Annotated in this window: 79 protein-coding genes and 1 pseudogene (2 of these 80 cut by a window edge); 51 read left to right on the top strand and 29 right to left on the bottom strand. The window is 71.1% G+C overall.

Features of this window, described 5'->3' with window-relative positions:
* The 13 genes from HNQ61_RS14960 to HNQ61_RS29590 form a co-directional block, all read left to right on the top strand.
* On the top strand, positions 1-277 hold the 3' portion of the coding sequence (locus HNQ61_RS14960) for an arsenate reductase family protein (protein WP_170036683.1). Its footprint begins 89 nt before the window's first position; 277 of the gene's 366 nt are visible here — the last part of the coding sequence; the start codon falls outside the window, past its left edge; the stop codon is at positions 275-277.
* A 634-nt stretch (positions 278-911) separates the two neighbouring features.
* On the top strand, positions 912-1,781 hold the full coding sequence (locus HNQ61_RS14955) for a phytanoyl-CoA dioxygenase family protein (protein ID WP_170036685.1): 870 nt from the start codon (positions 912-914) through the stop codon (positions 1,779-1,781).
* 38 nt (positions 1,782-1,819) lie between these two features.
* Entirely contained in the window at positions 1,820-2,590 is a 771-nt protein-coding gene (locus HNQ61_RS14950) for a hypothetical protein (protein ID WP_170036686.1), read from the top strand.
* 38 nt (positions 2,591-2,628) lie between these two features.
* Positions 2,629-3,609 carry a 2-dehydropantoate 2-reductase gene (locus tag HNQ61_RS14945; protein ID WP_338088409.1) on the top strand — a complete coding sequence of 327 codons (981 nt, stop codon included), beginning with the start codon at positions 2,629-2,631 and terminating at the stop codon, positions 3,607-3,609.
* A 242-nt stretch (positions 3,610-3,851) separates the two neighbouring features.
* Positions 3,852-5,006 carry a hypothetical protein gene (locus HNQ61_RS14940; RefSeq protein ID WP_170036690.1) on the top strand — a complete coding sequence of 385 codons (1,155 nt, stop codon included), beginning with the start codon at positions 3,852-3,854 and terminating at the stop codon, positions 5,004-5,006.
* Positions 5,003-6,163: a hypothetical protein gene (locus HNQ61_RS14935; protein WP_170036691.1), complete on the top strand. Its 1,161-nt coding sequence runs from the start codon at positions 5,003-5,005 to the stop codon at positions 6,161-6,163. The genes HNQ61_RS14940 and HNQ61_RS14935 overlap by 4 nt, the downstream gene beginning before the upstream one ends.
* Before the next feature lie 142 nt (positions 6,164-6,305).
* A complete protein-coding gene (gene aepX, locus HNQ61_RS14930) occupies positions 6,306-7,313 on the top strand; it encodes a phosphoenolpyruvate mutase (RefSeq protein ID WP_170036692.1) in 1,008 nt (335 codons plus the stop codon).
* Positions 7,310-8,392 (top strand): aminotransferase class V-fold PLP-dependent enzyme, encoded by a 1,083-nt coding sequence (locus tag HNQ61_RS14925; RefSeq protein WP_170036693.1) that lies wholly within the window; start codon positions 7,310-7,312, stop codon positions 8,390-8,392. Before aepX ends, HNQ61_RS14925 begins: the two co-directional genes overlap by 4 nt.
* Entirely contained in the window at positions 8,385-9,164 is a 780-nt protein-coding gene (locus tag HNQ61_RS14920; RefSeq protein ID WP_170036694.1) for a phosphocholine cytidylyltransferase family protein, read from the top strand. The genes HNQ61_RS14925 and HNQ61_RS14920 overlap by 8 nt, the downstream gene beginning before the upstream one ends.
* A 7-nt stretch (positions 9,165-9,171) precedes the next feature.
* Positions 9,172-11,043 carry an asparagine synthase (glutamine-hydrolyzing) gene (asnB, locus tag HNQ61_RS14915; RefSeq protein WP_170036695.1) on the top strand — a complete coding sequence of 624 codons (1,872 nt, stop codon included), beginning with the start codon at positions 9,172-9,174 and terminating at the stop codon, positions 11,041-11,043.
* A gap of 103 nt (positions 11,044-11,146) precedes the next feature.
* Entirely contained in the window at positions 11,147-11,650 is a 504-nt protein-coding gene (locus HNQ61_RS28735; RefSeq protein WP_170036696.1) for a cupin domain-containing protein, read from the top strand.
* Complete coding sequence (locus HNQ61_RS14905; protein ID WP_205761850.1) at positions 11,640-12,485, top strand: 1-deoxy-D-xylulose-5-phosphate synthase N-terminal domain-containing protein; 846 nt, start codon at positions 11,640-11,642, stop codon at positions 12,483-12,485. Before HNQ61_RS28735 ends, HNQ61_RS14905 begins: the two co-directional genes overlap by 11 nt.
* Complete coding sequence (locus HNQ61_RS29590; RefSeq protein WP_170036697.1) at positions 12,482-13,432, top strand: transketolase C-terminal domain-containing protein; 951 nt, start codon at positions 12,482-12,484, stop codon at positions 13,430-13,432. The genes HNQ61_RS14905 and HNQ61_RS29590 overlap by 4 nt, the downstream gene beginning before the upstream one ends.
* A gap of 13 nt (positions 13,433-13,445) precedes the next feature.
* Here HNQ61_RS29590 and HNQ61_RS14895 read toward each other — a convergent pair whose 3' ends face one another.
* From HNQ61_RS14895 to HNQ61_RS14870, 6 genes are all read right to left on the bottom strand, one after another.
* Positions 13,446-14,645, bottom strand: coding sequence for an aminotransferase class I/II-fold pyridoxal phosphate-dependent enzyme (locus HNQ61_RS14895; RefSeq protein ID WP_170036698.1), 1,200 nt, complete (start codon positions 14,643-14,645; stop codon positions 13,446-13,448).
* A gap of 213 nt (positions 14,646-14,858) precedes the next feature.
* The gene (locus HNQ61_RS14890) at positions 14,859-15,647 is read right to left on the bottom strand and encodes a class I SAM-dependent methyltransferase (RefSeq protein ID WP_170036700.1); all 789 of its coding nucleotides are present in this window, start codon (positions 15,645-15,647) and stop codon (positions 14,859-14,861) included.
* Between the two features lie 141 nt (positions 15,648-15,788).
* Positions 15,789-16,925, bottom strand: coding sequence for a hypothetical protein (locus tag HNQ61_RS14885; protein ID WP_170036702.1), 1,137 nt, complete (start codon positions 16,923-16,925; stop codon positions 15,789-15,791).
* A gap of 163 nt (positions 16,926-17,088) precedes the next feature.
* Entirely contained in the window at positions 17,089-17,346 is a 258-nt protein-coding gene (locus tag HNQ61_RS14880) for a hypothetical protein (protein ID WP_170036704.1), read from the bottom strand.
* Between the two features lie 470 nt (positions 17,347-17,816).
* Positions 17,817-18,710: a hypothetical protein gene (locus HNQ61_RS14875; protein WP_183685688.1), complete on the bottom strand. Its 894-nt coding sequence runs from the start codon at positions 18,708-18,710 to the stop codon at positions 17,817-17,819.
* A gap of 49 nt (positions 18,711-18,759) precedes the next feature.
* Entirely contained in the window at positions 18,760-18,969 is a 210-nt protein-coding gene (locus HNQ61_RS14870; RefSeq protein WP_170036708.1) for a hypothetical protein, read from the bottom strand.
* Positions 18,970-20,022: 1,053 nt separating this feature from the next.
* Between HNQ61_RS14870 and HNQ61_RS14865 the strand changes: the two genes are divergently transcribed.
* Positions 20,023-29,799 (top strand): non-ribosomal peptide synthetase, encoded by a 9,777-nt coding sequence (locus HNQ61_RS14865; RefSeq protein WP_184430745.1) that lies wholly within the window; start codon positions 20,023-20,025, stop codon positions 29,797-29,799.
* Between the two features lie 474 nt (positions 29,800-30,273).
* Here the strand turns inward: HNQ61_RS14865 and HNQ61_RS14860 are convergent, their stop codons facing one another.
* Together HNQ61_RS14860 and HNQ61_RS14855 are read right to left on the bottom strand one after the other, a co-directional pair.
* Positions 30,274-32,844 (bottom strand): FkbM family methyltransferase, encoded by a 2,571-nt coding sequence (locus tag HNQ61_RS14860; protein ID WP_170036723.1) that lies wholly within the window; start codon positions 32,842-32,844, stop codon positions 30,274-30,276.
* 8 nt (positions 32,845-32,852) lie between these two features.
* Positions 32,853-36,131: a non-ribosomal peptide synthetase gene (locus HNQ61_RS14855; RefSeq protein WP_183685692.1), complete on the bottom strand. Its 3,279-nt coding sequence runs from the start codon at positions 36,129-36,131 to the stop codon at positions 32,853-32,855.
* A 696-nt stretch (positions 36,132-36,827) separates the two neighbouring features.
* Between HNQ61_RS14855 and HNQ61_RS14850 the strand changes: the two genes are divergently transcribed.
* The 15 genes from HNQ61_RS14850 (at position 36,828) to HNQ61_RS14780 (ending at position 73,266) form a co-directional block, all read left to right on the top strand.
* Positions 36,828-54,374 (top strand): non-ribosomal peptide synthetase/type I polyketide synthase, encoded by a 17,547-nt coding sequence (locus tag HNQ61_RS14850; protein ID WP_170036727.1) that lies wholly within the window; start codon positions 36,828-36,830, stop codon positions 54,372-54,374.
* A complete protein-coding gene (locus HNQ61_RS14845) occupies positions 54,325-55,998 on the top strand; it encodes a thioesterase domain-containing protein (protein WP_170036729.1) in 1,674 nt (557 codons plus the stop codon). Before HNQ61_RS14850 ends, HNQ61_RS14845 begins: the two co-directional genes overlap by 50 nt.
* A gap of 55 nt (positions 55,999-56,053) precedes the next feature.
* Complete coding sequence (locus HNQ61_RS29585) at positions 56,054-57,886, top strand: ATP-binding cassette domain-containing protein (RefSeq protein ID WP_205761864.1); 1,833 nt, start codon at positions 56,054-56,056, stop codon at positions 57,884-57,886.
* Positions 57,879-59,660 (top strand): ABC transporter ATP-binding protein, encoded by a 1,782-nt coding sequence (locus HNQ61_RS14835; RefSeq protein WP_170036731.1) that lies wholly within the window; start codon positions 57,879-57,881, stop codon positions 59,658-59,660. The genes HNQ61_RS29585 and HNQ61_RS14835 overlap by 8 nt, the downstream gene beginning before the upstream one ends.
* A 207-nt stretch (positions 59,661-59,867) precedes the next feature.
* Positions 59,868-60,701 (top strand): YwqG family protein, encoded by an 834-nt coding sequence (locus HNQ61_RS14830; RefSeq protein ID WP_170036733.1) that lies wholly within the window; start codon positions 59,868-59,870, stop codon positions 60,699-60,701.
* A 478-nt stretch (positions 60,702-61,179) separates the two neighbouring features.
* Complete coding sequence (locus tag HNQ61_RS14825; RefSeq protein WP_170036735.1) at positions 61,180-62,838, top strand: Ig-like domain-containing protein; 1,659 nt, start codon at positions 61,180-61,182, stop codon at positions 62,836-62,838.
* Between the two features lie 384 nt (positions 62,839-63,222).
* Positions 63,223-63,774: a hypothetical protein gene (locus HNQ61_RS14820; protein ID WP_170036737.1), complete on the top strand. Its 552-nt coding sequence runs from the start codon at positions 63,223-63,225 to the stop codon at positions 63,772-63,774.
* Positions 63,775-63,822: 48 nt separating this feature from the next.
* Entirely contained in the window at positions 63,823-64,077 is a 255-nt protein-coding gene (locus HNQ61_RS14815) for a hypothetical protein (RefSeq protein WP_170036739.1), read from the top strand.
* A 237-nt stretch (positions 64,078-64,314) separates the two neighbouring features.
* Positions 64,315-65,874 carry a hypothetical protein gene (locus HNQ61_RS14810; protein ID WP_170036012.1) on the top strand — a complete coding sequence of 520 codons (1,560 nt, stop codon included), beginning with the start codon at positions 64,315-64,317 and terminating at the stop codon, positions 65,872-65,874.
* Positions 65,875-66,352: 478 nt separating this feature from the next.
* Positions 66,353-67,174, top strand: a complete 822-nt coding sequence (locus HNQ61_RS14805) for a 2Fe-2S iron-sulfur cluster-binding protein (RefSeq protein WP_170036741.1) — start codon at positions 66,353-66,355, stop codon at positions 67,172-67,174.
* Positions 67,161-68,150: an FAD binding domain-containing protein gene (locus tag HNQ61_RS14800; protein ID WP_170036743.1), complete on the top strand. Its 990-nt coding sequence runs from the start codon at positions 67,161-67,163 to the stop codon at positions 68,148-68,150. Before HNQ61_RS14805 ends, HNQ61_RS14800 begins: the two co-directional genes overlap by 14 nt.
* A gap of 30 nt (positions 68,151-68,180) precedes the next feature.
* The gene (locus tag HNQ61_RS14795; RefSeq protein WP_170036745.1) at positions 68,181-70,397 is read left to right on the top strand and encodes a xanthine dehydrogenase family protein molybdopterin-binding subunit; all 2,217 of its coding nucleotides are present in this window, start codon (positions 68,181-68,183) and stop codon (positions 70,395-70,397) included.
* Positions 70,398-70,422: 25 nt separating this feature from the next.
* Positions 70,423-71,625 (top strand): XdhC family protein, encoded by a 1,203-nt coding sequence (locus tag HNQ61_RS14790; protein ID WP_170036747.1) that lies wholly within the window; start codon positions 70,423-70,425, stop codon positions 71,623-71,625.
* Between the two features lie 55 nt (positions 71,626-71,680).
* Positions 71,681-72,289: an NTP transferase domain-containing protein gene (locus HNQ61_RS14785; protein ID WP_170036749.1), complete on the top strand. Its 609-nt coding sequence runs from the start codon at positions 71,681-71,683 to the stop codon at positions 72,287-72,289.
* A 566-nt stretch (positions 72,290-72,855) separates the two neighbouring features.
* Entirely contained in the window at positions 72,856-73,266 is a 411-nt protein-coding gene (locus tag HNQ61_RS14780; RefSeq protein ID WP_221239692.1) for a hypothetical protein, read from the top strand.
* 263 nt (positions 73,267-73,529) lie between these two features.
* Here HNQ61_RS14780 and HNQ61_RS14775 read toward each other — a convergent pair whose 3' ends face one another.
* Positions 73,530-73,688 (bottom strand): DUF1328 domain-containing protein, encoded by a 159-nt coding sequence (locus HNQ61_RS14775; protein WP_170036753.1) that lies wholly within the window; start codon positions 73,686-73,688, stop codon positions 73,530-73,532.
* Positions 73,689-73,844: 156 nt separating this feature from the next.
* Between HNQ61_RS14775 and hisZ the strand changes: the two genes are divergently transcribed.
* The 7 genes from hisZ (at position 73,845) to HNQ61_RS14740 (ending at position 80,429) form a co-directional block, all read left to right on the top strand.
* Positions 73,845-74,822 carry an ATP phosphoribosyltransferase regulatory subunit gene (hisZ, locus tag HNQ61_RS14770; protein ID WP_170036755.1) on the top strand — a complete coding sequence of 326 codons (978 nt, stop codon included), beginning with the start codon at positions 73,845-73,847 and terminating at the stop codon, positions 74,820-74,822.
* A complete protein-coding gene (hisG, locus tag HNQ61_RS14765; protein WP_205761869.1) occupies positions 74,819-75,469 on the top strand; it encodes an ATP phosphoribosyltransferase in 651 nt (216 codons plus the stop codon). Before hisZ ends, hisG begins: the two co-directional genes overlap by 4 nt.
* 78 nt (positions 75,470-75,547) lie before the next feature.
* Positions 75,548-76,840 carry a histidinol dehydrogenase gene (gene hisD, locus HNQ61_RS14760; RefSeq protein WP_205761870.1) on the top strand — a complete coding sequence of 431 codons (1,293 nt, stop codon included), beginning with the start codon at positions 75,548-75,550 and terminating at the stop codon, positions 76,838-76,840.
* Between the two features lie 139 nt (positions 76,841-76,979).
* Positions 76,980-77,414: a hypothetical protein gene (locus HNQ61_RS14755; protein ID WP_170036759.1), complete on the top strand. Its 435-nt coding sequence runs from the start codon at positions 76,980-76,982 to the stop codon at positions 77,412-77,414.
* Positions 77,415-77,469: 55 nt separating this feature from the next.
* Positions 77,470-77,874, top strand: coding sequence for a DUF6941 family protein (locus HNQ61_RS14750; protein ID WP_170036761.1), 405 nt, complete (start codon positions 77,470-77,472; stop codon positions 77,872-77,874).
* Between the two features lie 159 nt (positions 77,875-78,033).
* The gene (locus HNQ61_RS14745) at positions 78,034-79,455 is read left to right on the top strand and encodes a tyrosinase family protein (protein WP_170036763.1); all 1,422 of its coding nucleotides are present in this window, start codon (positions 78,034-78,036) and stop codon (positions 79,453-79,455) included.
* Positions 79,456-79,784: 329 nt separating this feature from the next.
* Entirely contained in the window at positions 79,785-80,429 is a 645-nt protein-coding gene (locus tag HNQ61_RS14740) for a copper chaperone (RefSeq protein ID WP_170036765.1), read from the top strand.
* Between the two features lie 31 nt (positions 80,430-80,460).
* On the opposite strand, the gene HNQ61_RS14735 is transcribed toward HNQ61_RS14740, so the two are convergent.
* The 3 genes from HNQ61_RS14735 to HNQ61_RS14725 form a co-directional block, all read right to left on the bottom strand.
* Entirely contained in the window at positions 80,461-80,877 is a 417-nt protein-coding gene (locus HNQ61_RS14735; protein WP_205761871.1) for an SRPBCC family protein, read from the bottom strand.
* 17 nt (positions 80,878-80,894) lie between these two features.
* Positions 80,895-81,281 carry an ArsR/SmtB family transcription factor gene (locus tag HNQ61_RS14730; protein WP_170036769.1) on the bottom strand — a complete coding sequence of 129 codons (387 nt, stop codon included), beginning with the start codon at positions 81,279-81,281 and terminating at the stop codon, positions 80,895-80,897.
* A gap of 500 nt (positions 81,282-81,781) precedes the next feature.
* Positions 81,782-82,705 carry an aldo/keto reductase gene (locus HNQ61_RS14725; protein WP_170036771.1) on the bottom strand — a complete coding sequence of 308 codons (924 nt, stop codon included), beginning with the start codon at positions 82,703-82,705 and terminating at the stop codon, positions 81,782-81,784.
* A 113-nt stretch (positions 82,706-82,818) separates the two neighbouring features.
* Here HNQ61_RS14725 and HNQ61_RS14720 point away from each other — a divergent pair, with 113 nt between their 5' ends.
* Complete coding sequence (locus HNQ61_RS14720) at positions 82,819-83,505, top strand: hypothetical protein (RefSeq protein ID WP_170036773.1); 687 nt, start codon at positions 82,819-82,821, stop codon at positions 83,503-83,505.
* A 436-nt stretch (positions 83,506-83,941) separates the two neighbouring features.
* Here HNQ61_RS14720 and HNQ61_RS14715 read toward each other — a convergent pair whose 3' ends face one another.
* A complete protein-coding gene (locus HNQ61_RS14715; protein ID WP_170036775.1) occupies positions 83,942-84,502 on the bottom strand; it encodes a putative glycolipid-binding domain-containing protein in 561 nt (186 codons plus the stop codon).
* 120 nt (positions 84,503-84,622) lie between these two features.
* Between HNQ61_RS14715 and HNQ61_RS14710 the strand changes: the two genes are divergently transcribed.
* On the top strand, positions 84,623-85,330 hold the full coding sequence (locus tag HNQ61_RS14710; protein WP_170036777.1) for a hypothetical protein: 708 nt from the start codon (positions 84,623-84,625) through the stop codon (positions 85,328-85,330).
* Positions 85,331-85,518: 188 nt separating this feature from the next.
* Positions 85,519-86,232 carry a hypothetical protein gene (locus HNQ61_RS14705; protein ID WP_170036779.1) on the top strand — a complete coding sequence of 238 codons (714 nt, stop codon included), beginning with the start codon at positions 85,519-85,521 and terminating at the stop codon, positions 86,230-86,232.
* 9 nt (positions 86,233-86,241) lie between these two features.
* Here the strand turns inward: HNQ61_RS14705 and HNQ61_RS14700 are convergent, their stop codons facing one another.
* Positions 86,242-87,342 (bottom strand): dienelactone hydrolase family protein, encoded by a 1,101-nt coding sequence (locus tag HNQ61_RS14700; protein WP_170036781.1) that lies wholly within the window; start codon positions 87,340-87,342, stop codon positions 86,242-86,244.
* On the bottom strand, positions 87,339-88,436 hold the full coding sequence (locus HNQ61_RS14695; protein WP_240978951.1) for a quinone-dependent dihydroorotate dehydrogenase: 1,098 nt from the start codon (positions 88,434-88,436) through the stop codon (positions 87,339-87,341). The genes HNQ61_RS14700 and HNQ61_RS14695 overlap by 4 nt, the downstream gene beginning before the upstream one ends.
* A gap of 405 nt (positions 88,437-88,841) precedes the next feature.
* Between HNQ61_RS14695 and HNQ61_RS14690 the strand changes: the two genes are divergently transcribed.
* Entirely contained in the window at positions 88,842-89,336 is a 495-nt protein-coding gene (locus HNQ61_RS14690; RefSeq protein ID WP_170036785.1) for an LURP-one-related/scramblase family protein, read from the top strand.
* A gap of 559 nt (positions 89,337-89,895) precedes the next feature.
* Here the strand turns inward: HNQ61_RS14690 and HNQ61_RS14685 are convergent.
* The 4 genes from HNQ61_RS14685 to HNQ61_RS14670 all read right to left on the bottom strand — a co-directional run bounded on the left by HNQ61_RS14685 (position 89,896) and on the right by HNQ61_RS14670 (position 93,813).
* A complete protein-coding gene (locus HNQ61_RS14685) occupies positions 89,896-90,363 on the bottom strand; it encodes a response regulator (RefSeq protein ID WP_170036787.1) in 468 nt (155 codons plus the stop codon).
* Positions 90,360-90,779: a response regulator gene (locus HNQ61_RS14680; RefSeq protein ID WP_170036789.1), complete on the bottom strand. Its 420-nt coding sequence runs from the start codon at positions 90,777-90,779 to the stop codon at positions 90,360-90,362. Before HNQ61_RS14680 ends, HNQ61_RS14685 begins: the two co-directional genes overlap by 4 nt.
* Entirely contained in the window at positions 90,776-93,244 is a 2,469-nt protein-coding gene (locus HNQ61_RS14675) for an ATP-binding protein (RefSeq protein WP_170036791.1), read from the bottom strand. Before HNQ61_RS14675 ends, HNQ61_RS14680 begins: the two co-directional genes overlap by 4 nt.
* Before the next feature lie 380 nt (positions 93,245-93,624).
* The gene (locus tag HNQ61_RS14670) at positions 93,625-93,813 is read right to left on the bottom strand and encodes a hypothetical protein (RefSeq protein WP_170036793.1); all 189 of its coding nucleotides are present in this window, start codon (positions 93,811-93,813) and stop codon (positions 93,625-93,627) included.
* A 378-nt stretch (positions 93,814-94,191) separates the two neighbouring features.
* Here HNQ61_RS14670 and HNQ61_RS14665 point away from each other — a divergent pair, with 378 nt between their 5' ends.
* Positions 94,192-94,611 (top strand): hypothetical protein, encoded by a 420-nt coding sequence (locus HNQ61_RS14665; protein ID WP_170036795.1) that lies wholly within the window; start codon positions 94,192-94,194, stop codon positions 94,609-94,611.
* A 77-nt stretch (positions 94,612-94,688) separates the two neighbouring features.
* On the opposite strand, the gene HNQ61_RS14660 is transcribed toward HNQ61_RS14665, so the two are convergent.
* Complete coding sequence (locus HNQ61_RS14660) at positions 94,689-96,017, bottom strand: flotillin family protein (RefSeq protein ID WP_170036797.1); 1,329 nt, start codon at positions 96,015-96,017, stop codon at positions 94,689-94,691.
* A gap of 41 nt (positions 96,018-96,058) precedes the next feature.
* Positions 96,059-96,814: a hypothetical protein gene (locus HNQ61_RS14655; protein ID WP_183685694.1), complete on the bottom strand. Its 756-nt coding sequence runs from the start codon at positions 96,812-96,814 to the stop codon at positions 96,059-96,061.
* 291 nt (positions 96,815-97,105) lie between these two features.
* Here HNQ61_RS14655 and HNQ61_RS14650 point away from each other — a divergent pair, with 291 nt between their 5' ends.
* The 4 genes from HNQ61_RS14650 (at position 97,106) to HNQ61_RS14635 (ending at position 100,485) form a co-directional block, all read left to right on the top strand.
* Positions 97,106-97,528 (top strand): DUF4186 domain-containing protein, encoded by a 423-nt coding sequence (locus HNQ61_RS14650; RefSeq protein WP_170036799.1) that lies wholly within the window; start codon positions 97,106-97,108, stop codon positions 97,526-97,528.
* A gap of 336 nt (positions 97,529-97,864) precedes the next feature.
* Positions 97,865-99,490, top strand: coding sequence for a M28 family peptidase (locus tag HNQ61_RS14645; RefSeq protein WP_170036801.1), 1,626 nt, complete (start codon positions 97,865-97,867; stop codon positions 99,488-99,490).
* Positions 99,491-99,659: 169 nt separating this feature from the next.
* Positions 99,660-100,220 (top strand): hypothetical protein, encoded by a 561-nt coding sequence (locus HNQ61_RS14640; protein WP_170036802.1) that lies wholly within the window; start codon positions 99,660-99,662, stop codon positions 100,218-100,220.
* A gap of 1 nt (position 100,221) precedes the next feature.
* Positions 100,222-100,485 (top strand): hypothetical protein, encoded by a 264-nt coding sequence (locus tag HNQ61_RS14635; protein WP_170036804.1) that lies wholly within the window; start codon positions 100,222-100,224, stop codon positions 100,483-100,485.
* A gap of 322 nt (positions 100,486-100,807) precedes the next feature.
* Here HNQ61_RS14635 and HNQ61_RS14630 read toward each other — a convergent pair whose 3' ends face one another.
* The 8 genes from HNQ61_RS14630 to dcd all read right to left on the bottom strand — a co-directional run bounded on the left by HNQ61_RS14630 (position 100,808) and on the right by dcd (position 110,438).
* Positions 100,808-101,212 (bottom strand): hypothetical protein, encoded by a 405-nt coding sequence (locus HNQ61_RS14630; protein ID WP_170036806.1) that lies wholly within the window; start codon positions 101,210-101,212, stop codon positions 100,808-100,810.
* A 222-nt stretch (positions 101,213-101,434) separates the two neighbouring features.
* The gene (locus tag HNQ61_RS14625; RefSeq protein ID WP_170036808.1) at positions 101,435-101,731 is read right to left on the bottom strand and encodes a UBP-type zinc finger domain-containing protein; all 297 of its coding nucleotides are present in this window, start codon (positions 101,729-101,731) and stop codon (positions 101,435-101,437) included.
* Between the two features lie 37 nt (positions 101,732-101,768).
* Positions 101,769-103,169 (bottom strand): ATP-binding protein, encoded by a 1,401-nt coding sequence (locus tag HNQ61_RS14620; protein WP_170036810.1) that lies wholly within the window; start codon positions 103,167-103,169, stop codon positions 101,769-101,771.
* Positions 103,166-104,830: an FAD-dependent oxidoreductase gene (locus tag HNQ61_RS14615; RefSeq protein WP_205761872.1), complete on the bottom strand. Its 1,665-nt coding sequence runs from the start codon at positions 104,828-104,830 to the stop codon at positions 103,166-103,168. Before HNQ61_RS14615 ends, HNQ61_RS14620 begins: the two co-directional genes overlap by 4 nt.
* Before the next feature lie 1,002 nt (positions 104,831-105,832).
* On the bottom strand, positions 105,833-106,852 hold the full coding sequence (locus HNQ61_RS14610) for an NAD-binding protein (protein WP_170036814.1): 1,020 nt from the start codon (positions 106,850-106,852) through the stop codon (positions 105,833-105,835).
* A 572-nt stretch (positions 106,853-107,424) separates the two neighbouring features.
* Entirely contained in the window at positions 107,425-109,113 is a 1,689-nt protein-coding gene (locus HNQ61_RS14605; RefSeq protein WP_170036816.1) for a glycerol-3-phosphate dehydrogenase/oxidase, read from the bottom strand.
* Positions 109,114-109,133: 20 nt separating this feature from the next.
* Entirely contained in the window at positions 109,134-109,742 is a 609-nt protein-coding gene (locus HNQ61_RS14600; protein WP_170036818.1) for a chemotaxis protein CheC, read from the bottom strand.
* A 141-nt stretch (positions 109,743-109,883) separates the two neighbouring features.
* Positions 109,884-110,438: a dCTP deaminase gene (dcd, locus tag HNQ61_RS14595; protein ID WP_170036820.1), complete on the bottom strand. Its 555-nt coding sequence runs from the start codon at positions 110,436-110,438 to the stop codon at positions 109,884-109,886.
* Positions 110,439-110,700: 262 nt separating this feature from the next.
* Here dcd and HNQ61_RS14590 point away from each other — a divergent pair, with 262 nt between their 5' ends.
* From HNQ61_RS14590 to nuoF, 6 genes and pseudogenes are all read left to right on the top strand, one after another.
* Complete coding sequence (locus tag HNQ61_RS14590) at positions 110,701-111,057, top strand: NADH-quinone oxidoreductase subunit A (protein ID WP_170036822.1); 357 nt, start codon at positions 110,701-110,703, stop codon at positions 111,055-111,057.
* Between the two features lie 143 nt (positions 111,058-111,200).
* Positions 111,201-111,806, top strand: a complete 606-nt coding sequence (locus HNQ61_RS29580; RefSeq protein WP_420816135.1) for an NADH-quinone oxidoreductase subunit B — start codon at positions 111,201-111,203, stop codon at positions 111,804-111,806.
* Between the two features lie 183 nt (positions 111,807-111,989).
* A pseudogene (locus HNQ61_RS29860) lies at positions 111,990-112,439 on the top strand (NADH-quinone oxidoreductase subunit C); the annotation flags it as partial.
* 170 nt (positions 112,440-112,609) lie between these two features.
* Positions 112,610-113,899, top strand: a complete 1,290-nt coding sequence (gene nuoD / locus HNQ61_RS14575; RefSeq protein WP_170036828.1) for an NADH dehydrogenase (quinone) subunit D — start codon at positions 112,610-112,612, stop codon at positions 113,897-113,899.
* On the top strand, positions 113,896-114,585 hold the full coding sequence (locus HNQ61_RS14570) for an NADH-quinone oxidoreductase subunit NuoE family protein (protein WP_170036830.1): 690 nt from the start codon (positions 113,896-113,898) through the stop codon (positions 114,583-114,585). The genes nuoD and HNQ61_RS14570 overlap by 4 nt, the downstream gene beginning before the upstream one ends.
* A gap of 102 nt (positions 114,586-114,687) precedes the next feature.
* On the top strand, positions 114,688-115,343 hold the 5' portion of the coding sequence (gene nuoF, locus HNQ61_RS14565) for an NADH-quinone oxidoreductase subunit NuoF (RefSeq protein ID WP_170036832.1). 643 nt of this gene lie beyond the right edge of the window; the window shows 656 of its 1,299 coding nt (coding positions 1-656); its start codon is at positions 114,688-114,690; the stop codon falls past the right edge of the window.

Genomic DNA, 115,343 nt, shown 5'->3' with positions numbered 1-115,343 from the left:
CACCATCCGCTCGCTGCGCGACCTCAAGGCGCAGCCGCTGGAGCACGCCGAGGTGGAGGACCTGGCGCGCAAGGTGGGCGGCGCCGAGACGCTGTTCAGCAAGCGGGCGATGAAGTATCGCAAGATGGGGCTGCACGAACAGACGCTGTCGGAAGAGGATCTGCTGCGGCTGATGACGGAGGAGTACACCTTCATCACGCGCCCCGTCGTGGTCCATGGGGACAAGGCGACAGCGGGGTTCAGCGCCAAGCGCCTGGACGCGCTGGTGGAGGGATAGCTTCACCACCCACAACCCGCCACCCGGTGGGCGGAGGAGGGACGGCTGGCCAGCTCGATCCGCGGCTGCGGAATGGCGGCGTGATGGCCCGAACGTGACAGCGCCCGCGGCCCTCGCGATTCATCCGCCAGCTGCTCGCTCCGCAAAAGCCCGGCACCGCGCCTGCTCCCTGCCTGGCGCGAGGTGAGAAAGCGCCCAGTTCCGAGTGCAGGTCGAGTTCCACTCGCCTGCATGACGTTAGCCCTCCGATGGATGTCCATCGGAGGGCTAACGTCATTTCCCGATCGGTCGAATCCCGACGATCAACTCCGGGATGACCCATGTTTCGCCTGTGCTTCTCCCATGCCGGGCTACGGCCATGGAGCGCAAGCCTCACAATAAGACACAAAACGCTTGACAGGTCCACCTGCCGACAATCACTATAACAGCAGTTCCGTGGAGTCGTTTCTTCCCGGCACAGCACAAGCGCTCGTGTAGGAACAATCCACGAACGCATCAACCCAGGGTTCGCGGAGGTTCCGGCTTTCGCAGCGGCACGAGCGGGACGCCTTCCTCCAGCGACTCCACAAGCAGAGATCCGCCGAGCAAAAAATCTGATTGGCTGTGCCGTATCCGACCCTGCCACGGAGGCCGCGTGTCACAACTCGAATTGATTTCACCAGAAGAAGAAGCGCACTTTCGCAGCGAGGGCTACCTGCTCCTGCGCTCCGTCCTCTCGACGGACGAAATTTCTGCACTTCTGGCTGAGGTAGACCGCCTGTGCGCCCAGGCAGACCAGACCGGGGCGGTGGTTCGGGAGGCATACTACCACCAGAATTCATACAAGCTCGGAAACGCTCTGCGGCTGTCGCCCGCGTTCGATTTCCTGATCGATCACCCGAAGTACTTCGGCAAGCTGGTCTCGCTCATGGGGCCGTACATCCAGCTGATGGGTTCCGAGATCTTCGTGCGGGGCGCAGCGGGCGAGGCCATCACCGGGTTCCATACCGACATGGGTCCGGGGCTGCAGAAGGTCAGGGTGACGGAAGACAGTGCATTCCTCGAGATCAAGGCCCAGCTGTTCCTGACCGACCTTTCCACGCCGGATGCGGGCAACTTCGTACTGATCCCCACCTCGCACCGCTGGCCGGTCACCGACTCGGACCCGCTGTGCCACATCCACGAGATGAACCGGCAGATCGGCCCCGACGGCGAGCTCCCTCCCGGGACACTGCAGGTGCTTGTGAACCCGGGGGACGTTCTTCTCTTCCCCTACTCCCTGTGGCATGCCGTGGGGCCCAACAAGGTGGGGCGCACGCGGTACAGCATTGCGCTGCGGTACGGACAGACGGCGCTGCGGCCCGTGGAAAGGCTTGATGCCGTGCTGGCAGACCGCACGCGCGAGCTTACCCCCCGCCAACGGCGCGTGCTGGGCGACTTCGGCACCAAAAGCCCCAGCCCGCAGCGCGCGCCGGAGCAGGCCGAGCTCATCTACGGCCACAGCCTCGCCGAAGCGGGGGTTTAATGTTCACAGAGGCCCATGACGCCCTCACGTCTGGCGGGTTGACCCACCGGGTGGTCCTCCTGGCGGAGATCGGGCTCGCCCATTTTCACCCCACCCCCGAGTGCCCGCGTTACCTCACGGCCCTGCGAAACGCGACGGCGGAGGAGCTTGCTCCGTTCAGCACGGACGTGTACGCGGATGCCTACCGGGTGGCGCTGGAAAACAGGCCCTGGACCGCACGATCGCTGATGCTGAACGCGCAGCGGGAGGGAGAGGACGCGCGGCGGCTCTGGTCGATGGCGGTGCGCGCCGGGGACAGCGCGGAACGCGAGCTTCTGAAGCGGCACGCCGTCGACCAGTCCGACCACGCGCGCGCGTTTCTGACGATCCTGGACCTGGCCTTTCCGGGAGTGGTTCCGGCTGCTTTCCGGGAGCAACTCGCCTCGCTCTCCCCCGGGTACGGCCTGGACCAGGAACCGGCCGCCCCCGACGATGCGCCGGACCAGAAAGCACCCACGCTGGACGACTTCATCCACATCAACCTTGCGCAGTTGCGCAACGCGAGCCTGCAGATCCTGCTGCGCCCCTCCCTCACTTCACACTGCCCCCCGGAGAACGTGCCCGGGGCGACCGAGGTGATGGACTCGATCCTCGCGGACGAACTCACCCACGTCGCCCGCACCGCGGTGGTCATCGAGCGCCAGTCGCGCGAGGAAGCGCTGCACGAGTTCGCCCAGCGCTTCCAGGGCTGCCTTCGTGGCTTCATCGACCTGACCAGCGAGGAGCCGATCGACCGTGGGTACCACCTGCGGTTTGGCAACTACCCGTAGCGGCCTGGCCGGCCGCGGCACGTGCACGGCGCGTCGAGGTGCCAGATCCAGGCTTTCCCAAGCCGCACGCGCCGCCCTCTTTCCCCATCGCGGGTACCGTGGCGAGCCCAGCCTCCATTGAGAACACCGGAACCTCCCCACGGACCGAGATCGCCGTTGTCGGCGTGGGCGCCGTGGGCGGGTGTATCGCGGCCCACCTGAGCGCCGCGGGGAAAGCGGTGCTGCTGTGTGTGCGCCATTCGATCGACGCGCTGGTGGTGGACACCCCTTCGGGCGTGCTGCGGGAGAATCCTCCCTCGGCCACGGATCCGCGCGAGGTGCAGCCGATGCCCTGGGTGCTGCTGGCCACCAAGGCACACCAGACCCCGGACGCCGCCGCCTGGCTGCGCGCTCTGGCCGGCGGGGAGAGCACCATCGCGGTGCTGCAGAACGGGGTGGAGCACGAGGCGCGCGTGGCGCCATACGCCGGCCGTGCGGTGGTGCTCCCCGTCGTGGTGGAGTGTCCATCCACACGCACGGCGCCCGGACGGGTCACGCAGAACGGTCCGGCGCGGCTGAAGGTTCCCGCGGGCGAACGGGGCGAAGCGTTCGCCCGGCTCTTCGCCGGGAGCGATGTCGAAGTCGAGGTGGTGGAGCGTTTTGAGGACGCACGCTGGCGGAAGCTGTGCCAGAACGTGGCAGGCGGTGCGGTATCGGCCCTCACCGGCCGCACCCTGGGCGTAACCAGGGAACCCGGGGTGGCCTGGCTCGCCAGAGAGTTGGTGCTGGAGTGCGTACGGGTGGCGAGGGCGGAGGGCGTTCCCCTGGACGACGGGATCGCGGACGAGATTGTCACCTCGCTGCAGGAAGGCGACCCTGGGGCGGGAACGTCCATGCTCTCCGACCGCCTGGCGGGGGCGTCGCTCGAAGTCGATGCACGCAACGGAGCCGTTGTACGGCTTGGAATGCGCCACGACATTCCAACCCCGCTCAATCGCGCGGTAACCGCCGTCCTCCTGGCCGTGAACGGCGACCGCTGAGGGGGAGACATTCCGCCCGCGAATCGTCGTTCCGCCGCGGCGGGAACCGCCGCGCGGAGGCTCATCGCCCCGCATTGCGAACTTCGCCTCCCACCTTGCGCATTCTGACATTTATTGGCACGTTCTGAATGCAGCCCGGCTGCGCAGCCCGCCCGGCTGGCTCGTACCCCGTACCGCTGGCGGAACGGTCGCGCTGCCCGGATCGACCCCTTCGCCTTTCACCTTGCCAGTGCATGCGACCGGTGTTCAACGCTGACCTGACGTTCGCCGGGCTGACGCTGGGCCTTTCTGCGACCGAAGACGTTCTGGGCGCCATCCGCTCCGAGGTGGAGCCGTTTTTCCGGGTCGGCCCTAACCAGGCGCCTTCGCGGGTGAACCTCTGGCTGGGGAGCGAAGGAAGCGCCGCGCTGGCGGCCCGCTGCGAGGGCCCCGGCGAGCCGCTGGCGGTCGACACCAGCCTTTACGCGCACCTGGCTTCGACGGGCACCCGCTGGGGCTCGCCGGGCGCAGACCGGTGGGTGGTGCGTGTGGACGCCACGAACACGTACGCGGCGTTTGACCGGCCCGCCGCGCGCATCGATCTGGTGCAGCCCGACCCGGAATTGCTGGTGCGGGACGGGGTGCGCCTGATCAAGGGGCTGCTGACCCCGGGGCTGGAAGCGGAAGGGGCCATCCAGGTGCATGCCAGCGGCGTCACCACTCCGGAGGGAGGCGTGCTGCTGCTCGGCGAGATGTGGCACGGCAAGACCACGCTGCTCCTGGACCTGCTCAGCGAGTTTGACACGCGCCAGCTCAGCTGCGACACCGTCGTCCTGCGGGTAGAAGAGGACGGCTGCGTGTCGGCGCACGGCTGGCCGTCCCCGTTCAGCGTCTCGCACGGCACCCTGGCGGACCACCCCCGGCTGCACTTTGCGATTCCCCCCGAGCGGAGGCGGCTGCCGTACGACACTCTCTGGCGCGAGGGGCGCAAGTCGGTGCTGCGCTCCAGCGATGTGGTGGCCCGCCTCGGCACCACGCTGGAGCCCAGCGCCACGCGCCTGGCGGCGTGCGTCATCGCCCGCTTTGCCCCGGGGGAGGAAACGCGGCTGCGCCGCGTTCAGAGCGTGGACGAACTGGTGGGGTTTCTTCCCCGGGTGTACCTGGGCAGCCGTGATCCAATCTACCACAACTGGCACGGCTACTTCACATGCGACGATGACGCCATCGACCGGAACATGGAGCGCGTAGGTGCCGCGCTGTTCGGGCAGACCCCCGTGTATGAACTGGTGTGGGCTCCCAGCGCGGTGAGCCTGCTCAAGCGTGTTCCCGAGCTGGAGCGGGCACACCGGACGCTGGGCCCCCTGCTGCACGCGCGCCCGCCGGAGGAGGCGCCGGCCGGGGAGAGGAACGTCCGGTGAGGGAGCACGTCCGGCTGACCTACGGCCCGCACGCCATCGAGCTGGAGTTCGCGGGGCCCGCCGCGGAGGTGGCCGAGTTCCTTGAGGCGTACCTCACCCCCTTCTTCGGGGTGGAGCCCGCCGGTGGATTGCCGGTTGCCGCCCGCGTGCGGGTGGAGGTCGGCCCTTGCCCGTCCGACGCGCCGGGGTTTGCCGCCGCCCCGGTGTTTCCCGTGGACCGCAGCAAGGGGTTTCTGCGCTGCGACGGTGCTACAGTGGAGCGGGACGGCATCCGCTGGGTGGAGATCCGTCCCCATGGGGCCACGGTGCGTATCGACCGGAGTGCCCGGGAGGTGCGGGTGTGGAGCCCCACGGCGGAGCGGGCCCGGGTTCCCGCCCTGCGCGTCGTGGAGGACGTGGTGCTGAACGAAGTGCAGCGCCGGGGAGGGGTGGTGGTGCACGCCAGTGCCGTGGTGGCCAACGGCGTTGCGGTGCTGGCCGTGGGAAACAAGGGGGCCGGCAAGACGTCGCTGCTTTGTGAGGCGCTGCACGGGTTCAGCGTGGCCAAGCTGGCCAACGACAACGTTTGCCTGATGCCCGGTCCTGACGGGAAAGTGGTGGCGCGGGGGTGGCCGGCGTTCTTCAAGGTGAGCGCTGCGACGGCGGCCTCGTTCCCCGAACTGGCTGGCGACTTTCCCGTGGGCGAGCGCGCCACGTTGTGGGACGATGACGCGCTCTGGCAGGTCTATGAGAAGGTGGCGCTGTACCCGGGCCAGGGTGCGCAGCGGTTTGGTGCCCCGCTGGCTGCCGAAGCGGAACTCGCCGCCCTCGTCTTCACCCGCTTCCGCGCCGATGCGCCGCCCGGGCTGCGCCGTGAAGAAGCCGAGGACCTGCCGCGGCGCTTACGCCCTTTCCTGCAAGGGATCGGCAATCCCAACCACGCGGAGTGGCTGGGGCTCAACCCGGTTGACCCGGCGGAGGTGGACGCCTCGCTGGAGGCGCTGCTGGGGGTGTCTGCGCCGCCTGTGGCTGTATACGAATTGTCGTGGGCTCCCTCTCTGGAGGCGCTGCTGGGGCGCGTTCCCGAGTTGCGCCCCCTGAAGAAGACGTTGCGGGCGTGCGCCGTCGGGGTGGCCCCCCCGGACGGCTGGCCCCCGCTTCCCGCGGCCGCCCCATGAGTTTCCCGGGCTCGCACGAGCGCAAGGAGCGCACGCCGTGCGCGGGAGGGAGAATGGCCCGCCGCTCCTTACGGAACGCCCGATCGTGCCCTCGCGCCCGCGCGAGTCGCACGCCCCTTCCGCCCGGTCCCCGCGAACGACCATGCTAGCGATCGGCACGACTACGGCGGCGGAGCGGCAAGCCCGGTTCAGGGCGCTGCTCGCGTCTTCCGAGCCCGAGTATCTGATGGAGGCGCACAACGCGCTGGCCGGCCGCATCGTGGAGGAAACCGGCTTCCCCGCGATCTGGGCCTCGGGGTTCGGGATCGCCTCGTCGCTGGGGCTGCGCGACAGCAACGAGGCCTCGTGGACGCAGGTGCTGGACATCGTCGAGTTCATCACCGACGCGACGTCCATTCCGGTGCTCTTCGACGGTGACACGGGGTTCGGCAACTTCAACAACTTCCGCCGCCTGGTACGCAAGCTCGGCCAGCGTCAGGTCGCGGCGGTCAGCGTGGAAGACAAGCTCTTTCCCAAGACCAACTCCTTCGTCGGCGAGTGCCAGCCGCTGGCCGACGTGGCGGAGTTCTGTGGAAAGCTCCGCGCCGGAAAGGACGCCCAGTCCTCGGACGGGTTCTGCATCGTGGCCCGTACGGAAGCGCTGATCTCCGGCCGTGGAATGAACGAGGCGCTGGACCGCGCGGCCGCGTACCATGAGGCCGGCGCCGATGCCGTGTTCGTCCACTCCAAAGCCACCACCGCGCACGAAGTGCTGGAGTTCGCCGCGCGGTGGGACCGCCGGGCCCCCCTGGTGGTGGCGCCCACGACCTATCACGGAACCACGTGCGCACAGTTCCGCGAGGCGGGGATTTCCATGGTGATCTGCGCCAATCACAACCTTCGCGCCTCCGTGCGCGCTATGCAGGACGTAAGCGCGCGCATCTTCCGCGAGCGCGGGGTGGCCGGCGCCGAACCCGACATTGCCAGCATGCGCGACATCTTTCGCCTGGTGAACCAGGACGAGCTCACGCATGCCGAGGCCGAGTACCTGCTCCCCGTGCTCGCGCCGGAGCCTCCGCTCGCGCCGGCTCCCGCCGCCGCGGCCCCCCGCCCGGTGCCCGAGCTTTCCCGGGAGGGCGCCACCCCGCGCGCCGGCGTGGCGGCGCGGTGAGCACGCTGCTGATGACGCCGGGCCCCACCAATGTCTCGCCCGAGGTCCGCGAGGCGCTGCTCACCGGCGACCTGTACCACCGGGACAGCGAGGTCACCGCGCTGCTGGAGCGGTTCGGCGACCGGCTGACGGGACTGCTGAACGGCGCGGGCACGCACCAGTGCGTGTCCTTCGTCGCGTCGGGCACGGGAGCCAACGAGGCCGTGATCAGCGCCATCCATGGCAAGGTGCTGGTGATCGACAACGGGCGGTACTCCGCGCGCATGGCCGAGGTGGTGGCCCACTACGGCATCCCCCTCACCCGGCTCAGCCTTCCCCCGCTGGAGCCTGTGGACCTGGACCGGGTGGAGGCGGCGCTGCGCGGCGATCGCGCCGTCACCCACGTGCTGATGGTGCATCACGAAACCGCCACGGGCGTCGTGCTGCCCCTGCACGAGATCGGCGCGCTGGCGGCGCGGTACGGAGCGCGGCTGGTGGTCGACGGGATCAGCAGCATCGGCGCCTGCGCGTTCGACCTGGCCGCCGACCACGTGGCGTTCGCGTCCCTGACCCCCAACAAGTGCCTGGAAAGCTACCCGGGTGTGTCGTTCGTGCTGGCCCGCACCTCGGAGTTGCAGGCGCTGCGGGGCCGGTCGCGCAGCTTCTACTTCGACCTGCACGAGCAGTGGGCGTCGCTTCGGCGCGGTTCCACCCCGTACACCACCGCCGTCCAGCTCCTGTTTGCCGCCGACTGCGCCCTGGCGCGGTGGGTCCGGGAAGGATACGAGGCGCGCCGCGCCCGCTACGCCGCCCTGAGCGCGAGGCTGCGCGCCGGGATGGAGGAACTGGAATTCGTTGCCGTGCCCATCTCCGACGAGATCCGCTCCAGCATCGTGAGCGTGTACCACCTGCCCGCGGACGTGAGCTACAACCGGCTGCACGACGGGCTCCTGACACGGGGCATCCGCATCTACACCGATCCCGCGACGGTGGCCGAGGGACGGCTGATCCTGGCGGCACTGGGAAGCATCGGCCCGGGGGATGTGGACCGGTTCCTGGGTGGCGTGCGCGAGGTGCTGGCGGAGGCACGCCATGGATGACGCAACGGGCGGCGCCGGCACGTGGGCCGTGATCCTGGCCGCGGGGCTGGGGAGCCGCCTGGGCGCGGAGGGGCGCGGTGTTCCCAAGTGCCTGACCCCGGTGGCCGGGACGCCGATCCTGCTGCGGGCCCTGGCCGCGCTGGAACGGGAGGGCGCCGGAGAAGTGGTGATCGTGGTGGGGTGCATGGCGGGTGTCGTCCGCGCCGCCGTGGGCCCGCGCTTCGGCACGCTGCCCGTGCGGTACGTGGAGAACGCGCGCTTCGCCGACACCGGAACCAGCGAGTCGCTGCGCCTGGGGCTGCAGGGGGTGGACCCGGGCGCGGCCGTGGTGGTGCTGGAGGGAGACGTGGTGTTCGAGGATGCCGTCCTGCACCGCCTGCTGGCGGCCCCGCACCCCAATGCCACCGTCGTGGAGCCGTGGGAGCCGCGGCTCACCGGCACCTTCGTGGACGTGGACGCGCAGGGGATGGTACGCGACTGGGTGCACGAGCGCGACCGCCCGGCGGGAACGCCCCTGCAGGGCAAGTTCAAGACGGTGAACCTCACACGTTTCGGGGTGGCCGACGCCCGCGCGGCTCTGGCCTCCGCACTTCAGCGCGCGGCGGACCAGGACGGGGGGCACACCCCGCTGGAGTCGGTCATGCGCCGGCTGGTACGCGACGAGGGGGTGGAGATCTCCGCCGTGCCCACCGGCGGCCTGCGCTGGTTCGAGGTGGACACGCCCGACGACCTGGCGGTGGCGGAGGCGATCTTCTCGCCGGACGCGGCGTAGCGGCGCCGTGTGCGGCATCGTGGGGGCGGTGCGGCTGCACCCCGGCGCGGTCCTCGATCGCGGGGCGGTGGAAGCGGCCACGCGGTGCCTCGACCACCGCGGCCCCGATGCCGAGGGGATTGCGCACCACCCGGAGTTCTCGTTCGGCCACCGGCGCCTCAGCGTGATCGATCTCGACCCCGCGGCCAACCAGCCGATGACTGACCCGGAGGGCGCGGTCTTTCTCACGTACAACGGCGAGATCTACAACTTTCCCGAGTTGCGCGACGACCTTCGGCGCCGGGGGCGGCGGTTCCGGACCGCTTCCGACACCGAGGTGATCCTGCACGCGTACCTGGAGTGGGGCCCCGCCTGTGTGGAGCGGTTCCTGGGGATGTTCGCGTTCGGGCTGTACGACCGCCGCGACCACCGGCTGCTGCTGGCGCGCGACCGGCTGGGCGTGAAGCCCCTGTTTCTGCGCGTGCAGGACGGCGTGCTCCTGTTCGCATCGGAGATCAAGGCGCTGCTGGCCTACCCCGGCGTCCCCCGCGCTCCCAATCTGGCCGCCGTCTCCAGCTTCCTGTCGTACCGGCACGCGCTGGGGACAGAGTCGCTCTTCGCGGGGATCCAGCAGCTGCCGCCGGCGCACCTGCTGGAAGTGCGCGACGGGCGGATTCACCGCACGCGGTACTGGGATGTCGACCTCACCCACCGGCCGCGGCGCGCCACCGGCGAAGACCGCGCGCAGCTCAAGTCGCTGATCGGCGACGCCGTGCGCCGGCGCATGCTGAGCGACGTTCCCGTGGGCGCGTTTCTGTCGGGCGGGCTGGACTCCAGCGTGGTCGTCTGCGAGATGGCGCGCACGGGCGCGCCCGTGACCACCTTCACCGCCAGCTTCGAGGGCGATGACTACGACGAGTCGCCCTACGCGGACCAGGTGGCGCGGCACTTCGGCACCAAGCACCACCATCTCCGCCTGGATGCCGCACCCTACCTGGAGCACACCCGCGCGCTGATCCGCGTGAAGGACCAGCCCCTGGGGATGCACAACGAAGTAGCGATGTACATGCTCGCGCGCGAACTGCGGCAGCACGTGACGGTGGTGCTGTGCGGCGAAGGCGCGGACGAGCTGTTCGACGGCTACGGGCGCATCTTCCGTACGCCGTTTGAGCGCGCGCGCGCCCGCCTGCGCGCGCGCTTCCCCGGAGGCGCGGGGATGGTCGCTTCTCCGCTCGACTTCTTCCTGGACCGGTACTCGTATTTTCCCTGGGAGGAAAAGTCACCGCTCTACACCCCGGAGATGCGGACCGCAGCCGCCGGCGATGAGGCATGCCGGGCGGTGTTCCAGGACCGGTTCGACCAGGCGGCCCACCGCTCGTACCACGATCAGATCGCGCTGGTGTTCGAAACGGTGCACCTGCCCGGGCTGCTGCAGATGCTGGACGCCACGACCATGGCGGTGGGGGTCGAGGCGAGGGTCCCGTTCGTGGATCACCGGCTGGTACAGGCGGCGTTCGACCTGCCCGAGCGGGAAAAGCTCCGCTGGCGCAGCCCCGCCCACTTCCTGGCCGCGCTTTCGAAGGAGGTGGCGGAGTACAGCGAGGTGTGCGACGTGACCAAGCACGTGCTGCGCCGCCTGTACCGCCACGAGCTTCCCCCCGCCGTGCTGCACCGCCGCAAGATGGGCTTTCCCGTCCCGCTCACCGAATGGTTTTCCGGTCCACAGCGCGACTATGTCCGCGGCCTGCTGCTGCGTCCCGGCGCGCGCGTGAGCCAGGTGTTCGATCCACGGCGCCTCAGGGCGTGGCTGGACGCGCCGCGCCCGGCCCGGGACCCCGCGTTCGGCCGCAAGGTGTGGCTGGTGCTGAACCTGGAGCTCTGGCTGGAGGCATATTTCTGATGCGTCCCTGCTCGTCCGCGAGCGTGCGCCGCGCCCTTTCGCGCTCCGCCGTGTCTCTGCGGCGGCTCATCGCCGACTGATTCCCACAACTGGAGCGCCGCAGGTGATCCTCTCCCCCTCCTCCCCGGCGGACGCCGACGCGCGCGACGCATTCATCCGCGGCGTGCTCCCCGGCGTCCCGGACGACGTGCTTGTCCGCTTCGCGCGCGCACTTCGAGCCCCCCTCGACGAACTGGCGGCCGTCGCGGAGCTGGTGCTGGACAAGCCGTACGGGCGCAACCACGTCCTCGTGGCCGGCGGAGAGTACGGGCTGTCCCTGGCGGTTCTCCTCCCCGGCCGTTCCACGAGCCTCCACGCGCACGAACTGCGGCGCGAGGTGTTCTGCGTGCGCACGGGCGTGCTGTCACTGACCCGGGGCGATCTCCAGGTGCGGATCGGGGCGGGGGAGCTGGACCACTCCACCCCTGGCGAGCCCCACGCGCTGGCCAACGAGGGGGACGAGGTGCTGGAGGTCCTGGAGATCTTCTCCCCCGCCTTGCTGGACGACAAGGTGCGCATTTCCGACCGCTACGACCGCGCGCTGGGGAAGGTGACCCGTGAGCAGTGACGCCCCCCTCGCGCCGCTGGACGCCGCGGTGCTGCGCAGGCACGCCCGCGAGATCCGCCGGCTGACGCTCACCTCGATCCACCAGGCGCAGACGGGGCACGCGGGCCCGTCGCTTTCCATGGTGGAGATCCTGACCCTGCTTTACTTCCGCCACCTGCGCTACGATCCGCGCGACCCCCGCGCCGAGTGGCGCGACCGCTTCGTGTTGAGCAAGGGGCACGGGGCGCCCGGGCTGTACGCCACGCTCGCGCACGCGGGTGTGCTTCCCAGGGAGGAGTTGGGCTCGCTGCGGCGGCTGGGGACGCGGCTGCAGGGGCACCCCAATGCCCGCGACCTGCCGGGGGTGGACGCCTCCACGGGTTCGCTGGGCCAGGGAATCTCCATTGCTCTGGGGATGGCGCTGGGCTTCCGCATGGACGGGCGCTCCAACCGCGTGTTCTGCATTCTGGGTGACGGCGAACTGCAGGAGGGGCAGAACTGGGAAGCGGCCATGGCCGCGCCGGCCCTGGCGGTTCCCAACCTTGTCGCCATCGTGGACCGCAACGGCTTTCAGAGCGACGGGCCCACCGAGTCCATCATTCCCCTGGGCGATCTGGGCGCCAAATGGCGGGCGTTCGGCTGGGATGTTCATGAGGTGGACGGGCACGACTTTCACGCGCTCGACGCCGCGCTGACTGCCGCGCGCACCTCGCCCGCGCCCAGCGTGGTGGTGGCGCGGACCATCAAGGGAAAGGGAGTCTCGTACATGGAGGGCGTTACCCACTGGCACCATCATCCCATCAGCGACCCGGAACTCGCCGCGGCGCTGGACGAGATTGAAGGGAGCCCGGCGTGACGGCGCGGCCCACGCGCGACGCCTACGGGCACGCGCTCATCGAACTGGCGGAGCGTGACTCGCGGGTGGTGGTGCTGGACGCCGACCTTTCCCGCTCCACCCGCACGGACTGGTTCCAGGCGCGCTTTCCCGAGCGCTTCTTCAATATGGGGATTGCCGAAGCCAACATGATCGGGGTGGCGGCAGGGCTGGCCGCCGCGGGCAAGCTCCCCTTCGCCACCACCTACGCCATCTTCATCGGCCGCGCCTTTGACCAGATCCGGCAGGCCGTCTGCTACGCCGGGGCCAACGTGAAGATCGTAGCCACACACGGCGGCCTGGCGGCGTCGTACGACGGCGGTTCGCACCAGGGCATCGAAGACCTGGCGCTCATGCGCACACTTCCGGGGATGACGGTACTCGTTCCCGCGGACTACGAGCAGGCGAAGCAGGCCGTCTTCGCGGCCGCGGCGCATGACGGGCCGGTGTACATCCGTCTGCAGAAGGAGGACGTGCCGTGCATCTCGGCGCCGGGCACGCCCTTCCGCATTGGTCTTGCCGAGCGGCTGGTGGAGGGGAGAGATGTGGCCCTGCTGGCGGCGGGTGCGCTGACGGCCGAGGCGCTGGCGGCCGCCGACGCGCTGCGGGGCGAGGGGATCACCGCCGAAGTGATCAACCTCCCTACGCTCAAGCCGCTGGACGCGGCGGCCGTGCGCGACGCGGCGCACCGCTGCGGCTGCCTGGTCACCGCCGAGGAACACAGCATCACAGGCGGGCTGTACGAAGCCGTTCTGGGCGCACTGGGGGGAGAGGTGCTCGCGCCCGTGGTCCCCGTGGCCATGCAGGACCGCTTTGGCGAGACGGGTCCCTGGCGTGCGCTCCTGGCCCGCTTCGGCCTGGACGCGGAGGGGATCCGGGCCGCCGCGCGGGAGGCGGTCCGCCGGAAGAGGGCCTTGGGCGGGAGCTGACCGGCGGCTCCGCTCAGCCGGCGGTCCGGGCGGCGTGCAGCGTGTCTGCAATCGTCCTCACCCCCTGCCGGACATCCGCCTCCGCGCCACCGTACGAGATCCGGATCCACTCCGGCGTGCGGAAGGCCGCGCCGGGCACCACGGCCACTCCCTCCCGCTCCAGCAGGTCGTACGCAAAGGCGCCCGGGTCAACGCCGCCCGTGCTGCCCACCCGGACGTACAGGTAGAACGCCCCGTCGGGCCGCACGTGTTCCACCGGGCCGTGCCGCAGCAGTTCCTGCAGCGCGGCGTCACGCCGCTGGCGGAGCGCCTCCACCATCTCCGCAACCGCGCCGTCCGCCGCGGCACCCCCCTGCAGGGCGGCCAGGGCCGCGTGCTGCGAGACGGCCGCCGCGTTGGAGGTGGTGTGCGACTGCATGGCCGCCATGGCCTTCACAACCTCCCGTGGCCCAACCGCCCAGCCCAGTCGCCATCCCGTCATGGCAAAGGACTTACTTACGGCGTCAATCACCACCACCCGCTCCCGGTCGCTGGTACAGTCCAGCACGGAGCTCGCCGGGGCCTCGTACGCGATGCGGCGGTACACCTCGTCGCTCAGCAGCCACCACCCGCGCTCCCGGGCCAGGGCGGCGATGGCGGCGATCTCGCCGGGGGAGTAGACCGCCCCCGTGGGATTGCAGGGCGAGTTCAGAAGGATTCCCCGGGTGCGGGGGGTAGAGGCCGCCCGAAGCGCGTCGGGATCCACCTTCCACTGCTGCGCGGGGTCTCCCAGGACGGGGACGGGGACAGCCCGGGCCAGTTCCACGATCTCGTAGTAGCTCGTCCAGTTCGGCGTGGGTACCAGCACCTCGTCCCCCGGCCCGAAGAGTACGAAGCAGGCGTTGAACAGCGCCTGCTTCGCGCCCGAGGTAACCACCACCTCGTCTGCGCCCACCTCGTCGAGACCCTGATGTCGCCGGTTCGCCTGCTGCGCCATGGCCTCGCGCAGGGGGAGTATGCCGTCGGTGGCGGTGTACCGGGTCGCTCCCTCGTCAATCGCGCGTTGCGCGGCCTCGCGGATGAATGCCGGGGTGTCGAATTCCGGCTGTCCCTGGCTCAGGTCCACCACGGTGCGCCCCGTGGCACGCAGCGCACGCGCGCGCGCCGCCATGCCGCTCGTCATCGAGGGGGTGACATGGGTCACGTTGGGCGATGGCTGGAATGATCTGTTCACGCGTGGCTTTCTCCCGCCGGGGTCCGGGGGCTCGATGGCGTGGGTGGAGCGTTGAGTCGCGCCGTGAACGCGGAGAACCGATGATCTTGCATTCAACAGGTTTCAACGATGGCGGGGGCTGCGCCGGTCACGCGCGGGTGCCGGCGATCCGCTCGCCGGATCGCGGCGGGCTGATTCGCCGGCGGGGGGCGTCTGAGGCGGAGGTGGGGGCCGTCAGTCGCCGGCTGCGACGAGCAGGTAGTCGCCGCCCCGTGACGGGTAAGCCGCGATGACCTCGTCGATGCGCCCCGACGAGAGGTCGGCGGCGAGACGCGCGCACCCTGCCGCCACCTCGGCGGGATCGGCCAGCGCGCCGAAGGTGGACATGTTGGCGCGCACATTCGCGTCCAGGTACATGTGCGGGCGATGCTTGCCGCTGTACAGAAACAGATCCTGCAGGTCGGGCGCAACCTCGTAGGGCTCCAGCCGTACGTCGCCGAACCCGGCCGCGCGCAGGGGCTTGACGATCTCGTCCTCCGCCGGCATCGCCGATGCCGAGCGCTCCAGCGCCACGGGAAAGTACTCACGCAGCCAATACGCGGCCATCTGCTCGCGGGTGGCGGTAAAAAGCACGAAGCGACCGCCGGCCAGCGTCCGCCGAACCTCGGCGAAGGGTGGCGCCAGCGCGGGAAAGTGATGCAGCGCCAGCGTGCACACCGCCCCGCCGAACGCGCCCGTGGCGAAGGGGAGCGCCGTGGCGTCCGCCACCGACCACGTCACCGGCGCGCCGCGCCCCGCCTTCTTCGCGGCCGAGGCGATCATCGTCCGCGACTGGTCCGTGCCGTGGATCCTGATTCCGTGCCCCGCCAGCGCGAGGGTGTAGTTGCCCGATCCGCATGCCAGGTCCAGGCACGGCCCCCCCTTCGTCTCCCCCAGCGCGTTCACGATGCGCGATACGAGAAAGGGGTCCGCGCGGCGGGTGGTGTCGTAGCCATGGCCGATCTGGTCGTAGAGGGCCGGCATTGCTCAGGCCTCCGCCGGGAGGCCGGCCGGGACGGGCGCCTGGAACGGTTCGTTGTTCATCGGCAACGGCAAGGCGAGAGGGTGTCCGCGGCCACCTGCGCCACTGGTGAGTACGGGGAGCGGGGGCGATGGGGCCGCCGATCAGGGCGCGAGCAGGCGGGCGCCAGCCAGTTTGGCGACCAGCGTCTGCGCGGGGCGGTGCTCCTCTCCCTCGGGCACTCGGCCCTGGAAGACGGCGCCGGCCTCGCGGACGGTGGTGATCCCGTCAAACAGCAGGGCCATGCCGAACTCGGCGCGCGACAGGCGGGCGGGGGGGGCAAACTCGTTCAAGCGGCCCAGCAGTACCTGCTCTCCCGCCAGCTGAAAGTCGACGTCGAAGTCCAGAAAGGGGAGCCGTTCCGCGCCGGGCTGGGGCCTTTCCGCGGGCCACGACCGATCCGCGCCCTCCGCGGCGGCGGAGTTCAGCACCAGCCGGCGTTCGGCCCAGCTGAACACCATGCGGGAAAAGGCGCTGATCCGGAACGCGTGCTCCAGCGCCGCCTCGCGGTCCGGCCGCTCCGGCGTGTGATGCAGCCGCCACACCGCTTCTGCCGCGGATCGCCCGTCGGGGCGCGAGCCGAGGTCGTGCTCCCAGCTGTCGGGGACCCGTTCCAGCATGCGGCTTCGCCACTTGGAATACGGATTCGTGAGCCCGTATCCAGCGGTGAGCGCGTCCACCGAGGCACCCAGCAGGTCCTGCGCTGCATAGACCAGCGAGCACCAGTCGCTCATGTCGCGGTGCCCCGCCATGTCTACCTGGACCGTACGCGCGTGCTGCCGCGCCACCTGCAGCTTGAGGCGGGCCAGCACCTCTTGGCGCGGCCAGGGGATGTCGCCGGTGCCGCCCCCGCTTCCCTCCGTCAGCCGCCGCCCGCGCAGCAGGCGGTGGAGGAGGAGCCGGTCCTTGATCGTAAAGCGCACCGCGTGCGTCACATCCCACGGTGACCGGTACCAGTCCTCCACCTTGCCGACCAGGTCGGTGATTTCCCAGACGGGCAGCACCCGGACGTCCACCAGGCAGCGCCCCGCCACCACCGCCACCTCGCTCCCGGACTGCTCCCCGGGCCGCGCGGTGACGAGCAGCAGGTCCAGGTCCGACTTGGTGGTGCCCAGTCCCTCCACGAGAGAGCCCACTGCGATCAGGACATCGGCGGGAAGGAGCCCCAGCTTTGCGTTCACCCTGTCCACGAGAGTGGGCAGGTCCACATCCCGGGAGACGAGGAACTGATCCAGATCCATTTGCTGCGGGCGGATGGGTGTGAATGGCCGCGGCCCGGAAGGGTCGGACGTTTCGGGGCAGCGTGCAGGCCGGACAAACAGGATCGCGCCACCCGCCCTGGGAAACGCGATCCTGCGCACAGAGTGTGGGCCCGGCCCGCGGGCCCGCGGATCAGACCGCGATTTACGCGGTCAGAGGATCGAACGGCGCGTTCACCGCGACGAACGAGATCTCGGCATCGGCGAACCGGCTGGCGATCCGGTCCAGCGAGGAACGGTCCAACTCCACCTTTCCGTTCACGATGCGCCCACTCAGAACAATTCCGGTGCGCTGCTCATCAATCGCCTGCGCCAGCGACGCGCGTTCCGCCTCGGTGCTGATGGCCGCCCCCGTTCCCACCGCCTGGCGCTTGTTGCCGGTAACCTTTTCCCTGTCATTCATGGTGCTCGCTCCATCAAGAGTGAACTCACCACCAGCGGCGTAAGTGCCGCATGTACAAAATGGCCGTGCAGGTGGGGTAAGTCAATAAAAATATCACCAATTGGGTAGGTCGCATGCCACGATTGTCCCTCGGCTTGTTTTTGGGACCAGGCTTGCTGAATTGTGCCGGACAACGTTGTGCTCGTTGCGTGCCGACCCACTGCTCTGTGTAGCCGATGGAAAGGCCTGATGCGGCACCTGCGCTCCTGCCAGCATCGGGGGATCCGGCACTTCCTGCGGACGTGAAAAACGCGGTCCGTGTGCGAGTACATGCTCCCGGTTCTCCGCCCCAGGTGCCGGATCCCCGTACCTGCTCAACACAATCCACGAAAAAGCTGGACGATGGGGCAGATGCAAAACCGAGCGGCTCCGGAACCGCATCAGGTTCCGGAGCCGCTTTCGCACGCTGTAAGGCTGATGATGCGGGCGGGTCAGTTCAACACGGGCAGTCCCGGCGCGGCGAAGTTCGAGGTCGCGGGGACGACGTGCTCTTGGCTCGTGGCCCGGCACGATGGATTCCGCGCGCAGCAGGCGACCGAGCAGTCAAACAGGCCCGTGCCTCCCAGTTCGCTGTAGGTGATCCGGTTGAAGTCACCCACGCGCTTGCGGAACAGGGCGTTCACCCGCTCGCGCGGAAGTTCCCGCGCGATCTGCTCGATGAGCACGGCGGTGTACGCCACGTGCTTCAACTCGTCGCGGAGCAGGGAATTCTGGATCGAGGCGACCTTCGTGTGTGCGTCGGGCGAGCAGTGCATCGAGATGGCCGGACGCTGCATGATGTGGTGGATCGTGGTCCGGATCTCGGCGATGTTCATCTGCAGAAAGTCGTCGATCGTCGCCTTCTTGGCGTACGGCGAGCCTGGCACCGGGTACAGGTCGTGCTTGAGCGCGAACTTGGGTGACAGCCGGTTCAGATCCGTCCGGAACGCCGGGTCAGCGGCCCCGGGGAAGGTAAGGTCCAGCAGCGCCAGGTACAGGAGCGCGTGCCGCGACTCGTCCACGGCGTGGCACTTGAGCTGGTGCTGTACCGTGGGCTCGGGAGAGCACGCCGCCAGCGACCACAGCCGCTTGGCGCCGTCGCCTTCACGCTCGGCGTTGGTAATCAGCGACACGGCCATCCAGCGGCCGCTCAGCGCCGCCTTCTCGTAGATATCGGCGTAAACCGATGTATCGTAGGGGGGAGGCTCGTCCTCAAGCGCCTGATCCAGCGCCTCAAGGTAGATCGGGCACTCGGTGTCAGGGCTGCACTGTGACAGAGCAACCCGCGCCGCAAGAGCAACACGGCCACTCGAAATCTGCGTATTCAGTAGAGCCTCGACACTCATGGAGAACCTCCCCCCTGACGATGTGAATCGAACCTCGACAACTGCGAGGCTACGCCTCGACCAACTCCGCCCCGGCCAACTCCGCGTCGACCGATTCCGGATCGAACGGCGCGTTTACCGCGACGAAGGTGCCACCCGCGTCCGGGCCCCGATCGGGGTCCGTAGGCTCCGCCGCGGTGACGTTGAACGGATCCAGCACGACCTTGCCATCCATGACCCGCCCCGTGAGGCTGAAGCCCGGTTCCAAGTTCTCTGCCATGTTCGTCACTCCTTTTGAGTTATTCCAGTTCCGTCTGAGGCGCACAGTCTATATAATCACCGCACCTCGCGAAGTCAATCATATCGGCGGGAACCGTGCGCATGGTTCGGGCGATTAGGCCCGGGGGCAGGGCGGTCGTACCCAACGCGTGCGTGCGGCGGGCAGAGGGAAAGGCGGATCTGTACGCTTGCCGCTCCCTCCCGGCCGCGGGGGTGTGCGAGGTGGCCCGGCCACTGGGTGTGTGGCGCAGAACCCGGAGGATGACTGCGCGGGGCCGATCCCGCGTTCTCATGTTTATGCCGGCCCGCGCCCGTGGCGGGCTCGCTGTCCCCGGTGCCGGGACCTGCCCGGGGCCGTCCAGGACGAAGCGGTCAACGGCGTCGGTGCCGAGCGCGAGCCGGTCGAGCGCCGCGTGCATTACCGCGGCCGGCAGGCGTCTGATCCCGGCCTGCCAGTTGCGGAGCCACTCGGCGGATGTCCCCTACCGGCTCCGGGTCGACGCCCTCGTCGACGATGCGCCATGCGCTGGACGGTGTCCGCATGAGAACGCCGCAGAGCAGCCCCCGCGTCTCTCCGTTCCGGTTGAGGGAAAGTTATCCGCCAGTTATATTCGATTTTCCATCCCGCCCGCCTGCTCGTTCTTTTCCTCGCGTTGCGCTCCCGCTCCGATGCGGAGACGCCGATTCGCAGACGCGAGAGCGGGCAGGGTGCGAGCCTGATGAGCGGAGGGTGCGTTCGCGCGAGCGCCTGCCGCACATCAGCCAGATTGTCTGGACGCGTCCACAGCCACGGAGCGCGCAGCCGGCTACTGATGTGACCCCTCACGGATCAGGACGTCTTTTCCGGATCCCCCGTGACGGGCAGGCCGCTTCGCCCCCTCTGGTGGCGAGGTTGACGGCCCTGCTCCGCGAACTCGCCGTCTGACGCTTCGCCGTCCCGCGAGGCGCATCCCGCTTTCGCCCGCGACGTACACGACCACGCCCCCCGGCCGCATGCCCGGTCGCGGGGCCGTTCCTGTTTGCGATCCACCCGCCCGAACGCGACACCCAACTGATGAAGTCCGACATGACCGAACTGACCCTGGCCGAGCGCCGCAAGCTTCTTCAGATGGCGCGCGCCCGCGACCTCGTACGGGGTGAGTCGGAACTGCCGCCCATCGAGCCCGTGTCCCGTGACGCGCAGCTGCCGCTGTCGTTTGCGCAGCAGGGGCTGTGGTTCGTGGAGCAGCTGGGCGACCTGGGAAGCACGTACCACATCCCCTTGCGCCTGCGGCTGCGGGGCGATCTGGACCGGGCGGCGCTGGTCCGTGCGCTGGACGGCATCGTCGCCCGCCACGAGGCGCTGCGGACGACGTTCGCGGAGGTGGACGGCGTTCCCGAGCAGCGCATCGGCGCGGCGGACGCGGCGTTCCATCTCGCGGAGCACGACCTGGAAGGTCAGGCGGACGCGGACGAGGAACTGGGCCGGCTGATGGCGGAGGAGGTACGCGCGCCGTTCGACCTGCAGAGCGGCCCGCTCATCCGCGGCCGCCTGATCCGCCTGGCGGGGGACGACCACGTGCTGCTGGTGACGGTGCACCACATCGTCAGCGATGCGTGGTCGATGGGGGTGCTCACCCGCGAACTGGCGGCGGGATATGCCGCCGCGCGCGAGGGGCGCGAGGCGGAGCTGCCCGCGCTCTCCATCCACTACGCCGATTACGCGGCGTGGCAGCGGCGGCGGGTGGAGGGCGAGGGGTTCGCGAAGCAATCTGAGTTCTGGAAGCGCACCCTCGACGGCGCGCCGCAGCTGCTGGAGCTTCCCACGGACCACGCGCGCCCGGCGCAGATGGACCATGCGGGCGAGTGGCTGTGGATGGACTTCGACGAGGAGCTTACGGCGGGGCTCAAGGCGCTGTCGCTGCGGCACGGCACCACGCTCTTCATGACGCTCCTGGCGGGCTGGGCGACGGTGCTGGGCCGCCTGTCGGGGCAGGACGACATGGTGATCGGCACCCCCACGGCCGGGCGCGAGCGGCGGGAAACGGAGGGGCTCATCGGCTTCTTCGTCAACACGCTGGCCGTGCGCATGGACCTGTCGGGGGGACCGACGGTGGCGGAGCTGCTGGCGCGGGTCAAGGCGCAGGCGCTGGAGGCGCAGCACCACCAGGACATCCCCTTTGAGCAGGTGGTGGAACTGGTTCAGCCCACCAGAAACCTTTCGCACTCCCCGCTGTTTCAGGCGACGTTCGCCTGGCAGAGCACCCCGGGGGCCAGCGGCGCGTTGTCCCTGCCCGGGCTGGAGGTGGAGAGCGTGGCGACGGGGACCTCCGACACGCAGGCCAAGTTCGACCTGCTCCTTGCCCTGCGCGAGTCGGGCGAGCGGATTTCGGGCGACCTCACGTACGCCACGTCGCTCTTCGATCGGGCGACGGTGGAGCGCTGGGGCGGCTACCTGCGGCGCGTGCTGGAGCAGATGGTGGCGGATGACGGGCAACGCGTGGAGCGGCTGGCCATGCTGTCCGCGGAGGAGCGCGCGCAGGTGCTGGAGGAGTGGAACCGGACGGATGCGGATTACCCCCAGTCCTCGTGCATCCACGAACTCTTTCAGGCCCGCGCGGCGGAGGCGCCGGACGCCCCGGCCGTCGTCTGCGAGGGCGAATCGCTGACGTACGCGGAGCTGAACGCGCGCGCGAACCGGCTGGCGCACCACCTCCGCTCGCTGGGCGTGGGTCCGGACGTGCGCGTGGCGATCTGCGTCGAACGCAGCCCGGAGATGCTCGTCGGCCTGCTGGGCATTCTGAAGGCGGGCGGCGCGTACGTGCCGCTGGATCCGGCGTATCCCGCCGAGCGGCTGGCGTACCTGCTGGCGGACAGCGCGCCGGCCGCCGTGCTCACGCAGGCGGCGCTGCGGGACCGGGTCGCCGGGCTGGACGTGCCGGTGATCGAACTGGACGCGACTGCGACTGCGTGGGACCATCAGCCCGCCACCGATCCGGAGCCTGGCGCGCTTACGCCGGCCCACGTGGCGTACGTCATCTACACCTCCGGCTCCACCGGCCGTCCCAAGGGCGTGATGGTGGCGCACCAGAGCCTGGTGAACCTGGTGCACTGGCACGGCGAGGCGTTCGGGGTGGGGCGGGGGACGCGCTCGTCCAGCGTGGCCAGCCTGGGGTTCGACGCGGCGGCGTGGGAGATCTGGCCCCCGCTCGCCGCCGGGGGCGAGCTGGCCCTGCCCGGTCGCGGCCGGGTGGACCCGGACGACATCCTGGACTGGTGGGACGGGCAGACGCTGGACGTCAGCTTTCTCCCCACGCCCATGGCCGAATACGCGTTCAGCCGCGGGGTGCGGGAGGGCACGGTTCGCACGCTGCTGGTGGGCGGCGACCGCCTGCGCCGGATGCCGCCGGAGCCCATCCCCTTTCGCCTGGTGAACAACTACGGCCCCACGGAAACCACCGTGGTGGCCACCTCCGGCGACGTGCGGGGATCGGCCGCGCCGGACATCGGCCGGCCGATCGCGAACGCGCGGACGTACCTGCTGGACGGCGCGGGCGAGCTGGTCCCCGCGGGCGTGGCGGGCGAGCTGTACGTGGGCGGGCCGCAGGTGGCGCGCGGCTACCTGGGGCGTCCCGGACTGACGGCGGAGCGCTTCGTTCCCGACGCGTTCGGCGCGGAGCTGGGTGCGCGGCTGTACCGCACGGGCGACCTGTGCCGGTGGACGCCGGAGGGGACGCTGGACTTCGTCGGCCGGACGGACCACCAGGTCAAGGTGCGCGGCTTCCGCATCGAGCTGGGCGAGATCGAGGCGCGGCTGGCGGAGCACCCGGATGTGCGCGAGGCCGTGGTCCTGGTGCGCGAGGACGCGCCCGGCCAGGCGCGGCTCGTGGCCTACGTCCTGGGTGACGAAACCGTCCGTGCGGACGTGCTCCGCGCGCACATCGCGGCGGCGCTGCCGGCGTACATGGTTCCCGCGGCCTTCGTGCGGCTGGATCAGATGCCGCTTACGCCCAACGGCAAGCTGGATCGCAAGGCGCTTCCGGCTCCTGAGGACGACGCCTTTTCGCGGCGTGGCTACGAGGCGCCGGCGGGGGAGACGGAGGAGGCGCTGGCGGAGATCTGGGCCGACGTGCTGGGCGTGGACCGGGTGAGCCGGTGGGACGACTTCTTTGAGTTGGGCGGGCACTCGCTGCTGGCGGTGCGGGTGATTTCGCGGGTGCGGCAGGTGCTGGCGGTGGAAATCGCGTTGCGCGAGCTGTTCGCCCTCCCCGTGCTGGCGGATTTTGCGCGGGAGCTGGAGGCGGCGGCGCACTCGGAGCTGCCGCCCATCGAGCCGGCCTCGCGGGAGGGCCGGCTGGCGCTGTCGTTCGCGCAGCAGCGGCTGTGGTTCCTGGAACAGCTGGGCAACCTGGGCGGCACGTACCACGTCCGGGCACCGCTGCGCCTGCGGGGTGCACTGGACCGTGACGCGCTCGTGGCGGCGCTGGACGGCATCGTGGCGCGGCACGAGACGCTGCGTACGGTCTTTACGGAGGTGGACGGCGTTCCCGAGCAGCGGATCGCGCCGGCGTCGTCGTCCCGATTCGCCCTGGTGGAGCACGATCTGACCGGCCACCCCGGCGCGGAAGCCGAGCTCGAGCGCCGCATGGCTGAAGAGGCGGATGCGCCCTTCGATCTGGAGCAGGGGCCGCTCATCCGTGGTGCCCTCATCCGCCTGGCCGACGACGACCACGTGCTGCTGATGACGATGCACCACATCGTCAGCGACGGCTGGTCCATGGGCGTGCTCTTCGACGAGCTCGCGGCGATTTACGGCGCGTTCCGCGACGGACGGGAGGCGCACCTTCCCGCGCTGCCGGTGCAGTACGCGGACTACGCGGCGTGGCAGCGGCGCTGGGTGGAGGGCGACGTCCTTCGCGAGCAGGCGGACTACTGGGCCGAGACGCTGGGCGGCGCGCCGGAGCTGCTGGAGCTGCCCACCGACCGTCCCCGCCCGGCGGAGATGAACCACGGCGGCGCCCGGCTCGGTCTGGAGCTGGACGAGGAGCTGACGGCGGCGCTCAAGGCACTGTCGCGGCGGCATGGCACCACGCTCTTCATCACCCTCCTGGCGGGCTGGGCCGTGGTGCTGAGCCGGCTTTCCGGCCGGGATGATGTGGTGATCGGCACGCCGGTGGCCAACCGCGGGCGGCGGGAGATCGAGGGGCTGATCGGCTTCTTCGTCAACACGCTCGCGCTCCGCATGGACCTCTCGCACGCTCCCACCGTCTCCGAGCTTCTGGCGCGGGTGAAGGAGCGCGCGCTTTCCGCGCAGCACCACCAGGACATCCCTTTCGAGCAGGTGGTGGAGCGGGTCGATCCGGCGCGCAGTCTGTCGCACACGCCGCTGTTCCAGGCGATGTTCACCTGGCAGGACATGCAGCGCGGCGGAGGTCTGTCGCTGCCGGGGGTGGAGGTGGGGCGTGTAGGCGCGGAGTCGTCGCAGGTGCAGGCCAAGGTGGACCTGTCGCTGGCGCTGCGCGCGACGGAAGACCGGATCGTGGGGAGCGTGACGTTCGCGACGGCGCTCTTTGACCAGGAGACGGTGGAGCGGTGGGCGGGCTACCTGCGGCGCGTGCTGCGGGAGATGGCCGCCGACGAGCACCAGCCCGTGGAGCGTCTGGCGCTGCTGTCCGCGGACGAGCGCTCGCGGCTGGTGGACGAGTGGAATCGGACGGAGGCGGACTACCCGCGCGAGGCCTGCGTCCACCAGCTGTTCGAGGCGCAGGCGGAGCGCACGCCGGACGCGGAGGCGGTGGTCTGGGAGGGCGAGAGCCTGACGTACGCGGAGCTGAACGCGCGGTCCAACCGCCTGGCGCACCACCTCCGCGCTTTGGGCGTGGGACCGGACGGGCGGGTCGGGATCTGCGTGGAGCGCAGCCTGGAGCTGCTGGTCGGCCTGCTGGGCATCCTCAAGGCCGGCGGCGCGTACGTGGCGCTGGACCCTGACCTGCCCGACGAGCGTCTGCGCACCATGCTGGAGGACAGCCGGCCCGCGGTGCTGCTGGCCAACGCGTCGCTGGCGGTGCGGCTGGGCGGGATGGACGTTCCCGTGCTCGCCGTGGACGCGGACGCGGCGCGGTGGTCGGCGCTGCCGGACACCAACCCGGAGGGCGTGGGCGTGGGGCCGGACCACCTGGTGTACGTGATCTACACCTCGGGCTCCACGGGCCGGCCCAAGGGCGTGATGAACATCCACCGCAACGTGGTCAACCGCATCGCCGGCATCCAGCTCCGCTGGCAGCTCGCGCCGGGCGAGTCGGTGCTGCAGAACGCGTCGCTCAGCTTCGACGTTTCGGCGTACGAGCTGTTCTGGCCGCTGATGCTGGGCGCGCGCGTGGTGATGACGCGCCCGGACGGCCACCGCGATCCGGCGTACCTGGTGGAGCTGATCCGGCGCTACGGGATCGGGACGGCCAGCTTCGTCCCCTCGTCGCTGCAGCTGTTTCTGGAGGAGCCGGGGGTGGAGGAGTGCACGTCGCTGGTGCGCGTGCCGTGCGGCGGCGAGGCGCTGCCGCCCGCGCTGGTGCGGCGCCTGTACGAGCGGCTTCCGCGTGCCACCCTGTACAACCGCTACGGCCCGTCCGAGGCCGCGACGGCGGTGGCGGGACCGGTGCGGGTGGCGGAGGAGATGAACGGCCCGGTGGCCATCGGCCGTCCCATGCCCAACGCGCGCGCCTACCTGCTGGACCGGGCGGGCGAGCCGGTGCCGGCGGGGGTGGCGGGCGAGCTGTGCATCGGGGGCGACGGGGTGGGCCGCGGCTACCTGGACCGCCCGGCGATGACGGCGGAGCGCTTCGTCCCCGACCCGTTCTCGGGTGAGGCGGGGGCGCGCATGTACCGCACGGGCGACCTGTCGCGGTGGCTGCCGGACGGGACCATCGCGTACCTGGGGCGGACGGACTTCCAGGTCAAGGTGCGCGGCTTCCGCATCGAGCCGGGCGAGATCGAGGCGCGGCTGCGGGAGCACCCGGGCGTGCGCGAGGCCGTGGTGCTGGTGCGCGAGGACGCGCCGGGCGACCGGCGGCTGGTGGCGTACGTGGTGGCCGACGAGGCGGCGGGCGCGGAGGTGCTGCGCGCGCACCTGGGCCAGACGCTGCCGGAGTACATGGTGCCCGCGGCGTACGTGCGGCTGGAGCGGCTTCCGCTTTCGCCCAACGGCAAGCTGGACCGCCCCGCGCTCCCCGCGCCGGAGGGGGACGCGTACGCGTCGCGCGAGTACGAGGCGCCGGTCGGCGAGACGGAGACGGCGCTGGCGGAGATCTGGGCCGAGGTGCTGGGCGTGGAGCGGGTGGGGCGGCACGACGGCTTCTTTGAGCTGGGCGGGCACTCGCTGCTGGTGGTGCGGGTGATCGCGCGCATGCGGCAGCGCGGGCTGCACGCCGAGGTGCGGGCGGTGTTCACCGCGCCCACGCTGGCCGCGCTGGCGGCGGAAGTGGGGGGCGAGTCCGCCGAGGTGGCGGTGCCGCCGAACGCGATCCCGGCCGGGTGCACCCGCATCACCCCGGAGATGCTGCCGCTGGTGACGCTGGAGCAGGCGGAGATCGACGCGGTGGTGGCGGGCGTGGAGGGCGGGGCGGGGAACGTACAGGACATCTACCCGCTGGCGCCGCTGCAGGAGGGCATCCTGTTCCACCACCTGATGACCACGGAGGGCGATCCGTACCTGCTGGCCACACTGTACAGCTACGGGAGCCGCGCCGAGCTGGACCGCTACCTGGGCGCGCTGCAGGCGGTGATGGACCGGCACGACGTCCTGCGCACGGCCGTGGTGTGGGAGGGCGTGCGGGAGCCGGTGCAGGTGGTGTGGCGCGAGGCCCGGCTCCGCGTGGACGAAGTGCAGCTGGACGTGGAGGGGCCTGCGGCGGGCGGAGACGCGGCGGAGCGGCTGTACGCGCGGTTCGATCCGCGGCACCACCGGATCGACGTGCGGCACGCCCCGCTGATGCGCGCCCACGTGGCGCATGACGCGGCGGGCGGGCGCTGGCTGCTGATGATCCTGCGGCACCACCTGATCAGCGACCACACGACGCTGGAGGTGATGCAGACGGAGATCGACGCGCACCTGGCGGGGCGCGCGGACCAGCTGCCCGCGCCGGTGCCGTTCCGCAACCTGGTGGCGCAGGCGCAGCTGGGGGTGAGCGGCGAGGAGCACCGGGCGTTCTTCACGGAGATGCTGGGCGACGTGGACGAGCCCACGGCGCCGTTCGGGCTGCGGGACGCGCGCGGCGACGGGTCCGGAATGGACGTGGGGCGGATGTGGGTGGAGGCGGGGCTGGCGGCCCGGCTGCGGCGGCGGGCGCGGGCGCTGGGGGTGAGCGCGGCCACGCTGTGCCACGTGGCCTGGGCGCAGGTGCTGGCCCGCGTGTCGGGGCGGGACGACGTGGTCTTCGGCACGCTGCTGCTGGGCCGCATGACGGGTGGGGAGAACGCCGAGCGGATGATGGGGCCGTTCATCAACACGCTCCCGATCCGCGTGCGGCTGGGCAGCACGGGAGCGGAGGCGGCCGTGCGGCAGACGCACGCGCTGCTCACGCGGCTGCTGCGCCACGAGCACGCCCCGCTGTCGCTGGCGCAGCGGTGCAGCGGCGTGGAGGCACCGGCCCCGCTCTTCACCTCGCTGCTGAACTACCGCCACAGCGCGGCGGCCACCCCCTCGGGTTCGGCTTCTTCGGGAGCGGCCGATGCGGGGACGGCGCAGGACGGGGTGCGGCGGCTGCGGGCCGAAGAGCGGTCCAACTACCCGCTCACGCTGAACGTGGACGACCTGGGCGGCGCGATGGGGCTCACGGCCAAGATCCGGGCGCAGGGCGAGGCGGGCCGGGTGTGCGCCATGATGCACACCGCGCTGGAGGGGCTGGTGGAAGCGCTGGAGCGCGCGCCCGGGCGGCCGGTGGGGAGCATCGAGGTGCTGCCGGCGGAGGAGCGGGCGCGGGTGGTGGTGGAGTGGAACGCCACGGGCGCGCCGTTCCCGCGGGAGGCGTGCGTACACCATCTGTTCGAGCAGCAGGTCGTCCGCACGCCGGACGTGGTGGCGGTCACCGGGGCGGACGGGACGCTCACCTACGCGGAGCTGAACGCGCGCGCCAACCGCCTGGCGCACCACCTGATCGGGCTGGGCGTGGGGCCGGACGTGCTGGTGGGCGTGTGCACGGAGCGGGGGATGGAGATGGCGGTGGGGCTGCTGGCCGTCCTCAAGGCGGGCGGCGCGTACGTGCCGCTGGACCCGGACTACCCGGCGGACCGGCTGCGCTTCATGGTGGAGGACAGCAATCCTGCCGCGGTACTCGCATCCGGCGTCCCCGAGGCGCTGGTTGCGGGGCTGATGGGCGAGACCGGGATTCCCGTCATCCGCCTGGAAACGGATGCGGATGCCTGGGCGGACCGGCCGGACACCAACCCGGCGCGGGCGGATGTGCATCCCGATCACCTGGTTTACGTCATCTACACCTCCGGCTCGACGGGCAGGCCCAAGGGGGTGATGAACCACCACGGCTGCCTGGTGAACCGGCTGGCGTGGGGCGCGCGGGCGTGGAGCCTGGGCGCGGACGACGTGGTGCTGTGCAAGACCTCGCTCAGCTTCGACGGGCACATCCGCGAACTCTTCCTTCCGTGGAGCGTGGGCGCGCGAGTGGTGATGGCCCGCCCCGGCGGTCACAGGGACCCGGATTACCTGCTGCAGACGATCCGCGACGGCGGGATCACGGTGATGAACCTGACCGGCTCGCTGCTGATGGTGATGCTGGAGCACCCGAGCATCGATCTGGCCGCGGGGCTGCGGCAGATCCTGATGGGCGGCGAGTCGTTTTCCGGGACGGGGCTCACCCGTTTCCTGGAGCGGCTGCCGGGGACGAAGCTGCACCAGCTGTACGGCCCCAGCGAGGCGGCGACGGCCGTGATGGCGCCCAACCTGGGCCCCCAGCACGTGCGCGGGGTGGTGCCCATCGGGCGGCCGACGGCGAACTCGCGGGTGTACCTGCTGGATCCTTCCGGCAACCCGGTCCCCGTCGGGTTGGCGGGGGAGATGTACATCGGCGGCGACAGCGTGGGGCGCGGCTACCTGGAACGGCCCGCGCTCACGGCCGAGCGCTTTGTCCCCGATCCGTTCGCCGCGGAGCCTGGGGCGCGGCTGTACCGCACCGGCGACCTGGCCCAGTGGCTGGCGGACGGGACGATCGAGTTCCTGGGGCGCAACGACTTCCAGGTCAAGATCCGCGGCTTCCGCATCGAACTGGGCGAAGTGGAGGCGCGCCTTCGCGAGCACCCGGGCGTGGACGAGGCGGCCGTGCTGGCCCGCGCCGACGCTGCGGGCGAGAACCGGCTGGTCGCCTGGTACACCGGCGACGAGCCGCTGGACCCGGCGGTGCTTCGGGCGCACCTGGCCGAGCGGCTTCCGGACTACATGGTTCCCGCCGCGTTCGTGCGGATGGAGCGCTTCCCTCTTACCCCCAGCGTCAAGCTGGACTACGCCGCGCTCCCCGACCCGGAGGTCGGCGCGTACGCGTCGCGGGAGTACGAGGCGCCCGTGGACGAAATCGAGGAGGCGCTGGCCGAGATCTGGGCGGAGGTGCTGCGCGTGGACCGGGTGGGCCGCCAGGACGACTTCTTTGAGCTCGGCGGCCACTCGCTCTTGGCGGTACGGGTAATCTCGCGGGTGCGGCCGGAATTGGGAGTGAACATCGCGGTCCGCGACCTGTTTGCCTGGCCCGTGCTCAAGGACTTCGCGCAGGAGATCATGGACGCCCAGCTCGCGCAGTTCGATCCCGAAGAGCTCGCCGCGCTGGTTGCCCTGGCGCGCGACCCCGCCGGATGATCTCCCGCGGGACCCGGGACGGCCGCTGTTTCATCCAGGGTGCCGGAACGGCCGTCATCCACCGTGCGCACGGATGAGGGAGCCGCTGTGGAGGGCGTTTTCTGGAACCGGCTGATGGCGGGTGAGCACGCGGTCATCCTCTACATCGGCGTACAGTTCGGCTCGTTGTACGCCCGGGAGAATGCCCGGCGGTGGATGGGAGGTGCGCCCGGCTCGGTGTCCATCCCCGGTTGGTCCGGGTGCGAAGGGACGGTCCGCACGCGCGGCTTCACGGGGCAGCGAGTTCAGCGTGCCGTCACAGGTGAATCCTCCGTCACCCCGGGATTCCCGTGCTCACCAGCGGGGCGCAGCAGGCTCATGGCCTGATGCGCCCCGCTGGTCAAAGGTGTCGCTCTCCGTGCACGCCACCCCGTACGCGCGCAGCCGGCGCGGCGTGCGCCTCCGGGCCGGCGCGGGCCTGGGACGTTCTCCGGGTCAGAGGGGGGATGCCGGAGCCTGTTCGTCGATCCACCGGGCCATGGCGGCCACGGTGCGGGTCTGGAACAGGGTGCGCAGCCGCATCCGCACGCCGAAGCGGTCCTGGACGCGCGCCATCAGCCGGGTGGCGAGCAGCGAGTGCCCGCCCAGCAGAAAGAAGTCGTCGTCCGGGCCCGCGTTTACCTTCAGCAGCTCCCCCCAGATCTCCGCCAGCGCGCGCGCCGTCTCACCGTCGAAGTCCGTGCTTCGGACCGTCCCTGTTTCCGCTGTGAGGTCGGGAAGGGCGACCAGGCGGGAGGTTGCATCCGCCGGAAAGGCGGCGGGCTCCAGCCGCAGGCCGGCCGTCCACAGCCGCCCCAGCGCGCCGAGCAGAAAGGCGGGCTCCGGCGTCCCTTCCGCGGCGTGGGGGAGGGAGGCGACGCCGGGGGGAACGGCCGCACCCTGCGACGCCGCCTGCTGGCGCACAAAGGCGCCGAGCGACCCGCCGGGCCCCGCCTCCACCAGCACCACCCCGGGCCGCGCCAGCAGCTCCGCCGCGCACCGGGCGAACTCGACGGTTCCCACCAGGTGCCGCGCCCAGTACGCCGGGTCGGCCGCTTCCTCCGCGGTCAGCCAGGTCCCGCTCACGTTGGAGAGAACGGGGATGCGCGGCGCGTTCAGCCGCATGCGCGCGGCGAGCGCGCCTACCTGCTCGGCCACGGGCTGCATGAGGGGCGAGTGAAAGGCGTGCGTGGCCGCCAGCCGCCGCGCCGCGTGGCCGGCCGCCGACAGGGCGTGCTCCACCCGCGCGATGCCTTCCGTGGTGCCGGAAAGGACGCACAGCTCCGGGGCGTTCACCGCCGCCAGCGCCACGCCGCCGCCGGTCCAGGACGCCGCGTCCTCCGGCGACAGGGAGACGGCCAGCATGGCGCCGGGGGGGAGCGCCTGGATGGCGCGGGCCCGCAGCGCCACGAGTTCCAGCGCGTCTTCCAGCGAAAAAACGCCGGCCACGCAGGCGGCCGTGTACTCGCCCAGGGAGTGGCCGGCGAGCGCCGCGGGGCGAACCCCGCGCGACTCCCACAGCCGGGCCAGCGCGTAGCCCGTGGCGAAGGCGACAGGCTGCGCCGCCTCCGTGCGGCTCAGCCGCTCCGCCGCGGGCGAGGCGGGGACGCGTCCCAGCATCCGGCGCAGGTCCACCCGGCCGGACTCGGGGGCGGCCTCCGCGTCCGCCGCGAAGAGCAGCTCGCGCAGGTCGAAGCCCAGATGCCCGCGCACCAGCTCCGCGCAGCGGTCCAGTTCGGCGCGGAACACGGGCTCCGCGTCGTACAGCCCGCGCCCCATTCCCGGGTAGTGCTCGCCGACGCCCTGAAAAAGAAAGACGGGAGCGGGCTCCGCGCGCGCCGCCACGCCGTCCGCCGTCCGGGCCGGGTCGCGCCCGGCCAGCAGGGCGGACGCATCCTCTCCCCCGCGAACGACCACGGCGCGGCGGTGCGGGTGTACGGCGGCCTGGCGCAGGGTGAACGCCACCCCGGACAGCGGCAGTGCGGGGTGCTCTGCCAGGTGCGCTGCCAGCCGCCCCGCGGCGGCGTCGAGCCCCTCCGCGCTGGGGGCGGAAAGAAGGAGCAGCTGCCAGGGGGCTGGCGCCGCGCGCTCCGCGTCCGGTCCCGGTGCGGACGGCCCGGCGGCGCCGCGCAGCGGGTCGCTTTCCCGCGCGGGAACGGTGCGGCTGACGGCAAAGAGGTTGTAGAGGATGGAGCCCTCCACGGCCTCGTCCTGCTCCACCGCGACATCGAAGCCGCGCTCGTCCAGCAGCCGCGTGACCTCGCTCAGCCGGCCGTCCAGGTCGTGCACCTCGATGACGATCTGCCGGAAGAGCGGCCAGTGCTCGTCATCGATCCCCCGCAGCACCTCCAGCTCCGCCTTCTGCACATCGATCTTGAGAAAGTCGATGCGGCCGACCCCCTCCTCGCGGATCACCGCGGAGAGCGGACGCAGACGGCACTCCATCTCCACCGCGCGGAAGCGCTCGTCCAGCAGCTCGTCCGCGAACGGCAGGAGCGCCTCCATCCCGTCCAGCCCCTCGTCGCGCTCGCGGTCCATCATCAGCCGCAGCACCTGGCGCTCCTCCCGCGCGTCGGCGTAGAAGGACGACATCCCCGAACTGTTGGGATAGAAGGTGAAGCGCGCGGTGCGCTCCGCCTCGGCGACTCCGTGGTTGAAGGCGCGCGCCCGGACGCCGTTCAGGGCCAGGTTGGCGCGCAGCCGCCGGTACACCGGCGGGGCGGGCTCGAAGGTGTAGATGCGTGCGTCCGGGGCTTCGCGGCCGGCGAAGAGCGCGAACGTGCCGATGTTGCCGCCCACGTCGAACACGCAGTCGCCCGGCTGCAGCGTGACGCCGTGGCGCAGGTAGATCCGCTTTTCAAAGATGTCGTGATAGAAGTGCTCCGCCTCGGTCCGGCTCTGCGGCACCACGGTGAGGCCGTTGGGAAGGCGCAGGCGCATGGCCGGCGGAAACGCGGCCGCGTCGGGGTGCTCCGGGTGCGCGGCGTCGCGAGACGCGGGGGTGGGGGGCGGGGGACGGAGCGGCATGGGCGGCGTCACGAGTGGGAGGCGAGCAGGCGGTCCAGCTCCTCGTCGGACAGCTGGTCCATCTGGGAGAGCAGCTGCTGCGGGGTGCGGTCCGCCAGCCCCGGAGCGGGGTCCGCGGGAGGAGCGGCGGCGCGCTCCGCCAGCAGCGGCGCCAGCTGCTCGATGGTGGGGTGCTCGAAGAGGGAGGCGACGGTCACCCTGCCCTCCAGTGCCGCGCGGATGCGCGCGACCACCCGCGTGGCCAGCAGCGAGTGCCCGCCGAGCTCCAGGAAGTCGTCGCGCACCCCCACGCGTTCCAGCCCCAGCACCTCGGCCCAGATGCCGGCCAGCACCCGCTCCACCTCGGTGCGCGGGGCGACGTGTTCCGCCTGCGCGGCGGCGGGGGGAGGGGCGGGAAGGGCGCGGCGGTCCACCTTGCCGTTGGCGCCCAGCGGCAGCCGGTCCACCGCGACAAAGACGGAAGGCACCATCCACCCCGGCAGGGTGCGGCGCAGAAAGGGGCGCAACTCTCCGGCGCCCGCGTCACCGGTGACGTAGGCCACCAGCCGCGTGCCGCCGGGCCCGTCGTCGCGGCCCACGACCGCGCAGGCGGTGACGCCGGGGTGGCGGCGCAGCACCGCCTCCACCTCGCCCGGCTCTATGCGGAAGCCGCGGATCTTTACCTGCTCGTCCACGCGGCCCAGGTACTCCAGCGTTCCGTCGGAGCGGTGGTGCACCCGGTCGCCGGTGCGGTACAGCCGCCCTCCCGGAGGGCCGAACGGGTCCGGGACGAACGCCGCGGCCGTGAGTGCCGGCCGGTCCAGGTAGCCGCGCGTCACCCCCAGCCCGCCCACCCACAGCTCTCCCGCCGTCCCCGCGGGGAGCAGCGTCCCTCCGGCGCCGCAGACGTACGCGCGCAGGCCGGGGAGCGGCGTGCCGATCGGGTGTCCCTCCACCCGTCCGTCCGCCGGAACCGTCCACCCCGTGCAGACGACCGTGGTTTCCGTCGGTCCGTAGAGGACGCGCAGCACCGCGCCGGCGGGGAGGGCGCGGCGAAGATCCGCCAGCAGCTCCGGGGGAACGCGTTCCCCCCCGATGATGACGTGCCGCAGCGCCGAAAGCGCTCCGTATCCCGCGTCAGCGGCGGCCTCCACCACCTGGCGGAACATGGCGGGGACCGCGGTGAGCAGGGTGCCGCCCGCCAGCGCCGCCGGGACGCGCTCGCGCTCCAGCAGCTCGCCGGAAGCAAGGAGGCGCACGCTTCCGCCCGACACCAGCGGGGGGAACACCTCCAGCATCCACATGTCGAAAGTGTACGCGGCCTGCACGATCCCCACGTCGGCCGGCCCCGTCATGAGGGCGTCGGTCGCGCTCCGCACGTGGCTGGAAATCGCGCCGTGGTGCACCGCCACGCCCTTGGGGGTGCCCGTAGAGCCGGAGGTGTAGATGACGTACGCCAGTTCGTCCGGCCCGGCGGAGGCCGGCGGGAGGCTCACGTCCGCGTCCTGTTCCTCGTCCCACGCCCCGTCGGCGAGCACCGTCGTGCCGCCGTGGGGGGGAAGGGCGGCGGCCAGGCGCGTCTGCGTCACCAGCACGGCCGGCGCGCAGTCCCGGAGCATCCAGGCCAGCCGCTCGGCGGGGGCGTCCGGGTCCATCGGCACGTAGGCCCCGCCGGCCTTCCACACGGCCAGCACGCTCACCACCATCTCCACCCCGCGCTCCAGGCAGAGCCCCACCCGCACCTCCGGCCCCACGCCCAGGGCAGCGAGCCGGCGCGCCAGCCGCTCCGCGCGGGCGTCCAGTTCGCCGTAGCTCATGCGCTCCCCGCCGCAGGCGACGGCGAGCGCGTCCGGCGTCCGCGCCGCCTGCTCCGCCACCAGCAGATGGGTGCGGGTGGCGGGGAGCCGCGTCTCGGGCTGGTTCCACGCGTGCAGCAGCATGCGGCGCTCCGCGGGGGGGAGGGGATCGACGTCTCCCAGCCGCTGGTCCGGATCTTCGGCGATCCGCTCCAGCAGGGTGGCGAAGCGCTCCAGCATCCGCTCCGCCGACACCGCGTCGAAGTGTTCCGCGTCGTAGTCCAGCCGCAGCCGCAGCGGCGTTTCGCCGGTCACCGCCATCGCCAGGGGAAACCCCGTGCGGCGCAGCACGCGGAGTTCGCGCGCGGTCCACGCCCCGCCCAACTCCGCGTCGAACGGCCGGGGCTGATAGTCCAGGATGGTGTCGAAGAGGACCGCGCCGGGGGCGATTCCGCTCCAGCGGGCCACGTCGGAAAGAGCGGCATGCTCGTGCTCCGCCAGCGCAGAAAGGCGGTCGCCGAGTTCGTCCAGCCAGTCGATCACCCGCGCGTCGTCCCGGAGAAGGACGCGGACGGGGACCGTGTTGATGAGCATTCCCACCATCCCCTCTGCCCCATCCATCCCCGTGGCGCGCCCGCCGCGCACCGCGCCGAACACCACGTCACGGCGGTTGGTGCAGCGTCCCATCAACAGCGCCCACGCCGCCTGCACCACCGTGCTGAGCCACACGCCCTGCTCCTGCTCGAACGCCCGCAGCGCCGCGGTCGCCGGGAGCGAGAGCCGCATTTCGCGCACGCCGGAGGGCGGCTCCGCGGCCGGGTCGCGTGCCAGGGCGCGCGCCCCGCGCAGGGGCTCCGCGGCAGAGACGCCGCGCAGCCACTCCGTCCAGAACGCTTCGTCCTCCGCGGAGCCGCGCTCCCGCAGCCACGCCACATGGTCGCGGAACGGGCGCCGGGCCGGCAGTTCGGCGTCCGCGTCCTGGTCATAGAGGGCGAACACCTCGCGCAGCACGTGGGCGACGGAGGCACCATCCAGGATCACATGATGGAACGTCCACACCAGCACCCACTCGTCCGTGGCGCGGCGAAAGAGGGCCAGGCGCATGGCGGGGTCCCGCGCCAGGTCGAAGCCGCGGGCACGATCCTCCTCCAGCCAGCGCTCCAGGCCGCCGCCGAACCCGGGCCCGGCGAGGTCGTGGACGGCAAGGTCCGGCGCGGCCTCCGCCTGCACCACCTGCATCGGCTCCGGCATTCCGGTCCACGCGAACCGGGTGCGCAGGACGTCGTGCCGCGACACGGCGGTGGTCCAGGCACGCCGCATCCCATCCTCGTCCACCGCCTCGCGCAGCGTGCATACGACCTGCTCCACGTCCACACCCGAGCCCGGGGCACGCAGCGACTGAAACAGCATCCCGTGCTGCAGGGGCGTGAGCGGATACGGCTGCGGGCCCTCGCCGGAGCGGGTCGGTTCCGCGGCCGCGCCATCCGCACGGGCGCCAGTCTGTTCTATCATATACAGGCGCCTTGCGTGTGAGTGATGGCGCGGCATCATCCGCTGCTCCCTGTCCAGCGGGCATGGCAGGGCCCCTCGGGTCCGGGGAGACGAGGGATACTCAAATTCCATTTCTCGGCAATATCCGCAGATCCCGGACGCCCGTCAACCCTCTTGGTGCTTTCAATTCTCGCCTCTTTATGTCGAGAGAAGGTGGTTTCTGCGAGCATCCCGGAAACAGAGTCTGCCATCCACTCGCGCCGCGTTCTAGCCAGCCCAGTCCGCCTCGGACTTCCACCTCGCTCAGCGTACCGGGCGTTTGCGGCCGAGCGTCACCTTATCCGCAAATACTTGTTGGTGATGGTGGTTCGTGATATAGTGGTTCAAGTCATCCGTCCTGACGTGGGGCGGCTGTGACTGTCCATGGCGTTGGAGCGGGAGCCTGGCGCGGCCCGTTTGGGTGCGGAGTCGCGCCCGTTCACGCGCATAATGTCCGCTCCTGCAAGGACGTAACTCGCGGGAAGGTCGATCGTGAAGTGTCGCCGTCGATCCCCGGACTTGGAGATCACGACCTCCTTTCCGCGCCTCGCCTGGCCAGGCCCGGAGAGCCGGCCGGCTGGACGGTCGAACAGACGGGCGACTTCGTATGTGATGGCCCGTTAGGGATTGTTGAATCAGGGCGCGGGACCCCCGCACCACTCGAGCGAAGATCCTACGATGAGCGTGCCCCCCGAGGCCGCGCGCGAGCTGTCGCGCGCCGAAAAGCAGGAGCTGCTGCGCAGGGCTCTGGTCGAAAAGATCGGCCGCCCGCGCACCGTTCCCGCATCGTTCGCGCAGGAGCGGCTGTGGTTTCTCGACCGGATGGACGGGGCGCAGGGCGGCGCATACATCCTGCCCCGCGCGCTGCGCCTGTCCGGCGCGCTCGACGCGGATGCCCTGGAGCGCGCCCTGGCAGAGGTGGTGCGCCGTCACGAAGCGCTGCGCACCACCTTCGCGGAGGTGCGGGGGAGCCCGGTGCAGGTGATTGCCCCCGGCGCCGGCTTTCAGCTCGCTCGCCAGGATCTGTCCTCGCTGGACGCGGAGACGGCCGGGGAACAGGCGAGGCGCCTGGCCGCGGACGACGCGGCGCGGCCCTTCAGCCTGTCCGCGGGACCGCTCTTCCGCGCCACCCTGCTTCAGCTGGCGCAAGACGAGCACGTTCTTCTGCTCTGCATGCACCACATCGTCAGCGACGGGTGGAGCATGGGGGTGCTCTATCGCGAACTCGCCGCCCTGTACGATGCCTTTCGCCAGGGCCTCCCCTCGCCCCTGCCGGAGCCGCCGGGGCAGTACGCGGACTTCGCGGTGCGCCAGCGCGCGCAGCCGCAAGACGGGGCGGTGGAGGGGCGGCTGGCCTACTGGCGCGCCCATCTGGCCGGCGCCCCCGCGCTGCTGACGCTTCCCACGGACCATCCGCGGCCCGCCGCGCAGAGCCACCGCGGCGCCCGCGAGATGCTGCACCTGGCCCCCTCGCTGGTGGAGCGGCTGGACGCGCTGGGCCGCGCCGAGCGGGTGACGCGGTACATGGTGCTGGTGGCCGCCTTCAAGGTGCTGCTGGCCCGCTACGCCGGCACCGCGGACGTGGTGGTGGGCACCGCCGTCTCCGGCCGCGGCGAGCGCGAGGTGGAGGAGCTGATCGGCTTCTTCGTCAACACCCTTCCCCTGCGGACGGACGTTTCCGGCGACCCCTCGTTCCGTGAGGTGCTGGCGCGGGTGCGCGGCGTGACCCTTGGCGCCTTTCGGAACCAGGACATCCCCTTTGAGCACCTGGTGGAGGCGCTGCAGCCCGAGCGCAGCCTGGGCCACTCGCCCCTGTTTCAGGTGATGTTCACGCTCAACGACGGATCCGGCGCGCGGCCGTCGCTGGCCGGCGTGCGCACGGAGGAGCTGGAAGCGGAAACCGGCACCGCCAAGTTCGACCTCGCCCTTTCCTTCGATGCCCGGGCGGGCGGCCTGCGCGGGGTGCTGACGTACGCCACCGATCTCTTTGCGCGCGATACCATCCGGCGAATGGCGCGGCGGCTGGAGATGCTGCTGGAGCAGGTGGCGGCGGATCCCGCATGCCCGCTTTCCCGGCTTCGCCTGGCGGACGCGGAGGAGCAGAGACGGGTGGTGGAGGAGTGGAACCGGACCGGGGCGCAGTACCCCGCCCGGAGCATCCACGCGCTGTTCCGGGAGCAGGCCGGGGCCACGCCGGATGCGGTGGCGGTGGTGATGGAGGATGAATCGCTCACCTACGCGGAGCTGGACGCACGCGCGGACCGCCTCGCTCGCCACCTGCGGCGACAGGGCGTGCGGCTGGAAACGCGCGTGGGGATCTGCCTGGAGCGGGGGCCGGAGATGATCGCCGCCATCCTGGCCGTGCTCAGGGCCGGGGGCGCGTACGTGCCCCTGGATCCCGCGTATCCACCGGAGCGGCTGTCGTGGATGCTGGCGGATTCCGCCGCGGCCGTGCTGGTGACGCAGACCTCGCTGCGCGGCACGCTCCCGGCCGGCGGGTGCGCCGTGCTGTGCGTGGACGCGCTCCCCGCCGAGGAGGCGGACGACGCTCTTTTCCAAGATGAGGCGGGGTCCCGGAGCTTGGCGTACGTGATGTACACCTCCGGGAGCACGGGCACGCCGCGGGGTGTGGGCGTGGAGCACCGGAGCGTGGTGCGGCTGGTGCGCGGAGCCAACTACGCGGACTTCGGCCCCGGCGAGGTGGTCCTGCAGGCCGCGCCGGTCTCCTTTGACGCCGCCACGCTGGAGATCTGGGGGGCGCTGCTGAACGGGGGGCGGCTGGTGCTGGTTCCCGGGCGCACGCCCTCGGTGGAGGAACTGGGCCGCATCCTCGTCCGTGACGGGGTCACGACGCTCTGGCTGACGGCCGGGCTGTTCGAGGTGATGGCGGAGGAGCGGCTGGACGACCTGGCCGGCGTGCGCCAGCTGCTGGCCGGGGGCGACGTCCTTTCCGCCACGGCCGTGGGCCGCGTGCGGGAGCGCTTTCCGTCGCTGCGGCTGATCAACGGCTACGGACCTACGGAAAACACCACCTTCACCTGCTGCCACACGGTGGACGCCGCGTGGAGCGGAGGGCCCGTTCCCATCGGGACCCCGGTTTCCAACACCCGCGTCCACGTGCTGGACGCATGGCTCAACCCGCTCCCCATCGGCATTCCCGGCGAACTGTACGCCGCGGGCGACGGGGTGGCCCGCGGCTACCTGGGCCGTGCCGCCGCGACGGCGGAGCGCTTCATCCCCGACCCGTTCTCCATTCAGCCCGGCGCGCGGATGTACCGCACCGGCGACCGGGCGCGCTGGCGGGCCGACGGCGTGGTGGAGTACCTGGGCCGGCTGGACGAGCAGGTAAAGATCCGCGGCTTCCGCATCGAGCCGGGAGAGGTGGAGGCCGTGCTGCGCCGTCATCCCGGCGTAACCGCCTGCGCCGTCGTGGTGCGCGGGGAAGGAGAGGGCGAGAAGCGCCTGGTGGCCTACGTGGTGGGAGGCGCGGACGAACAGAGCCTGCGCGCGCACCTGCGGGCCCGGCTCCCGGAGCACATGGTTCCCGCCGCGTTCGTGGCGATGGACGCGCTTCCCCTTACGCCCAACGGCAAGGTGGACCGCCGCGGCCTTCCGGCGCCCGAGTTCGCGGGGGACGCGGAGCGCTACATGGCGCCGCGAACCCCGGTGGAGGAGGTGCTGGCCGCGGTCTGGGCGGAGCTGCTGCGAGTGGAGCGGGTGGGGACGGCGGACGGCTTCTTTGAGCTGGGCGGGCATTCGCTGCTGGCCACCCGCGTCGTTTCCCGCATCCGCGAACTGTTCGCGGTGGAACTGCCCGTGCGCGCGCTGTTCGAGGCGCCCACCGTGGCGGAGCTGGCCGTGCGGGTGGAGGCGGCGCGGCGCGCCGGTGCGCCGCAGGCGCCGCCGCTGGTGCCCCGCATGCTGTACGCGCCGCCGCTCTCCTTTGCGCAGGAGCGGCTCTGGTTCCTGGACCGGCTGGAGCCGGGGAGCGCGGCGTACAACGTTCCCGCCGCGCTGCGCCTGTCCGGAGCGCTGGACGTGGAGGCGCTGGAGCGCGCGCTGGGCGAGATCGTCCGGCGGCACGCGGCGCTGCGCACCGTCTTTGCGCCGGGGGACGGGGTGCCGGCGCAGATCGTAATCCCATTCGCGGGATTCACCCTCCCGGTGGAGGACCTTTCCGGCCTGCCGGAAGGGGAGCGCCGGGCGGGTGCGGAACGCCGGGCCGCGGCGTACGCCGCGGCCCCGTTCGACCTTGCCGCCGGACCCCTCTTCCGCGCGGCGCTGCTGCGTCTGGGAGAGGGAGAGCACCTCCTGCTCCTCTGCATGCACCACGCGGTGAGCGACGGGTGGAGCCTGGGCGTGTTCTTCCACGAGTTGTCGCTGGCCTACGCGGCGTTCCGCGACGGGGCCGAACCGCGGCTCCCCGCGCTTCCCGTGCAGTACGCGGACTACGCCGTCTGGCAGCGCGAGCAGCTGAGCGGCGAAGGGATCGATCGCCCGCTGGCCTGGTGGAAGGAGCGCCTGGCGGGCGCGCCGGCGCTGCTGGAGCTGCCCACGGACCACCCCCGCCCGGCGCAGCGCACCCATCGTGGCGGCGCCGTGTGGTTTCCTCTGCCGCCGGGATTGCCGCCCCGGCTGCGGGCGCTGGGCCGCCGCGAGGGCGCCACGCCGTTCATGGTGCTCCTGGCCGCCTTCCAGGTGATGCTGGCCCGGTACGCCGGCGTCACGGACGTCGTGGTCGGCACCCCCATCGCGGGGCGCACGCGGCGCGAAACGGAAGGGCTGATCGGCTTCTTCGCCAACACGCTGGCGCTGCGTACGGAGTGGGATGGAGATCCGTCCTTCCGCGAACTGCTGCGGACGGTGCGCGGCGCCACGCTGGGCGCGTACGAGCACCAGGAGCTCCCCTTCGAGCGCCTGGTGGCGGAGCTGCAGCCGGAGCGCAGCCTGAGCCATTCGCCCCTGTTCCAGGTGCTGTTCACGCTGGACGACGACGCGGACGCGCGCCTCCCCGCCATTGCGGGCGTGGCGGTGGAAGCGGTGGAGTCCGAGATGGCGACCATCAAGTTCGACCTGAGCCTCGCGGTGCGGGTGGACGGGGACGGAGCGCGCTGCCGGCTGGCCTACGCGACGGACCTGTTCCAGCGGGGCACGGTGGAGCGGATGGCGGGCCACCTGGTCCGGCTGCTGGAGCAGGTGGCGGACGACGCAGACCGTCCCCTGTCGCGGCTGGATCTGCTGGCGGAGGAGGAGCGCGACCTCGTGCTGCACGCGTGGAACCGGACGGAGGCCGCGTCCCCTATGGAGAGCTGCATCCACACGCTCTTCGAGGCGCAGGCGGCACGCACTCCGGACGCGCCGGCGGTGCTGTGCGGGACCGACGTGGTCACGTACCGGGCGCTGGACGAGCGCGCCAACCGGCTGGCCCGCCACCTCGTGCGCCTGGGCGCCGGTCCGGAGGTGCGCGTGGGCGTCTGCCTGGAGCGCGGGACGGAGCTGGTGGTGGCGCTCCTGGCCGTGCTCAAGAGCGGCGGCGCGTACCTGCCGCTGGACCCCGCGTATCCCGCCGGGCGGCTGGCGCTTACGCTGGAAGACGCGGATGCGCGGGTGGTGGTGACGCAGGAGTCGGTGCGCGGGCTGCTGCCCGGCGGCGGCTTCGCCGTGGCCAGCGTGGATGGGGACGCATCCGCCATCGCCCTGCAGTCCGCCGCCGCCCTGCACGCCCCGGTGTCGCCGCGCGGCCTGGCGTACCTGATCTACACCTCCGGCAGCACGGGCCGCCCCAAGGGGGTGGCCATCGAGCACCGCAGCGCCGCCGCCTTCCTGGCGTGGGCCGCCGGCGTCTTTCCCCCGGAGCAGCTGGCGGGAACGCTGGCCTGCACCTCCGTCTGCTTCGACCTGTCCGTCTTCGAGATCTTTCTTCCCCTGGTCCGGGGCGGACGGGTGATCGTGGTGGAGAACGCCCTTGCCCTGCCGCGCGCCGCGGCCGCGGGCGAGGTGCGCCTTCTCAACACCGTCCCTTCCGCCGCGGCGGCGCTGCTGGCCACGGGCGGCATCCCCGCCGGTGTCCGCACGGTGAACCTGGCGGGCGAGCCGCTGCGGACGGAGCTGGTGGACGCGCTGTACGCGGCGGGGGTGGAACGGGTGTACGACCTGTACGGTCCGTCAGAGGACACCACCTACAGCACCTTCGCGCTGCGCCGCCCGGGCGCCCCGGCCACCATCGGCGCGCCCATCGCCCACACGCGGGCCTACGCGCTGGACCCGGGAATGAACCCCGCGCCGGCCGGCGTTCCCGGCGAGCTGTACCTGGGCGGGCTGGGGCTGGCCCGCGGCTACCTGGGGCGTCCGGCGCTCACCGCGGAGCGCTTCCTTCCCGACCCCTTTTCCGGAGAGCACGGCGCGCGGATCTACCGTACCGGCGACCGGGTGCGCTGGAGAGAAAGCGCGCACTCCGGCGCCGGGGAACTGGAGTACCTGGGCCGGGTGGACCACCAGGTCAAGATCCGCGGATTCCGCATTGAGCCGGGGGAGATCGAGGCGGCGCTGCGCCGCCACCCCGCCGTGCGCGACTGCGTGGTGGTGGCGCACGAGTTCACCCCCGGCGACCGGCGGCTGGTGGCGTATGTGGCGGGCGATGCGGCGGCCGGGGCGCTGCGCGAGCACCTGCGCGCGGCGCTCCCGGAGTACATGGTTCCCGCGACGGTGGTGCTGCTGGCCGCCCTGCCGCTGACGCCCAACGGCAAGCTGGACCGCCGCGCGCTTCCCGCGCCGGAGCCCGCCGCGCCGGGACGGCGGCTGGAGCCGCGCACCGGGCTGGAGGCGCGGCTGGCGGCGCTCTGGAGGGAGCTGCTGGGCGTGGATCGCGTGGGGGTGGAAGACAACTTCTTCGACCTGGGCGGGCACTCGCTCCTGATGGCCCGCGTGCAGGCGCGAATCGCCGCCGACCTGGGGCGCGACATCCCCGTCGTGGATCTCTTTCTCCACCCTACCGTCCGGTCCCTGGCCGCGCGGCTGCGGAAGGACGGGGTGGATGACGGTGCCCCGGCGGTTGCCGCCCCGGGCGCGGAGCGGGGCGGGCGCGTACGGCGGGGCGGACGGATCACCCCGGTGGGCGCGCGCGCGTCCGGGCGGACGGCGGGGCGCCGCGCGGCGGGCGGTACGGGGCGGGAGGTGGCGGTGGTGGGGATGGCCGGGCGCTTTCCCGGCGCGGACGACGTGCAGGCCTTCTGGCGCAACCTGCGCGGAGGAACCGAGTCCATCTCCCGCTTCAGCCGCGAGGAGCTGCTGGCCGCGGGGGCGGACCTGGCGCTGATGGATCTGCCCGGCTTCGTTCCCGCGGGCGGGGCACTGCGCGGGGCGGACGAGTTCGACGCCACGCTCTTCGGGCTTACGCCGCGCGACGCGGAGGTGCTCAACCCGCAGCACCGCGTGCTGCTGGAGTGTGCCTGGGCCGCGCTGGAGCACGCCGGGTACGACCCGGCCCGCGTGGGGCGTCCCGTGGGCGTCTTTGCCGGGGCCAGCACCAACACCTACGCGGCCCACCTGCACGCCAGTCCGGAGATCGCCCGCTCCGTGGGCTCGCTTCGCCTTTCCCTGGGCAACGAGCGGGACCACCTGGCCGCCGGCATCGCCTACCGCCTGAACCTGCACGGGCCCGCGCTGGCGGTGCAGACGGCGTGCTCCACCTCGCTGGTAGCCGTGCACCTCGCCTGCCAGAGCCTGGCCGCGGGCGAGTGCGACATGGCGCTGGCCGGTGGCGTTTCCGTGCGCATGCCGCTCAGGAACGGCTACCTCTTCGCGCCGGACGGCATCCTTTCCCCGGACGGGCACTGCCGCGCGTTCGACGCGGACGCGCGGGGGACGGTGGCCGGGAGCGGAGGGGGGATGGTGGTGCTCAAGCGCCTGGCCGACGCGCTGGCCCACGGCGACACCATCCACGCCGTGATCCGCGGCTCCAGCATCAACAACGACGGCGCGCAGAAGGTGGGCTACACCGCGCCCAGCGCCACGGGGCAGGCGCGGGTGCTGTCGCGGGCCATGGCGCTGGCCGGGGTGGACCCCGCCACCCTTCAGTACCTCGAGGCACACGGCAGCGGCACGCCGCTGGGCGACGCCATCGAGCTGCGGGCCATCCGCGAGGCGCTTCCGCGCGCGGGTGCGCCGCCCCTGGCCATCGGCTCCGTCAAGACCAACGTGGGCCACCTGGACGCCGCCGCCGGTGTGGCGGGGCTCATCAAGACCGTTCTCGCCCTGGAGCACGCCGAAATCCCCCCGTCGCTGCACTGCGCGGCGCCGCACCCGGAGCTGCTGGCGGGCGGCATCGTCGTCAACACGGTGCTGCGGGCATGGGAGCGGACGGGAACGCCGCGGCGGGCCGGCGTCAGTTCGTTCGGCATCGGCGGGACCAACGCGCACGCGGTGCTGGAGGAAGCGCCGCAGCGCGCGCCGTCGGGCCCGTCGCGCGCGCTGCAGCTGCTGGTGTTTTCCGCCCGCACGCCCTCCGCGCTCTCGGCGGCGGCGGAGCGGATGGCGGAGTTCCTGGAGGCCGAGGTGCCGTCCCTGGCCGACGCCGCGTTCACCCTGCAGTCCGGCCGGCGCGAGATGGAGCACCGGCTGGCCGTGGTCTGCCGCGACGCGGAGGAAGGCGCGGCGCGCCTGCGGCAGGCGGCCGTGCGCGCCCTTCCGGCGGTGCCGCGCACGGACCGGCCCGTCGCCTTCATGTTCCCCGGGGTGGGGATGCAGTACGTGGACATGGCCCGGGGGCTGTACGACGCCGAGCCGGTCTACCGCGCCGCCGTGGACGAGTGCTGCGCGCTGCTGCGCCCGGAGCTGGGCGGCGACCTGCGCGAGACGCTGTACTCCGCGGGGTCCGCCACGCAGGCGGCCGGCGGCGGATGGGACCTGCGCCGGATGCTGGAGGGCGGCGGGCCGGCGTCGCCGCTGGACGAAACGCGGCTGGCCCAGCCCGCCGTCTTCGTCACCGGCTACGCCATGGCGAAGCTGTGGATGAGCTGGGGCGTGGTCCCGCGGGCGCTCATCGGCCACTCGCTGGGCGAGTACGTGGCGGCGTGCGTCGCGGGCGTGATGCGCCTGGACGACGCGCTGCGGCTGGTGGCCCTCCGCGCCCGCCTGCTGGACGCCCTTCCCGCCGGGGCCATGCTGGCGGTGCCGCTGGGCGAGGCGGCGCTGCGGAACATCCTCCCCGCCGGGCTGGACGTGGCGGCGGTGAACACGGCGGAAAGCTGCGTGGTCGCGGGCCCGGAGGTGGAGTGCGAGGCGTTCGGGGCGGTGCTGGCGGCTCGGGGGATCGTGAGCCGCCGGCTCGCGGCGCGGCACGCCTTTCACTCCCGCGCCATGCGGCCAGTGGGGGCGGAGCTGGAGCGGCTGCTGGCCGGCGTGGAGCTGCGGCCGCCGCGCATTCCCCTCGTCTCCAACGTCACGGGGGAGTGGCTGTCGGACGAGGAGGCGTGCTCGCCGGCGTACTGGGCCCGGCACCTGTGCAGCCCCGTCCGTTTCGCCGACGGCGTGGCCACGCTGTGCGCCGAGCCCGGCTGGGTGCTGCTGGAGGCGGGCCCGGGGCAGACGCTGGGCGCCTGGGCCGTGCAGCACCCCGCGCAGGGCGGCGCCCGGGACGACCGCGTGGTGTTTGGATCGGTGCGCCATCCGCACAACCGCATTCCGGATCTGCAGCTCGTACTGGAAACGCTGGGCGGGCTGTGGGCCGCGGGGGTGGAGGTGGACTGGGCGGGATTCGCCCGGGGCGAGCGCCGGCACCGGGTGCCGCTGCCCGGCTACCCCTTTGAGCGGCGGCGCTACTGGGTGGATGCACCCCCGCGGGCCGGCGGTGCGCTCGCGGCGGGTTCGGGGGCGGGGATGGATGAGGAGGCGGGGGAGGCACAGGCATCTCATCAGAAAGGACCGGACGTGATGGAGACCCGACTGGCGGAGCAGGACACCGCGGCAGCCTCCCGCCGTCAGGAAGCCGTGCTGCGGCAGCTGCGGGTGACCGCGGCCGGGCTGACCGGCATCCCCGCGCACCTCGTGGACACGGAGACGGACTTCTTCCGTGCCGGATTCGACTCGCTGCTCCTGCTGCAGGCCATCCAGGCGGTGGAAAAGCGCATGGGCGTGCGCGTCCCGCTGGTGGAGCTGCTGGAGGACATTCCCAACTTCGTGGCGCTGGCGGCGTACATCGACCGCCGGCTTCCCCCGGACGCCGTGGTGGAGGAAGAGCGTGCGGACGAGCCCGCGCCGCCGGCGGTCCACCCGGCTCCAGCCGCAGCGCCGCCGCACGCCGGGCCGGCGGTCCACCCGGACCCGGTTCCGGCCCCCGGCGCGCTGCCAGCCCCGGTGACTTTCCACCCGGCTCCGGCCCTCGCCGCCGCGCCGGTTTTCTACCCCGCCGCGCCGGCGGGAGAGAGCGTGATGGAGCGGGTGATCGCGCAGCAGCTGCAGTCCCTGACGCACTTCATGACGCAGCAGCTCGCGATGGTTCACGGGGGCGCGGCATCCGTCCCGATCGCGCAGTCACCGAACGGAGCCGCCCCGCACGAAGCGCAGGTCCACGCATTGAACGGCTCGCACGTTCCGAGCGCCGGCGGACAGCACGCGCCGGCATCGGACACACTACATCCGCCCGCGTCGAACGGACTCCTCGCGCAGACGGTGAACGGAGCCGCCGCGCACGGACCGCAGGCTCACGCATCCAGCGGATCCCCCGCTCAGGCGCTGATCGAACCGCCCCCGCAGCGATCGAACGGATCGCATGCGCCGGTGCCGGCGGTGCCGCAGTCTCCCCGGGCGAAGATCCAGCCGGAGACGTTTGTCGCCTACCTGCCACTGAACACCGAGGCGCCCGGCGCCATGACGCCCCGGCAGCGCGAGTACCTGGACGGCTTCATCGCGCGGTACGTGGAGCGCACCCGGGCCTCCAAGGCGCACCAGGCGCGCTACCACCTGCCGCTTGCCGACAGCCGCGTGACGGCGCGCTTCCGCCGGGTGTGGAAGGAGATCACCTACCCCATCGTGGGGCGGCGGGCACTGGGCGCGCGGGTGTGGGACGTGGACGGCAACGAGTACGTGGATACGGGAATGGCGTTCGGCTGCAGCCTGTTCGGCCACGCGCCGGACTTCGTGGCAAACGCCATCCGCGAGCAGGTAGAGCTGGGGTTCGGCGTGGGCCCGCAGTCGCCCGATGCGGGCCGCGCCGCGGAGCTGGTCTGCCAGCTGGGAAAGAACGACCGGGCGGTCTTCTGCAACTCGGGGACGGAGGCGGTGATGGGCGCCATCCGCGCCGCCCGCGCCTTCACCGGCCGCTCCAGGGTCGCCTACTTCGCCGGCAGCTACCACGGGTGGAGCGACATCGTCCAGGGACGATTGTTCACGTCGGGCGGGCAGCGCGAGGTGCGGCCCAGCGCCCCCGGCGTGGCGGCGCTTCCCCTGGGCGACGTGCTGATGCTGGACTTTGACGAGCCGGCGTCGCTGGAGCTGCTCGCCCGCCACCTGCACGAGATCGCCGTGGTGATGGTGGAGCCCGTGCAGAGCCGCCGGCCGGACCTGCAGCCGTTCGCCTTTCTGCGCGAACTCCGGCGGATGACGCGCGAGGCAGGCACCCTTCTTCTCTTCGACGAGCTGATCACCGGCTTCCGCATGGCCCCCGGCGGCGCGCAGGAGTTCTTCGGCATCCAGGCGGACCTGGTCACCTACGGCAAGATCGTGGCGGGCGGGCTGCCCATGGGCGTGGTGGCGGGAACGCGGGAGGTAATGAGTGTCTTCGACGGCGGGCTGTGGAACTACGGGGACGACTCATACCCCACCGGCCAGCGCACACTCTTCGCCGGCGCGTACTTCAAGCACCCCATCTCCATGAACGTGGCGTGCGCCATCCTGGGCGAGATCCAGCGCCGGGGCGCGCCGATGTACGAGCGGCTGAACGCGCGCACGGCCGCGCTCGTGGAGCGGCTGAACGCGTTCTTCGATGCGGAAGAGTACCCGGTCACCGCGGTGCACTTCAGCTCCGCGTTCCGCTTCTTCTTCGGTCCGCAGGTCAAGTTTCCGGAGCTCTTCAGCCATCACATGATCCTGGAAGGGATTCACGTAATCCCCGAGACGGGGACGCACTTTCTCTGCACGGCGCACACGGACGAGGACCTGGACATCGTTTTCAACGCGGTCCGCGCCTCCGTGCGGGCCATGCGGAGTGGCGGCTTCATCCCCGGTGGGGCGGAGCAGGGCCCGGGAGCCTCGTCCACGGGCTTGGGCGTCGAATCAGCGGCGGCCGTCTTGGCCGGGACGACGGGACGGGACGGGGCGGGGATGACTGCTTCCGGCGCGTCGCCGGCGCTTTCGGGATCGGCCGCATCCACTGGAGCCATCGGATCGACTGCATCCACTGGATCGACTGCATTCACTGGATCGACGGCGTCCACCGGATCGACTGCATCCACCGGATCGGCTGCGTCCACCGGATCGGCTGCGTCCACAGGATCGACTGCATCCACTGGATCGGCTGCATTCACTGGATCGACTGCATTGGCTGGATCGGCCGCGGTGCCGGGGTCCGGCGCACCGGGGGGACCCGCGGCGCTGGCGGGGCGGGGCGCGCCGTCCCAGGAATCCGCCCTGGCCACGTACTTCGGTTCCGCCGAGCCGGCGGTGCGCGAGATTCCGCTGACGGAAGGGCAGAGGCAGCTGTGGATCGAGTCGCAGATGGGGGAGCACGCCTCCCTGGCGTACATCGAGTCCACCACGCTCCGCCTGTGGGGTGAGCTGGATGCAGGCGCCCTGCACCGCGCTCTGCAGGCGCTGGTGGACCGGCACGCCACCCTGCGCGCCACCGTGAGCCCCGACGGTGACGTGCAGCGCATTCACCCCGCGATGCCGGTGCCCTTGCCGCGCGCGGACTTCCGCGCCCTCGATGCGGAGGAGCGGGAGGCGCGGGTGCAGGCGTGGGTGCGCGACACCGTGCAGCGCCCGTTCGACCTGGTGCGCGGCCCGCTGGTGCGCTTCGCCCTGGCCGCGGTGGGCACCGGCGAGCACCTGCTCCTGTTCGATGTGCACCACGTGGTGCTGGACGGCTGGTCGCTTTCCATTCTGCTGCGCGAACTTGGCACCCTGTACGCGGCGGAAAAGGAGGGGCGGGACGCGGGGCTGCCGCCCCGCCCTGACCACGCCGCCCTGGTGGATGCGCAGGTGCGGGCGGGGTCCGCCGATCCCGCGGCGGACGCCTTCTGGGCGGCCCGCTTCGCCGACGGCGTGCCGGTGCTGGAGCTGCCGTCCGACAGGCCCCGCCCGCCGGTGCGCAGCTACCGCGGCGAGCGCGCGCGGCGCGACGTGGACCCGGAACTCATGCGGCGGCTGGCCGCCGCCGGCCGGCGCCACGGGCTCAGCCTGTTCCACACCTTCTTCTCCGCGTTCTGCGTGTGGCTTTCGCGCCTGAGCGGGCAGGACGACATCGTGGTCGGCACCCCGTCGGCGGGGCAGGCGGCACGCGGGGCCGCCTCGGATCTCGTGGGTTACGCCATCAACGTGCTCCCCATCCGCGTCCAGGTGGATTCGTCCGCCACCTTCACGGAATTCGCCCGGCAGGTACGCCGCGCCATCCTGGGCGCGGTGGAGCACCAGGGCTTTTCCTTTCCCCGGCTGGTGGAATCGCTGCTGCGCACCCGCGACACCGGCCGCCCGCCCCTGTTCTCGGTGATGCTGAACGTGGACCGGGCACCGGAGGAACTGGCGCTGGGCGATCTGCGGGCCGGGGTGGAGGCCAACTTCGGGGGCGGCAGCAAGCTGGACCTGAACCTGGAGATCACCGAGGCGCCCGATGCGCTGCGTCTGGCGTGCGACTTCAGCACGGACCTCTTTGACCGCGAAACGGTGGAGTGGTGGCTGGCGGGGTTCGAGCAGGTGCTGCGGGGGATCGCCGACGACGCCGAAGTTCCCCTCGCGAGCCTTTCGCTGGCGGGCGCGCGGGAGCGGCGGGCCGTGCTGGAGGAGTGGAACCGCACGGACCGCCCCTATCCCCGCGAAGCCTGCATCCACGACCTGTTCCAGGCGCAGGTGCAGCGCACCCCGGACGCGCTCGCCCTGGCGTGGGACGCGGAGCGGCTGACCTACCGCGAACTGGACGCCCGCGCGAACCGGCTGGCGCACCACCTTCTGCGGATGGGCGTGGCGCGCGAGGAGCGGGTGGGGGTGCTGCTGGAGCGCGGTGTGGAGCAGGTGGTGGCCATTCTGGCCGTGCTCAAGGCCGGCGGCTGCTGCGTCCCCGTGGACACCAGTTATCCGGCGGAGCGCATGCGGCTCATGCTGGCCGACGCCGGCGCGCGGGTGCTGCTTACCCGCGGCGCTCTGGCCCCGGGGATGGCGGGCGGCGCGCTCCACGCCGTCGCGCTGGAGGAGATCCGCGAGGCGCTGGCGCGGGAGTCCGCCCAGGCGCCGCCCCCCGTGGCGAGCGCGCAGAACCTGGCGTACGTGTTCTACACCAGCGGCAGCACGGGCCGCCCCAAGGGGGTGATGATGGGCCACGGCGACGTGGTGCAGCTGGCCGCGTGCGTGGGCGAGTGCATGCCCATGGGCCCCGGCGACCGCGTGGCGCAGGCCTCCAACGCCAGCTTCGACGCCGCCGTATTCGAGTTCTGGTGCGCGCTGGCGCACGGGGCCGCGCTGGTGGGGATCGACCGCGAGGTGCTGCTGAACGCCCGCGCCCTGCGCGCGGCCCTGCGCGACGGGGGGATCACCCACCTGTACCAGACCGCGGCGCTCTTCAGCCAGCACGTCCGCGAGCAGGTGGACGTGTACGCGGGGCTGCGCCAGCTGGTGTTCGGCGCCGAGGCGGTGGATACGGAAAGCGTGCGCCGCATGCTGGCCCGGGGCCGGCCGGAGCGCGTACTGCACGAGTACGGCCCCACCGAGGCGACCGTGTGGTGCACGCTGGACCGGGTGGAGGCGGTCGCCCCCGGCGCGGCGACCATCCCCATCGGCCGGCCGATCCCCAACGCCCGGGCGTACGTGCTGGACGCGGGGATGCAGCCGGTTCCGCCCGCCGTCCCCGGCGAACTCTGCGTCGGCGGCGCGGGGGTGGTGCGCGGCTACCTGGGCCGCCCCGCGCTCACGGCGGAAAAGTTCGTCCCCGACCCCTTCTCTTCCCGGCCGGGCGCGCGGATGTACCGCACCGGCGACCGCGTGCGGTGGCGCGGCGACGGGCGGCTGGAGTTCATGGGCCGGCTGGACGAGCAGGTAAAGATCCGCGGCTTCCGCATCGAGCCGGGGGAGGTGGAGGCCGCGCTGGCCGCGTACCCCGGCGTGCGCGAGGCCCGCGTGCTCGTGCGCCAGGACGCGCCGGGCGACAAGCGGCTGGTGGCGTACGTGGCCGGCACCGCCGGCGCGGAGGAGCTGCGCGCCCACCTGCGCGGCCGGCTGCCGGAGTACATGGTCCCCGCCGCCTTCGTGGTCGTGGAGCGGCTCCCCCTGACCCCCAACGGCAAGCTGGACCGCCGCGCCCTTCCCGCGCCCGAATACGCGGCGGCCGGGGCGGAGTACACCGCGCCGCGCGGCCCGGCGGAGGAAGCGCTGGCCGCGATCTGGGCGGCCGTGCTCGGGGTGGAGCGCGTGGGCGTGCACGACGGGTTCTTCGAGCTGGGCGGGCACTCGCTCCTGGCCACCCGCGTCGTGTCCCGCGTGCGCGAACGCTTCGGGGTGGAGCTTCCCCTGCGCGCGCTGTTCGAGGCGCCCACCGTGGCCGGGGTGGCGGAGCGCATCGAGGCGCTGCAGGGCGCGAACGCCCCGCAGCTTCCCCCGGTGGCGCCGGTGGACCGCGCCGGACCGCTCCCCGCCTCGTTCGCCCAGGAACGGCTCTGGTTTCTGGACCGGCTGCAGCCGGGGGGCAGCTTCTTCAACGTCGCCGTCCCCCTGCGCCTGCACGGGCCACTGGACGTGGCGGCGCTGGAGCGCGCCCTGGGCGAGGTGGTGCGGCGGCACGAGGCGCTGCGCACCGTGTTCGCCGAAACGGAGGGCTCGCCCGTCCAGGTGGTCTCCCCTTTCCGCGGCTTCCCCCTCCCGGTGGAGGACGTGCCGGCGATGGAGGCCGGCGCGCGCGAGGAGGAGCTGCGCCGCCAGGCGACCCTGGAGGGCGCGCGCCCGTTCGACCTGTCGGCGGGCCCCCTCTTTCGCGCGCGGCTGCTGCGGCTGGCCGCGGACGACCACGCGCTCCTTCTGTGCATGCACCACGCGGTGGTGGACGGGTGGAGCCTGGACGTCCTATTCCGCGAACTGGCGGCCGCGTACGACGCCTTCCGGCACGGCGGGGCCCCCTCCCTGGAGCCGCTCCCGGTGCAGTACGCCGACTTCGCGGTCTGGCAGCGCGAGCAGCTGCGCGGCGAAGCGCTGGAGCGGCAGGTGGCGTGGTGGAGGGAGCGGCTGTCCGGGGCGCCGGAGCTGCTGCGCCTTCCCACGGACCGGCCGCGCCCGGCGGTGATGAGCTTTCGCGGCGCGTACCTTCCCATCCACATGCCCCGCGACCTGGTGGACGGGCTGGACGCGCTTGCCCGCCGCGAAGGCGCCACCCTGTACATGGTGCTTCTGGCCGCGTTCAAGGTGCTGCTTTCCCGCTGGGGCGGGGGCGTTGACATCGTCGTGGGCAGCACCATCGCGGGACGCACCCGCGGCGAAACCGAGGGGCTCATCGGCCTGTTCATGAACACGCTGGTGCTGCGCACCGACCTGTCCGGAGACCCGGACTTCCGCACGGTGCTGCGGCGCGTCCGCGACGTGACCGTGGGCGCGTACGAGCACCAGGACGTCCCCTTTGAAAAGCTGGTGGACGAGCTGCGGCCGGAGCGCACGCTGAGCCACTCGCCCCTGTTCCAGGTGCTGTTCGAGGTGCACGAGGGAATCGGCTCCATCCCCGCGCTCCCCGGCGTGGAGGTGGGCCGGGTGGAGATGGAGGTGGGGAGCGCCAAGGCTGACCTGGGCGTGGCGCTGCGGGTGACGGAACGGGGGCTGGTGGGCGGGCTCACCTGGGCCACGGACCTGTTCGACGCCGGGACCGTGCGGTGGATGGTGGAGCACCTGGAGCGGGTGCTGCGGCAGGTGGCCGGCGACCCCGGGCGGCACGTTTCCCGGCTGCGGCTGATGGACGAGGCGGAGCGCGGGCGGGTGCTGGCGTGGAACACCGTGGCGCAGTACCCCGCGGAGTCCTGCATCCACGAACTGCTCGAAGCCCAGGCACGGCGCACCCCCGACGCCCCGGCCGTGCTCTGGGACGGCGGATCCATGACGTTCCGCGAGCTGGACGAGAACGCCAACCGTCTGGCCAACCACCTCGTCCGTGCCGGCGCGGGCCCCGAGACGCGCGTGGGGATCTGCATGGAGCGCGGGCCCGAACTGGTGGTTTCCATCCTGGGGGTGATGAAGGCCGGCGGCGCCTGGGTGCCGGCCGATCCCGCGCACCCGGCGGAGCGCATCGCGTACGTGCTGGAGGATGCGGGCGTGGCCGCCGTCCTCACCCAGGCGCGGCTGCGCGACCGGGTGCCGCCGCGGCCCGGGGTGCGCGTCGTGGCGGTGGACGCCGAGTGGGCGCGCATCGCGGAGGAGCCGGCCGGGGCGCCGGCCTCCGGGGTCACGAGCGAAAACCTGGCGTACGTCATCTTCACCTCGGGGAGCACGGGGCGGCCCAAGGGCGTCGCCATGCACCACCGGGGGGTGTGCAACTACATCCACTGGGCGGTGGGGGCCTACGGGGCGGAGCGGGGGAACGGCGCGCCGGTCTTCACCTCCATGGCCGTGGACCTCACCCTCACCAACTTTCTCCCGCTCTTCGCGGGAAAGCCCGTCCGGCTGCTCCCCGAGGACAATCCGGTGGAGGCGCTGGCCCGGGTGCTGCGCGAAAAGCCCGGCTTCGGGCTGATCAAGATCACCCCCGTCCACCTGGCGCTCCTCACCCCGATGCTCGCGGAGGAGGAGGCGCGCGCCGCCGCGGGCACGCTGGTGGTGGGCGCGGACCTCCTCCCCGCCGAAGCCACCGTCTGGTGGCAGGACCACGCCCCCGGCGTGCGGCTGGTGAACGAGTACGGGCCCACGGAAACGGTGGTGGGGTGCTCGGCGTACGTGCTCGCCCCCGGGGCGCAGCGCGCGGGGGCCGTTCCGGTGGGGCCGCCCATCCAGAACCTGCGCTTCTATGTCCTGGACGCGCACCGGCGAGCCGGTGCCGGCGGGGCTTCCCGGTGAGCTGTACATCGGCGGGGCGGGCGTTGCGCGCGGCTATCTGGGCCGGCCGGCGCTGTCGGCGGAAAAGTTCGTCCCCGACCCCTTCGCCGAGCCGGGGAGCCGCATGTACCGCACGGGCGACAGCGCCCGGTGGCAGGCGGACGGCGACCTGATGATCCTGGGCCGCACCGACAACCAGGTGAAGGTGCGCGGCTACCGGGTGGAACCGGGGGAGGTGGAGGCGGTGCTCCGCCGCCATCCCTCCGTGTCCGGATGCCTCGTGGCCGTCCGCGAGGACCGGCCCGGCGACCGGCGCTTGGTGGCCTACGTGGTGGCCGGGGCGGACGCGGGGGAGCTGCGGGGGCACCTGCGCCGCGCCCTTCCGGAGTACATGGTCCCCGACGCCTTCGTGCACCTGGACGCGCTGCCGCGCACGCGGACGGGAAAGGTGGATCCCCGCACCCTGCCGGCGCCCGTGTACGGGGGCGGGGACCGGCGGGTGGACGAGCCGCGCAACTTCGTGGAGGCGCAGCTGATCCCGCTCTGGGAGGAGCTGCTGGGCGTTCGCGGCGTGGGGCCCCGGGAAAGCTTCTTCGACCTGGGGGGCAACTCGTTCCTGGCGCTGCGCCTGTTCACCCGGGTGAACCGGCTGCTGGAGTGCGACCTCCCCGTGGCCACCCTCTTCGCCGGTGCCACCCTGCGCCACATGGCGGACGCCATCCTGGAGCAGAAGCAGTCCTCCGCGGATGCGCCGGGGTCGGTGGTGCCGCTGCAGCCCAACGGGACGCTGCCCCCCGTGTTCCTGGTCCACTCCGCGGACCGCAACGTGATGGGGTACGTGAACTTGGTGCGCCACCTGGGGCCGGAGCAGCCGGTGTACGGCGTGCGCGACACGGGCGAGGACCTGGCGCGCCCCGTGGCGCGGATCGCGGAGGAGCACGTGGCGGCCATCCGCGCCGTGCAGCCGCACGGGCCGTACTACCTGGCCAGTTGGTCGTTCGGCGGCATCGTCGCCTTTGAGATGGCCGTGCAGCTGGAGCAGGCGGGGGAGGAGGTGGCCTTTACCGGGCTGCTGGACACCACCGCCCCCGGGCTGATGAACGAACTCGGGTGGGAGCGCGACGCCGACATCGTCGTTTCGCTGGCGCACGACGTCGCCGTGCGGGAGCGGCGCCCGTTCCGCCTGTCCGCGGAGGAGCTGGAGGAGATGGAGCTGGACGAGCAGGTGCGTGTCGCCGTCCAGGCGCTGCGCGAGCAGGACGCCGCGCCGGCGGAGTACGACGCCGAGCGGCTGGGCGCGGCGTGCCGGATGGTTCAGGACCGCACGCGCAGCTACTCCGCGTACCGGCCCGGGCGCCTTTCCGGCACCCTGGTCCTGTTTCGCGCGGAGGTGCGGACCGGGCGGCAGGACGGCTTCCTGGCCACGCGCGGTGCGGAGGAGCAGCACTCGCTGGGGTGGGCGCCGCACGCCGCCGCCCCGGTGGAGGTGCACCCGGTCCCGGGCCACCACGCCGCCATCACCGCCGAGCCGCACGTGCGCGTGCTCGCCAACCGCATGCGCGAATCGCTGGAGTCCGCGCGGCGGCGCGCGGGATGGGACGGGCCCGCGGCGGAACCCGCCGGGGAGCGGGTGATCCCCGCATGACGGCGCGGCGGCGTCCGTCCCGCGCGCGCTTTCTCCTCCTCACCCGCGGGGGTGGGTGAGCGGCGCGCGGCTCACCGGAACGGCGCGCTGGCGTGCGTTCCTGGGCCTGCTGGCGCGCGCGGGGCGCATGCGCGTGGCGGCCTTCGGCGTGCTGGCGCTGCTGACGGGGCTGCTTCCCACCGCCGCCATCCTTGCGGCCGGGGCGCTGGCGCGTGCAATCCCCGCCGTGGTGGAGTACGGCGGAGGTTCCTCCCAGGCAGAGCCCGCCGTACGCGCGCTGGCGGCGCTGCTGGCCTGCCTCGTGGGCATCTCGGCGTGCGGCGCGGCGCTGGGGCACCTGTCGCGGGTGCTGGACGCGGCGTTCTCGCTGGAGGTGCACCATGAGGTCGCCGAGGTGATGCTGGGCGCTCCGGGGCTCGCGCCGCTGGAGGACCCCGCCGTGGGCGACCACCTGCAGGCGGTGCAGGATGCCGAGCGGCGGCGGGTGCTGCGCCTGGCGGCCACCTCGCTGGCGAGCGTTGTCACTACGCGGCTGCGCGGTGCGGGCGCGTTCGCCGTGCTGCTGGGGTTCCGCTGGTGGGCGCCGCTGCTTCTGCTGGGGGCGTGGCACCTGACCAACCGGCTGTACCTGCGGGTGACGGAGAACGGAATCAGCTTCGACCTGGGGGACGGCGCCGTGCGGCTGCGGCGGGCGGAGTACCTCCGCTCGCTGGCCGTGGATTCGCCGGCCGCCAAGGAGGTGCGCCTCTTCGGCCTGGGCGGGTGGGTGGTGGGCCGCTACGGCGATGCCTGGATGGAGGCGCTGTCCCTGCTCTGGCAAAGCCGCCGGGCCAGCCGGGGGCTCACGGCCGCCACCGCGCTGGCGCTGGCCGTGGCCCACGCCGCGGTGCTGGCGGCGCTGGTCCGCGCCGCGGCCTCCGGCGAGGTGCCCATGGCGGCGCTGCTGGTGTTCGTGCAGGCGGTCATCGCCACCAGCGATCTGGGGATGCTGGACGACTGGCAGTGGTATCTGGCCCAGTCGCTGGGGGTGGCGGGGCACGTGGAGGCACTGCGCGCGCGGGTCCCCGCCGCGGTTCCGCCGCCGGAGCGGACGGAGGCGAAGCCGCGGGGCCAGGTGGCGGTGCGGCTGGAGAACGTCCGCTTCACCTACCGGGGGCGCGCGCGTCCCACGCTGGACGGGCTCACGCTCGACATTCCCGCGGGGCAGTCGCTGGCCATCGTGGGGGAGAACGGGGCGGGGAAGAGCACCTTGGTCAAGCTGCTGTGCGGGCTGTACGAGCCCGACGCGGGGCGGGTGACGCTGGACGGGGGCGCCGCGCCGCGCGACGGGCGCGGGCGCATCGGCGCCATCTTTCAGGACTTCATCCGCTACCCGCTCCCCCTGCGCGAGAACGTGGGGTTCGGGCACCTGCCGTCCCTGTCGGATTCTTCCCTGCTGGAGGGGGCGCTGCGCGACGCGGGCGGAGGCAGGCTTCCCGCGCGGCTGCCGCGGGGGTGGGACACGGTGCTTTCCCGCGAGTTCGAGGGAGGCGCGGACCTGTCCGGGGGGCAGTGGCAGCGCATCGCCCTGGCGCGCGCGCTCACCGCCGTGCGCGGCGGCGCGGGGCTGCTCATTCTGGATGAACCGACGGCGGCGCTGGACGTGCGCGCGGAGACGGAGCTGTTCGAGCGCTTCATGGAATTGACCCGCGGCGTGACGACGATCCTGGTTTCGCACCGGCTTTCCAGCGTGCGCCACGCGGACCGCATCGTGGTCATCGACGGCGGGCGCGTGGTGGAGGATGGCACGCACACGGGGCTGATGGCGGCGGGCGGCCTGTACGCGCGCATGTACGCCCTGCAGGCGGACCGCTTCGCCCGGGCGGGGGAGGAGATGGCGGATGCGTGAGCATGGGCGCGCCGTGGCCCTGCTGGTGGGGGCCGCCTGGCGCACGGACCCGTGGCGGACCGCGGGACTGCTGCTGGAGCCGCTCGGGCAGCTGCGCATTCCCCTCTTCGCCTGGTTCCTCAAGCTGCTGACGGACGGCGCCGTGCGGCAGGACACGCGGCTGCTGGCCCTGGGCGCGGGGGGGATCGTGGCCACCCGGGTGCTGTGGTTCCTGGGATCGTGGACGGGCGGCTGGATCCGCAACCGCCTGGCGGAGGAGGTGGGCTTCGTTCTGGACCGCGAGATCGCCACGCTGAGCGCGGAGCTCCCCGGGCTGGAGCATCACGAGCGGCCGGACTACCAGGACCGGCTGGAGCTTCTGCGCCAGCAGCAGGGAGTGCTGGGCACCTCGCTGAACACGCTGATCTACACGGCCAACACCGTGGTCACGGGCGTGGGGACGCTGGTGGCGCTGGCTCTGGTGAGCCCGTGGCTGCTGCTGCTGGTTCCCTTTGCCCTCCCGGCCATTCCGTCGGCCGCGGCGCAGCAGCGCTGGCTGCGCGACGCGGAAGAGCGCTCCGGGCCGGCGGGGCGGCGCGCCCGCCACCTGCAGGCGCTCACGGTGGACCGCGCGGCCGGGATGGAGCTGCGCGTCTTTGGCCTGGAGCGGGAGCTGCTTGCCCGCTTCCGGCGGAGCGCGACGGAGGCGCGCGGGTTCGTGCTGGCGGTGCGCGGGCGGGCGGCGCTGCTGGACCTGGCCTGCGACGTCCTCTTCCTCGCCGGGTTCGGCGGTGCGATGGCGCTCATGCTGTGGCGCGCGGGCCGCGGCCAGGCGACGGCGGGCGAGGTGGTCATGGCGCTGTACCTGGGCCAGCAGATGATGTCGAGCGTGGTGGAGCCGGTGCGCAGGGTGGGCAGCCTGGGCGAGACGCTGCGCGCGGCGGGGCGGCTGGTGTGGCTGCAGGATTACGCGCGCGCCGCGCGGCAGGCACTGGCCGGGACGCGCGCCCCGCCGGAGCGGCTGGCGGACGGCATCGTCTTCGACCGGGTCTCGTTCCGCTATCCCGGCACGGACCGCTGGGCCCTGCGCGACGTTTCCTTTTGCATCCCCGCGGGCTCCGTGATCGCGCTGGTCGGCGAGAACGGGGCGGGAAAAACGACGGTGGTCAAGCTGCTCAGCCGGATGTACGAGCCCACGGAGGGACGCATTCTGGTGGATGGGACCGATCTGGCGGAGATCGAGCTGGATGGGTGGCGCAAGCGCCTGTCCGCGGCGTTTCAGGACTTCGCCCGGTTCGAGCTTCCCGCGCGGCAGACGGTGGGGGCGGGGCACCTGCCGCGGGTGGACGATTCCGCGGCGGTGCAGGCCGCGCTGGAGCGCGCGGGCGCCGAAGACGTGCTGCGCGCGCTCCCCGCGGGGCTGGACACGCAGCTGGGCGCGCGGTGGGAGGCGGGCGTGGATCTCTCCACCGGGCAGTGGCAGCGTCTGGCGCTGGGGCGCGCCCTCATGCGCGAGGACCCGCTGGTCGTCTTCTTCGACGAACCGACGGCCAGCCTGGACGCGATGGCGGAGCATGCCCTCTTTGAGCGCTACGCCCGGGAGGCCCGCTCCGGCTCGGCACGCGGCGCGGTGACCGTGCTGGTTTCGCACCGCTTCAGCACCGTGCGCTCGGCGGACCTGATCCTGGTGATCGAGGACGGCCGCGTTTCGCAGCTTGGCGCCCACCACGAACTCATGCGCGGAGACGGGCTGTACGCCGAGCTTTACTCGATGCAGGCGCGCTCGTACCAGTGACGCCGCGCGGCGGCCTCATCCCACGGTTCCACGAGGATGGGCGGCTGGACGAGATGGCCCCGGTTTCGCTCTCATGCGCGCACCTCCATCACGCGTCCCGCCGTCCTGCCCGGCGACCACGCCACGGCGTGGGTGCAGGGCCGGGCCCCGGGCGCGCGGGGGCGGGGCAGACTTCGACGTGCGCGCAAACCGGGATCGGGAGGGTGGATGGAGACGGGACGGCTGGACCAATTGATCCGCAAGTACGGGCTGGACGAACACCGCGACGCCATCCTGGCGGCGGCGACGCCAGCGGTCTACCTGCGGCTGGGCGAGGCGGGGCAGGGCACCCCGGGAGAGAGCCGCATCGGCGGCATCCCCGACCTGCCGGACTCCATCGCGTGGCCGGCCGATCCGTTGCTGGGACGGCTGCGCAGCTTTCTGCTGCAGATCAACCTGGCGGACATTCCGGCGTTCGCGGAAAACCCGTTTCCCCGGCGCGGCATGCTGTACCTGTTCGCGGACGAGAACGAGGATGACGCGGACCAGCTCATCCTCTACACCGGCGACGAGCCCGTGCGCGCCCGCCAGCCCGCGGCCGACGCGCAGTTCGTCACCGACTGGTACGATGGCCTGGTGCCGCACCGCCTGCGGCTGGAACCCGGCGCGGACATCCCCCGCTGGGCCACGGACGCGTTCTACGCCCTTGCCGCCGCGATCGGGATGGAGGACGACGAGGACGGGTTGAGCGACATGGGGAGCGAGCTCTCGGGCGGGAGCGCGGGCAAGCTGCTGGGGCACGTGTCCGGCATCGGCCACGACCCGCGCCAGGACGCGTACGTGGTGCGCGAGGTGAACCCGGAGTGGCGGTTCGCGTACGACAAGCGCCGCACGCTGGACATGGCGGGCGCCGCGAACTGGACCAACCTGCTGGAACTGGATTCCGACAACGCCGTCAACCTGCTGATCGGCGACGCGGGCTACCTGCACGTGCTGGCCCACGCGGACGATCTGCGCCGCGGCGACTTGTCGCGCGTCTGGCTGAACATGGAATCCAGCTGACGGCCGCGCGATCCTCCGCTTCCACACGGCCGCGGAAACACGCTGGACGGCGTCGCTTTCCGTTCCGCTGATCGTCATCCACCGAAACCCCGCCCGTGCGCCGGAGCGGGGTTTCGTAACGATTCAGCTCCGCTCGTCATCCACAACCCGACAAGTTCGATCACCCCCGGGGCCCGGAGCGCGGTCCGCCCCCGGCCGCACGCGTTCCCGTTTTCGCCGCTCCTCTGCTCGCTCCGGGGCACGGTGCCGGTGCGTTCGTCCCGTCCTCGCGCCGCGTCCATCGTGCGGCGCCAGCGAACGGGGCGCGGGACCGGGAATCGCCACGCGGCGGGTGGGCGAACATGGGCGCGCCGATGGTGCCCTCGTGTCCGTCCCGGCGGCCTGTTCCGCCTGCGAAACCGTCGTTTCGGCGGCTCGTGACTTGCCCCGCGGGGCGCCGCTCCCGCGCGTCCAGACCCCCTCAGTCCCACAGGTACGCATGAAGGCTACGATCTTCGGCAGGATCGTGTTCCCGGTTCTGCTGCTGTCCGCCGCCTGCGGCGACGTGTCCTCGCCCGTGCCCGCGACCGAGGAAACCACGCCCGGCGACGCGGCTGGCGACGTTCTCTCCATCGTGAGCGGAAACGCCCAGCTCGGCGAACCCGGCGCGCCGCTGGCCGAGCCCGTGGTCGTCCGCGTCACCCGCGCGGGGCTCCCCGTGGCCGGTGCACGCGTGCGCTGGTCGCTCACGGGCGGCGGCAGGCTGGCCGGCGACGCCACGACCGACGCGAACGGATTTGCCCGCGCGGCCTGGACCCTGGGCGACGCGCCGGAATCCAGCTCGCTCACCGTCTCTCACGGCGAGGCGTTCTCGTCCTTTTTCGCCTTTCCGCGAATCGGAGTGACACGCACGGACATCAAGCTGGTCCGCGTGGCGGGAGACGCACAGACGGGAACGGCGGGCGCACTCCTGGGCCAGCCGCTGGTGGTGAAGGTGATGTCCGGCCGCACCGGAGCCATGGCCGGCGTCAAGGTCCGCTGGACGGTGGAAGGCGGAGGCCGCATCGCGAGCGACTCCGCCTTTTCCGCCGCGGATGGCACCGTCAAGGCACGGTGGACCCTGGGGACGGCGGGCGGCAGCCAGTCCGTGTCGGCCAGTGCGGAGGGGGTGCTGCCAATCGCCTTCGTGGCCACGGCCATCCCCACCACCGGCGAGCCGGTGACGCTGGTCCGCGTCTCGGGCGACGGACAGGGCGCCCGGGTGGGAATGCAGCTTGCCGCGCAGCTGGTGGTTCGGGCGACCAACGGGGGTGGAACGCCGCTGTCCGGCGTGCAGGTAACCTGGAGCGTGCGGACCGGCGGCGGCTCCATCTCCCCCGCCACCATCACCACCGACGGGACGGGACAGGCGTACGCGCGCTGGACCATGGGGCCGGCGAGCGGGCCGGCGACGGCGGCGGCCACCGTGGCGGGCGCGCAGGAAGTCACGTTCAACGCCACCGCCCTCCCCGACAGCCGGGTGTCGGCGCTGGTAAAGGTGCTGGGCGACGGCCAGGCGGAGTGCCCGGGCTGCGGACTGCGGGAAGGGATCCGGGTGATGGCGGTGGACGGGGAAGGAAACCCGGTGCCCAACGCGCCCATCACCTGGACGCCGTCGGCGGGAACCATCTCCTATTCCACCACGGTCACCGACGCCACGGGCACGGCCGGCGCCGGGTGGACGCTGGGAACCACGCCGGGCGTGCAGACGCTTACGGCCTCGTCCGGGCAGGTATCCACCGCGTTTACCGCCACGGCCAGTCTGGGCGGCGACGGCGTGGTGGCCTCCATCGGGTTCAGCGTCGGCAACACCGGCCTGGAGCCGGGCCAGTCCGGCTACGCCAGGGCGACCGCCCTGGACACGCGCGGCCTGGCCGTGCCCTCCGCCGTGCTCACCTGGAGCACCGACGTGCCGGGGATCATCGAGTTCACCGTGACCCCCGTGGGGAGCTACACGGGCCGCGCCACCTTCCGGGCGCTCAAGTACGGTGAGGTGCGCCTTACCGCGTCGGCGGGAGGGCAGAGCAACACCATCCTGATCCGCGTCCGGCCGGACCCCAACAATGGCGGCGGCGGCGGCTCGGCGGTCCGCGGCGCGACGGATTCGGACGCACCCTAGCCCCGTCCTGGAGCCGCGTCACCGCCGCACTCGCGGGATGACGCGCCGGCCATGACCGGCAGAAACCCCGCCCCGGCCCGCGCCGGGGCGGGGTTTCTGTTCATGGGAGTCCGCGAACTCTGTGGCCGATGGCTGCCCGGCCGTCTCCTGGCAAACCGCGCGGCCGCGGGGCGAGCCGCGGGGGAGCTTTCGTGTCGCGGGCACTGCAGTTCATCCTGAGCGCGTTGGCTGAGCACGAACCGCGTTCCCCGCCCGCCGTCGGCGCGCAAGCACTCTATCCGCTCGCGGACCACGTGCTTCGTAGAAAAAGATCGGTCTTGTCATCCTAGTTTATGACGTTTACAATTTTCCCATAGTTCCTTTTGTACCCTTCTGGAAGAGTCTATGAATCGTGGAATCATGCAGGTGGCCTCCGCATTCATGGTCGCGGGAGCGGTAGCCGCGTGTGACGGGCGCTCGGGAGCAGGCGGCAGAGAGCCGGTCGCGATTACCGGAAAGAGAGTTTCGGTCCCCGCATCGCGGGCTCTGCAGCGCGCGACCGGCCTCACGCAGATCCCCCGGCCCCGCGATCCCGGCCAGCTGACCGAGCTGCTGGACCAGCACTACCCGCGGACTCTGCGCGATGCGGGGCGCGTGGGGGCGGTGCTGCTGGACGTGCGGGTGGATGAAACGGGGATCGTGCGCGAGGCGCTGCCGGTTTCGCCGCCGCCGCTGCCAGCCGGGTCGCGCATCCGGGCGGTCGCGCAGGTCACGGACCCCCGCACGGGCAGGACGGTGGAGGAAGAACTGCCGAACGATTACGACATGGCGTTCGCCCCAGCCGCGCAGCAGGCCCTGCTGGCGTCGCGCTTCACGCCCGCAATCCGCGACGGGCAGGCGGTGCCGTACACCGTGCGCATGACGGTGCGGTTCGGGCAGCCGGCACCGCCGCGCTGAACTTCGTGCGGGTACATCACACGATCCCCCATCAACATCATTCTCTTCATGATCACTTCTATGCTTCCCGCCGGCCGGCGGCTCTGGACCAGCGTCGCCGGCGCAGTCGTGCTTACCGCGGTGACGGTTGACCAGGCGCACGCATGCTGGTCGCACTGCGTGGCACATTACGGGGCCATCACGCAGACGTCGCCGGGCGTGTTCCGCGAACTCGTGAGCTGCACGCAGAGCGAAACCAGGGAAGGCCCCGTCTACATCACCTACTTCTACAAGGAATACGACTTCGCTACCGTTTCGGGGTAGGCGCGGGGCGCCGGCGCGGTTCAACGCGGCGGCAACGACGATGGTGGATGTGCGGAACCCTGCTCCGGCCTGTGCCGGGGCGGGGTTGCTGGTCCCGGGAGCGGAATCGATCGGTACTCTTTACACGACGGTATGTGATGGATATTATGCGTCTGGCCGGCAACTCTGCCTCCCCCGTCCCGCCGCCGGCTCTCCCCATCTCCGCACCTTTCTCATCGTCTCCGCAGGAGTTGCCCGATGCGACGCACGCACGCCGTGGTTGCGGTGCTCACGCCGTTCCTTCTCACCCTGCCCGCATGCGACAACGCGGGCAACGCGCGCCCGGCGGAGGGCACGCTGGCCGCCGCGCCCTCCCCGTTGCTGCCGGACACGCTGTGCGCCGATCCCTCCACGCCCAACCAGTTGTGCGCCACCATCCCGCACGAAGTGATGGTCACGCTGGGCGGGGACTATCACGGGCTGGATCCCAAGACCCAGACGCACTTTGACGCGTTCTCGTGGCAGTCGTTCGTGGCGCTCAACTGGCCCGCGGACGGAAGCGGCAATCCGCTCCCCGGCACCTTTGCCGACAACCCCGCCGCGCCGCGCGTGTGGGAAGGCTGGACCGACGCCGCGGTGCTGTTCTGGGGTGACGGCGCGGCCGGTCCGTGCCTGCCGCAGCTGCGCGCCGGCGGCGGAAGAAAGCTGCTGCTGCAGATGGCCAAGAACGGCCAGGTGGTGAATCCGCACGCCACCTTTGACGAAGCCGTGGGCGGTCCGCTGCTGGACCGCAACCTGAACTTTGCCCTGTTCGAAAAGAAGGTGAGTCCGGATGAGGCGGGATACATCCGCGACAGCAGCCTGGTGACGGTGGCGGGGCAGCAGGCCATCGATACCATCAACTTCCCCGCCGGCTCGTACGCGTCGGGAATGACGGGCGGCTCAGTGGGGGCCATGGAGGTCAAGGCGGCTTGGCGCATCCTGCAGCCGCAGTCCGGCGACGACACCACGCGCTACTATCATCGCGAAGCGGTGATCCACGTCCCCGCGGAGAACAGCCCGACCGGCACCCCGTTCTGCATCAACGCTACCGTGGGGCTCGTGGGCATCCACATCATCCACAAGACCGGGCGCTTTCCCGCGTGGGTGTGGAGCACGTTCGAGCACGTGGACAACGCGCCCGAGTGCCTGGGCGAAAAGAACTGCACCGCCGATCCCAAGGTGCGGTACTCGTTCTACAACCCCGCGTGCGACACCACCTGCAAGCTCAACACGCAGCTGCGCGGCAACCAGTTCCTGCAGGACAGTTCGTTCATCTGGAACAAGACGGCGCCCTACGGATCGCGGTACGCGTGGGGAGGGCGGTTCGGGTCGCAGCTGGGGCGGACGCAGGCGCTGTACGTGCCCACGGACTCCATGAACACGTACTGGCGCGGGCAGATGGGGAACAGCGTGTGGCGCAACTACCGGCTGATCGGGAGCCAGTGGCAGGCCATCGTCCCGGGCTTCCCCAAATCCGACACCAGCAGCGCGCCGGCCATCCTGGGCAACACCACGCTGGAAAGCTACATCCCCGACAACTCGTCGTGCATCGGCTGCCACTCGTTCGCCACCACGGCCGACGACTCGGTCAAGAGCGCGGACTTCAGCTTTCTGCTGGGAATGGCGGGCGAGAAGCCTTCGATGATGGCGTCGCCCCGCTTCAACCGGGCGGGCGGCTCGCGCCCCGCCGCGCCCGCGGAGTACGCCCCTCGCCAGCCCGCGGCCCCCGCGCGCCCGGCACCTCCGGCGGCGGCGCCTGGCACGCGCAGGCGGTAACCCCGCGCCGCGCGGGATGACGAAAGAGGCCCCGGAACCCTCTGGCTCCGGGGCCTCTCCGCGTCCGGGCGCTCGTGAAGACGTTTGGAACGGACGGAATCGCGGCCGAGTCCGCGAAGGCGGACTTCGTGTTTTTCGAGGCGCGGTTTCAACCGCCGGGGCCGATCCGCCGCCGACCCGCACGATCCGTATCCCGGCGATCTCGGTCCCTGTCCACCTTATTGCGAACCGCCGATTGTGAACCAGAGCGCATCAGGGTGTAAACCGGCGCGCACGTTCTCCCGCGGAACGCTCGCGGTTAGAATGCCTTCCCGGAAGCGGCGGAGTGCGCCCTCCATCCACGCCGCGGGACGGAGCGGCCGGGCCGCGGGGCTGGCCGGATCGTACGTCTGTACGCGAGATTGGCGAGAGCAGCGCGGTTTGATGGCAGGGCGAGGCGCGCACCCCGCGACGCCCAGAGGCGAACAGGAGATCCGCAATGAACCACGAGATGGACGAGAACGCGGCATCCGGGCTGACGCCCGACGAGGAGGCGCTGCTGGACCAGATGCCCTGGCTGGAAGAAGCCGGCATCTCCCGCCGCGCCTTCGTGGGGCACGCCATCGCGGGCGGCCTGGGGCTGTTCGCCACGGACCTGCTGGAAGTGGAAAAAGCGTTCGCCTCGCTGGCCCCCTCGCCCGGCGCCGTGTACGCGGGGCAGGCGATGGAGAACATCGTCCGCGTCCTGCTGAACATCAACGGCGAAGCCAAGCCGCTGGAGATCGACTCGCGCGTCGTGCTGCTGGACGCCCTGCGCGAGCGGCTGCAGCTCACCGGCACCAAGAAGGGGTGCGACCAGGGCCAGTGCGGCGCCTGCACAGTCATCGTGGACGGAAAGCGCGTGCTCTCGTGCCTGACGCTGGCCGCCAGCGTGGAGGGAAAGCAGATCAGGACCATCGAAGGGCTGGCGGAGGGCGATGAACTGCACCCCATGCAGGCCGCCTTCATCAAGTACGACGGATTCCAGTGCGGATACTGCACGCCGGGGCAGATCTGCTCCGCCGTGGCCCTGCTGGACGAGGCGCGCCGCGGCGACGTGAGCCACGTGACGGAAGACGTGTCCGCCAGCACCACCCGCCTGAGCGACGACGAAATCCGCGAGCGGATGAGCGGCAACATCTGCCGCTGCGGCGCCTATCCCAAGATCGTGGCCGCGATCCAGGAAGTGCATTCCGGCCGTGAGACGCAGCACACCTGGGCGATCGTGGACGAAACCAGGCTGGCCATGGTGAGACGGGAAATCGCCGATGAGACCGTTTAAGTACGTCCGCGCGGACGACCCGCGCGCCGCCGCCAGCGCGGTGGCCGCCAATCCCCGCGCCAAGTTCCTGGCCGGCGGCACCAACCTGCTGGACCTGATGAAGGAGGACGTGGAGCGTCCCGACGAACTCGTGGACCTCACGCGTCTGCCGCAACTGGCGGAGATCCGCGCGGCGGGCGGCGGCGTCTCCCTGGGCGCGCTGGCGAAGAACGCGGACACCGCCAACCATCCGCTCATCCGCCAGAACTACCCGCTGCTCACGCAGGCCATTGTCGCGGGCGCCTCGGCGCAGCTGCGCAACATGGCCACCAACGGCGGCAACCTGCTGCAGCGCACGCGGTGCATGTACTTCTACGATCCCGCCACGCCGTGCAACAAGCGCGAGCCGGGAACGGGGTGCAGCGCGCTGCGCGGCCTCAACCGCATGCACGCCATCCTGGGGTGGAGCGAGCAGTGCGTGGCCACCTATCCCGGCGACATGGCCAACGCCCTGTACGCGCTGGACGCCGTGGTCCGCGTGCGCGGGGGCGACGGGGCGGAGCGGACGATCCCCATCCAGCAGTTCCACCGCCTGCCGGAAGACGCGCCGCACCGCGACAGCACGCTGGCTCATGGCGAACTGATCGTTTCCATCGACCTGCCGCCGTCGCCGTTCGCGCGCAACTCGCACTACCTCAAGGTCCGCGACCGCGCATCGTACGCGTTCGCGCTGGTGGCGGTGGCGGCGGGGCTGGAGATGGAGGGCGGAACCATCCGCGACTCCCGCGTGGTGATGGGCAGCGTGGCGCACAAGCCGTGGCGCAGCGAGGAGGCCGAGGCGGTGCTCGCCGGCGCGCCGGCCACGGAGGCCAGCTTCACGCGCGCGGCGGAGGCGGCGCTGGCGGATGCGCGGCCGCTGGAGCACAACGGCTACAAGGTGGAGTTGGCGAAGCGGGCCGTCGTACGTGCGCTGATGCGCGCGGCCCGGCTGGCTTGACCGGTCGATAAACCCCTCGGAGACAATCGGATGACCAGGATTATCGGCAAGGAAACCAGCCGCGTGGACGGCGTGGCCAAGGTGACGGGAAAGGCGAAGTACGCCGCGGAGTTCCAGGTGCCCGATCTGGCGTACGGCTTCATCGTCCTGGGCACCATCGCCAAAGGGACGATCACGGCGATGGACACGCGCGAGGCGGAGGCGTCGCCCGGCGTGCTGCGCGTGCTCACGCACCTGAACGCGCCGCGGCTGGGGCCCAAGCAGTCCACGGAAGAAGCGCCGCCCACGGCCCGCCGCGAGCGCGACAAGTCGTTCCGGGCGCTGCAGTCGGACCAGATCTTCTTCAACGCGCAGCCGGTGGCGCTGGTCGTGGCGGAAACGTACGAGCAGGCGCGGCACGCCGCGCGGCTGGTGCGCGTCACCTATCGCGAGGAGCCGCACCACACCGACACGGAAACGGCGCAGGGGCGCGCGCGTCCTCCGTCGCAGGGGCGGCCGCAGACGCCGCGCGGCGACCCGGACACGGCGCTGCGCGACGCGGAGGTCAAGGTCGTGGCGGAGTACCACATCCCCATCGAGCACCACAATCCCATGGAGCCGCACGCGTCCATCGCGGTGTGGCAGGGCGACCGGCTGACCGTCTTCGACAAGACGCAGACGGTGTTCACGGTGCGCACCCACCTGGCCTCCGGCTTCGGCATCCCCGAGGCGAACGTGAGCGTGGTGTCGCCCTTCGTGGGCGGCGCGTTCGGCTCGTCGCTGCGCCCCCACTACCATCCCGCGCTCACGGCCATGGCGGCGCGCGAGATCCGGCGGCCGGTAAAGGTGGTGCTCACGCGGCGGCAGATGTACACCGCGCACGGCTACCGCCCGCACACGGTGCAGCGCATCGCGCTCGGCGCGGACCGCGCGGGCCGGCTGTCGGCCATGATCCACGAGGCGGTGCACAACACCAGCAGCTTCGAGGAGTTTTCAGACGACACCACCGGCTTTACGCGGCAGGTGTACGCGTGCCCCAACCTGAGCGCGCCGCTGCGCGTTACCCAGACGGACCTGCCCACGCCCACGTGGATGCGCGCGCCCGGCGCGGTGAGCGGGATGTTCGCGCTGGAGTCGGCCATGGACGAGCTTTCGTACGCGCTGCGGATGGACCCACTGGCGCTGCGGCTGGCCAACTACGCCGAGACGGACCCGGAAAGCGGCAAGCCGTTCAGCAGCAAGGCGCTGCGCGAGTGCTACCGGCTGGGCGCGGAGAAGTTCGGGTGGAAGGACCGCAACCCGGAGCCGCGCTCCATGCGCGACGGGCGGCTGCTGGTGGGGTGGGGAATGGCGACCGGCGTGTGGGGCGCCATGCAGATGCCGGCGACGGCGCGCATCACCTTTCGCGCGGACGGCACGGCGCACGTGGCCAGCGGCACCAGCGACATCGGCCCGGGCACGTACACGGTGATGACCATGATCGCCGCGGAGTACCTGGGGCTGAACCTGGAGCAGGTGGAGTTTGAACTGGGCGACACGCGCTTTCCGCAGGCGCCGTCGCAGGGCGGATCGTGGACCACGTCCAGCGTGGGCTCCGCGGTGTACGGCGCGGCGCTGGCCGTCACCGGGCGGCTGCTGGCGCTGGCCAACCGCGACACGTCCTCTCCGCTGCGGGGCGCGGCGGCGGCGGACGTGGAGATGCTGGAGGGACGGCTGCGCCTCAAGGCCGATCCGTCGCGCTCCGTGTCCATCGCGGAGGTGATGCGGCGCAACGACCTGGCGGAGATCACGGAGACGTACGAATCCAAGCCGTCGCCCGAGCGCGACAAGTACGCGCTGCTGGCGCACGGCGCGCAGTTCGTGGAGGTCAAGGTGGACCCGGACCTGGGCACGGTGCGCGTCACCCGCGCCATCGAGGTCACGGCGTGCGGCAAGATCATCAATCCCAAGGCGTCGCACAGCCAGGAGATCGGCGGCGTGGTGTGGGGAATCGGGATGGCGCTGCAGGAAGCGACGGAGATCGACCATCGCTACGGGCGCATCATGAACCCCAACCTGCAGCACTACCACGTTCCGGTGAACGCGGACGTGCACATGATCGAAACGCTCTTCGTGGAAGAAGACGACACAATCGTCAACCCGCTGGGGGTAAAGGGGATGGGCGAGCTGGGGATGGTGGGCATTCCGGCGGCGATCGCCAACGCGGTCTTCCACGCCACGGGAAAGCGCATCCGCGAGCTGCCCATTACGCCCGACAAGCTGCTGTAGGCGGATACTGGAACCGCGGGGAGCCATGAACGAAGTACAGGCATTGCTCGATGCGTGGGACGCGGCGGCCGCATGCGGGGAGCCGTGCGCGGTGGCGACGGTGGTGGACGTGGATGGCTCCGCGTACCGCCGCCCCGGCGCGCGCATGCTGGTGTCCGCCGCGGGGGCGACCTCCGGCACCATCAGCGCGGGGTGCCTGGAGGGCGACGTGGTGGAGCACGCGCTCTCCGTCATACGCGGCGGCGCGGCGAAAGTGGTGGAGTACGACACCGCGTCCACGTCGGAGGAGGTGGCGTGGGGGCTGGGCCTCGGCTGCGGCGGCGTGGTCCGCGTGCTGATCGAGCCGCTTGCCGCCGGGTCGCTGCACCTGGATGCGCTGCGTGGTTCGCGCGAGGCGGCGGACGACGCGGACGGCGTGATCGTGGCGACCGTGTTCGATCACGTGCCGTCGCCGTTTTCCTCGGTCGACGCGCGGATTTCGCCGGGCGCGCGGCTGGTGATCGGGCGGGACGGGGGCGTACGGATCGAGGGGATGGATGGCGCGACGGCGTCCGTCGTGGAGCGCGAGGCGCGCGCGCTGGCGGCAGACGGGATCACCGCCGTTGCGCGATCGATCGATGTGGAGGGCGGGACGGTGCGCGTGCTGATCGAGACGCTGGCGCCGCCGGTTCCGCTCATCGTCTTCGGCGCGGGACAGGATGTGCTGCCGGTGGTGGAACTGGCGCGCGGGCTGGGCTGGATCACGGAAGTGGTGGACACGCATGCGCGTCCGATCAGCCACACCCGCTTCGCCGCCGCGGACCGGGTGACGCTCGCGCGCCCGGACGAGGTGCAGGCGCATGTCCGCATCACCCCCGCGACGATGGCGCTGGTGATGTCGCACGACTATGCGCACGACCGGGCGGTGTTCGATGTGCTGCTCGCCTCGCCGGCCCGCTACATCGGGGTCATGGGCCCGCGCGAACGGTCGCAACGGATGCTGGCGGAACTGGGGCTGGACGGCGGGCGGGCGGATCTTGCGCGGCTGCATTCGCCCATCGGGCTGGACATCGGGGCCAACTCGCCGGCGGAGGTGGCGCTTTCCATCATCGCGGAGATGCGCGCGGCGCTGGACGGCCGGCGCGGCGGCATGCTGCGCGACCGCCCGGGCCCCATCCACCGCGACGCGGATCCGCCGGAATGCGTGCCGGTTTCGCGGGGACACCTGCGGTCCGTGGCCGCGGCGTGAGTCCGGCTGATTGATGACGAGCCCGTCCGAGCGTGGTTCACCAAGCATCGGCGCGGTGATTTTGGCCGCGGGTTCGTCGTCGCGGATGGGCACGCCCAAGCAGGCGTTGCGGCTGCACGGCGGCAGCCTGCTGCGGCGGACGGCCCTCGCCGCGCTGGACGCGGGGTGCGCTCCGGTGATTGTGGTGACGGGCGCAAACGCGGAGGTTTCGCGTGGCGAGATCGAGGGCCTGGATGTCGTGGAGGCGTTCAACCCCGCGTGGGAGATGGGGATGGGCTCGTCCGTCCGCACGGGGATGGAGGCGCTGGACCGCGTGGGGCCCGATGTAGAGACTGCGGTCCTCCTCGTCTGCGATCAGCCGCACGTGACGGCGGACGTCGTGCTCGGGCTCATCGCGGCGCACGTGCACGCCGCGCGTCCCCTGACGGCGTCCGCGTACGGCGGGGCGGCGGGCGTGCCGGCGGTGTTCAGCCGCGCGCTCTTCGGCGAGCTTCGCGCGATTGAAGGCGCGGCGGGCGCGCGCGAGGTGATCCGGCGGCACGCGGCGTCGGCGCACCTCGTCCCCTTCGCGCTGGGCGAGGTGGATGTGGATACGCCGGAGGACTTTGCGCGCGTGTCCGCCGAGGCGGAGCGGGGAAGCGGCGCGGGCGTGCGGGACGGGTAAAACGGTTCAGTGTCTGTCCGGCTATGGGTTGGGAGAGAGTGGGACGCCAGCCCGGGTGTGCTGTGGAAAGCTCCGTGCAGCGCCGGGCTGGGAGGCCCCTCCCCGTGCAAACTGCCGCACGGAGAGGGGAGACTTCGGTTGCGTGAAAAATCGGTCGGAACGCACCGGAGTCTCCGCCGCAGCCCGCGAAGGCGGGCTTCGTGTTTTTCGAGGCGCGGTTTCAACCGCCGGGGCCGATCCACGCCCACCGCCCCGATCCACGCCGATTCACGCCGACGCTCGCTGGCGTGCACGATCTTGTCTCCATCATCCAGCTTCGCAGCGTCCATCAAGCCCGGCGACGATCACAGAAGAGAGCCCCGGGCCGTGGTGGTCCGGGGCTCGATTTTTAATCCACGAACTCACCGGCCGCGGGCGCCGATGATCGGCCGGATGTGCTCGCTGTGCACTGGGAGCGAGCGCCCCGCGGTGCCCGGGCGCGAGCGGATGGCGTGCTTCGTGCCAAGCGGGGAGCCCGCCCGCACCTTTCGGGGCCGCTACATCACTGTATCAAGGAGAAAGTCGTGATGACTACGACCACGCGCACGATCGCGAAGTTTGCACTGATCATGGCCATCATCCCCGCGGCGCAGGCGTGCGGCACAACCCGCACCGTCGCCGCCGGAGCCGTCGCGGCCGGTGCCGCCGTCGCCGAGAACCAGAACGCCACCGCGACCATCAACGCGCCCATCTCCGAGGTGGACCGCCGTGCCCGCGCCGTCCTGTCGTCCATGGGCATGACCGTCACCGGCGCCGACTTCGACAACGAAGCCCGCCAGCGCGAGTACGATGCGCGTTCCGGCGACAACGTGGCGCACATCAAGCTCGAGGCGGAAGGCTCGTCCACCGAGGTTTCGGTGAGCTACCGCACCGGCAGCGTGAACTACAGCGAGTCGCGCGCGCGCGACATCCTGAGCCGCATCCAGTCGCAGCGCTGATCCACCGCCGCTGTCGATCGAAAAGAGCCCCGGACCTTCGCGGTCCGGGGCTCTTTCACATCCGCGAGCCCCATCCACCCGGAACCCGCTTCGGCCGACCGCCATCCCCACAGAGGCCGGCCATCCACCCCCGGCGGTTCCCCCCCGCGTACCTCCGCGAACCCCCGCGACCTCCGCGTGAACGCCGTTGACGGGCCCGCGGACAAACGAAAGCGGGGCCGCCACGAATGGCGGCCCCGCTCTGCATCATCCAGCGATGTCGGTCAGACCGCGCGACGGCCCGTGATGACGCGCCAGGCGATCACGATCACCGCGACGATGATGAGCACCCAGGCGATCTGGCCCAGCGCGCCGATCACGCCGCCCACGCCCAGGCCGCCGATGAGCAGCAGCACGATGGCGAGCAGGAGAATCATGTCCATGGGTCGGTCCTTTATCGAGGTGTGCACTTGGCAGACTGCTTCCGTTACAGCCAATGACAAGGCAGTTCGCGTGCCACATGCCCGAATTCGCGCAGCGGGTGCACGGCGCGGCGCGGGATTGCCCGTTCCCCGCGCCTGCCGATAAGTTGTCCGGCTATGCCGAATCTCAGACTGGCCCAGGTTCCTCCCGGTTCGCAGGACCTGCTGGCCGACGACGTGCGCCTTCGCCGCACCGTGCAGCGCGTGTGGTTTGACCTCGCCGAGGCGAGCGGATACCGAGAGGTGATTCCGCCCACCTTCGAGTACGAAGAGGTCTTTACCCTCGCGGGAACGCAGCTCGCCAACGAGCTCATCCGCTTTGTGGACCGTGACGGGCGGCTGGTGGCGCTCCGCGCGGACTTCACCAGCGCCATCGCGCGCATGGCCGCCACGCGCCTGCGCGACGCCGAGCCGCCGCTGCGCCTGTCGTACGCGGGCAAGGTGTACCGCCAGCGCCCCGAAGGCGGCGGCCACGCCCGCGAAACCTTTCAGCTGGGCGCCGAGCTCATCGGCAGCGCCGGGCCGGACGCGGACGTGGAAACGCTGCGGCTGGCCATCGGGCTGCTGCGCGCGCTGCGGGTGCGCGACTTTCAGATCAACCTGGGCGACATCCGCTTCGTGCAGCCGCTGCTGACCGGGCTGGACGAGGAAGAGGCGGAGTCGCTGCGCAGCGCCATCGACCGCAAGGATCGCGCGGCGCTGGCGGACGGCGCGCGCCGGTACGGGGCTCCGGCCGCCGTCGCCCGCGCGCTGGTGGAGCTGCCGGAATTGATCGGCCGCGGCGAGGTGCTGCTGCGCGCGCGGTCGCTTGCGTCGGGACCGGAAGCGGAGGCGGCCATCGAGCGGCTGCGCGCCATCGATGCGCTGCTGACGGAAGAGGAAAGGGCGCACGTGGTGTACGACCTGGGCGAAATCCGCGGGCTGGGCTACTACACGGGGATGCAGTTCGAGGTGTTCGTCGCCGGGCTGGGCCGCGCGGTGGCGTTCGGCGGGCGGTACGACGGCCTGCTGGCGCGCTTTGGGGCGGATCGTCCGGCGGTCGGCTTCGCGCTGGAAACGGATGCGCTGGCCACCGTGCTCACGGAGGCCCTGTGACCGGCCGGCCGCTGCGCATTGCGCTCCCCAAGGGGCGGATGATGGACGAGGCGCTGCTGCTGTTCGGCCGCGTGGGCTCGGAGATCGACGCCGAGGCGCGCGACTCGCGCCGCCTCATCCTGCCCAGCGCGGACGGGCGCTTCGAGTTCCTCCCCGTAAAGAGCGGCGACGTGCCGATCTACGTGGAAAGCGGCGTCGCGGACGCGGGCGTCGTGGGGCTGGACGTGCTGGAAGAGGGGCAGCAGGACGTGCTGCGCCCGCTGGACCTGGGCTTTGGCGGATGCATGCTGGCCGTGGCGGCGCCGGCGGACGCGGCGTATCCGCTGCTTCCCGGCGGAACGATGCCGCGCGTGGCCACCAAGTACGTGGAAAGCGCCCGCAGGTTCTTTGCGCAGAAGGGGATGCAGGTGGAGCTGATCCGCATCTCCGGCTCGGTGGAACTGGCGCCGCTACTGGGCTTGGCCCACTGGATCGTGGACCTGGTGCAGACGGGCCGCACGCTGGCAGAGAACGGATTGACCGTCGTCGAAAAGGTTTCCGATTCCACCGCGCGGCTCATCGTCAACCGCGCCAGCCACAAGCTGCGGCTGGACGAGCACCAGCGGCTGATCGCGGATCTCGCGGGCGCGCTGGAAAAAAGTGCGTGAGTGCTGTGTGCGTGAGTGCGTCAGTGCTCGCGCTGGGACGGGATTCTGAGCACCGGGCACTTTCTGATGGACGGATCGTTGAACATCAAGACTCTCCGCGTCTCGCCGCCGTACCGCGAACTGCGCGACCTGGCCGCCGGCGCGTCCACGGACGACGCGGCGCTGCGCGAGTCCGTCGCGGGCATTCTGCGCGACGTGGCGGACCGCGGCGACGCGGCGCTGCTGGAGTACACGGCGCGCTTCGACCGCTTTGACGCCGGGGACGCGGCGGGGCTGCGCATCGGCGCGGACGCGCTGGCGCGGGCCGCGGCGGAGGTGGACCCCGCGCTGCTGGACTCTCTCCGGCGCGCGGCGGAAAACGTGCGCGCGTTCCATGAGAAGCAGCGCGAGCACGGCTATCTGGACGTGGAGGCGGACGGCTCGCTGCTGGGCCAGCGCGTGGCGCCGCTGCGCCGCGTGGGCATCTACGTGCCCGGCGGGCGCGCAGCCTATCCGTCGTCCGTGCTGATGAACGCCATTCCGGCGTCCGTGGCCGGTGTGGACGAGATCGCCATGGTCACGCCCACGCCGGACGGCGAGGTTCTGCCCGTCGTCCTCGCCGCCGCGCACGTAGCGGGGGTGACGGAGGTGCTGCGGATCGGCGGGGCGCAGGCGGTGGGCGCACTGGCGTACGGCACGGAAAGTATCGGCCGCGTGGACAAGATCGTCGGTCCCGGCAACAAGTGGGTAGCGGAGGCCAAGCGCCAGGTGTTCGGCCGCGTGGACATCGACATGGTCGCGGGCCCGTCGGAGATCCTGGTGATCGCCGACGACGCGGCGGACCCGGTGCACGTGGCCGCGGACATGATCGGCCAAGCGGAGCACGATCCGGACGCCATCGCCTGGCTGGTGACGACCTCCGCCGCGCTGGCCGAAGCCGTCCCCGCGGCGCTGGAGGAGCTGCTGGCGCGCAACCCGCGGCGCGACGTGGCCCGGGCCGCGCTGCGCGACTGGGGCGCCATCATCCTGGTGGACGATCTGGAGCAGGCGGCGGAAGTGGCGGACCTGCGCGCGCCGGAGCACCTGGAACTGCTCGTGCGCGAGCCGCTGGCGCTGGCGGGGCGCATCCGCAACGCGGGGGCGATCTTCCTTGGCGCCAACAGCCCGGAGCCCATGGGCGACTACTTCGCGGGCCCCAACCACGTGCTGCCCACGGGCGGAAGCGCGCGGTTCGCCAGCCCGCTGGGCGTGTACGACTTCGTGAAGCGCACCAGCCTGATCGGCCTGTCCGCGGCGCGGCTGCTGCGCGACGCGCCGCACGTCATCCGCCTGGCGGAAAGTGAAGGGCTGTTCGGCCACGCCGAGGCGGTGCGCGTGCGGACGGAGCGGTAGGGAAGCTGCAGGGCGGGGCAGAGGACGATCGGGGGCGCGCGGCTGCCGGTGTGGCCCTCACCCCGCGTGCTGCGCACGACGACCCTCTCCCACGAACAGATGTGGGAGAGGGAGCACACCCCAGGATCGTGTGCTTCGGATGGAGTTGATCGCGATCGAACTGCGCATTCCAGAGGGTGAGCGAGGAGGTGTGATGGCGGGCCCTCACGATCCGGAAGAGCGACTTCGCGCCGCGGTGCAGCATCTGTCGCTCTCTGCAGATGCGGCTCTGGCCCGGCTACCGTCCGTTGTCGTTCGCGCGGACGAACTCGCGCTCAACTTCGCGGACGGCCTGCTTTCCGCCGGTGTGCACGCCGGGTTGACTGACGCGCAACGGAACGCACTCGGCGCTTTGGATGGTCAACTGGAAGCGATGTCCGGGACGGAGAACGATGCGCTGTGGACCGACGATGCCGTCCGTGTTTCGGCGGAATGGGCGTCGGTTCGGAGGCTTGCAGGGGAGGTGCTCACCGCGTTCGGCTGGCCGCGAGTGCCGCCCGGCGACCCTGGGCACCGCTACATCCCCGGTTCCTGAGCCGAACTGGTCTTTCGCACTCACGCACTTACGCACACAGCACTCACGCACTGCCTTGAACGTTCTCTACTCCGTCATCGCCGAAGAAGCCAACCTGCGCCACGACGGGCGCATGGACGTCAGCGGCATCTTCCATGAGCTGTACGCGCCGGGCTTTCCCGCGCAGCAGGAACGGCTCACCCTCGTGGTCACCATGGAGTGGGCCGCGGAGGAACGCGGGTCCATCGACTTCAGCGTCAACCTGCTGGACCCGGCGCGCAGCCCCGTGCTCACCATCAACGCGCAGACGCAGGTGGAGGATCAGTACGCCATCCACCGCGCCGCCCGCACGCAGATGGCCATCCCTATGGACGGCATCGTCTTTCCCACGCCCGGTACGTACCAGTTCGAGCTGACCGTGGGCGAGCACAAGGAAGACCTCGCCAAGATCTACCTGATCGAAGACGCCAACGCGCACTGACCGCGGCGGCAGGGCAGGGAACCACCTTGATTGCGACTTCCGGGCGCGGCGGCACCATGCCGCCGCGCCCGGTCCGCGTTTGGGAGGATGCGAATCGGCAGGCGCGCGTCCGTCCAATCAGGCAATCGTTTCCGTTCTCACCTGTCCTGAAGGCAGACGATGTACGAGCGCCGCGATGTCTGGACGCTGAGCGATGAACATCCCTGGCACCCCACGCTGGAGTGGTACGCCCGCGCGGTGGATGAACTGCGCGCCCGCCCCGCCTCCGATCCCGCCAGCTGGGAGTACCTGGCCGCCATCCACGGCCGCAGGCCCGGCGCGTGGCCGCCGGGGGCCACCTGGAACCAGTGCCAGCACGGCAACTGGTTCTTTCTCCCCTGGCACCGCGTCTACCTGCACTACTTCGAGACAGTCGTGCGCCAGGCCGTCCGCACGCTCGGCGGCCCGGCGGACTGGACGCTTCCGTACTGGGACTACAGCGACGCCCGACAGCCCAACGCGCGCCGGCTTCCACCCGCCTTTCGCGAGCCGCACCTTCCCGGCGGAACGCCCAATCCGCTCTTTACCACCGAGCGTGATCCGCGGATGAACGCCGGCGAGGAGCTTGGCCGCGGCGCCGTGGATGTAGCGCCCGCGCTCAGGCCGCGCGGCTTTGAACTGGGTGCGGGCCGCCCCGGCTTCGGCGGCGCGCGTCCGCCGGCCGAGCACGGCGAGGGATCGCTGGAAAACGTGCCGCACGGCGCCGTGCACATGGGTGTCGCGGGCCCGCGCGATGGGTGGATGGGCCGCTTCGCCACCGCCGGGCTGGATCCCGTGTTCTGGCTGCACCACGCCAACATCGACCGGCTGTGGGAGGTGTGGCGCGGAATGGAGGGCCACGACGACCCCGCGGACGCGGCGTGGCTGAATGCGCGGTTCACCATCGGCCACGGCTCGCACGCGGTTTCGCTCGCCACGCGCGACGTGCTGGACGTGTCGCGCCCGCCGCTGGGCTACCGGTACAGCAGCCTCGCTCCGCCGGAAGGCGTGCTGGATGTGCGGCTGGATGCGAGGCCGCTCCCCAAGCGACGGACGCGCACTGAGTGGAAGCGCGTGATGCCGGCCGAGATGGTGGGCGCCAGCGACGCGGCCGTCCCGCTCGGCGCGTCCCTCAGCGAGGTGCAGTTCGCCATCGAGGCGCCGCGGAAAGGCGGGTTCAAGGTCGCGCGCGTGGATGACGCGGGCGAGCCCGAGGTTTTTCTGAAGGTGGAAAACGTCCGCGGGCTCGAGCTGGCGGCCGGCGGATACGTGCTCTACCTCGCCCTTCCCGCCGCCTCCAGCCCGGACGATCACCCCGAGCGCCGCGCGGGGGAGATCTCGCTGTTCGGCGTGCGCGAGGCGTCGGCGGCGGACGGCGAGCACGGCGGCAGCGGGCTGACCTTTACGCTCGACGTCACAGAGGTGGCACGCGTGCTCCGCGAGGCGGGCGACTGGAGCCCGGACCGGCTCCGCGTGACCTTTGTCCCCGTTCAGCGCGGCGTGGAAGACGAGGTCGTGGATGGGGACGTGCGGGTGGGGCGCGTCAGCGTGTTCCAGGCATGAGCACGGCGGCGTTGCGGCGCCTGGCGTGGATGCACCCGGAGTGGTGGATCGTCCTCGCCGCCGCCGCCGCCTGGATCGCGCTCGCCGTCATCCCGCATCCCTCCGCGCACACGCACGCCGCTGTGCATCTCCATGCCGCGCAATCGGTTGATGCCGATCAGCCAGCACATCTCCACACCGCTCATCCGGTCGATGGAAGCGCCGGCATGTCCAGCGGTATGGTGATGACCCGCGGTGCGGGGATGGCCGACGGCACGGGGACGACAGGCGCAACGGGGATGACGCGCGGTGTGGGGGCGATTGACGGTGCGGGGATGAGTGGTGCAGGGATGACCGACGGAGTGGCGCCGATGATTGGCGGCGCGGGGACGACCGGGGGCGCCAGGATGACAGTCGGCGCGGGAACGTTTGCCGACATCGGCGCGTTGATTCTGCGGGCCGCGCTGATGATCATGGCGATGATGCTGCCGCTGGTGCTGGCGAACGTGCGCCACGCCGCGTTCTCCAGCCTGAGCGCGCGCAGGCACCGCGCGATCGCCGGCTTTGTCGCGGGATTTCTGGCACTCTGGATTCCAGCGCAGCTTCTGATCGAGGGCGCGGCCGCCGTGCTGGGCTCGTACGCCGGATGGCTCGCGGCCGCGGCCGTCGTCGGGCTGGCCGCGGCCGCGTGGGAAGCATCGCCGATGCGCAGAACGCGGGCTCGGCGGTGCCATGCGACGGCTCCGCTCGCCCCGCGCGGCTGGCGCGCCGACGCGGACTGCATCCGCTACGGCGTCATGACCGGCCGCCACTGCGTGGTCTCATGCTGGGTGCTGATGGCGCTCTGTTCGGCGGCCGGGCACGCACTTCCCGTCATGGGCGCGGTGTTCGCGCTGCAATGGGCGGCGCGCGACGCGCGGTGGAATGCGCTGCGGTGGACCGCCGCCGTCCTGGTCGCGGTCTCGGTCGCGGACGCCGGCCTGCTCCGCGCGTGATGGGAACCGCGCGGAGGATGCCGCGCGTGGATCAGTCCAGCGACGCCTCCAGCCCGCGCAGAACGCCCATCCACCCGTCCCTGGCCTTGCCGGTGATTTCGGCCATGCCGGCGCCCATCTCGTGCGTCAGCGTCAGTTCGCACCCGTGCTCCAGCGGCGCGATGTCGACGGTGACGCGGTCGGCGGCGGATGAGTACGCCGGGACGGAAAAGGTAAAGGCGAGCCGCCGCGGCCGATCCATCTCCAGGTACTCGCCCGCGTGCTCCACCTCCTCGCCGCCGCGCCGCTCCACGATGGAGTAGCGTCCGCCCACGCGCGCGTCGATCTGCACGCGTACCATCTCGCCCGCCGGTGTCGCAAAAAGCCAGCGTCCGGCCGTGGCCGGGTTGAGCCACGCGTCGAACACGCGCTCTGCGGACGCGGTGAAGCGGTGACGTACCTGAACCATGACCGGCGTCTGCGCGTTCATGTCTGTTCGGTGAGCGGGGTGGATGGGGAACGCTCGGCCGCGTCTTCGGCCTGGAGGATGGCGTCGAGCGCGTGCAGTTGGGCGGACCACCGCGTGCGATGCGTTTCGATCCACGCGGCGGCCTCGTCCAGCGGCGCGGGATCGAGCGACAGGAGGTGCTCGCGCCCGGAGCGGCGGCGGCGCACCAAGCGCGCGCGCTCCAGCACGCGGATGTGCTTGGAAATGGCGTTCAGCGACATGGCGAAGGGCCGGGCCAGGTCGGTGACGCGCGCCTCGCCCCCGGCAAGCCGCTGCAGAATCGCCCGCCGCGTGGGATCGGCGATCGCCATCAGCGTGTCGTCCAGCGGCTGCGACTGCGGGGCTGGTGGATGATGCTCAACCATGCGGTTGAATATATGGGCGCGCGGGTGCCGGGCAAGGGTTCTCAATCCGGCGTGCAATCCTCCGCGTCAGGAGGACGAATGCGGGGGGATCGTGCCGGGCACAACGATTCGCTCATGCGGATAGAGGCCCCCATCCCCGGCCCTTCCCCCAAAAAACCCTGGGGGAAGGGAGACCTCAGCGCGAGGGCGGAGGTCGGAGCGCGTCGGCGGCTGACATCCGGCGGCTGAACCGCGCCTCGAACACGCGAAATTCGTCTGCGCGGACTGTCCTCGCCGCTGATTGTGCGTCCCCAATGCAGTTGAAGCCCCGAACGGCGCCTGTGGGCGTCGTGTCGGGGCTTCCCGCTGTTCGAGCGGCGGATTCATTGGCTCAACGGACTCCGCTCACATCGGCCACTCTCCGTCCCGCGCCAAACCGTCCGCCCGCCCCAACCCTCCCCCAGTCTTTTTTGGGGGAGGGTGGGCGAGTAGTACGAGCCCGGGTGGGGGCCGCCCGCGAACTACGCCGCCAGCAGCGCGTCCACCTCGCGCAGTTCATCCGCCGTGAGCTTCCACCCCGCGGCGGCGGCGTTGGCGTGAACCTGCTCCGGCCGCGTCGCGCCCGCAATCACCGACGCCACCGCCGGCCGCGCCAGCAGCCACGAGAACGCCAAGTCCAGAATCGTGTGCCCGCGCCCCTCGGCAAAGCCGATCAGCCGCTCCACGATCTCCAGGTTCTGCTCCGAAAGCAGGCTGCCGTACCGTCCGCCCTCGCCGATGCGCGTGTCGGTGGGCACGGGCGCGCCGCGGCGGTACTTGCCCGTCAGCAGCCCGCTCGCGAGCGGAAAATACGGAATGAAGGCCACGTCCGTACGCTCGCACTCCGCCAGCACGCCGTCCTGCTCCGGCTCGCGGCGGATCAGGCTGTACTCGTTCTGCACGCTCACGAACCGCGCGCCGCCGCCGCGCACCGCCTCCTCCGCCTCGCGCAGCTGATCCACCGAAAAGTTGCTGCAGCCGATCTCCCGCACCTTGCCGGCGCGCACCAGTTCGTCCAGCGCGCCCAGCGTGTCGGCAATGGGAACGGACGCGTCCGGCTTGTGCAGCTGGTACAGGTCGATCACGTCCGTCCCCAGCCGCCGCAGGCTGTCTTCCACCGCCCGCCGCACGTACTCGGGGCGGGCGCCGCGCCGCTGTTCATCCATCTCGTGGCCGAACTTGCTGGCGATCAGAATCCGCGAACGCCGGGGGCCCAGCGCGCGGCCCAGCAGTTCCTCGCTGACGCCCTTGCTGTAGATGTCGGCCGTGTCAAAGAAGTTGATCCCCGCGTCCAGCGCCGCGTCCACCACCCGCGCGGTTCCCGCCGCGTCCGTGCGCGCGCCGAAGTTGTTGCATCCCAGCCCCACCACCGAGGCGTCCAGTGAGCCAATCCGCCGCGTTTCCATCCATCCTCCCATGCGTGAGATCCCGGCCGGCGACCCGGCCCGCCGCCCCGCCCGGTGTGCAGCCTTCACGCCACCCGTTGCTCACGGTGCGCCCCTTCCGCTACCATCATCTCATGGATGAACCTGAAATCAAGACCCTCGACCTGCGCCACGCGACCGACGAAGAGCTGATCGCGTTCGTCTTCGATCATCCCGTCGATCCCCAGGGCAGCGAGTGGTACTGGAGCGAGGCGTGGGCCGGCACGGACGTAGTCACCGATCCGGCGCACGTCGTCGCGTTCCTCACACGGCTGTTCCGCGCGCCGGAGCCGCTGCTGGACCGCTTCTCGACCGCGCAGATCGACCGCGGGATCTGGATGATGTTCGGCGCGTACGGGAACGAGCACTTCCGGGATCCGCTCTGGGATCCCTCGATCCCGTGGGCGGAGCGCGCCGCGTGCATCGCCGCCCTTCCCGCGTTCTACGAGCGGCTGCTGATTCCGTCGGTGCGCCGCACGGAGGAGCGTCTGGAAGGGTGGTTCATGCTCCCGGACTTTCTGGCGTTCCCCTACGAGGGCGAATCGTACTCGCGGGAAGACGAGGACCAGCGCCGCGTGCAGGATGCGCTCTTTGCCGCCTTTCTGCGGATGCTGTACTCGGGAGACGCCAGCGCCGGCCACGCGGCTCTGCACGGCATCTTTCACCTGCGGCACCCGGACGGGCCGGAGGTGGTGCGCGGGTGGCTGGACGCGCATCCCGCAGTGCCTGCGGAGGTCCGCGCGTACGCCGAGAACGCGCTGGCGCGGGGTGAAGTGCTCTGACCTTCCATGGATGGGATGCGGCGCCGGGTTCCATCCATCGTGCCGCGGCGCGAGAGGTTGAAGCCGCCGCACGCGGTTGAGCGGTCGAATCCGCCGCTCCAACGGCGCAAAGCCCTGGCACCGGCTGCTGGCGCATCCGGTTCGGGGCTTCATCTGCGTTGGGGCCCGCTCACGATTCAGGGGGTGTGCTCCCTCTCCCACATCTGTGCGTGGGAGAGGGTCGTCGTGCGCAGCACGCGGGGTGAGGGCCCACAGTCACGGACGCGCACCGTCCTTCGCCCACGCGCTGAGTTCTCCCCTCTCCGCGCTTCTGCTTCGGGCGGGGAGGGGCGGGGGATGGGCCTCCCGGCCGCGATAAGCGGAAGCTTCCCGCAGCAGAATCGTGATCGTTCCATGGGGGTCCCCGCCGTCGCAGACAGGCCGGAACCGCCGGCCGTCATCCGCCGACGGGCTCGGCTTCCCAGAGCCCCGGATACCGCGTGACCAGCCCCGCCGCGTTCACGTCCAGGTCGCGCATGAAGGCGCCGTCCGCGCTCTCGTATCGGTACGAGAGTTCGCCCGTGCGGCGATACGTCTGCTGCAGCCGCTCCAGCCGAAAGCTGGGAAAGCGCAGCCACGCCGCGTGCACCTCCCCCTCGCCGCCCACGTCCAATCCCAGCCGGCGGATGGGGAGCAGGTTGGTGGAGGGGCTGAAGTTGAGGTCCACGTCCACGCATCCCGCCACCTCCGGCACCTCCGCTCCGTTCAGCGTCCAGTGCCCGTCCGCGCCCACGGCGATGGTGACGTCCACCGGCTCGTCGCCCATCCACCCCTGCACGCGCGCGCCGGTGGACCGCCACGCCTCGTCCGTGCGCACCGTGTAGTCCAGCCGGCAGGCGCGGCCCTCGTGCAGCAGCACGGCCGTGCCGCGCAGAATCCACCCGTCCGCGCCGCGCTCCAGCCGCACGGCTTCGTGCCCGGGCTCGTCCATCGACCGCCAGAGAATCGTGTCCGCCATCGCTCCTCAATCCGGTTGAGTCCCGATTTCGCCGCTCGCGCGTTGTTGCGCACCGGCATGCATCCACTCAGCTTCCGGCGTGAAATCCTCTCCACGCCGGCTCTCCTTCCACGACACCCGATGAACCGCCTCCGCTTTCCCCTCGCAGCCGCGTTCGTGGCCATGACTTCCGGCTGCATTCTGCTGCCCACGGACTCCAATCCGTCCGACCGCGGCGTCAATGCGACCGTCATGATCATGAACGACGGGCGCAGCCCCGACTCCGTCGCCGTACAGGCGTTCTTTCAGCGGTCAGATGGCGGCGGCCGCATCGCCTTTGCCCACGACACGCTGCACGTGCAGAACGTGGCGGTTGGCGCGTGGGAACGGACCATATTTCACGCGCAGGTCGCGCTGGACAGCGCCGCCCGCGCGCAGGGAATCCGCGTCCGCCTTCCCCAGCCGCGCATGGGCCCGCTTCCCATGCAGGAGTTCACCATCTTCAGCGCCCAGCGCGGCGGGCCTCCCGTGGTGACGGCGCGCGCCGGGCAGGACCTGTCGCTTCCCGTCATCCGGGGCGCGTCGGGCACGCTCCCCGCGCCGCTGGTGGAGCGTTGGGCGATCACCTTTGCCCGCCCCCGCGCGCAGCCCACGATCATCTCCGGCATGGGGCCCATCCCGTCGCCCGTCGTGATCCCGTGGGGGCTCGTCCCCGCGGCGGCGGGAGATACGCTGCTGGTGAACGCGATTTCCAACCGCGACTTCAACCTGATCACGGGCGCGGATCCCGTTTCCATGACCGTTTCGGCCTACTCGAGCATGGAGTGGACGGTGCGCCTGGTCCCCTGACCACGGCTTTCCGCCACGATCCGCGCCCCCGCGGACCGGGATCGATGAAAACCGCCCGGCGCGCCGAACGCCCGGGCCACCACCGAGCGGCGGTCCCGCTCGATGCGTGGCGGGGGCGATCACGCAGCGGCGCCGGTCCCTGCGCGCTGTTGATCGGTGCCGCCCTCCATCCCCCGCGCCTGCACCCGATGATCCACCGTCCATCTCCCGCGGCACTTGCTCTGCTGGCCCTGCTCTCCGGCTGCTTTCTGCCGCCGGACGATTCAGCCCCGGCGAGCGGTGTTTCGCTCCATGTCGACGTGAAGACGCAGGCCACGCCCGTTTCCGATTCCGTCGAAGTGCAGGCCGTGTTCTATCCCGCGGGACGGGGAAAGGAAAGCATCCGCTTTCCGGATGGTACCTTTCGCGTGCAGGGCGCCGCGGCGGGCAGATTGGCGTCAGGGTCCGACGGGTTCATCTTCAAACTGCCGCTGGACAGCACGGCGCGCACGCAGGGGATCCGCATCCAGCTTCCCGAAACCGGCCAGGAGCCGCTTCCCGTTCGGGAATTCACCCTCTTCAGCGCGGCGCGCACCGGCCCGTACTCCATGAAACTGCGCGCCGGGCGCGACCTGGTTCTTCCCGCGGTGCCCGGCCGGTCCGGCACGCTCCCGGAGCCCATCCAGGAGCAATGGAGCGCAGCCGTCTACCGCGGCGGCCGCGAAATCACCATCAGCGGCCCCGGACCGCTCCCCTCGCCGCTCGTGGTTCCCTGGGTTCTGATCCCGGACAGCCCGGCGGATACCATGTCCATCCACGTGATCTCCACCCGCCAGTTCGTGGTGCTGGGCACCCGCCCGCCGTCGCGGATGGACGTCTCCACCAGTGCTCTTCTGGAGTGGAACGTCCGCGTGGTTCCCTGAGGATGGAGGTCAGACCGAGCCCAGCGCCTGGTTCAGCAGCCGGATGAAGACGCCGGCCTCGCGCGCGCGCGTGAACGGGTGCATGGCGCCCGCGTGCGCGGAGTGCGCGAACAGCCCGGTGATGGCCACGGACACGTCCGCCTCCGCCGGAAGCAGCGACTGGATGCGCAGCGTTTCCGTGTACGGAACCAGCCGGTCCGCGCGCCCGTGCGAAAGCACGATGCGCCCGCCCAGGCGGGGGAGCACCACGCGCGCGTCCAGCCCCGGATTGGCGCGCAGCACCGCGGGGGCAAAGCGTGCGGCCAGCGCCCGCGCCGCCTCGCGGTCCGGCATGGGCGTTCCCGCGGGCGGCGCCACCACGTCCCACACCTCGCGCTCCGCGGCGGACAGCCCGGCGCGGATCTCCGCTTTCATCCCGTCGTAGTCCGCCTCCCACGAGCCCTTGCCGCGGTGCCCCGCCTCCACCGCCAGCGACAGCGCGCCCCGCGCCACGCCCTCCATCGCCGCGAATTCGGGGACGGCGGTCAGGTAGTTGCCCACCATGATCCACCGCCCGTACGGGTCCGGATCGATGACGTGCCGCACGCCGGCCCACTCGTGCTCGCCGGTCAGCAGTGTGTGCACGCCCTTTTCGATGTCCGCGTAGCCTCCGAACGCCACCACGGCCCGCACCGCCGCGCGCACCGCCGGGTCCGCCGTCGCCATCAGCGCGTGCGTGGCGCCGAAGGAAAAGCCCACCGCGCCCACGCCGCCGGGCCGCACCTCCGGCCGCGCCATCAGCACGGCGGAGGCGGACAGCAGCGTCTGCCGCGCGGCGTCCACGTCCAGCCGCAGCGCGCGCCACGCGGGCACGTCCGGCACCAGCACCGCCGCGCCGGAAGCCGCCAGCGACCGCACGAACACCTCCAGCGCCCTGTGGCGGCGTCCGGGCACCGTCAGCCCGTGCAGCACCACCCATCCAGGCACCGCGCGGCGCGTGCGCGGCAGGTACAGCGTCGCCTCGCGCTCCTGGCCGCCGACGTCGATCCTCAACTCTTCTTCGCGCAGCGGCGCCGCGCCGCCGCGCATGTACGTCCGCAGAAAGCGCGCGGTCCTCGCCGTAGGGATCATCGGACGTCCATCCCCACCACGTCGGACAGGTGCGCGGCGCCCTCCGCGCGCAGCCGGGCCAGCAGGCCTCGGTTGATGTCGCGCGCGATCGATGGTCCCTGGTAGATGAACCCCGTCCACACCTGCACCAGGCTGGCCCCGGCGCGCACCATCCGCCACGCGTCGTCCGCGGAAAAGATGCCGCCCACGCCGATGATGGGAAGCGCGCCGCCCGTCGTCCGCCGGATCCGGGCGACGACCTCCAGCGCCCGCCGGCGCACCGGGGCGCCGCTGATGCCGCCCATCCCCATCCGCTCCACCTCCGCCGCGGGCGTCCGCAGCCCGTCGCGGCTGACCGTCGTATTCGTGGCGATGATCCCCGCCATCCCCTCCTCCCGCGCGATGCCCACCGCCTCCTCCACCTGCGCGTCCGTGAGGTCCGGCGCGATCTTGAGCAGGATGGGGCGGGGAAGCCCGCCGCGTGCCGCGGCCAGCTCCGCTCCGCGGGCGCGCAGGGCGTGCAGCAGGGCCCGCAGCGGCGCCGCGTCCTGCAACTGCCGCAGGCCCGGCGTGTTGGGCGAACTGACGTTGACGACCAGATAGGCGGCGAACGCCTCCAGCAGTTCCAGGCTGCGCAGGTAGTCGCCCGCGGCTTCCTCCAGCGGCGTCGCCTTGCTCTTGCCCAGGTTGATGCCCAGAACCGGCTCGATGCGCGTGCGCCGCAGCCGTGCCGCCACCGCCTCCGCGCCGGGGTTGTTGAAGCCCATGCGGTTCAGCAGCGCGCCGTCCGGCGGAAGACGGAACAGGCGTGGCGCGGGGTTGCCCGGCTGCCCCAGCGCCGTCACCGTGCCGATCTCGACGGACCCGAAGCCCAGCGCGCCCAGGGCGTTGAACGACGCGCCGGACTTGTCGAAGCCGGCGGCCAGCCCCACGGGGTTGGGAAAGCGGATGCCGAACGCCTCCGTTGCCAGCGCGGGGTGGCGCACGTCGTACACGGCGCGGGCCAGGGCACGCGCGGGCGCGGCGGCCAGCGCGGCGTTGAGCGCGCCGGTGCCCGCGTGGTGGGCCTGCTCGGGATCCAGCGAGAACAGAAGCGGGCGGAATGCGTCGTACAGCACCGGGGGCGGGGCTCAGGGTGGATTGCGGAAAAGCCCGGACGCGCGGCGAGGCACGTCCGGGCTCCGAGGTCCGGGTTGGGCTTGGAAACTCGCGGCGGGTACGCCGGAGCCCTACACCATCTGGTACGAAACCACGGCAACGATCATGACCCACACGATGCCGATCGCCAGCCCCGTCATGGCGTCCCTGAAGGTGGCCCGGGCTTCCGGATCCTGGCTATAGCTCATCTGTCGTTCTCCAGTGCGGTCGTCGGTCGTCGCGCTCTGCCTGTCGCGCGCGGAAATGTCCGTCGCCGGGGCCCGTCGCACAAGGGGTGGGTGATGAAAATCTCACCCGCCCGGCGCGGTGCTTGCCCCGTGGGCGTGGCGACAGCTCATCATCAACCGGACTGGAGATTCTCCATGGCGCGATACAAGATGCGGCAGCACCTGCTTTCCATCGGCGAAGACTTCACCATCGAGGATGAAAGCGGGCGCGCCGTCTACAAGGTGGACGGCAAGGTGCTCACCATCCGCGAAACGTTCGAGATCACCGACATGCACGGCCGCGAGGTGGCCACCGTGCGCGAAAAGAAGCTCGCCATCCGCGACAGCATGAAGATCCTGCGCGGGGGCGAAACGCTCGCCACGGTCAAGAAGGCGCTCATTTCGCCGTTCCGCGACCGCTTCAGCGTGGACGTGGAGGGCGGCGACGATCTGGACATCGAGGGAAGCCTGATGGACCACGAGTACACCATCCGCCGCGGTGAGGACGTCGTTGCGCGCGTGTCCAAGTCGTGGTTCTCCCTTCGCGACACGTACGGCATCGACATCGCCGCCGGGCAGGATGAGGGGCTGGTGCTGGCCGTCGCCGTCGCGCTGGACGAGATGGTGCACGACCCGGACGAGAAGAAGTAGCCGCCCGGGTCCACGGGCGGCCCCCACCCGGGCCGGCACCACCGGCCCACCCTCCCCCAAAAAAGACTGGGGGAGGGTTGGGGGTGGCGGGGAGTTCGGCGCGGGAAGCGGATTTCAGGCGTGAGCGGAGCCCGTTGAGCGGATGAATCCGCCGCTCGAACAGCGCAAAGCCCCGACACCGGCCGCTGGCGCGTCCGGTTCGGGGCTTCAGCTGGATGAGCATCCGCGCCGAGATCGCCATCCGCAGTCCGCGGAGGCGGACTTCGTGTGCTTCGAGGCGCGGTTTCAACCGCCGGGCGGAAGCCGCCGACCCGCGCCGCACCGGCCCCGGCGCTGAGGTCTCCCTTTCTCCCGCGGAGCGGGGGAGAGGGGGCCTATCCGCGCATCAGCACCATCCGGGGCGAGATGAAGTTGCCGTTCTCCCCTCTCCGCGCTTCTGCTTCGGCCGAGAGGGGCGCGGTTTCAACCGCCGGGCGGAAGCCGCCGACCCGTGCCGCACCCGTCTTCCGCGGGCCTCCTCGACCGAAGCGAACCTCCCAACGAGGCTCGGATCCGCCCCTCAGCCCGGCCCGGGAAGCGCGGCGCGGACGGCCCCGTTGCCGTCGCAGCACCGCCCCAGCGCCTGCAGCAGCCGTTCCGGCGTCAGCAGCGACTTGGGCAGGTAATCCGCCGCGCCCGCCGTCACCAGGTCCGCCACCACCCGCGGATCGTTCTGCCCGGTCAGCATCACCACGGGAACCGACATCCCCGCCGTCCGCAGCCCGCGCAGAAAAGTGAGCCCGTCGCCGTCGGGAAGGTTGAAGTCCAGCAGCACGCAGTCGTAGTGCTCCTCCGCCAGCCGGTTGATGGCGTCCAGCACCCCCTCCGCCTCGCCGGTCTGCACCGCCAGCCCCGTCTGCGCCAGCTTGCGCCGCACCGCCATCCGGTCCACCAGGTCGTCATCCACGATCAACACGCGCAGCGGAGCCTGATCCGCCGCGCCCGCGCCTTCCGCCCGCGCGGATCCCGCGGCCTTTTTCTTCGTCACTCCGCCATCTCCACCAGCGACCAGTACTTGTTGAGCGTGGACATTGCCTCGCAGAAATTTCCGAACGTCACCGGCTTGAGGATGTAGCCGGCCACGTTCAGGTTGAACGCCTCCACCCGGTCACGCTCGTCGGTGCTGGTGGTGAGCACCACCACGGTGGTTCTCGCCAGCTCCGGGTCCGCGCGGACGGCGTGCAGAAACTCGATGCCGTTCATCCGCGGCATGTTCAGGTCCAGCAGCACCAGCCTGCGCTCGCGGGGCACCTGCCCGCCGCGCAGCATCTGCAGCGCCTCTTCGCCGTTGCTGGCGGTGAAGAGAGGATTGGAGATGCGGTTGGCGTCGAACGCGCGCCGGACGTTCATCACGTCCACCTCGTCGTCCTCCACCAGCAGAATGTTCAGCATCTGCTCCTTCATTGGCCCTCTCCTTCCACCCGGCGCGCCGGCCACGTGAAGTGGAACGCCGTGCCCCGGCCCGGCGCCGAATCCACCCACACCCGTCCTCCGCGGCTTTCCACCGTCTTCTTGACGATGGACAGCCCGATCCCCGTTCCCTCCACCTTGTCGCGCGCCTCCAGCGTCTGGAAGATGGCGAAGATGCGCTCGTGGTACTCCGGCGCGATCCCCGGACCGTGGTCGCGCACGGTGAACTCGCACCCGCCGTCCGCCGCGTCGCGCGCCGACACCTCCACCATCCCGCCCGATGCGCCGTACTTGACCCCGTTGTTCACCAGGTTCATGAACACCTGCTGCAGCGGAAGCCGTTCCGTCACCAGCACCGGCATTCCCGGCTTCACCACCACGCGCACGTTCTCCGGCGGGGCAATCAGGTCCACGATCTCCTCCACCAGCGCGTCGGTGTCCACCCGCTCCGGCTCGGTGTGGGTGCGGCCGGCGCGCGAGTACTGCAGCACGCCGTCGATCAGCGCCTCCATGCGGTGCACGCGGCCGTGCAGCAGCCGCATGTGCTGGTGCGACTCCTCGGTGAAGCGGTCCGCCAGGTCGTCCTCGATCCACTGCGACAGGTTGGCGATGCCGCGCAGCGGGGCCTTGAGGTCGTGGCTGGCCACGTACGCGAACTGGTCCAGCTCGCGGTTGCTGGCCTCCAGCGCGCGGGCCAGCCGCGCCAGCTCCTCCGCCTTCTGCTCCACCTCGCGCCGCGCGCGCACCTGGGCCGTGACCTCCACCGCGTGCACCAGGATGTCGCGCCGGTCGGCGTCGTCGCTTTCCAGCGGGCGCCACACCAGGTTCCACCAGGTGTCTTCCACCACGCCCCACCGCTCCAGCGGCACGTTCACCTCGGGGTCCACGAACGGCACTCCCGTTTCGTACGTGCGGTCCAGCAGCTCGTACAGCCCCGTCGGCGCGAACTCCGGAAAGACGTCGCGGAACGGCCGGCCCAACGCGCCGGGCTTGCCCACCGTGGTTTCCCAGGTGGGGTTCACCATGGTGACCACGTGTTCCGGCCCGCTGTACAGCGCCATCACGGCGGGCGCCTCCGTAAAGATCTGCGTCAGGCGCGCGCGCTGGGTCTGCGCCTCGCGCAGCAGCCGCTCGCGCTCCGCCTCGGCCTCGCGCCGCTCCGTCACATCCGTCACGATCCCGGTAAAACGCACCGCGTGCGCCCGCTCCGGGTCAAACAGGCCCCGGCCGCTGGCGCGGATCCACCGGGTGCCCCGGTCCGGCAGCTCCACCCGGTATTCCACCGCGTATGCGCCGTCCCCGGCGGGGTCCAGCGCGCGCTGCACCGCCTGGTCCGCGTGCTCGCGGTCCTCCGGGTGCAGGCGCTCCAGAAAGATGCCGTAGTCCACCGGGGCGTCGGGCGCGGCGCCCAGAATGCGGCGGGTGCGCGCGTCCCACTCCAGCCGGCCGGTGGCGGGCTCAAAGTCCCACGTGCCGATGTCGTTGGATTCCAGCGCCACCCGCAGCCGCTCCTCCAGCCGCTCAACCCGCTGCCGCGCGCGCACCTGCTCACTCACGTCCACCGCGTGCACGAAGATGCCGGAAACCGTGCCGTCCGCCTCGGTGATGGGCTGGTAGATGAAGTTCAGGATGTGCTCCGCCGGCTCGGCGCCGGGCGTGCTCTGCAGCAGCACGCGCGCCTCGGTGCCCACGAACGCCTCGCCGGTGGTGTACACCCGGTCCAGCAGCTCCACGAAGCCCTGTTCCACCACCTCGGGAAGCGCCTCGCCCACCGGCCTGCCGATCACGTCGCGGTGGCCCACCAGCTGCTGGTACAGCGGATTGGACGTTTCAAACACGTGCTCCGGACCGCGGAGCGTGGCGATGAAGGCCGGGGCGCGTTCAAAGATCTCCGCCAGGCGGCCGCGCTCGGTCTTGAGCTGGCGTTCGGCCAGGATGCGAGGCGTGGTTTCTGAAACCACGTTCAGAAACGCGACGATCTCACCGTCGTCGCTGCGCACGGGGCTGAGCGCAAAGGTGAACCAGGCGTTCGGCTCGCCGGGCGCCAGCGCGGTGTCGTCCACGCCCGCGCGCTCGATGACGAAGGGCGCGTCGTCGGCGTACACGGGCGGGCCGTCGGCGCGGATCTGCTGGAACATCGGCGCGATCTCGGGCCAGATCTCCTGCCACACGTCGGCGCCGCGGCGGCCCAGCGACGACGGGTGCTTGTCGCCCAGCACGTGCCGGTAGCCGTCGTTGTAGATGAGCACCAGTTCCGCCCCGCACCACAGGTTCATGGGAAAGGGCGAGTCCATCGCGGTGCGGACCATCCAGCGCAGCGTGGCGGGCCACTGCTCCACCGGGCCCAGCGGCGTGGCCGCCCAGTCCATGGCGCGGCAGCGCGCGCGCATTTCTCCTTCGCCCGCAAAAAGCGCGGAGGCGGCCGGCGTGGTGGCCGGCCGTGGATCCTGTGTGCTCACCCGCATGTCTCTCTGGTGGACGGAAGCTTCCGCGCGACCTTTGGCAAACCTCATTCCCCCGACCGGCGCGGCGCGGTCCAGGGGCGCGGGGCGGGGAAGCGGCCCTCGCGGCTCCCGCCATTCCTTTTTCGTCTGATGATGAAAGTCCGATGGAGGCACCACGCGGCTGGATGGCGGATGTCCGGCCAGGCGGTCTGCGATCTCTCTTTCGATGCGTAAGGCGGCGGCCGCGGCTTCCATCGGATCGGCGAGGCATCGATGGAAAGCGGTAGCCGCGCCGTTGCGAGCGGATGGAGTGCCTCCCGGCCGGGGTGGAAATGAAACGTGCCCGTCCGCGATGCGCGGACGGGCACGTTGGTTTCCGAAGACGGACGGAGCCGTCAGTTCGCTTCGCGGGCGGCGCGTGCGCTGCGGGCGTCGGTCACTTCGCGTTCGGCGTCCAGCCGGTGGCGTCGTTTTACGCCAACGATGAACATGAACAGCCCGGCGGCGCCGGCCAGCAGCGCGGCGCGGTTCCGGTTCTTCTTGCTGACGGGCAGCGACAGCCCGTAGTCCTTGGATGACGGCATGACAAACCCGCGGAGTTGGATCGTGGATGGCGTCAGACGTTTGTCCTTCGCGCTTGCCCGCACGATACCATTCCCGCCCGCGTCGCGTAAGGGGGATCAACTTTCGCCGGCAACAGAAATCCACCGCCGCAGGGCGCGCGGCGGTGCTTCGGAGACGGGTCCGAAGATCCGTGGGTGGGAGGATCGCATTTTCCCGCTTCACGTCCACGATGATCGTGATCTGCCCTCGTCACACCTCCTGTCCAACACACGGTCAGAAAGGATGGGCGACGAGCACCATCCACCTCGCCGAAATGAACAGTGTTGACAACAGGATTGGCCGAATGTACTCTGGCGCACGTGGCATGACACTTTGCGCCCTCCGCCTGCCAGAGCAGAATGAAGACACTCCTTCTCGCGGCTGCATCCACCGTCCTCTTCGCCCTTCCCCTCCAGGCCCAGAGCAGTGTTCAGCCGGGCGCGATTCAGTATGAGCCGGTCACGGTCGTCAGCATCACCGGAACGGTGGAGTCAGTGCGGGCGGGGCTTCCTCCGCTTCCCTTCGAAGTTCTTGAGCAGATTGAACGTGACCCGTTCCTGGCGGGGCTGAGCACGGAGCCGCAGGAGGGAACCGGTCCGGCTCTCGCTCTGACGCACAGCTTTCCGAACGTGCAGGCCTATCGAGCATGGAGCGAGGCTCCGCAGACGCGGGAACTGCTGGAGGTGCTGCGCCAGCGCGTAGGCGCGTTCGACCTCACCGTCGATCTGATCCGCAGCCAGAACACGATGATTCTACCCGCGAATCCAGCTGGCTCCTGAACTACGGTACTGCTCAAAAGACGTGGGCCGGAGCGAGTGCATCGCTCCGGCCCACGTTGTTCATCCCCCGAAGGCGTTTACTTGCCCACGATCCTGCCGACCGGCACCGCGGCCACCGGTTCCGCGGCACCGTTACCGTTTCCGTCCAGCAGCCCGTTGCGGGACACCAGCTGCGCCGCCAGCACCGTCTGAATCACGCCGGTGATGCTGCTGGCCGTGTTCTCGGCCGCGCTCTCGCCCGCGCCGCCGCCGCTGATGGTGACCAGGCGCGCCTTGCCCAGCGCGTCCGCGATGAACGGCGCGATGTCGGGCAGCATCTCGATCTGCTTGTAGCGGAAGTAGCTTTCGCCCCCCTGCTGGATCGCCTCGTTCACCTTGCGGATGCTCTCCGCCGTCGCGTCTGCCACCGTGGTGATGCGGATGGCCTCGGCGCGGGCCTGGGCCTCGGCCTCGATGCGCAGCCGCTCGGCGTCGGCGCGGGCCTGGGCGATCTGCGTGGCCTCCAGCTCGGCGCTGCGCTGGCGTCCCGCGGCTTCCTGGCGCTTGGCCTCCGCCTCGGCGATCAGCGCGGCGTTGGCGGCGCGCGTCTGCTCCAGCTCGCGCTGCTTGTTGCTGATGGCGCGCTCCGCCTCCAGCTCCGCTTCCTTGGCGCGGCGCGTCTGCTGCGCGGCCACGATCTCGGCGTTGGCCTGCGCCTCGGCGGCGGACTGGCGGCGGCGCGCCTCGGCCACCTCGCTCTGCACCACCTTGATGTTCAGCGAGTTGAACGTGAGCCCCAGGTCCGTCAGCTCGCGGCTGCACGCCTTGCGGATGATGATGGCCAGCGGGTCATCGTCATCCTCCGCGTCCACCGGGCGCACGTGCACGGGAAGCGGCGCCACGCGGATGGGCTCCAGCTCCATCCCGGGCTCCGCCGCGCCGGACTGCGACGGAATGCGCACCGCCGTCTTGGCCGAAAACAGCTGGTCGTGCGTCAGCAGGTTGATGGCGCGGCGGCCGGAGCTGCTCAGCAGGTCGATGAGGATGTTGATCTGCTCCTCGTTGGGCTTGCTGAAGAAGCGGTTGGCGGCCGTCTTGATCATCTCGTCGCTGTCGCCCACGGAGACGATGGCGCTGGCCAGCACGCGCACCTTGATGGGCTGCGGCACGCCGCCGTCGTCCAGGTCGGCCGTCTGGTCGGTGATGTCCAGGTCCACGTTGATGGCCTTGCTGGACAGCGTGGTGCCCGTGGTCAGCAGGGGCACTTCCCACGACTTGGCGGGGCCGCGAAAGATGTTGGTGCCGCCGCGCACCCAGGTGACCATGCGGATGGTGCCGGCTTCCACGTTGCGCAGAAACCCGGTGACGATCATGGGGATGAACACCAGGGCAGCCACCAGGATGCCGATGATGACGAGCGGATTCATGACTTCTCCTGCAGAGTGAACTTACGGGGACGCGTCCGGCGTCACTTCGGGGACGCGATTGCGTCCATGGAGGAAACCACGCAGCGGTTGCGGCGCCCGTCGACGTCCTCGACGATCAGCGCGTCCCCCGCGCGAACCCGCACCCCCAGCGCCCGCTCTTCGGGCCGAAGGGTGCCCAGCAACTGCACGATCTGTCCGTTCAGGACAATGGACACCAGCCCGTGGCCCTGCGCGTCGAAGCCGGTGACCGCCGTGGCGCGGTCCATCACCGCGGATTCCAGCGTCAGGGCGGGGTCGCTGGCGAAGCGGAACATGGCGTTCCACAGCGGCCGCACCGCGCCGAACTCAAAGGCCAGCCCGCCCGCCACGGCGCCCGCCAGCAGCAGCAGCCCGCCGGTGAACGGCTCCAGCAGCAGCCCGGCGGCGCCCATCCCCAGCAGCACGCTGAACCACAGTCGGGGGGAGATGAGCTCCAGCAGCACCTGGCCCACGCCCGGCCGCGTCATCACCATATCGCGCGGCGAGCCGGTCTTGCCCGCGTCATGGTCGCCGTGGCCATGGTGATGGCCGGATGCCGCGTGATGGCCGGAGCTGGCTTGCGCGTGTCCCGCGTGGGCATGCCCGGCGTGCGCGTGGCCCGCATGGCCGCCGTGCGCGTGGCCGTGGCCGAGCGAAACGTCGCCCACGTCGTGGCCGCCGTGCCCGTGTCCCGCGTGGCCGTGCGAGGCCATGCCGCTGAAAGCCATCAGCGCGAGCCCGGCAAAGCCGAGAATGAGGCAGAAAAGGTAGAAGTCCATGGTCCCTGAGCGGGTTTCTCCGGCGGTGTGCCGGAGATGCGGAGGACTACGAAGCGGTTGCGGCGGAAGTTGCAAGCTGGCCGGCTACCCTGGATAGGATGGGAGCGCGGCCGTCATCCGGACGGGTGGACCAGATGTGGTTGGAATATAGCCGTTTCGGGTAGGGATGACAGTGGCTGCCGCGCCTCCCCGGCCAACATCTGTTCCGCCGCGGTTGACGGCGCACGGGGGCCGCCGCATGCTGTCACCGCCCGCTCTCCGTGGACGCGCGTACGCCGGAATATTCGAGGGATGGATCGTCTGGATGAGTTGTTCGCCGCGCTGGCGCGGTCCACGTTCCGCAGCCGCTTCCGGCTGCGCGGGGCGGATCTGGCGTACCTGCGCGCGAAGGGAATGCCCGTCGTGCTGCGCCACGCGGACGAGATGATCGCCGCGCGGCTCGCGCCCGCCGATCCGCCAAACGATGGAAAGCAGACGCCCATGCGCGGCCATCCGGTCTTTGTGGCGCAGCATGCGACGGCCACCTGCTGCCGCGGGTGCCTGGCCAAGTGGCACCGCATCCCCAAGGGCCGTCCGATGACGGAAGATGAACGGCGGCATGCCGTATCCGTCATCGCGCGGTGGCTCGCGGAGCAGGACGCCGCCGCCCCGCCGGACGCGCCGGCCAGTGCGGGGACGCGCGCTGACCCCCAGATCGGCCTCGACTTCTCCTGACGCGCATCAGGCTGATGCTTCGTCTCGCCGGGGTGAAGAAGCCGCCCGAATGACTCGATCCCCCGTCACCCTCGTCCCCGCCGCGCATCCCGCGAAGCCCGCCGGGGCCGCGGAACCTGCGATCCGCGACGTTGGGCGCCCGCGAGCCGGACTGGGGTGTGCCCCCTCTCCCACATCGGTTCGTGGGAGAGGGTCGCCGCGCGCAGCGCGCGGGGTGAGGGCCGCGCGGGCCCCGTTGTTGCCGCGCCGCGCTCCGCCTACGTTGTCGTGCCCGCCGCGCGGAAGAAGCGGCGCTTTCCGTCCGTCCCCGATCCACCGTTCCGCCAACCGGAATCCATGAACCGACGCATCGTCCTCGCCGCGGCGGGGGGCCTTCTGGCCGCCACCACCGCCGCCGCGCAGACGCCCCGCATCCGCGCCAGCGAGATCGACGGGCACCTGCGCTTTCTGTCCTCCGACCTGCTGGAGGGGCGCGCCCCCGCCACCCGCGGCGGCCGCCTGGCCACGGAGTACATCGCCAGCCAGCTGCGCGCCGCCGGCGTGGAGCCGGGCGTGAACGGCGGCTACTTTCAGCAGGTGCCCATCGACATCGTGGGCGCCGATCCCGCCAGCATCCGCGTTCAGACAGGCGGCCGGTCCGCGGGCACGCTGCGCTATCCCGAGGACGTCGTGGTCTGGGCCGGCTCCGCGTCGGAAGCCAGCGCGGCCAACGCGGAAATCGTCTTCGTGGGCTACGGATCCAAGGCGCCCGAGTACCGCTGGGACGACTTCAAGGGGATGGATCTGCGCGGCAAGGTGCTGATGGTGCTCGTCAACGACGCGCCCGCCAGCGCCGCGGAGCCGGACCTGTTCGGCGGCCGGGCCATGACGTACTACGGCCGCTGGACGTACAAGTTCGAGGAGGCGGAGCGGCAGGGCGCGGCGGGAATGCTCATCGTCCACACCAGCGAGCAGGCCGGCTATCCCTGGCACACGGTGGTGGGCTCGTGGGCCAAGGAGCAGCGCATGCTGCCGCGCGACGCCAACCTCCCCGCGCCGCTCGGCTTTCGGGGATGGATCACGGACAGCGCCGCCACCGCCGTTCTGCGCGGCGCGGGAATGGACCTGGCCGACCTGCGCCGCCGCGCCGAATCGCGTGATTTTCGCCCCGTCGCCACCGGCGTGACGCTGAACGTGGGCTTCCGCAACACCGTGCAGCACCTGCAGTCGGAAAACGTCGTGGGCGTGGTGCGCGGGTCGGACCGCGCGCTGGCCGACCAGTACGTGTCGTACAGCGCGCACTGGGACCACCTGGGCATCGGTCCGGCGGTGCGCGGTGACAGCATCTACAACGGCGCATCGGACAACGCGTCGGGCGTGGCGGACCTGCTGGCCATCGCGCGCGCGGCGGCGCAGGGGCCCAGGACCAAGCGCAGCCAGCTGTTCGTCTTCGTCACCGCGGAAGAGTCGGGGCTGCTGGGCTCGGAGTTCTTTGCCCGCAATCCCACCGTGCCCGTAGCCTCCATCGTCGCCAACCTGAACGTGGACGGCGGCAACGTGCTGGGGACCACCACCAACTTCAGCGTCCTGGGCGAGAACAAGAGCACGCTGGGCGCGAGCCTGGCGGGAATGGTGCGCGGCCGCGGCTGGCGGCTGACGCCGGACGACCATCCGGAGCGCGGCCACTTCTACCGCTCGGACCACTTCTCCTTTGCCAAGGCCGGCGTTCCCGCCGTGTCCATCGGCGCGGGGAACGCGTTCGAAGGGCGCCCGGCGGGGTGGGGCGCGGAGCAGGAAGAAGACTACAACGCGCACCGCTACCATCAGCCCTCCGACGAGTACCGCGCGGACTGGGACCTGCGCGGCGCGGTGCAGCTTTCGGAACTGGTGCTGGACTTTGGCGCCATGCTGGCCAACGCCGCCACGCTCCCGGACTGGAGCCGCGACGCCGAGTTCCGCCGTCCGGCCGCCTCGCGCGAGTAATTCGATCGAACCCCGGCGCGGCACCGCGAGGAGCATCGTGCGGGACGATCTGGCTCGTGTCGTGTACAACGGCGAGACGCGGATCTCCGGCGGTCGGGGGGATGAACGGCGTCACGCCGGGCGCGAGCAGGATGTAAAGGCGGTTATCCGTATCCACAGGAAAGTGACGATGAGCAGACGGATCGTGGGCGCGATGGTGGTGGCGGCGCTGTGCGTGCTTCCCGCGCGCGCCTCGGCGCAGGAAACGCCCGAGCGGGTGATGGAGCGCTACTTCGCCACCTTTCAGACCGGCGACTTCGCGGGGAACGCGGCGATGATGGATCCCGCCGCGCTGGAGGAACTGAAGGCGGCGATGGTGGGGCTGGCCAACCTGGCCGGGCCGGAATCCGCCGAGCAGATGGAAGAGATGTTCTCCGTGCACTCGCCGGATGAACTGAAGGCGCTTTCCGCGCCCGCGCTGTACGAGCGCATGCTGGCCAGCGTGCTGCGCGGCGAGATGCGCGAACTGCTTTCTGGCGCCACCATCCGGGTGATGGGGCACGTGATGGAGGGCGACACCGCCCACGTGGTCTACCGGATGAACATGACCGCGCGCGGAACCAGCATCAACCAGGTGCAGGTGGCGCCGCTGGTGCAGGTGGGCGGCGCGTGGAAGGTGCTGCTTACGGGGAGCTTTGCAAGTATGATCGGCGCCGTCCCCGCGCCCGGCGCCGCGCCCGGGCAGGACTGACGTGCACGACGCGACGCACGAGGCCGACCTGGCCGGCGGAGACACGGGCGAATTGGCGGAGCTCGCCGTGCAGGCGGTGGAAACCGCGGCGGGGGATCTGGGGCTGAACCCGCTGCTGTTTGCGCGCGAGCTGGCGCAGGGTGAGGTGGGGTTGATGATCGGCTACCTGCGCGCAGCCGCGGACCACGTGACGGATCTGGATCTGCGCGAGCGCATCGACCGCCTGCTGCACCGGATGACGGAGTGGACGCAGGACTCGGAGTGACCTGTTTCGGTGGATGAACGAGAAGCGGCCCGGAGCACACGCCCCGGGCCGCTTCTCTCGCCTTCCTCCTGCGACTGCGCCGCTCTCCCGGCGCCTGCTGCGGCGACGGTGCAGCGTCTTCCTCGCCGCCTCGCGGCGCTCACGCGCGTCGGATGAGGCGCGTCCGCGCGTCTGACGGACTTGGCTCCGATAGCGTCGGCAAAGAACGCAGCACGTCCGCTGGATCGTTCGATTATCCAAACGAAAAGCGGCCCGGGGTTTTGTGCCCCGGGCCGCTTTCCCGTTTGTCCCGCGATCTATGTCCAAGTCACTGCGATTCGTACTACCGGGCGGCAATTTCTGGTGCGTCCCCGGCCACCAGGCGGATGGCGAGTGCACGGCCGCGGCGCTGGGGCTGGTAGTCCGTCAGCACCTCGGCCACGCGTTCCAGCGTCGTGGGGTCGTGCAGGTCGCCGATGATGATGGCGTCGGCGCCCATCTTGGCCGCCCGGCGCCGCATCGCGCGGATCAGGTCGGTTTCATCCGTCCAGCTGGCGTTGCTCTCGGCGGTCACCAGCGCGATCCGTTCAAAATCACCCGGCACGTTCTCCTCGTGCAGAAACACGCGCACCTCGCCGGGGCTGAGTTCCGGGTACGTTCCCGTCCCGCCCAGCAGCACGGCGTTGGTGGACGTGCAGGCGCTGAGGATGGACGCGGCGGCAAGGCTGAGCAGGATGCGCATTTTCATGGGTCGGGCTCCACAAGGGCGTTCAAGGGTCGGTGCTTGCGGAGCCAGGGAAAAGCAAAGGGGCCGCCACCCGGCGGCCCCATCGCAAGTTGTTGCTGTCCAATCCGATGCCTGTTTCCCGCTCCGCGCATCATCATCCGCTCTGTCCACCATGGAGGACAGAATCGCGGCGATGCGGCGGACGCGGCCCATCCACCGGAACCGTCGGTGGATCGGAATCCGCTACGCGGTGCGCTTGTACTCCACGTGTTCGGGATTGGGCACTTCCGTGTTGTCCGCAAAGCACCAGCGCCAGTCCTCGGCCGGCTCCATCGACTGCACGATGGGGTGCTTGGACTCATGAAAGTGCCGCGTGGCGTGGCGGTTGGGCGACGAATCGCAGCAGCCCACCTTGCCGCAGATCAGGCACACGCGCAGGTGCACCCACCAGTCACCGGTCTTGAGGCACTCCTCGCACCCGTTGGGCGTGTGCGGCTGCACATCCGGATCGATCTGGTCCACGTGCTTGCAGGTGCTCATCGGGCGTCTCCGTGCTGTCGGGTAACGATGGTTGATGTCACGCGTCGTGCTTGGGCGGCTCAATCAGCAGCGTGATGGAAAAGCGGGTGTGCCCCGGGCGCGAGCTGACGCGGATGTCGCCGCCGTGCCCGCGCTCCACGATGCGCCGCGCGATGTCGAGCCCCAGCCCGGTGCCTTCGCCCACGCCCTTGGTGGTAAAGAACGGCTCCCAGATGCGCGGCAGTACATCCGCCGGAATCCCCGGGCCGTCATCCTCGATCTCCACTCGAACCGCGTCGCCGTCGCGCACGGTGCGCACCCACAGATTGCCGCGGCCCGCCATGGCCTGCACGGCGTTGTCGATCAGGTTGGTCCACACCTGGTTCAACTCGCTCCCTGAGGCGCAGATCAGCGGCAGATCGGGCGCGAACTCGCGGTGCAGGGTGATGCCGTCGCGCAGCTTGTGGTTCAGGATGCGGAGCGTGCTTTCCAGCGTGTCGTGCACGTTCAGCCACTGCACCTTGCCGCGGTCCATGTAGCTGTACTCCTTGATGGATCCCACGAGCGCCGAGATGCGCGCCGCGCTCCCCTCCAGCTCGCCGGCGAGGCCGGTCAGCGAAAGGGTGGACGCGAGCCAGTCCACCGCGCCCCGCAGCGATTCGCCGTCGAACTCCGCGTCCAGCGCCTGCACGCTCGCGGGCTTCATCCCCGCGTGGACCAGCGGCGGCGCCTTGTCCCACGCGTCCGGCACGCCGCGCTCGTCCAGCCAGAGCGCCACCGCGTCCTCGTCGTCCGAGCGGGCCAGGGCGTTGGCGGCGGACGGCTGCTCCGCGCGCCGAAGCCCGTCGTGCATCATGCAGAGCATGGCGCGCTGGCGGTCGTTGAAGCGGCGGTCGTAGTCCAGCGCGCGCCGCTGCGCCTCACCCACGGCCTCGTGCAGCTCCTGCGCGGCGCGGCGGGCGGCGGAGGCGGGGTTGTTCAGCTCGTGCGCCAGCCCGGCGGCCATCCGCCCCAGCGCCGTGAGCTTTTCCTGCTGGCGGAGGCTGGCGTCCACCTCACGCGTACGCGCCGACATCGCCTGCACGGCCGTTTCGCCCAGCGGCGTGCACTGCGTGGTCAGCTGGCGGAAGACGTCCGCGGCGATCCGCAGCACGCGCGCGTCCCCCGTCGCCCGCGCGGTGGAGATGGCGGGCCCGTGCGTGAGAATGCCGATCTCCCCCGCGAACTCGCCGGGGTGGTGGATGGCCAGCAGCCGGTCCTCGCCGCCCACGCGCTTGGTGACGCGAACCGTGCCGTCCAGCACCACGAAGAAGTCGTAGTTGCGCTGGCCCTCGGTAAAGAGGACGCCGCCGGGCGCCATCTGCTCCACCGTGCCCCAGTGCATCATCTCTTCCACCACCTCCGGAGCGAAGGTGGGAAAGAGGATCTTGTCTTCCGAGTCGTGCAGCCGGGTGTTCACAGGTCCGCCAGGTACTGGTGAACAAAGGAGATGGCCACCGATCCCTCGCCCACGCCGCTGGCCACGCGCTTGACCGAGCCGAAGCGCACGTCGCCCGCGCAGAACACCCCGGGAACGCTGCCTTCCAGCAGAAACGGGTCGCGTGCCAGCGGCCATCCGCGCGGCGGGGTGCGCTCCTTCATCAGATCCGGGCCGGTGAGGATGAATCCCTTGGCGTCACGGACGACGACGCCGTCCAGCCAGTCGGTGTTCGGCATCGCGCCGATGAAGACGAAGAGCGCGGCCGCGTCGTGCGTGGTCACGCGGTCGTCGGCGTGCTTGAGGCTCACCCCCTGCAGCCGCCCGTCACCGTGCACCGCGCACACCCGGGCGTGCAGGCTGACGTGCACGTTCGGCAGTTCGGCGATGGCGTCCACCAGGTACTGCGACATGGTGCGGCCGATGTCGCCGCCGCGGCAGACGATGGTGACGGAACGCGCCATGGTGGCCAGGTAGACCGCGGCCTGGCCCGCGCTGTTCCCCGCGCCCACGATGAAGACGTCCTCGTCGCGGCAGCTGAGCACCTCCGTCATGGTGGAGCCGTAGTAGACGCCGGCGCCGGTCAGTTCCTCCGCGCCGGCCGCGTCCAGCTTGCGGTACTGAACGCCGGTGGTGACCATCAGCGCGTGGCAGGCGATCTCCGTTCCGTCCGTCGTGGTCAGGTAGCGGTACTGGCCGTCCACGCGTAGCGCGTTCACCTGCACCGGCGTCAGGATTTCCGCGCCGAACTTGCGGGCCTGCGCCACGGCGCGCCGGGTGAGGTCCGCGCCGCTGAGCCCGCGCGGAAAGCCCAGGTAGTTTTCGATCAGCGACGACGTCCCCGCCTGCCCGCCCGGCGCCTCGGCGTCCACCACGAGCGTCTTGAGCCCCTCGGACGCGCCGTAGACGGCGGCGGCGAGCCCGGCCGGCCCCGCGCCCACAATGGCCAGGTCGTAGAACGGCTGCTCGGCATGGATGCGCAGCCCGGCCTTTTCCGCCACGTCGCGGGGCAGCGGCTGCACGAGGTGCGATCCGTCGGGAAAAAGGACGACGGGGAGTTCGCGGCCGTCCAGCCCGGCGGCCTCCAGCAGCTTGCATGCTTCGTCGCCCTGCTCCACGTCCAGGGCGCGGTAGGGCACCTGGTTGCGGGCCAGAAAGTCCTTGATGTCGTGCACCTGCGGCGACCAGCGCGGCCCCAGCACCCGGATGCCGTCGTCGTAGCCGGGGCGGTACTGGCCGCGCCAGTCGTCCAGCAGCTCGTCCAGCACCGGGTACAGGTTGGCCTCGGGCGGGTCCCACGGCTTCTGCAGGTAGAAGTCGATGTGGGCGCGGTTGATGGCGCCGATGGCCGCGTCGATGTCGGAGTACGCGGTGAGGATGGCGCGCCGGGCGGTGGGCGCGTACTCGACGGCCGCTTCCAGGAACTCCACGCCGCTCATGCGCGGCATGCGCTGGTCGGCCAGGAGGAGCGCAACGGGCTCGCCGCGGACGCTCACTTGGCGAAGCAGTTCCAGGCCGTCTTCGCCGGAGGCGGCGGAAAGCACGCGGTAGTCGCGCCCGTACCGCCGCTTGAGGTCGCGTTCCACTGCGCGCAGCACTTCGGGGTCGTCGTCCACGACGAGAATAACGGGTCTGGCTGCCACGGTGGGGGCTCCGGATGGGGCGTGTGGAAAGGGCGGGGAAGAGTCACCGATCGCCCGAACGGTCAATCTAGTAAACCGCGCAAGAGCCCTCACCCCGCGTGCTGCGCACGACGACCCTCTCCCACGAACAGATGTGGGAGAGGGAGCACACCCCAGTGCCGTGCGTTCCGGATGGTTCGGTGTGGCGGCGGGCTCCCCCCTCCCCCCAGCCCCCTCGCCCCGCAAGCGGGGGAGGGGGAGCCGTTTGGCGCGGGGGACGGGTCGGTGCGTAGCCGCCGCCTCCGTCGAGGCTTGCAGGCGGCTCTCGTCGGGGAGGGAGCCGCGTCCCGCGTTAAGCGAGTGAATCCGCCGCTCGAATTGCGGTAATCCCCTCGCCATGGCCGCAGGCGCATCCGCGGCTCCGTTGGGGCGAGCCGCGTCTCCGTCGGGGAGGTCGTCGGCACCTTCGATAGGGCGGGTTAGCCGCGTCCCGCGTTGAGCGAATGGATCCGCCGCTCGAACTGCGGGAACCCCCGGCTCACGGCCGCTGGCGCGTCCACGACCGGGGCTTCAACTGCGTACGGCGTGACGACGCGGACCCTTGCTCCGCCACGACGCCCGAGGCGTCCTCCTGAGGAGGCGCCGGCCGAACCTGTTGCCGCGCCGAGACTTGGCGCCGACGAAGGATCTACCTTCCCCAGGGTCCAGCCATCCCGCGCGCACCGTACTCGCCCCGCGATGCAGTTGAAGCCCCGAACGGCGCCTATGGGCGTCGTGTCGGGGCTTCCCGCTTCTGGAGCGGCGGATTCATTCGCTCAAGGAAACTTGCTCACGGGCAGGTCTCTGCTCTCCATCTCGCACCTTCCGACCGCCCCAACCCTCCCCCAGTCTTTTTTGGGGGAGGGTGGGCCGGTGGTGCCGGCCCGGGTGGGGGCCGCCCTGAAGCCCGCCGCAACCCACGAATCCAGCCGCCGAGTGTCGTTCGCACTCACGCACCCAGCACCCCGCACTCACGCACTTCCCTTACTCCTCCCCGTACAGCGCCTCCAGCTCGTAAATCGCCTCCGCCGGGCCGATCACGATCATCGTCTCGCCGGGGCGGATGACGCGCTGGGCATCGGGATTGAGCGCGAAGTCGCCCTCGGGGCCGCGGATGGCCAGGATGCTCACGTTCCGCATCCGCCGCAGATCGCATCCCGCCACCGTCTGTCCGGCGAATGGCGACCCGTGCGGAATCACGATCTGCCCCACGTCCACCGCGATGTTCACGCTGAAGCTGAAGATCTCGTTGAACAGGTCGTGCACGGCGGGGCGAAGCAGCGCCAGCGCCAGCCGGTGCCCGCCGATGTCGTCGGGCGTGACCACGCGGTCCGCGCCGGCGCGCCGCAGCTTGCTTTCCGACTGCTCGGCGTTGGCGCGCGCCACGATCAGCAGTTTGGAGCTGAGCTCCCGCGCGGTCAGCACCGTCAGCACGTTGTTGGCGTCGCTGTCCAGCGCGGACACCAGCCCGCGCGCCCGGTCCACGCGCACGCGCCGCAGCACGTCGTCCTCCGTGGCGTCGCCGATCAGGTGGGGCGTCTGGCTGGCCAGCAGCGCTTCTTCCTGCGCGGGATCGTTGTCCACCACGACGAACGTTTCGCCGCGCGCCGCCAGGTCGCGCACGATGCGCGTGCCCAGCCGCCCGTGGCCGCAGACGACGTAGTGGTCTTTGAGATGGGAGAGCGAGTCCTTCATCTTTCGCCGTTGCACGCTGGTCCAGAGCGTCTGCCCGAGCGCAACCTCAACCAGGTTGCTGGCCGCCCACGCCCCCACGCCCACGCCCAGCACGATGAGCCCCATCGTGAACACGCGGCCCGTGGTGGTCAGCGGCTCGATCTCGCCGAAGCCCACCGTGGCGACCGTGATGATGGTCATGTACAGCGAGTTGATCCACCTCATCCGCTCGATGAAGTGGTATCCCACGGTGCCCACAACCACGAGCAGAATGAGCACCCCCACCGACAGCTGAAACTGACGCAGCGGGTCCTCGAGCCAGCCGCGCACGCGGTGGCCCCAGGTGCGGCCCTGCGGGGTGTGCGGGCGTCTGCGTCGCGGGCGTGAGGGCACGAATGCGTGTGATCGGGCGATGTGCGCGTGCGGGATGCCGCGTATCCGCCCGAACGCACGACGTGCGCCGCGCGTTCAGGGCAGGGCAGGGCAGGGCGGATGATGATCAGCGGATGATGATCAGCGGATGATGATCAGCCGATGTGGATCAGAAGATGTGGATCAGGAGATGTGGATCAGGAGATGTGGATCAGGAGATGTGGATCAGGCCACCCGAATGCGGCCATCTGATCAGTCGGGGTCAATCAGCGATTCTCATCAGCCGTGAATGCGATCGCCTCATGCGGATGCGCCGGGTTGTGTCGGCCGAGAGGCGATCACTGATGTGGATCAGGCAAGCGCATCGACGGGCTCGGGGCGAGGCAGCCGGCGGTCGGGATGCGTGAGCAAACCGCGGCCGAGCGGGTTGAGAGGCAACGTGAGGTCGAGCGAGCTAACGCGAAGTGCGGCATCCTGATATGCGGCGCAACTGAGAACGTCTGTCGATCCGCCGAACCCGCGGAGACGGCCTATCCGCCGAAGCCGCGGGTGGCGGCGACGGCTTGGCGGTACGACTCCACCTGCGCCGCGATCTGCGCCTCGCTCCACCCCACGCCGTCCGCGCGAGCCATCCGCCGCCCCACCTCTTCCGCCACGGCGAGCCCTCCATCCACGGCCTCGTAGAACAGGTGCATCCGCCGGATGAGCACGTCTTCCAGCCGCATCGCCATCTCTGCGTTGACCGCGTGGTCCACCTCGGCCCAGATGTACGGATGCCCCGCCATCAGCCGGCGCCCGGCCTCCGCGTCGCGGCGGACGGCGGCCAGCACGGCCTCCGCATCCTCGCCGTACGCGCGCGCCAGGTGCTCGCCGACGTCCGCGTCCAGCCCGGCGCCGACGGCCTCGTGGACGACGCGCGCCAGAAATTCTTCCCACGGCTCCTGCGGGTCGCCGGGGAGCGGCAGGTGCGCGGTGGGGCTTTCCCCCGACGCCACGCCCGCCTCCTTGAGCAGCCTGGCCGCTGCGTCCACGGCCTGTCCCGCCATCACGCGGTACGTGGTGAGCTTGCCGCCCGCGATGTTCAGCAACCCGCTGCGGTCGCGCCAGATCTCGTGCTCGCGCGACGTGGCGCTCGCGGCCAGCCCGCCGTCCGCCTTGTCCGGCGCCAGCAGCGGCCGGATGCCCGCCCACGTACTCACGACGTCCGATCCGGTCAGCTTCGCGGCGGGAAAGATCCCGTTTGCCGAATCCAGCAGGTACTTCACGTCCGACTCGTCCGCGCGGACGTCGGCGGGGGAGCCCACGTAGTCCGTATCCGTCGTCCCCACGTACGAAAAGTCGCCCCAGGGCAGGACGAACATCACGCGTCCGTCCACCGGCGAGCGGAAGGTGATGGCGTGGCGGTTTCCGATGCGGTCGCGCCGCACCTGGATGTGCACGCCCTTGGTGGGCCGCAGCCGCGGCTTGGTCCCCGAATCCGCCAGCGTGCGTACCGCGTCGCTCCACGGGCCCGTCGCGTTCAGGATCACGCGTGCCCGCACGTCCACCGTGTCGGCGCGCGGGTTCAGGCAGTCGCGGACGCGCACCCCCGACACCCCGCGCGGGTCGCGCAGAAACCCGCTGACCTCGGCGTGCGGCACCACCGCCGCGCCCGCCTCGTGCGCGCCGCGGGCGTTGGCCAGCGTCAGCCGCGCGTCATCCACCGAGGCGTCGTAATACAGCGCCGCGCCGGCCAGCCCGTCCGTGCGCAGCCCCGGCTCCTCGTCCTTCATCCTGGCGCGCGAAACCATGCGGTGGCGCGAGATGTTGCGGAAGAGCGAAAGCGCGTCGTACAGCCACATCCCCGCCTGCAGCTTGCGCAGCCCCACGGGCTCGCCGCGGTAAACGGCGAACAGAAAGGGCAGGGGATGCACAAGATGAGAGGCCAGCCCGAGCAGGCGTCGCCGCTCGGCGCTGGCCTCGAAGACGAGACGCAGATTTCCGGTTTCCAGGTAGCGGATGCCGCCGTGGATCAGGCGCGATGACCGGCTGCTCGTCCCCCGCGCCAGGTCGCCCGCGTCCACCAGGGCGACGCGCAGCCCGCGTCCGGCGGCGTCGCGCGCCGCGGCCGCGCCGGTGATCCCTCCGCCGATGATGAGCAGGTCCCACGTCTCGCCCGTGAGCGAGGCCAGGTGCTCCGCGCGCGCGCGGGCGGAGAACGGAGCGAAGTGCGTGTCCATCGGCCCCGCTCCCGCCGTGGTCAGGTTGCGCCGCCCGGACGGGCGACGTCGAATCCCAGCGCGCTCAGCAGCGAATGGAACGACACGTCGCTGTGGCTGAGGACGAATACGCCCTCAAAGGTGGTGTCCAGAAAGGTGAAGTCCGTCTCGATCACCAGCCCCGAGGCGTGCCGCGGGCCCAGTTCCTCGCGCGAGCCCACCTCCATCACCGGCGTGCCGATCATCACGCCCTTGTTCAGAAACGTCCCCAGCACGCCCACGTACGCCGCGCACACGATGTTCCCCATCTCCATCAGCGCCGACTTTTCCAGCTCGCCGATGGACACGTGGCGCGACGGGTCGCGGCGCAGCATGAGCGCCACCATGCGCAGCGCGGTTTCCGTCGCCAGAATGAGCGAGGCGTGCTCGCCCCCTTCTTCGCTGACGCCGGAGATGGGAACGCTGATCACCACCAGGTCCCCGTCCCCGGGCAGCGCGGCGCTGAGACCCGCCCACTGGATGCGGGGAACGGAAATCATCACCGTCAGGCCGGTGAGCGCCGACAGGTTGGTGGCCGCGTGGCCGGCGCCGATGTTCACCACTTCGCGGATGGCGTCCATCTGCGTGGGGGTGACCGGGGTCTGGTTCATCAGGGGATCGTGTGTGTGGTCGATGAAAAAAACCGCGAAGCCGGGCACCCGCGGCCGCGCGGTTCCGGCGGGCGGGGGCGGCGCGCCATGCGCGTGCCCCGGCCCCCGTGCAGATACCGAACCAGCCCCGCTGGGGACGGGCTACAGCCTGGGGACGGTGACGCCCACCTGGCCCTGGTACTTGCCCTTGCGGTCCTTGTAGCTCACCTCGGGCCCCTCGGGGTCGCCCTCGAAGAAAATCACCTGCGCGATCCCCTCGTTGGCGTAGATGCGGGCGGGAAGCGGCGTGGTGTTGCTGATTTCCAGCGTCACGAACCCCTCCCACTCCGGCTCGAACGGGGTGACGTTGGTGATGATGCCGCATCGCGCGTACGTCGATTTGCCGACGCAGAGCGTGATGACGTTGCGGGGGATGCGGAAGTACTCCACCGAGCGGGCCAGCGCGAACGAGTTGGGCGGCACGATGCACACGTCGCCGCTGAAGTTCACGAAGCTGCGGTCGTCGAACGCCTTGGGATCGACGATGGCGTTGTTGACGTTGGTGAAAATCTTGAACTCGTCGGCCACGCGCATGTCGTAGCCGTAGCTGGACAGGCCGTAGCTGATGGTGCCCTCGCGCACCTGCGCGTCCTCGAACGGCTCGATCATTCCCGCGCGGGCCTTCTCGCGGATCCACCGGTCAGACCGAATGCTCATGGTGCGGAACGTGAAGGGGCGGGGAAAACCGCCTGAACCGCCCCGCGCGGGCGGGGTAAACAGATCAGGCCGAAGGGACGGGAACAGGCGGCAACCTACGCGGCCCCCCATGAGGCGGCAAGGCCCGTTTTTCGCTCTCCGTCCCCGTCCGCCCGGGCTTGCGACGTTCGCTTGACCGGGCTGGAAGCGCGCAGTATCTTGGCGCGTCTCCCAGCAAGTGAAGCTTTTCACAAACTCCTGTTTCAAGGACCGGCCCGACGCCATGCTTCGCCCGTACCTTCCCGTACTGATTCTCCTGGTCCTGTCGGTCGCGCAGGCGGTGGGGATGGTGGTGCTGTCGTCGGTGCTCAGTCCGGGCAGGGCGACCAAGGCCAAGTCGGCGCCGTACGAAAGCGGAATGAATCCGCTCGGCGGCACCCGCGAGCGCTTTTCGGTCAAGTTCTACGTGGTCGCGATCCTGTTCATCGTGTTCGACGTGGAGACCGTGTTCCTGCTGCCCTGGGCGGTGAGCATGCGCGCGCTGGGCTGGCACGGCTTCGCGGTGGCGATGATCTTCATCTTCATCCTCACCGTGGGCCTCGTCTACGAATGGAAGAAAGGAGCGCTGGAATGGGACTGAACGACGCCCCCTCCGGCAGCATGGATCCCACGGAAGGCCAGCCGCGGAACGCGGAGGGCCTTGCCGTTCATCAGGGCCTTCCCGGCAGCGTACAGCCGGCGACCCTGCAGCAGTCCAACATCTTTGACGGCCAGCCGGGGTTCATGACCACCCGGCTCGACGCCGTCGTGAACTGGGCCCGCATCAACTCGCTGTGGCCCATGCCGTTCGGCACGGCGTGCTGCGCCATCGAGATGATGGCCACCGCCGCCACGCGGTTCGACCTGGCCCGCTTCGGCATGGAGCGCATGAGCTTCAGCCCGCGCCAGGCGGACCTGCTGATCTGCGCCGGCCGGGTGAGCTACAAGATGGCTCCCGTGCTCAAGCGCATCTGGGAGCAGATGCCCAGCCCCAAGTGGGCCATCAGCATGGGCGCCTGCGCCAGCACGGGCGGCGTGTTCGACGTGTACAGCATGGTGCAGGGGATCGACACCATCATCCCCGTGGACGTGTACGTTCCCGGCTGCCCGCCGCGCCCCGAGGCGCTGATGTACGGCATTCTGCTGATCCAGGAAAAGATCCGGAACAGCGCCGCCACCAGCGACGACGAGTGGAACGCGGTGGACCAGCTTCCCGAAACCGGCAGCTACCTGCCGCGCGAGGTGCTGGACCGGGTGACGCTGCCCTTTGGCAACAGCACCAACCAGAACCGCAGCAGCGGGCTGGTCAGCACCGGCGCGGTGGTCCGCGTTTCGGACCGGCTGCCGTGACGAACGGAAAGTGCCCAGTTCCCAGTGCCCGGTCCGTCGAGACCCGGACTGGGCACTGGGAACCAAGCACTGGGCACTTCTTCTCCTGACATGACCGACTTCAAGAAGGGACTCGAGGGGCTGGACCAGGGCCCGCGTCCCTCCGAGTCCGAGGCCCCCGGCGCGCCGCCCCAGGCGGGCGACCTGCCGCCGCACCCCACCGTCGACGCGCTCTGCCAGGAGTTCGGCGAGGCGGTGCTGCGGCACGAGCTGGTGGCCGGCGACGAGCACATCGTGTACGTCCCCGCGGAGCGCAGCCTGGAGATCCTGACCTGGCTGCGCGACACGGGGCGGTACGACTTTCTGCAGGACCTGACGGCCGTGGACTACGGCGGCGGACGGTCCATCCAGGTCGTCTACCAGCTCTGGTCCATTCCCGCCAAGCTCAACCTGCGCGTCAAGGTGGAGCTTCCGCTGGACGGGCTGGAGATCGAGACCGTGTACTTCCTGTGGCGCGCGGCCGACTGGCTTGAGCGCGAGGTGTACGACATGTTCGGCGTCGTGTTCCGGGGGCACCCGGACCTGCGCCGCATCCTCATGCCGTACAACTACGCCGAAGGGCACCCGCTGCGGAAGGACTTTCCCCTGCGCGGCCGCTTCAGCCGCGCCGAGCAGACCCGCCGCGCGCTGTCGATGAAGACCGAGGACCACTACTCGCCGCAGGAGCTGGAAATGGCTCACGCCCTGGGCCAGACCATGCCGGACCCGTTCAACGCCGACGTGCCGGACCAGAGCCAGTTCGGCGGCATGGGAGGAGCGGGCTGATGGCGCTGCGCAGAGTCGTCTACAACGTCACCCGCAACCCCGAGCTTTCCGCCGGGGGAAGCCTGGTGCACGCGCCCATCGTTCCCGTGCAGGGCGAAGCCCGCGAAGTGCACGAGGACGTGTCGGGCGAGCACATGCTCATCAACATCGGCCCGCAGCACCCGGCCACCCACGGCGTGCTGCGCCTGGTGCTGGAGCTGGACGGCGAAACCGTCGTCCGCTGCATTCCGCACATCGGCTACCTGCACTCGTCGTTCGAGAAGCTGGGCGAGTACCGTGACTGGAACCAGATCGTTCCGCTCACCGACCGCATGGACTACCTGGCGCCGCTGATCTACAACTGCGCTTACGCCATGGCGGTGGAAAAGATGATGGGCATCACCGTCACCGAGCGCTGCAAGGTGGTGCGGGTGATGTGCATGGAGCTGGACCGCATCTTCAGCCACCTGCTCTGGCTGGGAACCACGGGAATCGACCTGGGCGCCTTCACGGTCTTTCTGTACACGTTCCAGCAGCGCGAAAAGATCTACGACCTGCACGAGAACCTGACCGGCGCGCGCATCACCACCAGCAGCACGCGCATCGGCGGGATGATGGCCGACCTGCCGGCGGGGTGGGTGGAGCAGCTGGACCAGTTCCTTACCGGCTTTCTGCCGGTGCTGGACGAGGTCGACACGCTGCTCACCAACAACGCCATCTGGATCGGGCGCACGCAGGACGTGGGCGGCATCAGCGGCGAGGACGCGGTCAACTTCGGCCTGTCGGGCCCCAACCTGCGCGCATCGGGCGTCAGCTACGACGTGCGCCGCGACCGTCCGTACTACGACTACGAGACGTACGACTTCGACGTGCCCGTCGGCGAGCACGGCGACATCTACGACCGCTACCTGTGCCGCATGGAAGAGATGCGGCAGAGCGTGCGCATCCTCCGCCAGGCCATCCAGCGCCTTCCGGGCGGGCCCATCAACGTGGACGACCCCCGCGTCATTCTGCCGACCAAGACGGCGGCGATGAACGACATGGAGTCCATGATCCACCACTTCAAGGTGGTGATGGAGGGCGTTCGCGCCCCGGTGGGCGAGTCGTGGTTCTCGGTGGAGTCGTCCAAGGGCGAGCTGGGGATGTACGTGGTTTCCGACGGAGGCAGCAAGCCGGTCCGCTGGCGCGTGCGCGGGCCCAGCTTCATCAACATCGCCGCGCTGCCGCACATGATCGAGGGGGCGCTGCTCTCCGACGTGATCGCGGTGAACGCGTCGCTCGACATCGTGCTGGGGGAGATCGACCGATGAGCGCCGAGCCGATCCGCTCCGGCAGCGAGTACGACCCGACGTCGTGGCCCGAGGCGAAGCAGGTGCCCGGGTTTGCCGGCGACACGGGCGAGTTCGCCACCCTGTCCGAGGCCGACGTGCGCGGAAGCGCGTACGTGGGCCAGCGCCCCGCCGACGGAGGCCATGCCTCCGTTGCCGGCACCCTGCCGTACCAGGTGGCGACCAGCCGTGCGGACGCGCCCCTGTTCGTGGGCCCGTACGAGGACCGGCTGGAGAAGGTGCTGAGCCGCTACCCGGACCGGCAGGCGGCGCTGCTTCCCGCGCTGCACCTGGCGCACGAGCTGCGCGGCCACCTGAGCCCGCAGACGCAGGACGAGGTGGCCGAACGGCTGCAGCTTCCGCCGGCGTACGTGCGCGGCGTGGCCACCTTCTACACCATGTACAACCTGGCCCCGGTCGGGAAGTACCTGATCCAGGTGTGCACCAACATCTCGTGCAACCTGTGCGGCGGCGACGCCGTGCTGGAAAGCTTCCTCAAGCACACGGGCACGGACCTGGGCGAGGTGAGCGCCAACGGGCTGTGGACGGTGATCGAGGTGGAGTGCCTGGGCGCCTGCGGGTTCCCCACGGCGGTGCAGATCAACGAGCGGTACTTTGAGAACGTGCGGCCGGAAAACGTCCCCGCGATCCTGGAACGGCTGGTGTAGAACGGCAGTGCCCAGTTCCGAGTGCCCGGTGCCCAGAGGGGCGCGGACACTCGAACTGGGACCGGGCACTTGGGCACTGAGCACTGGGCACTTTCTTTCGATATGGCATATCCCTACAGGCACCCGTCCGAGGTGCAGCTTCTGTCGAAGCACTTCGGCGAGCCGGAAGCCCGGACGCTCCAGGGCTGGGTGGAGCGCGGCGGCTACCAGGCGTTGCGCAAGGCGCTGGGCATGAGCCCCGCCGACATCGTCACCGAGGTCAAGAACTCGGGGCTGCGCGGCCGCGGCGGCGCCGGCTTCCCCACGGGGATGAAGTGGAGCTTCATGCCCAAGAAGGAGCCGGGCAAGCCGCACTTTCTCGTGTGCAACGCCGACGAGAGCGAGCCGGGGACGTTCAAGGACCGCGAGCTGATGCGGTGGACGCCGCACGCGCTCATCGAGGGGTGCCTGATCGGCGCGCACGCCATCCACGCCGAGCACGCCTACATCTACATCCGCGGCGAGTTCTTCGAGGCGGCGCAGATCATGGCGCGCGCCATCGAAGAAGCGTACGCGGCCGGCTACATCGGCAGGAACATCTTCGGGTCCGGCATCGACCTGGACCTGACGCTGCACATCGGCGCGGGCGCCTACATCTGCGGTGAAGAAACCGGGCTGCTGAACTCGCTGGAGGGCCGCCGCGGAGAGCCGCGCGTGAAGCCCCCGTTCCCCGCCATCGCGGGCGCGTTCCGCTACCCCACGGCGGTGAACAACGTGGA

This window comes from Longimicrobium terrae (assembly GCF_014202995.1).
Taxonomy (GTDB): domain Bacteria; phylum Gemmatimonadota; class Gemmatimonadetes; order Longimicrobiales; family Longimicrobiaceae; genus Longimicrobium; species Longimicrobium terrae.
Note: the sequence above shows the minus strand (reverse complement) of the source record. Positions and strands in the feature narration are given on the sequence as shown.

Coding starts and splice junctions, on each gene's coding strand:
- HNQ61_RS14780 (WP_221239692.1), top strand. CDS start 72,856: ATGACTACGACCACGCGCACGATCGCGAAGTTTGCACTGATCATGGCC.
- HNQ61_RS14825 (WP_170036735.1), top strand. CDS start 61,180: ATGAAGGCTACGATCTTCGGCAGGATCGTGTTCCCGGTTCTGCTGCTG.
- HNQ61_RS14660 (WP_170036797.1), bottom strand. CDS start 96,017: ATGAATCCGCTCGTCATCATCGGCATCCTGGTGGCTGCCCTGGTGTTC.
- HNQ61_RS14855 (WP_183685692.1), bottom strand. CDS start 36,131: ATGATAGAACAGACTGGCGCCCGTGCGGATGGCGCGGCCGCGGAACCG.
- HNQ61_RS14605 (WP_170036816.1), bottom strand. CDS start 109,113: ATGGACACGCACTTCGCTCCGTTCTCCGCCCGCGCGCGCGCGGAGCAC.
- HNQ61_RS14845 (WP_170036729.1), top strand. CDS start 54,325: ATGTCCTGGACGCGCACCGGCGAGCCGGTGCCGGCGGGGCTTCCCGGT.
- HNQ61_RS14860 (WP_170036723.1), bottom strand. CDS start 32,844: ATGCCGCTCCGTCCCCCGCCCCCCACCCCCGCGTCTCGCGACGCCGCG.
- HNQ61_RS14590 (WP_170036822.1), top strand. CDS start 110,701: ATGCTTCGCCCGTACCTTCCCGTACTGATTCTCCTGGTCCTGTCGGTC.
- hisZ (WP_170036755.1), top strand. CDS start 73,845: ATGCCGAATCTCAGACTGGCCCAGGTTCCTCCCGGTTCGCAGGACCTG.
- HNQ61_RS14755 (WP_170036759.1), top strand. CDS start 76,980: ATGGAGTTGATCGCGATCGAACTGCGCATTCCAGAGGGTGAGCGAGGA.
- HNQ61_RS14850 (WP_170036727.1), top strand. CDS start 36,828: ATGAGCGTGCCCCCCGAGGCCGCGCGCGAGCTGTCGCGCGCCGAAAAG.
- HNQ61_RS14700 (WP_170036781.1), bottom strand. CDS start 87,342: ATGATCCCTACGGCGAGGACCGCGCGCTTTCTGCGGACGTACATGCGC.
- HNQ61_RS14730 (WP_170036769.1), bottom strand. CDS start 81,281: ATGGTTGAGCATCATCCACCAGCCCCGCAGTCGCAGCCGCTGGACGAC.
- HNQ61_RS14735 (WP_205761871.1), bottom strand. CDS start 80,877: ATGGTTCAGGTACGTCACCGCTTCACCGCGTCCGCAGAGCGCGTGTTC.
- HNQ61_RS14745 (WP_170036763.1), top strand. CDS start 78,034: ATGTACGAGCGCCGCGATGTCTGGACGCTGAGCGATGAACATCCCTGG.
- HNQ61_RS14875 (WP_183685688.1), bottom strand. CDS start 18,710: ATGAGTGTCGAGGCTCTACTGAATACGCAGATTTCGAGTGGCCGTGTT.
- HNQ61_RS14820 (WP_170036737.1), top strand. CDS start 63,223: ATGAATCGTGGAATCATGCAGGTGGCCTCCGCATTCATGGTCGCGGGA.
- HNQ61_RS14790 (WP_170036747.1), top strand. CDS start 70,423: ATGAACGAAGTACAGGCATTGCTCGATGCGTGGGACGCGGCGGCCGCA.
- HNQ61_RS14650 (WP_170036799.1), top strand. CDS start 97,106: ATGGATCGTCTGGATGAGTTGTTCGCCGCGCTGGCGCGGTCCACGTTC.
- HNQ61_RS14865 (WP_184430745.1), top strand. CDS start 20,023: ATGAAGTCCGACATGACCGAACTGACCCTGGCCGAGCGCCGCAAGCTT.
- HNQ61_RS14670 (WP_170036793.1), bottom strand. CDS start 93,813: ATGCCGTCATCCAAGGACTACGGGCTGTCGCTGCCCGTCAGCAAGAAG.
- HNQ61_RS14815 (WP_170036739.1), top strand. CDS start 63,823: ATGATCACTTCTATGCTTCCCGCCGGCCGGCGGCTCTGGACCAGCGTC.
- HNQ61_RS14645 (WP_170036801.1), top strand. CDS start 97,865: ATGAACCGACGCATCGTCCTCGCCGCGGCGGGGGGCCTTCTGGCCGCC.
- HNQ61_RS14800 (WP_170036743.1), top strand. CDS start 67,161: ATGAGACCGTTTAAGTACGTCCGCGCGGACGACCCGCGCGCCGCCGCC.
- HNQ61_RS14720 (WP_170036773.1), top strand. CDS start 82,819: ATGGATGAACCTGAAATCAAGACCCTCGACCTGCGCCACGCGACCGAC.
- nuoD (WP_170036828.1), top strand. CDS start 112,610: ATGGCGCTGCGCAGAGTCGTCTACAACGTCACCCGCAACCCCGAGCTT.
- HNQ61_RS14830 (WP_170036733.1), top strand. CDS start 59,868: ATGGAGACGGGACGGCTGGACCAATTGATCCGCAAGTACGGGCTGGAC.
- HNQ61_RS14690 (WP_170036785.1), top strand. CDS start 88,842: ATGGCGCGATACAAGATGCGGCAGCACCTGCTTTCCATCGGCGAAGAC.
- HNQ61_RS29580 (WP_420816135.1), top strand. CDS start 111,201: ATGACCACCCGGCTCGACGCCGTCGTGAACTGGGCCCGCATCAACTCG.
- HNQ61_RS14725 (WP_170036771.1), bottom strand. CDS start 82,705: ATGGAAACGCGGCGGATTGGCTCACTGGACGCCTCGGTGGTGGGGCTG.
- HNQ61_RS14710 (WP_170036777.1), top strand. CDS start 84,623: ATGAACCGCCTCCGCTTTCCCCTCGCAGCCGCGTTCGTGGCCATGACT.
- HNQ61_RS14835 (WP_170036731.1), top strand. CDS start 57,879: ATGCGTGAGCATGGGCGCGCCGTGGCCCTGCTGGTGGGGGCCGCCTGG.
- HNQ61_RS14795 (WP_170036745.1), top strand. CDS start 68,181: ATGACCAGGATTATCGGCAAGGAAACCAGCCGCGTGGACGGCGTGGCC.
- HNQ61_RS14810 (WP_170036012.1), top strand. CDS start 64,315: ATGCGACGCACGCACGCCGTGGTTGCGGTGCTCACGCCGTTCCTTCTC.
- HNQ61_RS14655 (WP_183685694.1), bottom strand. CDS start 96,814: ATGGACTTCTACCTTTTCTGCCTCATTCTCGGCTTTGCCGGGCTCGCG.
- HNQ61_RS14890 (WP_170036700.1), bottom strand. CDS start 15,647: ATGCCGGCCCTCTACGACCAGATCGGCCATGGCTACGACACCACCCGC.
- aepX (WP_170036692.1), top strand. CDS start 6,306: ATGCTAGCGATCGGCACGACTACGGCGGCGGAGCGGCAAGCCCGGTTC.
- HNQ61_RS14920 (WP_170036694.1), top strand. CDS start 8,385: ATGGATGACGCAACGGGCGGCGCCGGCACGTGGGCCGTGATCCTGGCC.
- HNQ61_RS14705 (WP_170036779.1), top strand. CDS start 85,519: ATGATCCACCGTCCATCTCCCGCGGCACTTGCTCTGCTGGCCCTGCTC.
- dcd (WP_170036820.1), bottom strand. CDS start 110,438: ATGAGCATTCGGTCTGACCGGTGGATCCGCGAGAAGGCCCGCGCGGGA.
- HNQ61_RS14630 (WP_170036806.1), bottom strand. CDS start 101,212: ATGAAAATGCGCATCCTGCTCAGCCTTGCCGCCGCGTCCATCCTCAGC.
- HNQ61_RS14870 (WP_170036708.1), bottom strand. CDS start 18,969: ATGGCAGAGAACTTGGAACCGGGCTTCAGCCTCACGGGGCGGGTCATG.
- HNQ61_RS14880 (WP_170036704.1), bottom strand. CDS start 17,346: ATGAATGACAGGGAAAAGGTTACCGGCAACAAGCGCCAGGCGGTGGGA.
- HNQ61_RS14715 (WP_170036775.1), bottom strand. CDS start 84,502: ATGGCGGACACGATTCTCTGGCGGTCGATGGACGAGCCCGGGCACGAA.
- HNQ61_RS14885 (WP_170036702.1), bottom strand. CDS start 16,925: ATGGATCTGGATCAGTTCCTCGTCTCCCGGGATGTGGACCTGCCCACT.
- HNQ61_RS14775 (WP_170036753.1), bottom strand. CDS start 73,688: ATGGACATGATTCTCCTGCTCGCCATCGTGCTGCTGCTCATCGGCGGC.
- HNQ61_RS14570 (WP_170036830.1), top strand. CDS start 113,896: ATGAGCGCCGAGCCGATCCGCTCCGGCAGCGAGTACGACCCGACGTCG.
- HNQ61_RS14680 (WP_170036789.1), bottom strand. CDS start 90,779: ATGAAGGAGCAGATGCTGAACATTCTGCTGGTGGAGGACGACGAGGTG.
- HNQ61_RS14625 (WP_170036808.1), bottom strand. CDS start 101,731: ATGAGCACCTGCAAGCACGTGGACCAGATCGATCCGGATGTGCAGCCG.
- HNQ61_RS14740 (WP_170036765.1), top strand. CDS start 79,785: ATGACCGACGGAGTGGCGCCGATGATTGGCGGCGCGGGGACGACCGGG.
- HNQ61_RS14640 (WP_170036802.1), top strand. CDS start 99,660: ATGAGCAGACGGATCGTGGGCGCGATGGTGGTGGCGGCGCTGTGCGTG.
- HNQ61_RS14665 (WP_170036795.1), top strand. CDS start 94,192: ATGAAGACACTCCTTCTCGCGGCTGCATCCACCGTCCTCTTCGCCCTT.
- HNQ61_RS14805 (WP_170036741.1), top strand. CDS start 66,353: ATGAACCACGAGATGGACGAGAACGCGGCATCCGGGCTGACGCCCGAC.
- HNQ61_RS14600 (WP_170036818.1), bottom strand. CDS start 109,742: ATGAACCAGACCCCGGTCACCCCCACGCAGATGGACGCCATCCGCGAA.